A 111,992-nucleotide genomic window follows, 5' to 3' on the forward strand; every position below is an offset into this window, starting at 1 on the left:
CTGGCGATGATAGGCCCGTCCGGCTCCGGCAAGACGACCGCTCTGCGTGCCGTTGCCGGCTTCGTGCGACCGGCAAGCGGCCGCATCCGCATCGGCGCCACCGACGTCACCGATCTGCCGCCCTATGAGCGTGGGCTCGGCATGGTGGTGCAGAACTACGCGCTGTTCCCGCATATGCGGGTCGAGGACAACGTCGCCTTTGGCCTCAGGGCACAAGGCGCCGACAAGGCGCTGATCGGCGAACGGGTGAAGGATGCGCTCGCCACCGTCGGCATGGCGACGTTTGCCCGGCGTTATCCGCGCGAGCTTTCGGGCGGCCAGCAGCAGCGCGTCGCGATTGCGCGGGCGCTTGCCGTGCGGCCGCGCGTGCTCCTGCTTGACGAACCGCTTTCGGCGCTCGACGCGCAGATCCGCCGCAACATGGTCGAGGAGATCGCCCGTCTGCACCGCAGCCTGCCGGGCCTGACCATCCTCTACGTCACCCACGACCAGACCGAGGCGCTGACGCTTGCCGACAAGATCGCCATCATGCGCGACGGCAGGGTCTGTTCGCATGGGCCGACGACGGAACTCTACCGCCGTCCGCCAAACCGCTTCACCGCCGAGTTTCTCGGCCGCGCCAACCTTCTGCCGGTGACGGTTGCCGAGGCTGCCGGGCCGAAGGGCTTTGCCACGGCCAGGCATGGCGATGCCGTGCTCACCGGTGCGGGTCGCGGCGAGAATGTTGGCGACAAGAGCCTGCTTTGCATCAGGCCGCAGCATCTGAGCCTGACGGCCGACAGCGAGCACACCAACCGCGTTGTCGGCACGCTCAGGGAAGTGCACTGGCAGGGTGAACTCACGCATCTGGTGCTCGATGTCGACGGCACGCCGGTGCGCGTCTCGGCAACGAAGCTGCCAATGGCCTTGCCGGAACCTGGCACAGAGGTGCCGCTGTTCTTTGCGCCGGCCGATACGTCGCTTCTTCCGGAAGACGCCGGTGTCTGAAGCGCTCGCCATTGGTATGCCGACGGCCAGAAAGCGAGAGCCGGGCCGGCTGTGGATCGTGCCGCCGGCAGCCCTGCTGGCACTGCTGTTCTTCTACCCGCTGGCGTTGATTGTACGCCAGGCCTTCCTCGACGACAGCGGCGTCGCCAATGTCGCCGAGATCGTCCGCGTCCTGCATTCGCGCTTCTTCCTCAACGCGCTGTTCAACACGGTGACGATCTCGGTCACGGCGACGGCCGGATGCCTGGTCGTCGGCCTGGTGCTGGCGCTGATCCTTGCCTTCGTGCCGTTTCCAGGCAGCGGCTTCATCGCCAGGCTGATCGACACTTTCATCGCCCTGCCGACCTTCCTGGTGACGCTGGCCTTCACCTTCCTTTACGGCTCCGCCGGCATGCTCAACTCCGGGCTGATGGAAGCCTTCTCGCTGCCGCTGCCGCCGGTCGATTTCCTCTATTCGACATGGGGTGTCGTGCTGGCCGAGGTCACGGTCTACACGCCCTTCATCCTGCGGCCGCTGCTTGCCGCCTTTTCGCTGGTCGATCGCGGCCAGATTGAGGCGGCAAGCGTGCTTGGCGCGCGACCGTTCCGCATTGTCCGCCAGGTCATTCTGCCGGCGGCGGTCCCCGCGCTCATCGCCGGCGGCAGCCTCTGCCTGCTCCTCACCGTCAACGAATTCGGCATCGTCCTGTTCATCGGCGCCAAGGGCGTCATCACGCTGCCGCTGCTGATCTATGGCAAGGCGATCCAGGAATCGGCCTACCAGGTCGCCTGCATCATCGCCGTGGTCAACATAGCCCTGTCGCTCGGCCTGTTCGGCCTCTACCGCTTCGCCGCCGGCCGGTTGGGAGTCTAGCGATGCTGGTCTGGTCGCGTTCCGGTCGCTTCGTCATCTGGGTGATCTTCGCGCTGATCTTCGGCGTGCTGTTCCTGGCGCCGCTGGCGGTGATCCTGCTGTCCAGCCTCGCCGACCAGTGGAACGGCGTGCTGCCCAATGGCTTGACCACGGAGCACTACACCGATGTCGCGCGCGGCGCGGCCTGGAACGCGGTCAAGGCCAGCCTTGTCACCGGCTTCGCGGCAAGCGCGCTGGCGCTGGTCAGCGGCACCTGGGCAGCACTTGCGCTGCGCATCCAGGGCGCCACGCTGGCGAAGGCACTCGGCCTCCTGTTCTTCATCCCGAGCGCGGTGCCTTCTGTGTCCGTCGGTCTTGGCCTGCTGGTTGCCTTCAGCCATCCGCCACTGCTGCTCAACGGCACGATCGCAATCGTCATGATCGCGCATTTCGTGCTGATCTCGGCTTTCACCTTCGGCAATGTCTCGGCCGGGCTTGCGCGGCTGTCGCCCGACTTCGAGCAGGTCGCGTCGAGCCTCGGCGCACGCCCTGCCTATCGGCTCCGGCATGTCACGCTGCCCTTGCTCGCACCCTATCTGGTCGCGGCCTTCGGGCTGAGCTTCGCGCTGTCCATGGGCGAGCTTGGCGCGACCGTGATGGTCTATCCGCCGGGTTGGGTGACGCTGCCGGTGTCGATTTTCTCACTGACCGATCGCGGCGACATCTTTGCCGGGGCGGCGCTCACCATGATCCTGGTGGCGGCAACGCTGGTCCTGCTGCTCGGTCTGGAGCGCATCACCAAGCGCGCTACCGGCGCATAGCGGACATTGCCTCAGGCCGGCTGGCGTTCGACGATGTAGATGTGGTCGGCCGCCAGCACCACCTCGCCGCGCTGGTTGATCACTTCGCAGCGCTCGATCACGCGTCCGGAACCCGGTCGCTTGGGGTCGTCCTCCTTGGCCGCGATGGTGGTGCGTGTGCGGATCGTGTCGCCGATGAACACGGGCTTGATGAAGCGCAGCCGGTCGTAGCCATAGGAAAAGGCGACGGGATTGATGACCGTTGCCGTCAGCCCGATGCCGACCGAGAACACCAGCGTGCCATGCGCGATGCGCTGGCCGAACGGCGTTGTCTTCATGAACTCGGCGTCCATGTGGTGCGGGAAGAAATCGCCGGTGTGACCGGCATGGACGATGAAGTCGGTCTCGGTAATCGTGCGGCCGCTGGTCAGCCGTGTCGAGCCGATCTCGTAATCCTCGAAATACTGGATCTGTTCCATCAGGGCCTTTCCGCGACCGGCGTCGCCGGCGCCGCGCTCGAACGATAGGCGGCTTCCACCAGCGCCATTGTGTTCCATGCATCCTCGACCGAACTGATCAGTGCTGCGTCTTCGCCGGATGCAAAGCGCTGAACATTTGCCATGCGCCCGACAAAGGCGTCGGGAAACCACTCGCCGGCCAAGGGCACCGCGATCCAGTCCGATCCGCCCTTCGGATAGATTTCCAGAATGTCCGGCTCGCCCCGGGGATAATCGAGATTGAGACCGAGCTTGAGATAGGCGGCACCCTCGGTGCCGCAGACGCGAAATTCGCAGGCCTGATGCCGGCGCCCGAACTTGTGGTCGTGGTTGATCGATAGCGCGCAGCGCACGGTGTCGCCATAGTCGAGAATGGCGCTGGTGCGCGTCTGCGCCACGGAATGATTGGGATGGCCCAGCGTCTTGGCATGCACGCCCTTGGGGTCACCGAGCAACTGCCGGATCAGGTCGAGATAGTGGATCGAGTGCATGGCGATCTCGACGCGCGGCGCCTTGAGCAGGAATTCCCACAACTGCCACGGCGTCGCCAGCGCCAGCCAGGCGTCGAAATCGACGACCTCGCCGAGCCAGCCCTTGGCGATGGCGTCCTTCAGCGCCAGCATCATCGGCGCGAAACGGAGCTGGAAATTCACCGCCGCCTTGAGCTTCTTGGCGCGGCAGATTTCGAGGATTTCGCTTGCCTCGCCGAGATAATTGCCCATTGGCTTCTGGATCAGGGCGACCGCACCGCCGGGCAGAGCCTTCAGGATATCGGCGTGCCGCCCCGGTGGCGTTGCCAGATCGAAGATCGCGTCCTTAACTCCGGCGGCTTCTTGCACCGAGCGGAACGCCGTCACGTCCCATTTATCGGCCAGGGCTTGCGCCTTGGCCTGGTCCGGATCGTAAAGACCGGCGATCGGAAATCCCGCTTTTCGGTAGGCCGGGAAATGCGCGTCGCCGACAATCGACCCTGCACCGAAAGTGACGATCGGTCGGGGTCGTGAGGGTTTGGCCCAGGCCTGGACGAGTGAGGCAGGGTCGAAACCGGCCTCAGTCATGGTGGAAGACCTCGTCCATCGAAGCCCACCATTCACCCTCCTTGCGGGTCGCAAGCGGCTCCTGGCAAGGTATGCAGACGGCCCACCATTCCTGCGTCCTCGGATCGGCCGCCATCTTGGCCATGTCGGCCTCGTAGTCGGTGCCGTGGTATTCGAAGGTGCTGAACAGCAGGTTCTCCGGCCGCTTCAGGTAAATGGAATAGTTCTTGATGTTGCATGCCGAAATCATGGTCAGCACGTCAGGCCAGACGGCGGCATGGAGGCGAACATAGTCCTCGACCTTCTCCGGCTTCAGCCCAAGCACAAATCCCATCCGCTGCATATCAGCTCCTTATGTCGTGATCGCCGTGGTGAATTCGGCGATGCTCATGGCCTTGACCGCGTCCCAGTCCCAATCGATGCCGATACCGGGCTCGTCGGGCGCCAGCGCATGCCCATCCTCGATGCGCATGTGCTTGCCGGTCAACTGGTCGAGTTGCGGAATGTACTCGACATACCTGCCGTTCTGAACAGCGCAGGTCAGGCTGACATGCAATTCCATCAGGAAATGCGGGCAGACTGGAATGTCGAAGGCCTCCGCCGCATGGGCGATCTTGAGCCAGGGCGTGATGCCGCCGATGCGGCCGACATCGACCTGCACGATCGAGCAGGCGCCTTTCTGCATGTATTCGCGGAAGTGCCTGACGGAATAGAGCGACTCGCCGATGGCGATCGGCGTCGGCGTCGAATTCGACAGCCTGATATGCCCGTCTATGTCGTCGGCCGGCAGCGGCTCCTCGATCCAGGCGAGATCGAGTTCTCGAAGCCTCGCCGCACGCCGGATCGCCTCGTCGACGGAGAAACCCTGATTGGCGTCGGTCATGATCTCGTAGCCGTCGCCCACCGCCTTGCGCACCGCCGACAGCCGCGCGAGATCCTCGGAGCCATGCGGCCTGCCGATCTTCACTTTCGAGCCGCGAAACCCCTTGGCCTTGGCGGCCACGGCATCGTCGACCAGCGCCTGCGTCTCGATGTGCAGCCAGCCGCCTTCTGTCGTGTAAAGCGGGCAGCGGTCCTTGGCGCCGCCAGCGAGCTTCCATAGCGGCAGGCCCTGTTTCTTCGCCCTGAGGTCCCAGAGCGCTGTGTCGATCGCCGCGATGGCGATTGCCGTGATGGCGCCGATCGTGGTGGCGTGGGTGGCGAATTCGAGATCGTGCCAGATCGCTTCGATCATATCAGGATCGCGGCCGATCAGGCGCGGCGCCAGGTGGTCGGACAGAAGCCGCATCACCGACGAGCCGCCGGTGCCGATCGTGTAGCTGTAACCGGTTCCGACCGCGCCGTCGGAATCGGTGATGGTGACGATTGGCGTCTCTTGGCTGACGAAGCTCTGGATCGCGTCGGTGCGTTTGACCTTGGGCACAAGGTCGACCATGCGCAATTCTATCTTTTCGATCTTGGCCATGTCGGTCAGCTCCGCAATATCTTTCCGGTCTCAGCGGCAAACAGATGCGCCTGCGACAGGTCGAGGCTCATGGCGACGCGCTCGCCTGGCTTCAGCGGCCTGGGGTTCAGCATGCGAGACACCCAGTCACTGCCGTTGAACTCGACGAACACCAACGTCTCGTTGCCGAGCGGCTCGGTGACGGTGATCGGCAGTTCGATCTGATGCACGTCGGCCGCGCCGCCGGAGCTGATACCATGGCCGGTCGGATAGATGTCGTCTGGCCGCAACCCGAACACGACCTTGGCGCCGCCAGCGACGTTGGCCTTGAACTGACCGGGCAGGGGCAGCTTGGCGCCGCTGGCGAAAACCAGCTGGCCGTCGTCGACCGTCGCCTCGTGCAAACTCATCGGCGGTGAGCCGATGAAGCCGGCAACGAAGCGCGTGGCTGGCCGGCGGAACACTTCATCTGGGGTGCCAACCTGTTCGATATGTCCGTCGCGCATGATAACGATACGATCGGCAAGCGTCATCGCCTCGACCTGGTCGTGGGTGACGTAGATCACCGTCGATTGCACCTTGGCGTGCAGCTTCTTGATCTCGGTGCGCATCTGCGTTCTGAGCTTGGCATCGAGATTGGAAAGCGGCTCGTCGAACAGGAAGACGTCGGGGTCGCGCACGATGGCACGACCCATGGCGACGCGCTGGCGCTGGCCGCCGGACAGTTGCGACGGCCGACGGTCGAGCAAAGCATCGAGCCCCAGGATAGCCGAGGCCTCGGCGACGCGGCGATCCATGTCGTCCTTGGCGGCGCCGGCGATCTTCAAGGAGAAGCCGAGGTTTTCGCGCACCGTCATATGAGGGTAGAGCGCATAGGACTGGAACACCATCGAGATGTTGCGCGAACGCGGCGGCAAATCGTTGACGACGCGCCCGCCAATCTCGATCGAACCGGCGCTGATCTCTTCCAGCCCGGCTATCATGCGCAGCGTCGTCGACTTGCCGCAGCCGGAAGGACCGACCAGCGCGATGAATTCGCGGTCGGTGATGTCGAGGTCGATGCCATGCACGATCTCGATATTGCCGTAGCGCTTGGTCAGCTTTTTGAGGGAAACCGTTGCCATGAGATCAGCCTTTCACCGCGCCGGAGGTCAGGCCGCCGACAAGGTGCTTCTGGACGATGAAAGTGAGGGTGAGCGCCGGAATGATCATCACCACGGCGAGCGCGCACATGCCGCGCCAGTCGATGGTGAACTCGGCCGTGTAGTCGAGCAGGCCGACCGGCAGCGTCTTGGCGCTGACCGAGCGGGTCAGTTGGGAGGCCAGCGCGAACTCGTTCCAGCAGGTCAGGAAGGCGAAGATCGCGGCCGATGCGATGCCTGGTCCGGCGAGCGGGAACTCGACCTGCCAAAAGGCCTGCCAGCGCGTGCAGCCGTCGATTTGTGCTGCCTCGGCGAGATCCTTCGGCACCTGGCGAAAGAAGCCGTCGATCAGCCAGACGGTGAAAGGCACGTTGAGCGCGACATAGGCAAGGATCAGCCCGAAATGCGTGTCGATGATACCGAGCCGCACATAGAGGAAGAACAGCGGCAGCGACAGCGCGATACCGGGCACCGTGCGTGTCAGCATCAGGCCGAGGAAGACGCTCGATTTACCGCGAAAGCGATAGCGCGCGAAGGCATAGCCGCCCGCCATGCCGATGGCGACCGCGATCACCGTCGAAGTCACCGATATGATCAGCGAGTTGCGGAAATATTCGATGACAGGGATGCCGCCCTTGCCGATGCCTGAGAACATCGCGACATAGGCGTCGAACGAAATATCCTGCGGGATCCACACCGGCGGCTTGGCCATGATCTCGACCGTCGGCCGCAGCGACGACAGGACGATCCACAAGCCCGGCAGGCAGATGGTCAGCATCGCCAGGAACAGGCCGATGCGATAGACGATATCAAGCAGCCTGCGCTTAAGGCGGGCGGAAGAATTCTCGTCCATCTTCACCACTCCGCGCCGATTTGCGTGCGCGCCGCGGCGAGCTTGTTGAAGAAGTAGACTGTGAAGGCGATCGACAGCAGGATCGAGAAATACGCCATGGCGTTGGCCATGCCCATGCGCCCGTCGCTGTAGGCGGTGCGTGCGACCAGAGTCCACAAAAGCTCCGTGCGGCCGGCCGGACCGCCATCGGTCATGATCTTGACGATGTCATAGGCACGCGCCACGTCGAGCGAGCGGATGGTCATGGCGATGTAGGCGAAGGGCATGACGAACGGCCAGGTCACATAGCGGAAGGTCTGCCAAGGCGTGCAGCCATCGACGCGCGCCGCCTCGATCGGCTCCTTGGGCATGGCGAGCAGCCCGGCGAGGATCAGGATGGCGAAGATCGCCGTCGACGACCAGATCTCGGCAACCGATATGGCGATGAAGGCGAGGTGGCCCTCGATCAGCCACGGAATGGCGTCGCTGGTGATGCCAAGCGACTGCAGCGCATTGTTCACCAGGCCGATATTATCGTTGAACATGAACTTGAACTGGAAGCCGACGAGGATCGGCGAGAACATCATCGGAAACATCATTAGCGTGCGCAGGATGCGCTGCCCGCGCGTCGCCTTCTCAACCAGCATGGCGAGACCAAGGCCAAGCAGCATTTCAAGATTGAGCGCGATGGCCAGCAACAGGACGGTACGGCCGAATGCCCACCAGAAATCGGTGTTGGCCAGGATCGACAAGTAATTCCTGAGGCCGATGAAGACGAAGAACGTCTCGGGCTTGGTCAGGCGGAACGGCGTGAAGCTTGAATAGAGCGACAGAAGCAGCGGCACCACGACGACCGCCGCCAGAACGACGATGGCCGGAAGCAGCAGCAGGAACGGCGCGGATGGCTTGAGGCCCTTCATCGGGCTCCTCTGGTGTCTGGCATTCAAATTTGGGCAGAGGCCCGACATGATGAAACGGGCAACGCCGGCAAAAGGCGATCGCCTCCCCCATTCACGATGGGGAAGGCAATCTTGGGAGCAATGCTTACAGTTTGCCAGCGTCCTGCAGGATCTGCGTCGCCTTGGCGGCGGCTTCGTCCAGTGCCTGCTTGGAGGTCTTGTCGCCGAGAATCGCGGCCTGCAACTCGGGATAGACGGCGTTCGAGATCTCGATCCACTCAGGCGTCTGCGGCACGGCGAAGGCGTGCTTGGCTTCTTCCTGGAAAGCCGACAGAACCTCCTTCTTGTAAGGGTCGTTGGCGGCTTGCTGCAGGTCCCAATCCCAGACCGCGGTGCGCGTTGGCAGCGGGCCGGCGGTGGCCTCGAGCTTCTGGCTGTCCTCGTTGGTCAGCCACCATACGAGCGATGCCGCTGCCTCCTTGTTCGGGCAGTTCTCGGTCACCGAGAAGCCATGGAAGCCCGACCAGCCGGTGCGCACCCCGGCGGAGCCTTTCGGCGCGACCTTGACGCCGACATTGCCCGCGACTTTCGACGATTTCGGATCGTTGAAGAAGCCAGCCCAGCCCGGCCAGTCCAGATTGATGGCGACGGTGCCCGAGGCAAAGCCCTGGCCGAGATCGTCCCAGAGGTAGTTGGTGGTTCCGGCCGGCACGGCCTTGGCCTTGTAGAGGTTGACGAACCAGTCGAGCGCCCGGATGCCGGCTTCGGAATTGAAGACCGGCTTGCCGTCCTTGTCGAGATATTCGCCGCCCTCGGCGACGACCATTTCGTAGAAGCGGCCATTGATCGCCTCTTCCTTGCCGGCAAACTGCGTGCCGTAGAAATTGGGCGGGTTGGCGAAGAACTCAGCCTGGTCGGTGACTTCCTTCCAGGTGTCCGGCGGCACCAGGTCATAGCCGTATTTGGCCTTGAACTTGGTCTTGTTGTCGGCGTTCTCGTACAGGCTCTTCTGGTAGTAGAGCGCCGAGACGTCGAACTGCGCGCGCGGCAGCATTTCCAGCTTGCCGTCGATGGTTGCCGCCTTGATCGTCGACGGCACGAAGGCGTCGATCTCCGACTTCGGCAGGAGCTTGCTGAGGTCGGTGTAGAGGCCGGTGTATTGCGGCGCGAAGGAGGAATGATTCCAGCCGACGCACCAGTTGGTGCTGCCCGAGGCGATGTCGGACTTCAATTCCTTGTCGATGTCGAAGCCGTTCTTCTTGGTCAGGATGTTGACCTTGGCGCCTGTCGCCTTCTCCCATTCGGGAATGCGCTCGTAGAGCTTCTCATATTGCTGGCCGCCGATCAGCTTCACGTCGACGGTCACGCCGTCGAACTTGCCGGGCAGGTCGCCGGCAAGGGCGGTGCCTGCGCCTGACGCAAGCATCAATGCGCCGGCGCATACGCCGGAAAGCAGTCTGTTCATTGGTATCCTCCCTGGGTGCGCCTCGGTGGCGCCCGCAACTCGTCACGTGACAAGAAATGCTACATTCATATACGAACAAAACATTCATCCGTACGTCAAGGCGAAATTTGTTTCCGCCGGCCGCGTTCCTGCGTATATGAAGAGTTGAATTCACTGGAGGGATGAGCCATGGACGACAGCGAAGACGAGCGTTATCGCGCGCCGGCGCTCGACAAGGGGCTCGACATCCTTGAGCTTCTAGCGGGCGTGGACGGTGGCCTGACCCAGGCGGAAATCGCCAAGAAGCTCGACCGCAGCCCCAATGAATTCTACCGCATGCTGGACCGGCTGGTGCGGCGCGGCTACGTCACGCGGCTCGATGGCGACCGCTATTCGCTGACGCTCAAGCTGTTTGGCCTGGCACAATTGCACGCGCCGGTGCGGCGGCTGGTTTCCTATGCGACGCCGCTGATGCGCGAATTGGCCGAGACCTCGCAGCAGGCCAATCAACTCGTTGTTTTTGATCGCGGTTCCGCCGTGGTGATAGGCCAGCAGGAGGCGCCGAACTACTGGGGGATTTCGATCCGAGTCGGCTCCCACATCAGCCTGTTCGACACCGGTTCAGGCCATGTCCTGCTCGCCTTCCGTTCACCGGAAGAGCGGCAGATGATGATCTCGGAGCACGTCCGCAGCACCGACAAGACCGCGCAGCCGGCCGAGTTCTTCGCCCGTCTCGACCAGATCCGCGACCGCGGCTACGAGATGATGGCTTCCATGCAGACCGCGGGCGTCTTCAACCTTTCCGCTCCGGTGCGTGGTTCCGACGGCAAGGCCATAGCGGCGCTGTCGATCCCCTACATTACGGTCGTCAACGCGCCCTCGGCACCCGACATCACCCGCACCATCGAGTTGCTGCTCGCAACCTGCGAGAAGCTGTCGCACCTCGCTGGGTCGGCCGTCGGTTCATCGGCCTGAATTCTTATTTGAATGAAGAATTCCTCCGTGAGAGGATCGAAAAAGCTACAGGGAGGAGCCCGCCATGATCATCGACACCCATTTGCATCTCATCGATCGCTCGGCGCTTCGCTACCCCTGGCTTGCCGGCGTACCGGCACTGAACCGCGATTTCTCCTATGAGGAATACGCCACGGAGGCAAAGCGTGCCGGTGTCGAACGCGTGCTGCACATGGAGGTCGATGTCGACCCGGCCGACATCGAGGCGGAGACCGCCCGTGTCGAGGGCCTCTCGCGGCAAGCGGGCAGCATGCTTTCTGGGGCGATAGCATCCTGCCGTCCCGAAGACGCTGACTTTGCCGCTTATCTCGAACGCCAGCGGACAAACCCCTTCGTCAAGGGTTTCCGCCGCGTCCTTCACGTCGTGCCGGACGATCTTTCGGAAGGCGCGCTGTTCCGTGACAACATCAAGCGGCTTGACGGCACCGGCCTGACCTTCGACCTCGTCGTGCTGCCGCATCAGATTCCCAAGGCGATCGCGCTCGCCGAACTGGCGCCCGACGTACAGTTCGTCCTCGACCATTGCGGCGTTCCCGACATCAAGGGCGGAGCCGAGCATCCCTGGCGCGAACACATGAGCGAGATCGCACGGCGCCCGAACGTGATGGCCAAGATTTCCGGCGTGGTCGCCTATGCCGACGCCGCCAATTGGACCGTCGATACGCTGCGGCCTTACGTCGAACACACCATCAATTCATTCGGCTGGGACCGTGTCGTCTGGGGCAGCGACTGGCCGGTCTGCACGCTTGGCGGCGGTCTCTCGACCTGGGTGGCTGCGACCCATGCGCTGCTCTCGGGTTGCAGCGTTTCGGAGCGTGACAGGCTGTTGTCGGGCAATGCCCGCAGGCTTTGGCGGTTGAAATAGCGACCTCGCTCAGCTCTAGCCAGGCGAGGGGGAACTGGCCCGGAACAGGCTGATGAGATCGGCAATGACCTGGCTGGAACGATGACCTGAGGTCAGGCCGGAATTGATGCGGTCTGACGCCGCCTGCTGGAACGTCATGTAGCCGTCATGGCGCGGCCGCACCCAGGCGCCCTCCAGCGTGACGCGCGTGCTTCGATAGAAGTTGCCGGCCACTTCATTGACAGTCTGGTCTTCCCAAGCAGCTGCATGGCCCGGCTGGCCGCCGGCGGCTGCATAGATGCCACGCTGGACATCGCCGCTGGCGACCCAATAGGCAAAATCGATCGCTGCCTCTTTAGCCTTGGAGAAGGCTGATACGGCTATGCCTGTACCGCCGAGCGCCGAGCCGATCGGACCATTGGAACCGACCACCGGGATGTCGGCAAAAGCCAAACTGTCGGCGCGAAAACCCGACGCCGCATAAGAGACGTAGCCATAGATCAGCGGCGCGCAGACAATGCGGGAACCAGCCTCGGCCATGCGTTCCGAAACGGCGATCGGGTCCATGTCGAAGCACGTCGGGTCGACCAGCGCGGCGATCTCACGCATCGTCTCGAAGACTTCGCAGCCCGTCTCGACAGCGATGAGATCGCCCGACGGATCGGTCGCGCAGGGATGCCCGAGATTACCGACCAGCGTGTAGAAGGTCATCAGGCAATGCGGCGGTCGCAGCGGCAGCAGCACGCGGCCTTGCCGGGCGAGATCGAGCACTTCGCTCCACGTCGCTGCCGGCGCATCGAGCGCGTCCGGCCGCCAGGCCTGCACTTGGCTGGCCGCATCGATCGGAAACGCCCATTGCCGGTCTTGCCATGTGTAACTCGGATAGGACTGGCCAACGCTCCCCGACGCAAGCGCGGCGCGTTCCGCCTCGCGGCCGGCGACGTCGAGAGGCTCGAGGCAGCGCTCCGCGGTGATCTGGCCGACATGCGGATGGTCGATGACGATGAGGTCGTAGGCGCGCGCCAACTCCTCGACCGGGAAGGACTCGAAATCCTGCAGCGAACGCTTGTCCCATTCGATGGCAACTCCCGTCCGCTCGCGCCATAGCGCCGAGCAGGCAACCATGGGATCATAGCCACGCGGATGGCTCCAGGTCATACCCCTAAGCTTGAGGCTCACAGGTCGAACTCCTCGCGGATTTTTGCGCTGTGCTCGCCGATACGGGGTGCCGCGCGGTCGACCTTGGCCCTGATACCGTCGACCCTCAGCGGCGAACTGGTGGTGAGGATCGAGACGTCGTCCTCGCGCGTCACCGTCTGCAGCATGTCGAGGGCCTGAAAACCCTCGCTTGCCAGCATCTCCGGCCAGGTCAGCACCTTGGCGCACCAGATGTCGGCGGGTTCGAGAATGGCCAGCCAGTCGTCGATGGTCTTGGTCGCGATCCTCTGGGCGATGATTGCCTTGATATCGTCGCGCGCGGTGAACCAGGATGCCGGCTTGTCGCGATAGGGAGCCAATTCATCGAGCGACAAAAGGTCGGCCAACTTGGGGATCGGCATCATGGCGATGGCAAGATAGCCGTCCTTGGCCGGATAGACTCCGTAAGGCGCCGAGAGATAGGCATGCGCGCTGCGGAAGCTCGAGCGCCTAGGCAGGCGGCGCCCGTCATTGAGATGCGTGGTCAGCACCTCGAACTGGAAGTCGACCAGCGCTTCCAGAAGGCTGGTCTCGATATGGCTGCCCTGGCCTGTGATGCCGCGCCGCACCAGTGCGGCCAGGATGCCTTGCGCGCAGGCCGCACCCGCCAGCATGTCGCCGATGGCGAGGCCGAACGGCACCGGTCCCTGGTCTTCGTCGCCGTTCAGCCACATCACGCCGGAGCGCGACTGCGCCAGCAGATCCTGGCCCGGGCGCTTCACCCACGGGCCATCCTCGCCATAGCCGCTGATCGAGGCATAGACCAGGCGCGGATTGATCTGGCGGACGGTCTCGTAGTCGAGCCCAAGGCGCTCGATGACGCCCGGCCGGAAATTCTGGATCAGCACATCGGCCTTGGCCAGCAGCCCGCGCAATGTATTGAGGTCCGCCTCGTTCTTCAGATCGATGGCGAGGCTTTCCTTGGCCCGGTTGATGGCATGGAAGATGGTGGAATCGCCGCCGATCTCGGTGTCGCTGAGATAGAGCCGGCGCGACAGGTCGCCGCCGTCAGGACGCTCTATCTTGATGACGCGGGCGCCGAGATCGAGCAGCCTGAGCGAGCAGTAGGGTCCGGACAGGAACTGGCTCATGTCGACGACGACGAGACCGGCAAGCGGCAATTCGGCTGCTGCCGGCATTTCTACTTCTCCGTCTTGCCGACGAAATCGGCAGGGTTGCGGTACTTCACCGTCTGCAGATGCTCGCAATAAAGAACGAGCTCGCCTTCGCCCTTGAACACCTCGTAGCTGGCGCGGATCAGCCCCATCTCCTTGTAGCGGGGGTGTTTGTCGAGGTTGGAACGGATCGAATAGATCGTGTCGCCGATGAAGACAGGCTTTATGAATCGTAGCTTGTCATAGCCATAGGAAAAAGCGTTGACGCAGTTGGTGGCGACCAGCCCGAGGCCCGCCGAGAAGACGAACGCGCCGGCAATCAGCCGCTTGCCGAAAATGCCCTCGCTCTCGGCAAACATCTGGTCCTGCACGTAAGGATGGATGTCGAGCACCAGCGTGTTGAAAAGGTGACTGTCGCCCTCGGCCATGGTGCGACGCAGCGAGCGGATTTTCTGGCCGACCGGCCAGTCCTCATAGAACCAGTTCTCGGCGTTCCACACCGGCAGGGCGGCATGATCGGCGGGCATATTCCTGGGATGCGTCGAGACAACGCCAACGGTTGGCGCGAAATCCCTCATGGCGTAGTCCACCGGGCTCGCGAGAGCGCCCATCCAGCCATTCGAGCACGCTTCAAAGCGCCTGGGTGCACGACGTCTCCTCCCACCAATCTTCTTTTGTAAATACTATTTTCACATATGGGGTTGCGTTGCAAGCGAGGACAGGTGAAATTTTGGCGGTCCCACGGCACTGAGCACCGGCGGGCAGGAGGGAAAACATGCGCAAAGCCTGTCTGGTCTTCGTCGGCAGCCTGAACCGCGAAGCGCCTTATTTTCAGGGTGCGCGAGGCGTCGGCCTTGGTGTCTACGGCTTCGACGAGGAAACGCTGGAAACAAGAAAGCTGGCCGAGACGAATGATATCGACAACCCGACCTTCCTGTCGTTGACGCCGGATGGCTCGCGCATCTACGCCAATTCGGAAGTCTTCTCCTGGCGCGAGGGCACGGTCTCGGCCTACAGCTTCGATCGCGGCTCGGGCACGCTCGCCTATTTGAACAAACAGCCATCGCTGGGCAGCATCACGGCGCACAATACCATCACGCGCGACGGCACCAAACTCCTCGTCGCCAATTACGGCATGGGCGAGGGTGGTCCGGACCGAGCGGTGGCTGTGTATGGTTTCGACGGGGAGGGCGCACTGTCCGCGCCATTGGCCAGCGTTTCGCACAAGGGCACCGGCCCCAGCGCGGCGCGGCAGGAACGCTCGCATGCCCACAGCGTCACCGAAACCATTGCCGGTGGAACGGCAATCGTTGCCGATCTCGGCATCGACCGGCTGGTGTCCTATCGGATCGGACAGAACGGAAGTCTGGCGAAGCTCGCAGAGTCCGCGCTCCCCCCGGGTGCCGGCCCGCGTCACATTGCCTTGCACCCGAACGGCCGCTTTGTCTTTGTCATGAACGAGCTGGATTCGACCGTCGTGTCGTTGGCGCTCGACAATGCGACCGGCAGGCTATCGATCATCGACACCAAGCCGGCGGTGCCGGCCGAGGCCCGCGACAGCAATCACTGCGCCGATATCCAGATCTCGCCGGACGGCCGTTTCGTCTATGGCGGCAACCGTGGCCACGACAGCGTCGTCATCATGGCGGTCGACCAGCAGACCGGCAGCTTAAGTCTTGTCGGCTATGTCCCTTGCGGAGGCGCCACGCCACGCAACCTGGCGCTGACGCCTTCGGGCGGCCATCTGTTCTCCGCCAACCAGAATGCCGACCGCATTTCGATCTTCGTCCGCGACGCCGGCAACGGCATGCTGACCAATACCGGGCGCAGCATCGAGATCGGCACGCCGATGCGTGTCAAGATCGTCGCGTGACCGCCGGCCAGCAGACTAGCCGGGCTCAAGCCTCTTGGATGGCCGAGAGCTTCCAGGTCGAGCCATTCTGGCGCGTGAACGTCCACAACTCGGTCGTCTCCGTCGGATGCTCTTCGTCGCCTTCGACGACCTTGCCGCTCGCCCGTTCGCGCATCACGTCGCGAGACTCGTAGCGCAACGCCGCCGTGGCGTAGTCGCGGTCATCCTCGCGCCAGCTTTCCGCGATGTCGGCCTGCAGCAGGGTGACGTCGGACACTTCGTTCCTGAGACCTTTCCGGGCATTGTCGGCCAGCTCTTCCGAGAGATAGGATACCATCTCGGGCGTGACCGACCGGCGCAATGCCGCATGGTCTTCGCGCCCGAACGCTTCCTGGACATCGGTCAACAGCTGCTGGAACGCGTCAAGGTCGGCCTGGGCCAGCGTGATCTCTTCGGATCGGGTGGTCTCGTAGCCTCTGCCCGATCCGCCGCCAAACCCGGGAATTGTGAAGGAGCCAGCGCTGCTCGTGTTCTGCTGTGCCGTTGCGCGGTTCTCGAACCGTGAAGCTTGGGCATCGCCCATGCCGGCGAGCGCGGGCGCGGGGCCACGCGCGGATTGCGACCGGAAGAACCTGATGGCCAGCATGATCGCGCCACCGATGAGCAGGGCCTGGAGCAGGAATCCGAACATGCCGGCGAGGCCGCCGAAACCTTGGCCGAGGAGCAGTCCGATCAGGCCGCCGATCAGCAGGCCGCGCATCATCGTTCCACCGAAGCCGCTCATGAAGCCGGGCCTCTGCAGGCCGGTCTGTGGTTGCCGGGCAGCATTGTTGACGCCGGCGTTGGGTGTCATCGAACGCTCGACCGGAGCGGTCGGCGCCGGCGCGGTCCGGGTCGGCGGTGCCGATTGGAACGTGCGTGTGCCGCGGCTGCCGAAACTGCCGCCGCGCCGCGCCTCGGCGTGATCGATCGCGACCATGGAGAATGCAAGGAACAGGCCGGCAAAGAGGGTGACAAATCGGCTTGTGCGGGAAATCATCGGGGTGACCTTTATCGCTGTGGTTTCGGGCGTTTTCGGCAAAGGGCCGGCCTTGGAAAGACCGGCCTCATGGTCAATCGAACAGCTCTTCGAAAAATGATTTCTTCCGCTTCGGATAGCGGTGGCCATGCGAGCGGGAATAGTCGCCATCGCGGTCCCGGCTGTGTTGCGGCTGGGCAAATGGCGCCGGCTGTGGCTGCGGCGCGGGAGACGCGTCCCTGGTGGACCGTTCGATGATCTTGTCGAGTTCGCCACGATCGAGCCAGACGCCGCGGCACTGCGGACAGTAGTCGATCTCGATCCCCTGGCGTTCGCTCATCACGAGGGCGACGCGGCAGGAGGGGCAAACCATGCCGAGGTGGGAAGATGTCATGTGGGGCTCCTAACCAGAAAGTAATGAGCCCACTTAACCGAAAGGAATGGAAACGGGCCCGTTGAAGCGGTCCGACATCACGGTCGCCAAAGCGACAGTCAGAGGGGCCCGGCCCGCACACGGGAGTTAGGAATGCGGGACGAAGCCTTCAAGGGGCAATGTTGCCGGTGAGAGCGATTTGCTGCTCAAACCGTCACCACGATCTTGCCGAACTGCCCGTTCGATTCGAGATAGCGATGCGCCTCGACGATCCGGTCGAAGGGAAAGATCCTGTCGATGATCGGCCTGAGCGCGCCGTCCGCGAGGCCTTCGAGGATGAATGCCTTGGCCGCCTCCAACTTCTCCGGGTTGCCGGTGATCTCGTGCACGAGATAGCCGCGCAATGTCAGGGCCTTGCCCAGTACCGCAGGCAACGGGAACGGCGTCGGCTGGCTGCTGAGGCCGCCATATTCGATCAGAATGCCGCCGCGCGACATCGCCGCCGTCAGCGGCTCGAAGATCGGCCCGCCGATCGCATCCAGCACCACGCGCACGCCTTGCGGCCCGGCGATCTGGTTCAGTCTGTCGGCAAGTTCCTCTTCCTCAAGGACCACGACATGCGCCGCGCCGGCGTCGAGCAGAGCCTGCCTCTTCACCGATGTCCGCGTCACCGCGATCGTTATCGCGCCAACGCTGTTGGCGATCTGGATCGCCGCAAGCCCGACGCTGCTCGAAGCCGCCGTGATGACGACGACCTCTTCGCGGCGCAGCCTGGCGATGTCGATCAGGGCGCCGTAGGCGGTGAGGTACGGCATCCAGACCGCCGCCGCGGTTTGCCAGTCGAGGGACGCCGGATGCTTGACGATGAGCCCCGCGGGAAAGGTGACAAGCTCACCGTAAGCCGGCCAGCGAACCATCGATTGCGGCGGGATGACGCTCACGGCGTCACCATGTGCCAGCCCCATCACGCCTTCGCCAATTGCCTCGATGACGCCCGCCGCTTCCAGCCCAAGCCCGGAGGGCAGGACGGGTGTCTCAATGTAGCTGCCCGCGCGCAGCAGCGCCTCGGCGCGGTTGAGGCCGAGCGCCTTGACGCGGATCTGAACCTCGCCCGGACCCGGTGGCGGAAGGTCGACCTCCTCGATGCGCAGGACCTCGGGACCGCCATGCTGGTGGAAGCGAATGATACGGGCCATTTGGCTCACTCCAAAATATTTGACACTGAATGAGCTATGACGCGAAAGCTTTGTGCGATAAACGGCTGTTTGGATTGTTCAGTAGAAACCAGGAGTTTCGAATATGGATAGGCTCGAGAGCATGGCCGTGTTCGTCAGGGCGGTCGATCTTGGCTCGTTCGCGGCGGCGGCCACTGCGCTCGATCTATCCGGACCGATGGTCGGCAAGCATGTCCGGTTTCTCGAGGAGCGGCTTGGCATGCGTCTGATTAACCGGACCACGCGCCGCCAGAGCCTGACCGATTTCGGCCGCGCCTATTATGAGCGGTGTCGCCTGGTGCTGGCCGAGGCCGAAGCCGCCGATGCGCTCGCCGCCGACCAGCTCTCGGAACCGCGCGGAAAACTGCGTGTCACCATGCCGGCGCATTTCGGGCGCCACTGCGTCACCCCCGTGCTGCTGAGGCTGGCAGGGCAATATCCAATGCTGGAACTCGACCTGTCGCTCAGCGACCGCTTCGCCGATCTCGCCGAGGACGGTTTTGACCTCGCCATCCGGACCGGCGGTCTGGACGACAAGGCTGGCGTGATCGCGCGTCGCCTTGCACGCCAGGACATGGTCGTCTGTGCCGCGCCTTCCTATCTTGAAATTCATGGCGAGCCACGGCGGATCGAGGACCTCGCCGATCACCAGGCGATTGTCTACCGCCGGCTCGGCATGATCGTTCAGCCGTGGCTATTTCCGCGCGAGGGACAGACTGCGCTCGAGGTCACCCCAAACGGCCGGCTGCGGCTCGACGATCTGGATGCCATCGCCGATGCGGCCCTCGACGGCATGGGGCTGGCGTGGTTGCCTTACTGGCTGGCTCGCAAGCGCATCCAGGCCGGCACGCTGGTCGAGCTGTTGCCGGACCAGCCACGCTATCCCTACGATTGCCATGCGCTCTGGCTGCGGACGCCGCATCTGTCGCTCAAGGTCCGGTTGGCCGTCGACGCACTGGCGGCCGCCTTGCCGAAAATGATGGCGCCAACAGACGGCTTGCGCTCTTTGAGGCGTGACGTTCCGGTGCCATATGAAGGTGGCTGATGGAATGCGCGCATCGCAGGAGAGACGGTTCATGACCAAAGGTTCGGATCTGTTCGTGGCGGCCCTCGAAAATGAAGGGGTCGAACGAATTTTCGGCATTCCGGGCGAAGAAAATCTCGACATCGTCGAATCCATCCGCCGCTCGTCGATCCAGCTGATCCTGACGCGCCACGAGCAGGCGGCGGCCTTCATGGCCGCCACCTATGGCAGGCTCACCGGCAAGCCGGGTGTGTGCATCACAACACTTGGCCCCGGCGCGCTCAATCTGACCACCGGCTCTGCCTATGCGCTGCTCGGCGCGATGCCGATGATCATGATCACCGGCCAGAAGGGCATCCTGTCGTCCCGGCAGGCGCGCTTCCAGATCGTCGACATCGTCGCGGCGATGAAGCCGCTGACCAAGCTGTCGCGCCAGATCGTCTCGCCTAGGATGATCCCGTCGCTGGTGCGCGAAGCCTTCCGCGTCGCCCAGGAAGAGCGCCCCGGCCCCGTGCACCTCGAACTGCCGGAAGACATCGCGGCGGCGGAATGCGAGCCGATCGCGCTGGTGCCGACACATCCGGTCGAATTGCCCCTGGCCAGCGCTGGCGCGCTCGATCGCGCCGCCCGCATGATCATCGAGGCCAAGCGTCCGCTGCTGATGTTCGGCGCCGCGGCGTCGCGCCCGCGGGTGACTCCCGATGTCGCCCAGTTCGTGCTGCGAACGCAGATTCCCTATTTTACCACGCAGATGGGCAAGGGCACGGTGCCCGGCGGCACCGAACTCTACATGGGCACGGCGGCTCTTTCGGAACGCGACTACGTGCACGAGGCCATCGAGCAGGCCGACCTGATCATCACCATCGGCCACGACACGGTCGAGAAGCCGCCCTTCATCATGGGGGCGAAGGGGCCGAAGGTCATTCATGTCGGCTACCAGACGGCTGATGTCGAGCAGGTCTATTTCCCGCAGGCCGAGATCGTCGGCGACCTCGGCCCATCGCTGGCGCTGCTGGCGGACCGCGTCGAGGGCAGGATTCCCAACGCGCAGGCCCTGCTGCCGCTGCGCGAAGGCATTTTGAGCCGCATCGCGGCGCGCGCCACCGAAGACCGCTTCACGCCGCAGCGCATCGTACATGACGTGCGCGCCGTGATGCCGGCGGATGGGATCCTCGCGCTGGACAACGGCATGTACAAGATCTGGTTCGCGCGCAACTACCGCACGCGCATGGCCAACACGCTGCTGCTCGACAATGCGCTGGCCACCATGGGTGCCGGCCTGCCGTCGGCGATGATGGCGGCACTGCTCTATCCCCAGCGTCGTGTCATGGCTATCGCTGGCGATGGGGGTTTCATGATGAACAGCCAGGAACTGGAGACTGCTGTTCGGCTCAAGCTCAACCTCGTCATCCTGCTGCTGGAAGACCACGCTTATGGCATGATCCGCTGGAAGCAGGCTGTCGACGAATTCCCGGATTTCGGCATGACCTTCGGCAATCCCGACTTTGTCAAATACGCCGAAGCCTATGGAGCCAGGGGCACCAGGGTTGGCGCGATAGCCGACCTGCAACCGGCGTTGGAACAGGCCTTCGCCGACGGCGGCGTGCATCTCGTCGTCGTGCCCATAGACTATTCCGAAAACACCAGGGTGCTCGTCGACGAATTGCGAGAGCGGCTGCCGGCGCCAAAGGCACCCTGACGGCAGCGGCAAAGCCGCCGTCAGGATCGGTTGATGCCTACAGCTTGCAGTAAGGCGTTACCGGCGCGATCGTGCCGAAATCCTTGACGATCTCGTAGCCGATGCCGTCCGCCGCCGCCTTGCCGACATAGGAATGGCAGAGTGTGTGGTTGTTGCTGGCATCGACCCGGATCTTGCCTTGTGGCGCATCGAACTCGATCGTCGGCAGCGCCTTGAGCACATCGTCGTCCTTCAGCGAGCCGGCCTTCTCCGCCGCCAGCGCGTAGAGATGCAGGCCGTTATAGCCGGCCTCGCCGATGCCATTGACCATCTTCTCCTGGCCGAATTTTTCGCGGAAGTTCGCGATGAACTTCTTGTTGACCGGGTTGTCGAGCGCCATCCAGTAGGGCTGCGGCGCGTAGGTGCCGGCGGCGACGCCAGGCGGCAGCGCGTCCTTGTTGAAGACCTCGTCGAGCGGTGCGATCAGAGGCTGCTTGATGTCGAAGCTGCGATACTGCTTGAGCTGCGTGACGGCGTCGTTGCCGACCACCATCGACCACACGACGTCGGGCTTCAGCGACTTGATCTTCTGGAAGGCCGGGCCGAAATCCGTGGTGCCGAACGGATAATAGTCGGCGCCGACAATCTTGCCGCCGGCCTTTTCATAGGCGGCTGTGATCGCCTCGGTCATTTTCTGCGGCCAGGCATAGTCGGACGCCATGATGTAGATGGTCTTGCCGAGGTTTTCGGCCACCCACGGCATCATCGGGTCTACCTGCTGCATCGGGATAGGTCCGGTGGCGACGAAGTAGCGATTGCATTCGCCGCCCTCGAAATTGGTCGGGTAGAAGAACAGCTTCTTGGCCTTCGAGGTGACGGAAAGCGTGGCGCTGCGCTCGGGCGAAATGATCGTTCCCATGATCACGTCGACCTTGTCCTCGTTGAGGAGCTTGCGGGCCTTGTCGATGGAGCCCTTGGTCGTGGTCTGGTTGTCCTCGATGAAGAGCTCCACCTGGCGCCCGCCAATGCCGTTGGCGGCGTTGAGTTCGGCGGCGGCGAGCTTGTAGCAGTTGAGCAGCGTCTCGCCGAGGATCGCCTGCAGCCCGGTGATCGGGATCGACAGCCCGACCTTGACCGTGTCTGCGGCGCGCAGGATTCCCGGCGCGCCGACCATTGCGAAGGCGGCCGCGGCGCCGCCGGATTTCAGAACAGTTCTTCTGTTTATCATTGTTGTGTTCCCTTCCAGTCCAGGCGCGCCCCATGCACGCCTTACAAAGCCAAGAGGTCCTTCAGCAGGGTCTCGTCGGCGAATGCTTCCGGCGTGCCCTCATGCACGATCCTGCCCTTCTCCATCACCAGGCAGCGGTCCGCCGCCTTAAGGACGAGATCGAGATTCTGCTCGACCAGGACGATGGCGATGCCGCGCTCGCGCGCGATGCGCGGCACCAACTCGGCGATCGACTGCACGATGTTCGGCTGGATGCCTTCCGAAGGCTCGTCGAGCAGCAGCACCGACGGCAGGCCGCACAGTGCGCGGCCTATCGCCAGCATCTGCTGCTGGCCCCCCGAGAGCGTACCGGCGGTCTGCGCCTCGCGCTCGCGAAGGATGGGAAAATAGCCAAAGATGTCGGTTGGAATGTCGCCGTCGCCACGATCCTTGGCGGCGCGCGTGCCGACTTCCAGGTTCTGCCGCACCGTCAGCTGGTTGAAGATACCGCGGCCCTGCGGCACATGGGCGATGCCCGCCCGCGCGCGGCGGAAGGCCGGGGCGTTGGTGAGATCCTGGTCGCCGAGAACCACCGCACCGCCGCTCGCCTTCAGGCCCCCGGCGATGACGCGCAGCAGCGTTGTCTTCCCGGCGCCGTTGCGGCCGAGCAGGCCGACCACTTCGCCCGCCGCGACGCCGAGGTCGATGCCGTTCAGCACCGGGAGCAGGCCATAGCCGGCCGAAACGGCAAGTGTCCGCAGCATGGTCAGCGCCTCCCCAGATAGACGTCGCGGACCATCTCGTCAGCCTCGATGTCGTGGAAGGGACCGCTGCGCAGCCGGCGCCCCTGGTGCAGCACCAGCGTCTCGCAATTCAGCGCGCGCACGAAACGTATGTCGTGCTCGACCGCGACGATCGAGAATTCGCCCTTCAGCCGCAGCAGCATTTCGGCCGTCGCCAGCGTCTCCTGCGGCGTCATGCCGGCGGTTGGCTCGTCGAGCAAAAGCAGCCGTGGCTCGATGGCCAGCGCCATGCCGATCTCCAGCCATTGCTTCTGGCCGTGCGCCAGTTCGCCGGCCAATGTGGCAGCACGATTGGTCAGCGCGACCAGTTCCATCAATTCACCGATTGGCCGCGCCGGGGAGGGGGCACCCCATCGTGCGACCTTGAGGTTGTCCTCAACCGAGAGGCTCGGGAAGACCGACGGGATCTGGAACTTGCGGGCAATGCCGAGCCGGGCGATGCGATGCAGCGGCAGGCCGGCAATGTCGCGGCCGAGGAAATGGACGCTGCCGCTGGTCGGGCGCAACGTGCCGGTCAGCACGTTGAGGAAGGTACTCTTGCCGGCGCCGTTCGGGCCGATGATGCAGCAGAGCGCCTTGTCGCGGACCGTCAGGTCCAATCCTTCGAGGGCCTGCAACCCTCCGAAGCGGATGCCGACATTTTCGGCTTGGAGCAGGACGTCGCTCATCAGGCCTGGCTCCTGCCTTTGAACAGGCTCTTCAGCCGCGCATAGATCGACAGGATGCCGTCCGGCAGGACAAAGACGATGATGACGAAGACGCAGCCCAGCAGCAGCGGCCACAGGCTCGGATTGAAGCTGCTGATCGTCTGCTGCGCGCGCTGGATGAAGATTGCGCCCAGCACTGGGCCAAGCAGCGTGCCGCGCCCGCCGACCGCCACCCAGACAATGACCTCCGTCGACAGAAGCAGTCCGGACAGATCGGGGGCAACCAGCCCGGCCATGCAGACATAGAGCGCGCCAGCAAGCCCGCCGATGGCTGCCGAAAGGATGAAGGTGACGAGCAGCCGTAACGGCGCATTGTGGCCGAGTGCCGCCGCCCGGACCTCATTGTCCTGAATGGCGGTCAGCACCGTGCCCCAGCGGCCACGGCTGATCGACCACAGCGACAAAACGGCCACCGCCACGATGGCTGCGACGAACATATAGCTCGACAGGTCCTGGCTGAGATCGACATGCCGGCCGCCAAGATCGAATTCGATCGGCGGGATCCCGATCAGGCCGCTATCGCCGCCGGTGACCGAACTCCAGGAGATGGCCGCCTGCTGGCAGATGACGCCCATGGCCAGCGTGACGATGGTGAAGTAGCTGCCGCGGATGCCGCCGAAGAACAGGAAGTAACCGATGATGGCGGCGACGAAGGCAGCCCCCGCAATGGCGCCCACGAAGCCGAGCAGGCTGCCGAAAGGAATCGCGTCATTGAGCGTGACCAATGCCATGATGTAGCCGCCGATGCCAAAGAAGGCGGCGTGGCCGAAACACAGGATTCCGGTGCGGCCCCAGAAGAAGTCGAGGCTCGCCGCGAACAGGCCGAAGATCAGCGCGTCGCGGATCACCGTCAGTTGGTAGCCGTCGGCGAGGAAGGGATAGAGGATCGCGAGCGCCACGCAGACGGCGAAGATCAGCAGCCAGTTGCGGTCGCGGGCGATCATCGCGACGCCCCGTTGAACAGGCCGTTGGGCCGCACCCGCACGGCGACGATGGCCGCCAGCAGCACGACCGCCTGCGCCAGCGATGGCGAGATCTGGTAGTTGAGGATGCTGGTCAGCCCGCCGACGAAGACGCTGCCGGCGACGAGGCCGCCAATCGAGCCGACCCCGCCGACGATGACGACGAAGAAGGCGTTGGCGAGATAGTTCACCCCCATCTGCGGCAGCACGATCGCCAGGGGCGCGACCAGTCCCCCAGCCAGCCCCGCGATTGCCGCGCCGAAGGTGAAGGCAATGGCGTAAGTGCGGCGCGTGTTGATACCGACGCCCTCCGCCATTTCGCGGTTCTGGATGACGGTGCGGATGTCGAGCCCGAACGACGTCCGGCTGATCAGCAGGATGACGCCGAGCAGGGTCAGCATGGCGATGGCAATCAGGATCAGCCGGTAGGCCGGATAGACGGTGAAGAAGAGGTTGAGCGTGCCCTCGACCGGCGGCGTCACCGGCTTGGCGCCGAGGCCAAAGGTCAATTCCAGCCCTTGCTGCAGGATGAGGCTGACGCCCCAGGTGGCAAGCACCGTCGACACCGGCCGTGAATAGAGGTGGCGAATGACGGCGAATTCCAGGATGCAGCCGACCACGGCGCCGGCGATCGGCGCCGCAGCCAGGCCCAGCCAGAACGAGCCGCCCATAGTCTGGATGAAGTATACCGCGAAGGCGCCGACGGTCACAAACTCGCCATGCGCCAGATTGGTCACGTTCATCAGGCCGAAGCTGATCGCCAGCCCGAGCCCGACCAGCATCAGGATGCTGATCAGCGTCAGCGCATTGAGCAATGTCGTGATGGCGAAATCCATCGCTTCAGGCCGCGCTGGCGAGGCGTTGGCGCAAGCCCGCGAGCAGGCCTTCAGCGGCATCGATCACCGCCGCCTGATGCGGCTGCAGGTCCTGCCCCGCCCACTCGTCGATATGGTCCGACAGCGGGTCGACCACCTCGGTGCGGTGATTGGCCAGCGTCTCGATGACGGCGTGGCCGCAGAATGGCACATAGCCCTCGGAATAGCCGCCTTCATGGCTCATCATCAGCCGTCCGTTCGAGACTTCGGCCGCAAACGCCACCATGCGCGCGGCAAGGCGGCGAAAACATTCGCTGTTGAGCATCATGCGGCCGAGCGGATCGAAGCCGGACGCGTCGAAACCGGAAGCGACGATGACGAGGTCGGGCTTGAACGCGCGCAAGGCAGGACCGATGACGCGGTCGAACGTGGCTTCATAGGCGCCGGTGCCGCTGCCGGCCGGCAACGGGACGTTGATGTTATAGCCTTCGCCGGGTCCCTTGCCGTTGTCGACGAGCGCGCCGCGTCCGGTCGGGTACAGATTGTCCTGATGGAGCGAAATCGTCAGCACCGACGGATCGGAATAAAACACCGTCTCGGTGCCATTGCCGTGATGCACGTCCCAGTCCACCACGGCGGCACGGCCGAGCAGGCCCTCGTGCTGCAGCCGCCGCACGGCGACGCCGATGTTGGAGAACAGGCAATTGCCCATGGCCTGGTCGGGTTCGGCGTGGTGCCCGGGCGGCCGCGCCAGCGCGTAGGCGTTGTCGACGCGGCCGGTCAGCACGGCTCGCATGGCGGCATAGGTTGTGCCGGCGGATAACAGCGCGATGTCGAAACTGTTGAGGCCGATCGGTGCCTGAGGCCCGGCGAAACCGGATCCGCCTTCGCTCAGCATCCTGATATCATCGACGTGGCGCTGCGTGTGGACGCGCAGCAGGTCTTCCCCCGTTACCGGTTCGGCAATGATTGGAACCAGATGGCGTGCCAGGCCACTGACCTGGATGAGATTGTTGAGCCGTCGTTTGGATCCAGGCGATTCCAGGTGGCGTCCGGGTTCCACGAAACGGCCGGGAGGCATCATGTCGGCGCTGGAGCCGGTATCATGCCACATCAGCTGTTCGTGAAAAACGTAGCCTGTCGCCATCCGCGGCATCCTCTAAAAACCAGACGCTAGCAGGCTAACAATCGCCCGGCCCGACCCTAAAGAGGGGCCATGTCAGTCATCTATGCCCCTCCTTTCGGAGGGGTGCGGAGGTTTGCGGCGACCTGCGCGGCGCGCACCGCCTGGACGCGGTTCGATACCGAGAGCTTGCCGAAGATGTTTTTCAAATGCCACTTCACCGTCGTTTCGCTTACCGACAGTGCAACGGCGATATCGCGATTTGACATGCCTTCCGACAGAAAGTGCAGCAGCTCGGACTCGCGCTGGGTGAGCTGTTCTTTCTCGACCGTCGGGGCGGCTGTTTTGCGCGTCGTCACGGGCATCGTCTGCGCGGCATCGATGATGCGCGTCGCATAGGCCGACAGTGACGGGTCGGCCTTTGCCTGGGCCGCCCGCAGCCGCATCAAACCCTCGACGACAGACTTGCCTTCGTCGACGAAGGAGCGGATGAAGCCCGAGGGTTGCGCAAGGCGCAATGCTTCGTGCAGATGGCGGTCTGCTTCCCGCTGGTCGTGGCCGGCGCTCTTGGCGCGCAGGATCAGCGCCAGTATGTGCCGGCGCATGCGCCCGCTGCTTTTCGTTCGCTCCAGCAGCGCGTCGAAAATCGCCGCCGCCGCCGCGTAGGATTTTTCCGCCGTAAGCAGCCGGCCTTCGGCGAAGAACTCGAATTCGTTGGCGACGGTAGAGGCGGTTTCAGCGCTTTCGCGGCGATGCTCGTCGAGCAGCGCGCGGGCTTCCGGGGTGCGGTTCTGGTCAAGAAGCAGCCGGATGCGATCGTGCACCAGCACCGAAGCGAGGCGGCGGTAGACGGAGCCGCGCACGCGCTGGTAGACGCGCTCCAGCATGTCGAGGGCGGCTTGGCCGCGACCGGTCAGCTGCAGCACCCGGGCATAGGTCGGCACGCTGGCCAGGGGATAGACAATGACCGCTGCGCCCTCGATCAGCGGCCCGAGATTCTCGACCAGCGCCAGTGCTTCGCCGGATGCGTTGGTCTCGTAGGCGAGTTCGGCAAGCAGCGTTCCGGCGAGGGCCTCGGCATAGGAGTTGGCGCCGATCCGCGTCCTGGCCTCGATGATCGCGTTGCGCAGCAGCCGTTCGGCCGCGGGCAGGCGGCCGGCCGAGCGCTCGATGACGGCCATGTAGCAGTTGGCGATGGTGACGCCGAGCAGGCTGCCGCTTCGCTCATGGGCCTTGCGCGCCGCGTCCACAGCAGCGCGTGCCCCCTCAAGGTCGCCCAGCGCGTAGAGATTGTAGCCGATGACGTTTGCAGTCGCGCCTTCCATGAACCACGCGTCGGGGGCGATGATGCGCAGGGCCGCCAGTGCGGTGTCGCGCGCGTCCTCGAACTGTTCCAGCGTGCTGTGCACGGCCGCTGCAAGGACCTCGAGTTCCGCCTCGATGGTCGTGCCGGTCAGCGTGCCCGGGTCCTTGCTATCGGTCGGCCCGGTTTCGACGAGCTGGCGCGCATTGGCGAGGGTCTGCTGGGCAATCTCGGGCTGGCTGCTGTGCACCGCAAGCCACAGCACGACGAGTTGCAGCCGGATGCGCTGGTCGATCAGTTTCCTTGGCAGCAGCGCCAGCAGCTGGCGCACATAGAGAAGCTGGCATTGGGCGATGAGTTCGAGCGCGTTGTTCTCGATGAACACCGCGGCGCGGGCTTCGTCGCCGGCGGCGAGCGCATGGCCGATGGCCTCGGTCAGCATCTTGCGTTCACCGAACCATTCCGAAGCCGCCAGGTGCAGCGGTGCGATCATCTCCGGCTCGCGCCGTTCCATTTCACGGCTGAGGAAGTCGTGGAAAAGGTGATGATAGCGGAACCAGCGCCGTTCCTCGTCGAGCGGCACCAGGAACAGGTTGCGGGTCTCGATCTCGGTGATGGCAACCTCGGCGTCCGCCGCCCGCATCACCGCCCGGCAGGCCTCGGCGCTGAAGCGCTCGAAAATCGAGGAATAGAGCAGGAACTTCGCCAGCGCCGGCGGCAGTTCCAGGAACACTTCTCCCATCAGGAAGTCGGCGACGTTGCGGTTGGCGCCGGTGAAATTGCCGATGACTGTTTCGGGCGCATGGGCCGCACCGAGCGACAGCGAGGCGAGCTGCAGGCCGGCGGCCCAGCCTTCGGTGCGCGAGCACAGTGTTTCCACCGTGCCGCTGCTGACAGAGAGGCCAAGCTTGTCGTTGAAGAAGGCTTCGGCTTCCGACGAGGCGAAACGCAGATCGTCCGGGCCGATTTCAAAGATATCGCCGAGCACCCTGAGCTTGCCGAGCTGCAGCTCGGGCAGGTTGCGCGAACCGATGACGAAGACGACGTTGGTTGGTGCCTGCCGGGTCAGCCGTTCCATGAACCGCTTCACCGCCGGTGCATCGATGGCGTGATAGTCGTCGAAGAACAGGGTGATGTCGGCGTGGCGTGCCGCCAAACCCGACACGAGTGCCGCAAGCACCACGTCGAGCTGCGGGATGGGGCTCGACTGGAAGGCGAGGTCGAGCTCGGCCGGGTTCTGGACGAGATGGCGCAACGCCCCCACCAGATGCGACAGGAAGGCGCCTTCGTCATTGTCCGTCGCCTCGCAGGACAGCCAGGCCGTCAGCCGGCCGTGGCGCGCGACTTCGGCCGCCCATTGCGCCATCGTCGTCGATTTGCCGAAGCCGGCGGGCGCGGCGAACAGCACGATGCGCGTGTCGACATGCCGCTCCAGCCTCGACAAGATGCTCTCGCGCCGTACCCACCGGCGATGGTGAGGCGATGCCGGGCTGGCGGGTTGCGACGACGGTCTCATCTGGCGTCGGGCACCCATTCCGTTTCGATCAGCGGAATTTGCGGCGCGCAATCGCGCGGCAGGGTGCCCTTGATCCTGGGATCATCGGTGATTTCGAAACCGGTTGCATAGGGTTCAAATCCGCAAGCCCGGTAGAAACCGATAACGCTGTGATGATCGAAGCTGCTGGTGTGCAGCCAGATGCGGATGGGGCCTAGGCGCCATGCCTGGTCGAGCGCGCCCGCCATCAGCCGTTTGCCGAAGCCTTGGCCAGTCAAGGAGGGAAACAGGCCGAAATAGGTAATCTCGATCTCGTTGCTGCCGGCGATCGAGAATTCGACCATGCCGACATGCCGCCCACTCTCATCATGGCCGTAGTAGAGATGCTGACGTCGGTCGGCGAAATGCGCCGCGATGTCGGCGTCCGACATTTCGGCGGCGCGGTCCCAGAGCCAGGGAGCGCCGATCTCGAGGAAGACTGCGCGGTAGACGGCGGGATCGGGCTTGGTGACGCGGGTCATCGCCAGCGGATGCGCGAGACCGGGCACCGGGGCACGCGCCTCCATCCACGTCACCGCATTGATGATTTTGCCTGCCGGCACGCGCCGGTAGCCCGGGACGAGATCGGTGGTTTCATCCGGCAATGAGCCTTCAGTGACTTGCATCTATCCTCGGTCTTCCGCCGCGCAGCCTGGCCGGCATGTCAAGAAGCTGATGCCAACTCTGCGGCCGCCTGCCAAGTGGCTCCAGAGGTGGGCCATGATTTTGACCCGCCTGTCGCCTTGCCTTTTCGAAGAATGGCATATGAGATATGATACACCATCCATGGAGAAGCGGAATATCATGCCTGAACGAATTGCGGACGAGGCCATCTTGCGGGCGGTCGACGATGGCTTCGACCGCCAGCTCGCCTTCCTGGCGGACCTCGTACGCTTTCCCTCGCAGCGTGGTGAGGAACACGCCGCGCAATCCTTCATGGCGGCTGCTTATGAAGCCAACGGCTATGCGGTCGATATGTGGCGTGTCGATGTCGATGCGATCCGCGACCTGCCCGGATTCTCGCCCGTAGCGGTTTCGTACGATGACGCGTTCAACGTCGTCGCCACCCACACGCCGAAAAACGTCACCGGTCGCTCGCTGATCCTCAACGGCCATATCGATGTGGTACCGACCGGACCGCTCGACCGCTGGGTGCGAGATCCCTACGATCCGGCGATCGAGGATGGCTGGATGCATGGCCGTGGCGCCGGCGACATGAAGGCCGGCCTGTCGGCCTGTCTTTACGCGTTGGCCGCCTTGCGCGGCCTCGGCTATCAGCCGGCGGCGAAAGTGTTCCTGCAGTCGGTGGTCGAGGAGGAGTGCACCGGCAATGGTGCGCTCGCTTGCCTGCAGCGCGGTTATCGCGCCGACGCCGCCTTCATTCCCGAACCGCTGGAACCAAGATTGATGCGGGCGCAGGTTGGGCCGATCTGGTTCAGGGTCGAGGTCGACGGCGATCCGCAGCACGCGTCGGGCGCCTTTTCCGCCGGCGCCAATGCCATCGAGAAGGCCTTCCTCATTATCCAGGCGCTGAAGCAGCTCGAAATCGTCTGGAATGCCAGAAAGGTTGACGACAGGCATTTCTGTAATCACCCGCACCCGATCCGATTCAACCTCGGCAAGATCCAAGGCGGCGAATGGACATCGAGCGTTCCGGCGCGCTGCGTCTTCGAGATGCGGGTCGCGACCTATCCCGGCCAGAAGCTCGAGGACGCCAGGGCCGAACTCGAGGCCTGCATCGCCGATGCCGCCCGCGCCGATCCGTTCCTCGCCAATCGCCCGCCCAAGATGACCTACAACGGCTTCATGGCCGAGGGCTATGTGCTGGAAGGCGCCGACGAGATGGAAGCCGTGCTGCGCCGCAGCCATACCGCCGTGTGGGGTGAGCCGTTGACGGAACATGTCACCTCGGCCACCACCGATGCGCGCTTCTTCGGCCTTTATGCCGACACGCCGGCAATTGTCTACGGCCCGATCTGCCGCATGCCGCACGGCTATGACGAGGCTGTCGATCTCGATTCCGTGCGCAAGGTCACCCAGACCATTGCGCTCTTCATCGCCGACTGGTGCGGCCTCGAACCCATCGATGCCGAGGTCAGGCCATGAACGCGGCCGTATCGGATGCTTTCGGCGAGACGCTCGCGGACGATGCGCCCGATGTCTCGATCGCCGAGGCGCTTGCCCTGTTGCGTCGCCACTATGGGCTCACTGGCAGCGCGCGCACGCTGCCAGGCGAACGCGACCACAATTTTCACATCCAGACGGAAGGCGAGGGTGAATTTGTCCTGAAGGTCTCGCATCCGGCGGAAGAGGCTGATTTCACCGATTTCCAGAACAAGGCGCTCGACCATATACTGACGGTCGACCCGGCTTTGCCGGTTCCCTCGGTGCGCAAGAGCCTCGAAGGCGAAGCGCAGTTCATGGTCGGCATCGGCGGATCGGCGCCGCGCATCGTGCGGCTCGTCACCTATCTGCCGGGACAGCTGCTTTCGCGCTCGCCCACCTCACCGGCACAGGATCGCAATCTCGGCATCTTCCTCGCCCGGCTTGGCAGGGCGCTTCGCGGCTTCTTCCATCCGGCCGCCGGCAGCGACCTTTTGTGGGACATCCGCAAGGTCGCCAAGACTCGGCCCATGCTGGCGCATATCGTCGATGCCGGCCGTCGCGCCATGGTCGAGCGCGCCATCGACGCCTACGAGGAGCACGCGGCGCCGGTTATTCCCGGACTGCGCGCCCAGATCGTCCACAACGACATGAACTCCTACAATGTGGTGATGGATGCTTCGCGACCGGAAATGGTCAACGGCGTCCTCGATTTCGGCGACATGATCCATTCGCCGCTGATCTGCGATCTCGCCATCGGGGCCGTCTATCGCTGGCCGGCCGAAGGTCATCCGCTGGCGCCCGCCGCGCGCTTCGTCGCCGGCTATCAGTCCGTGCAGCCGCTCGAGATCGAAGAACTTGGCATCCTCTTTCACCTCATTCGTGCCCGCCTCGCACTCATCGCCAACATCGCCAGCTGGCAGGCCGAGCGTTTTCCGGCCAAGCGCGACTATGTCCTGCGCCTCATCACCGAAGTCTGGGCCTCGCTTGAGCGGTTGGACGGACTGCCGTCCGCGGACGCCCGCCGCTATTTTCTCGACCATTCCAAGCCGGAGTAGATGCCCGTGTCCCTGTCCTCGCCATATCCTGCAAATGTCGATTCGGCGGCATCCGAGCAAGCGCTGCTCGAACGCCGCGCCAGATTGCTCGGGCCGACCTATCGCGCCTTCTACCGCAGCCCGATCCATCTGGTGCGTGGCAGCGGTATCTGGCTCTACGATGCACAAGGCCGAAAATACCTCGACGCCTACAACAACGTCGCCTCCGTCGGACACTGCCATCCGCGCGTCGTGGAGGCGCTGTCTGGGCAGGCCGCCACGCTCAACACGCACACGCGCTATCTCAGCGAGATCATCCTCGACTACGCGGAAAGGCTGCTCGGTACGCTTCCCTCCCATCTCGGCCATGCCATGTTCACCTGCACCGGCAGCGAGGCCAACGATCTCGCCATCCGCATCGCCCAGCACTCGACCGGCAACACCGGCGTGATCATCACCGACTTCGCCTACCACGGCGCCACCATCGCGACAGCACAGCTGTCGCCGGCTGCGGTCGGGGCAGCGGGCGTGCCCGCCCGGCATCGGGCCGTGCCGGCGCCGGACACGTTCCGCGACGGCGGCCGCGCCGCGCATGATTTCGCCAGAAATGTCGCCGCTGCCATCGAGGATATGCGCGCGCAAAACATCCGCCCGGCGGCGCTGCTGCTCGATTCCGCCTTTTCCAGCGACGGCATTTTCTTCCCCGAGGCTTCCGTCATGCGCGAGGCGGCCGATCATGTCAGGAAAGCCGGCGGCATCGTCATTGCCGACGAGGTCCAGTCCGGCTTCGGCCGGCTTGGCCAGGGCATGTGGGGCTTCGCCAACTATGGCCTCGCGCCTGATATCGTCACCATGGGCAAGCCGATCGGCGACGGGCATCCCATGGGCGCGGTGATCGTGCGGCCGCAGCTGGTGAGCTCGTTCGGTTCGAACACCGGCTACTTCAACACTTTCGGCGGCAATCCGGTCGCCGCCGCGGTCGGCATCGCCGTGCTCGATGTGATCGAGGGCGAGGGGCTGATCGAGAACGCGCGGACGGTTGGCGCCTATACAGGAGAATTGCTGCGCGCCTTGCAGAGCCGGCACGGCATGGTCGCCGATGTCAGGCACAACGGCCTCTATTTCGGCGTCGAGCTGATGGCGGAGGATGAGGCCACTGCTGCTGCCAAGACTTCATCCGTCGTTGAAGCCATGCGCGAGGACGGCGTGCTGATCTCGTCGTGCGGTCCACGCGGCAATGTGCTGAAGATCAGGCCGCCGCTGCCCTTTGCCAGGGACAATGCCGAGCAGCTGGCCGAGGCGCTCGATCGCGCACTGTCGAAATGGTGAGCTGAGCGGGCACGCATGCTGAAGCTCGAGCATCAAACCCTCAACGACCGCGCCTACGGCGCGCTCAAGCAGGAATTGATCTCGGGCGGCTTCAGCCCGGGCCAGACACTGGTCATCCGCAAGCTCGCCGAGACCTTTGGCATTTCGACCACACCGATCCGCGAGGCGCTGCAAAGACTGGTCGCCGAGCGGCTTCTGGAAATGCAGAACAACCGCTCGATCATCGTGCCCTTGCTCTCCGCACCCGCTTTCGCGGAACTGACGCGCATCCGCATCGCCGTCGAGGGACTGGCGGGCGATATGGCCACGTCACGGATGACTGAAAGCGGGCTGGCCGACATCCAAGCCGCGCTCGCCGGCATGCAGCGGGCCATCGAGACGCAGGACGCCACGGCCTATCTGGCCCTGAACGAAGCCTTCCATTTTGCTATTTATGAGCACGCCGGCGCGCCGATCCTCTTGAACATGATCCGAGATCTCTGGGGGCGCGTCGGACCCTATCTCAAGCTCCTGATGCGGGCCGATCGCTACATTCCGCAATCCAATGACGCACACCGCAGGATCGTCGCTGCATTGGAACAGCGCAACGGCCCGGCCGTTCGGGCTTCCCTTGAAGAGGATATCTCCGTGGCGGCCGCGGTCCTCTGCGACAATCTTCACATGGCGCACTGACCGCAGGCTCGGTCGGCCTAAGCCGTCTCGTCCATCCGGTCGCGCAGGATGCTCCAGCCGAGCAGCATGTTGGGCGCGTGCCGCAGCAGGGCATGGAACGGAATTGGCGCCGGCGGTGCGAAGGGCAGCGGCAAATCACGCGCTTCGGTTCCAGCGGCCCAGTCGGCCAGCACCTTGCCCATCGCCGTGGTCATGGCAATGCCGCGTCCATTGCAGGCGCGACCGGCGATCAGCCCCGGTCCGAGGTCCAGGAGATGCGGCAGGAAATCCGGTTCGACCGCCGCCATCCCCGACCAGCTGTAGGCAATAGGGGGCAAATCAGGCAGGTCGAGGTGCCGGCCGAGCCGTCGCCAGATTGTTTGCGGCACGCGCGTATCGGCGCCGGCGCCAAGAATATGCATGCCGCCGCTGATCAGCCGGTTATCGGCGTCGAAGCGAAAGGTGAAGAGGTTGCGCCTGGTGTCGCCGACGCCTTGTCCGCCAGGCAGCAGACGCGTTCGGATTTCCTGCGGCAGAGGCGCGGTCGCGATCTGGAAGACCTTCAGCGGAATATAGGTTCGCCGCAGCAACGGATCGAGCGACCCGCCATAGGCGTTGGTAGCGATCAGCACCTTGGCCGTGCGTACCAGGCCCAACCGTGTTTGAAGAGCCCAACCATCGGCGACGCGATCGATCGAGGTGACCGGCGTGTGCTCGAAAATCTTCGCGCCGGCCTTCTCCGCCGCATCGGCGAGCCCCCGCGCATAGGCGACCGGATTGAGCACGCCGCTGGAACGATCCATCCAGCCATCGACATAGCCGCGTGCGCCGGTCAGCGCTTCGACCTCTTGCCGATCCAGGGTGACGACAGGCCGGCCGCGCCGCGCCCATTGGTCCGCGCGGGATTTGACCTTCTCCAGGGCCGCCGGCGAGTGCGCCGGCTGGATCCATCCGTTCTGCACCGCGTCGCAGTCGATGCCGTGCCGCCGGATCAAGCCGAAGACGAGGTCGGCACTGCCGGCGGCAAAATCGATGAGGCGTTCGCCGCGCTCGGGGCCAAGATGCGCGAGGATGCTGTCGGGGTCCATCCTAGCGAAGTTCGGCACGACGAAACCGGCATTCCTGCCGGTCGCGCCCCAGGCGATGATCTCGGCTTCGAGAACGGCGATGGAAAGTCCTTTTCCGGCGGCGTGCAATGCGGTTGAAAGGCCAGAAAATCCGCCGCCGACAATGGCAAGGTCGACATCGAGGTTGCCACTCAGCGCAGGCCGCTTGCGGCGATCGCGGCTGATGGCATGCCAAAGCGAAGTGCCGTTCGCACTCTGCCGGACCAAGGCATTCATGAACCGGAACCGCTTTTGTCCGTGGCGATCCGCGTGCGCTTGCCGAAGCGCGTCCGCAGCGGCCTGTCGCCGAACAATCCGTTCGGCCGCATCAGCAAGATCACGCAGAGCATCACGCCGATGGCGACGATCTGCAGCGAAGCGGCGCGCGCCTGCTGCTCGGGCGGGAAGAACACGCTGGTCAGCGTGCCCGATCCGGCCCAAATCCCCCAGACCAGGACACTGCCGATGACCGCGCCGAGATTGCTGCCCGAGCCCCCGACGATCAGCATCACCCAGACCTGAAAGGTGAGGATCGGCAGGTAATTGTCCGGCGCGATGAAGCCGGTGAAATGCGCCTGCAGCGCGCCGGCCAGCGCCATGATGGCGCCGCCGACGGCAAACGCCTGGACACGGTAGAAGCGCGCGCTCTTGCCGAGAGAAATCGCCGCCCGCTCGTCTTCGCGGAGCGCCTTCAGCACACGGCCCCACGGACTGCGCGACAGGTGCTCCAAGGCGAGATAGGCAATCAGCGTCACAGCACAGACGACCGCAAGGTTCGACAGGTTGAACAGCAGCGGCGTCTCCGCAAGGCCGCCGAAGGGGCGCGGGATGAAGCCGATGCCGAAGGGTCCGCCGGTCAGTTTCTGCGCGTTGAGCGCGACCAATTGCACGACGACGGCAACGCCGAAGGTGGTGATCGCCAGATAGTCGGATCTAAGACGCAACGTCGCCATGCCGGTAAGCGCGGCCGCAATGCCGCCAACGAACATGGCGCCCACCCAGCCGGCGAGGATGGGCAGGCCGAAGCCGCCGAGCCGCGCGGGATCGTCCGGTGTCGTCAGCAGCGCCGAGGTGTAGGCGCCGATGGCGACGAAGCCCGCGAGGCCGACATTGAACAGGCCGGTCAGGCCCCATTGCAGGTTGAGCCCCAGCGTGACCAGTGAGAAGATCAGCGCCGTGGTCAGGAAGAAGGCGCCGTATCCGACCAGATCGATCATCTTTCCCGAACTCCGAAAAGGCCGATCGGCCGCACGAACAGCACAGCCATCAGGATGACGAAGGAAACGGCGGCGCGCCATTCGGCGCCGATCAGCTGCACCGCGCCGGCTTCGGCGAGACCGATGATCAGGCCGCCGAGCACCGCGCCCGGGATGCTGCCGATACCGCCGAGGATAGCGGCGGCGAACATCGGCAGCAGCATGTCGAAGCCCATGAACGGGCGGATCTGCACCAGGATGCCAATCATCACGCCAGCCACGCAGGCGAGCGCGCCGCCGATGATCCACGTCACCCGCACCACGCTGGCAACGTCGATCCCGACAAGGCGGGCCAGTGCCGCGTTCTGGCTCAAGGCCTGCATGGCGCGGCCAGTCTGCGTGCGCGTCATCAACAGATGCACGCCGAGCACGAGTATGGCGGTCAACACGAGCAACGCGATCTGGTCGGGCGTGATGCGGATGCCGAAGCCGACCGGCATGGCGATCTGGATCGCCCGGCTGAAATAGGTCGGCCGTGAGGTGAAGGTGAACTCGAGCAGGCTGCGTAGCGCCATCGAGGCGCCGAAGCTCGCCATCACCACGATGATCGCCTGGCCCTGCGAGCGCAGCCGCGAAAACAGGATCTTGTCGAGCAGCAGCGCGAGCAAGGCGGTGAATGCCATACCGACGATCAGGGCAACAAGAAGCGGCCAGCCGAAGGATAGCGGCCCGATCGGCGCCACCTTGCCGAACATCGCACCGATGGCACTGACCACGGCCAGCGTCGCATAGGTGCCCCAGGCCATGAAGTCGCCATGGGCGAAGTTGGAGAAACGCAGGATCGAATAGGTGAGCGTCACGCCGATGGCGCCGAGGCCGATCATCGAGCCGGTCAGCAATCCGTCGACGATGAATTGCAGGCTCATGCCGCGCCTCCCTTACCTGCGTGAGAAGGGCGCTGACCAAGATAGAGTTCGGCGACGACAGGGTCGTTCCACAATTCGGAGGCTATGCCTTCGTGCCGGTCCTTGCCTTCGGCCAGCACATAGGCACGGTCGCCGATGGCAAGCGCTGCCTTGGCGTTCTGCTCGACCAAAAGGATGGTGACTCCAGACTTGCGGATGCCGGCCAGCATCTCGAATACCATCGCGACGAACTTCGGCGACAGGCCGGCGGACGGCTCGTCCAGCACCAGCACCTTGGGATGGACGACCAGCGCCCGCGCCACGGCAAGCATCTGCCGCTGGCCTCCCGACAGATTGCCGGCGGCGGTGCGGCGCTGGCGGACAAGGTCGGGGAAGGCGGCGTACATTTCCTCGATGCGGGCCGGGATATCGCGCCGCTCGAGGATGCCGCAGGACACCTTGAGGTTGTCCTCCACCGACATCAGCGGAAAGATGTTCTCGGTCTGCGGCACGAAGGCGAGACCAAGCCGGACCATGGTGTGGGCCGGCGCGGCGGTGATGTCCCTGCCGTCCAGCAGCACCGTGCCACCGGTGATCGGCACGAGGCCGGCGATCGCCTTGATGAAGCTCGACTTGCCGGCGCCGTTGGGGCCGAGCACGACGACGATCTCGCCTCTGTCGACGGTGATCGAGGCGCCGCGCACGATCGGCACGCCGGGCTCATAGCCGGCTTCGAGGTCGCGGACATCGAGAACGGTCTCGCTCATGCGGTGCCTCCGAGATAGGCCTCGATGACGCGCGGGTCGCGCGCGACCTCTTCTGCCGTGCCTTCGCTCAGCAGTTGGCCGCTCGCCATGACAAGGACGCGGTGGCAGAGCCGCGTCACCATGTCGATGTTGTGCTCGATCAGCAGGAAGGTGATGCCGCCCGCGTTGATGTCGCGGATGCGGTCGATGATGACTTCGAGCAACGTCGCATTGACGCCGGCGGCGGGTTCGTCAAGCAGGATGATCGCCGGGTCGGCCATCATGACCCGGGCAAGTTCGAGCAGCTTGCGCTGGCCGCCGGACAGCACGCGCGCCGGCTCATGGGCGAGATGGCTGAGGGTGACGAGTTCGAGCAGGTCGAGGGCTTTCGTCCGGGCGGCTTTTTCCTGTGCCGCCACCCGCCACGGCGTGAGGAAGTTAGCCAGCAGCTTTTCGCCGGCCTGGCCCTGTGCCGCGAGCATGATGTTTTCGATCAGCGTCAGATTGGGCAGCGGGCGCGGGATCTGGAAGGTACGGCCGAGCCCACGGCCGATGCGCAAATGAGCAGCTTCGCCCGAGACGCGCGTGCCGTTGAGAAGGATGTCGCCGCTGGTCGGCAGGATACTGCCTGCGAGCAGGTCGAACATGGTCGTCTTGCCGGCCCCGTTGGGTCCGATCAGGCCAAGGATTTCACCTGCTTTGACATGAAACGAGACATCGTTGACGGCGACAAGGCCGCCGAACCGCCTGACGACGTTGCTTGCCGTCAGAACCGGGACACGGGTCTCCTTCCCCTGCCTTTCCGCTGCCTCGCTCATCAAACCCTCTGGCCGAAGACGGTCGTCGCCGTCTTCTGATTATGATTTGTGATCACACTTGCTTTGATCACGCTATTCGGCTTTAATTTCATCCGCAAGCCGAAAACCCGCCGAGAACGGAATTCCATGCAAAAGGCTGCCATCGAGAAAAACAACGAGGCGATCGCGGCCCAGCTGGCTCCGGTCGGCCGCGAGACGGTGCAGGATCGCGTCTATTCCGAGCTGCGTCGGGCCTTGATCGGCGGCCTGTTCGAGCCAAGCCAGGTGCTGACTATCCGTGGGCTGGCCGATGCGCTGGTCACTTCGACAATGCCGGTGCGGGAGGCGCTTGGCCGGCTGATCACGGAAAAGGCGCTGGAGGCGCTGCCCAACCGTTCGGTGCGGGTGCCGCCAATCACGCTGGAGCGCCTCGACGATCTCTTGCGTGCCCGCGTCCTGATCGAGGGCGAGGCGATCGCGCTGGCCGCCGCCCGCATGGGGCCGCGCCAGATCTCCACCATCGAAACCATTCTCGGCGAGTGGGACGAGATGCGGGCGCTGAAACACAAGAAGGATGTCGACCGCGAAGTGACGCTCAACCAGAGCTTTCACTTCGAGATCTATCGCTCCTGCGGCTCGGCCGTGTTGATCCCGATGATCGAGAGCCTGTGGCTGCAATCAGGTCCATGCATCCGCGTCGCCATCTACGCTTTCTCGGAAGCCGGCGAGGTCGACACCGCCCAGTATCACCGCCGCATCGTCGAGGCGCTGGCCACGCAGGATGCTCGGGCGGCGCGCGAAGCACTGGTCGCCGACATCAGCCGGCCCTTCACCTTCCTGCGCAGCAAACTGCAATCCGCCGCCGCGAAAGGCCAGATATGACCTCCATCAGGATCAGCGAGCCCCGCTCCAAGCTTTCCGTCACTGCGCTGCTGCTGCCGGAAAAGGCGCCGGAGAATGCGGCCTTTCTCACAGCCTATCTCGCCACGCCACGTGTCGTCCCCGCCATTCACGCCATGTGGACGGGACCTGAGATCTCCTCTCCGGTTCCATCAGCCGATCTCGAGGGGCAGGCCTATGCCCAGCCGCTGCCGGCGGAGAACGCGACCCTGACGCCGCAGCCAGGTGACATCGTGTTGTCCTACGTGCCGCCGCGCATGTGGGGCGGCAACCCCAACGCAATCTTCGACATCGGCCTGTTCTACGGGCAGGGCGCGCGTCTGCTGTTCCCGATCGGCTGGCTGGCCGGCAGCGTCGTCGCGCAGGTGAGACTCGAGGAGCGCGATCAATTCGCGGCTGCCTGCGGCATCATCCGCCGCAACGGCGCCTGCGACATCACCTTCAGCCTGGTGGAGGCCTGAAATGGCTGACGACAGTTTCGAGCTTTTCGATCTTCGCGTCGAGGCGGTCATTCCGCGGGGCAAGCCGATCTATTGCGGCGCCAGGGCCGGCGACTATTTCGAGCTCAAGGGCGAGATGCTGTCGATGCCGGCGGGGCAGGGCTTTTCGATCTATTCGATCTCGGCGGTGCTGCCGCTGCTGGCGGCGAAGCAGCGCCCGACCCACCCGAATGACTGGATGACCTCGGACGCGGAGATCGCCTGTCCTGATCCGAACTGCGCCAGCAGGCTGCGGATCGTCAGGCTGGCCAAGCGGCGGTTCAGCCATGCCGAAACCACGGCCGTGCCGCTGCCGAAGGGGAATGACTTGACATGACCGCCAAGGCATTCGAGCTCAGCCCGGGCTACGCGATTTCGCGCGTCATACGCGGTGGCTGGCAACTGGCCGGCGGCCATGGCGCCATCGATCGCAGTCAGGCCGTAAGCGACCTGATCGCCACCTTCGATGCCGGCATCTGGACCTATGACTGCGCCGATATCTACACCGGCGTCGAGGAATTGATCGGCGCCGCGCGCTTGCGGCTGGCCAATGAGCGTGGTCTCGATGCAGCCGCCAAAATGAAGGTGCACACCAAGCTCGTGCCCGACCTTGAACGGCTCGCTACGATCAGCCGCGACTATATCAGGGGCATCGTCGACCAGTCGCTGCGCAGGCTCAAGACCGAGCGGCTCGACCTCGTGCAGTTTCACTGGTGGGATTATGCGCAGCCGCGCTATGTCGAGGCGATGGGTTGGCTCGACGAGCTTCGGCGCGAGGGCAAGCTGCGCAATCTCGGCACCACCAATTTCGATACGCCCCGGCTTGCCGAAATCCTGTCAGCCGGCATACCGCTGGTCAGCCAGCAGCTGCAATATTCGGTGCTCGACCAGCGTCCGGCGAACAGCCTCGCGGCGCTTGCGAAGGAAAACGGCGTCAGCTTCCTCTGCTACGGTTCTGTGGCCGGCGGCTTTCTCAGCGACAAATGGCTTGGTGTCGCCGAACCCGGCATGCCGCTCGAAAACCGCTCGCTGGTCAAGTACAAGCTGATCATCGACGATTTCGGCGGCTGGGACCTGTTCCAGCAACTGCTTCGCGCGCTGAAGGTGGTGGGCGACCGCCACGCCGTCGACATCGCCACCATCGCCAGCGCCTGGGTGCTGGAGCAGCCGCGAGTGGCCGCGGTCATCGTCGGTGCCCGCAACCAGGCGCATGCGCTGGCCAACGCCAAGATCATGGATGTCGTACTCGACGCCGATGACCGTGCGCGGATTGCAGCCGTGATAGCGAGGGGCAACGGCCTTGAGGGAGATGTCTACACGCTGGAGCGCGACCGCCACGGCCGCCACGGCTCGATCATGCACTACAATCTCAACGCGGGCCGGATATGAAGACCATGGACGACAGGTTGTTTTCGCAGGCCAGCGCCGAAGTCGTCGATCTGCATCGCTTTTTCGTCGACTGGTTCGTCGCCTCGCGCGCCGACAAGGTGTATTTCGGCCGCTTCGAAGCCGTCATGGGCGAAGGCCTGACCATGATCGCACCAGGCGGCCAGATCCTCGACCGCGATGCCGTGATCGACCATGTGCGCTCCAGCCGCGCCACTTGCGACGACGGCTTTGCCATCTCGATCGAGGACATCCGGCCCGGCTGGCAGGATGGCGATACGATCGTCGTCCTCTATGTCGAGGCGCAGCTGCGCGCGGGCAAGCACAGCCGCCGCCAGTCGAGCGCGGTCTTCACCACCCGTTCATCGGCGCCCAACGGCGTCCAATGGCGGCATCTGCATGAAACCTGGCTGCAGGTGCCGGAACACTGAGACTTTCCAGACGTCAAATCAGTTCGTGTAACTCAAGGGGAACAACAATGAGAAAGACGATACTCCAGTTCACCACGGCACTTGCTCTCGTGACGATGGCGGGTGCCGCACAGGCCGCCGACTGCAAGATCACCGTCGGCCTCGTCATGGAACTGACCGGTCCGGCCGGCGAATACGGCCAGGCCGGCGCCAAATCGGTCGAAATGGCCTTCCGCGACATCAACCAAGCCGGCGGCGTGCGCGGCTGCGATCTCGTCACCGACACGCGCGACAGCCAGAGCCAGGGCAACATCGCGGTCGATGCCGCCACCCAGCTGGTTCAGGTCAAGAAAGTGCCTGTGATCATCGGCGGCATCATTTCCTCGGTGTCGATCCCGATCCTGACCTCGGTGACCGCGCCGGCCAAGATCGTCCAGGTCTCGCCGGCGTCGTCCTCGCCGACGCTGACGACACTCGGCCGCGACGGCAAGACCAACGGTATCTTCTTCCGCACCATCACCTCGGATGCGCTGCAGGGCGTGGCCGCCGCCAAATATTCCGTCGACAAGGGTTTCAAGAAGCTGGCGATCATCCACGTCAACAACGACTTCGGCGTCAACATGGTGGCCGAATTCTCGCGTGCCTACAAAGCGCTCGGCGGCACCATCGTCTCCGACACGCCCTACAACGAGAAGCAGTCGAGCTACGCCTCGGAAGTCACCGCGGCGATGGGTGGCGAACCGGATGGACTGTACCTGGTCAGCACGCCCGTCGACGGCGCCACCATCGCCCGCACCTGGATTTCGCAGGGCGGCGTGCAGAAATTCCTGCTCAATGACGGCATGAACAGCCCCGATTTCATCGAGTCCGTCGGCGCCGATTATCTGAAGGACGCCTATGGCACGTCTTCCGGCACCAGCCCGACCGCCTCGACGGAGTATTTCACCAAGAACTACAAGGCGTTTTCCGGCATCGAACCGTCAAATCCCGCGGCAGACCGCTCCTATGATGCCGGCGCCATTGTCGGGCTCGCCATCGCGATTGCCGGCTCCGAGGACCCGGCCAAGATCAAGGACGCCATGTACAAGGCAGTCGATCCCGCCGGCACGCCGATTTATGCCGGCAAGGAAGAATTCGCCAAGGCGCTCGGCCTGATCAAGGACGGCAAGCCGATCCGCTATGAAGGCGTCATCGGTCCCGTCGCCTTCGACAAGTTTGGCGACATCACTGGCCCGTTCCGGCTGTGGAAGATCGCCGACGGCAAGGTGACGACTGATGGTGAAATGACCACCGACGACGTCAACGCGCTGCAGGCCAAGCTTCAGTAAGCCGACGCTGTACTTCCGGCATCGATCTCGCCCATCGCGATCGATGCCGGCATAGTCTGAGACAGCTCGATATCGCTTGCACGACAAGCGGGCGCGATTAGGATCGGCCGGCTGCAGTTCAAGGGATGGCGAGCGTGCTGGACAAGGATACTCATCGGGCGATCCGGTTGTTGGATGCTGACGCTGCGCCCTGTCACGCAGGCCCCTGAGCCGGATGTCGCCTGAAACACAACGGCTTCTCTCCGCGCTTGGCAACAGGCTGGGCGCGGGCGGCATGCTCGCCGGCTCCGACGTGGACCAGCGCTATCGTGACGATCCCGACGGCAAGCTCGGCGTGCTTCCCGAAGCCGTGCTGCGCCCGCGCGATGCCGAGGGTGTCGCGGCGGCACTCGCCGCGTGCAACGCTCTTGGCCAGCCGGTCATCGTCCAGGGCGGGCGCACCGGGCTGGCCGGTGGCGCGCGCGTCCAGCCGGGCGAGGTCGTGCTATCGCTGGAACGCATGACCGGCCTTGCCGCCCCGGATCGTCAAACCGCCACCATCGTCGCCGAAGCTGGCGCGACGCTGCAATCGGTGCAGGAAGCGGCCGACGGCGTCGGGCTGATGTTCGGCGTCGATATCGGCGCGCGCGGCTCCGCCACGGTCGGCGGCAACATCGCCACCAATGCCGGCGGCATCCGCGTGCTGCGTTATGGCATGTACCGGGCACAGGTGCTGGGGCTGGAGGCGGTACTCGCCGATGGCACCGTGCTGACGTCGCTCAAGGGCCTGCCCAAGGACAATTCCGGCTACGACCTCGGCCAACTCTTCATCGGCGCGGAAGGGACGCTTGGCGTCGTCACCCGCGCCGCGCTCCGGCTGCATCCCAAGCCCGCATCCGAGGTGAACGCCTTCTGCGCGCTGCCTTCGCTCGATGCGGCGATTGGCCTGCTTGGGCTGCTGCGGCAAAAGCTCGGCCCGCTTTTGTCCGCCTATGAGGTCAATATCGCGCCGCTCTATGACGTCATGGTCGCCAGCATGGCCATGCCGGCGCCGCTTCCGGCCGGATCACCCGTCTATGTGCTGGCCGAAATCCAGGGCAGTGAGCCAGAACGTGACGGCGAGCGCTTCGCCGAGGTCTTGATGCAGGCGGTCGAGGACGGCGTCGTCGACGATGTTGTCGTCTCCCAATCGCCGCGCGAATTCCGCGCGCTGTGGGATGTGCGGGAGGACGCCAACCGCGTCCTGTTTTCGATGAAAGGCCTGATCGGCGTCGACATCAGCATCCCGTTGGCGCGAATGGGGGCGTTCCTGCAAGAAGCGGATGCCGCCATCCGCGCGGTCGATCCCGGTGCCGACATCTACGTCTTCGGCCATCTCGGGGACGGCAACCTGCACTATCAGGTGCTGAGGGCGGACCCGGCGGCGGCCTACGGTATCATCTATCGCGGCGTGGCGGCGGCCGGAGGTGGCGTGTCGGCCGAGCATGGCATCGGCCTCGACAAGAAGCAGTGGCTGAATCTGGTGCGCAGTGACGCCGAGATCGCCACGATGCGGCGGCTGAAGACGGCGCTCGATCCGAAGAACATCCTCAATCCCGGACGAGTCTTCGACCTTGACCCAACCGTTTGAAACTCAGGTACGTTCCGTCGCCATTTGCCTGGGAATGAGAAAACGGGCGGCGAGCACGCAGAGCAGCACGGTGAACATCAGGATCAGCGCCACCAGCGCGTTGATGTCGGGCGAGAAGCCTAGCCGCATCATCGCCCACAGCCGCACCGGCAGCGTGCTTTGCGTGCCGGTGACCAGGATGGTGATCATCGTCTCGTCGAACGACAGCGCGAAGGCCAGGATGGCGCCGCCGACCATGGCGCTCGACAGGTTCGGCAGGATGATGCGCCAGAAGGTCTGCCAACCGCTGGCGCCGAGATCGTAGGATGCTTCGACCAGTGTGCGGCTCATCGACTGCAGCCGCATCAGCACAGTGCGGTAGACGATCGCCAGCACGAACACGGTGTGGCCGATGACAACCGTCAGCAGCGAGCGTTCGAGGCCGATCTCGCGGAAGAAGATCAGCAGCGCCAGGCCGCTGATGATAGGCGGCATCAGGAATGGCAGGAAGATGATGAACTGCAGAACCGAACGTCCCGAGCGGCGGCCGTGGTAGTAGAGCGCCAGCAGCGTCCCGCTGACCACCGACAGGATCACGGTACAGACGCCGACGATCAGCGTGGTGCGCAACGCGGTCAGGATGTCATGGTTTTCAGCCAGCGCCACATAGGTCGAAAAGGTCGGCGACGACCAGTCGACATTGCCATGCGAAATGGTGAAGAACGACGACACGATCGGCACGAACAGTGGGCTGTAGAGCAGTACCGCGACCAGCGTCGTAATCGCGGCCAGGAAGACAGTGGAAGGCCGGGGCAGCGCGCTCATACCGACGTTCCCCGGCTGCGCCCGAACCGTTCGCCAATGAGAATGGCGGCGATCACCACGATCGCAAGCGCCACCGACAGCGCGGCGCCGAACGGCCAGTTATAGGCCGTGCCGAACTGGCTGTAGAGGATGCGGCCGAAGGTGAAGCCGCTGATCCCGCCGACCATCTGAGGCGTCAGGAAATCGCCGATCGCCAGTACGAAGACGAAGCTCGCCGCCGAGGCGACGCCGGGCAGGCTCAGCGGCAAGGTGATGCGCAGGAATGTCTGCAGGCTGCTGGCGCCCAGGTCATCCGAGGCGCGCAGCAAGGTCTGCGGGATCCGCTCCAGCGACAGGAAGATCGGCAGGATGGCGAACGGGATCAAAAGCAGGCTGAGCGTCAAGAGGATCGCGTTCATGTTGAAGACGAAAAGCGTCGATGGCTGATCCAGGATGCCGAGCGCCACCAGCGCCTTGTTGAGGAAGCCGTTGAGGCCGAGGATGCTGCGGATCGCGTAGATCTTGATGACGTAGCTCATCAGCAGTGGCACCAGCAGCAACATCAGCAGGGCATAGCGCCACCGCCCTTTCAGCGTCGTCAGGAAGTAGGCGGCGGGATAGGCGAGAAGGATACAGATGACGGCCACCGATACGCACAGCACGATGGTGTTCCAGAACACCGGCAGAAAGATCGGGTCGGTGAAAAACCTGACATAGTTGCCGAGCGTCGGTGCATGGACGATCGTACCCTGGTCGACGCTGAAGAAACTGTAGACCAGGAAGATTGCCAGCGGCACGAGGACGAAGATAACCGGCAAGGCGAATGCCAGCACCGTCACCAGCCGTGACAGCCGCCGTTGCGCGGCGTGTGTCGAGCCGGTTCCGCTCATGCCAGCACCAGATGGCCTTCATGCGGCGCAAACGAAAGCCAGACCGTCTCGCCGGATTTCAAGATGCTGCCGTCGATCCGGCTCGGCATGCGCAGCCGCAGGCGCTGCGCGGCATCGTCCGCACCCGCCATGATCGTGGCGACCGTCGACGAGCCGGCAAAGGCGAGATCGGCAATGGCACCGGAAAAGCGATTGGCGCCATCACGGGCGTCCGCGAGATGCAAGGCTTCGGGGCGGAACGCCGCGAAAGCCGCGGCGCCATCCGGGGCAATCTTCAGATGCGGCTGGTCGCTGATCGAGCACACCAGCCGTCCAAGTGTCGTCTCGATCGGTCGCTGCTCGCCTTGCACCGGACCGAGTTTTCCGGCCACCAGATTGTTCTCGCCGAAGAAGCGCGCCACGAATTCGCAATTCGGCTTGTAGTAGAGCTCATGCGGCGTGCCGAGCTGGCGGATATGGCCGGCCTGCATGACGCAGATCCGATCGGCCATGCCGATCGCTTCTTCCTGGTCGTGGGTGACGAACAGGAAGGTGGTCTTGATCTCGCGCTGGATGGATTTCAGGAACTCCTGCATCTGCCGGCGCAATTCGAGATCGAGTGCCGCCAGCGGCTCGTCGAGCAGGATCAGGCGCGGCTGGCAGATCAGCGCCCGGGCGAGCGCGACACGCTGGCGCTGGCCGCCGGAAAGCTGTTCCGGAAAGCGCTCGGCGAAACGTCCGAGCTGCACCAGATCGAGGGCTTGCGCCACGCGGCTGGCGATCTCCTTGCGCTTGATATGGCGCACCGAAAGCCCATAGCCGACATTGCCGGAGACGGTCATATGGGGGAACAGCGCATAGTCCTGGAACACCGTGTTGAACGGCCGCTTGTTGATCGGCATGCGGCTGATGTCCTGGCCGTCCAGCCGGATCTCGCCTGACGTCAGCGGCTCCAGCCCGCCGATCAGCCGCAGGACCGTGGTCTTGCCCGAACCCGACGGCCCAAGAACGGTGAGGAACTCACCGTCCCGGAGCGACAGGTCGATGCCGTGCAGCACGGGAACCGTGCCGTAGGATTTCGAGACGGACCGCAGCGTCAAGAGGTCGGTGTTCTGGCTCATGGGATATTCTCGCATACGCTTCGGCGGTCCGGAACGTCCGGACCGCCGGGTCCTTCGAAGTCAGGCGCGGAAGGGATCAGGGCGTCGCCTTGACCTCGTTCCACAAGTCCGAACGCTTGAGCGGATCCTCGACATTGTTGAGCCAGACCAGCTTGTCGTTGCCGCCCGCACTGCTCGACTCGACCACCGTGTTGCCGAATCCGGTGCGCTCGGAAAGCGCGCCGCTGATCTTCTTCGTCAGCATGAAGTCGATCCATTTCTCGGCCGCGGCATTGTCGCGGACACCCTTGGAGATCACCCAGTTGTCGAGCCAGGCAAGCGCGCCTTCGCTCGGATTGACGTAGGCGACATGGGCGCCGATCTTCTGCAGTGCCTTCACCTGCTGCTGGCCATAATTGGCCCAGATCAGCGCAACATCATTGTTCTGGTAGATCTGCTGCGCCTCGTCGGCGGTGGTGTAGAAGCTCAGCACATTGCGCTTGAGCTCGACCAGCTTGGCCTTGACCGCCGCCATTTGTTTTTCGTCGAGGTTGAACGGATCCTTGTAGCCGAGCGTCAGCGCGGTGAACGAGAAATTGTGCTCGCCATTGTCGTAGGCCAGGATCTTGCCCTTGTAGGCCGGATCCCACAGGACGGACATCGAGGTCGGCGCCGGCTTGACCTTGTCGGTGTCGTAGATCAGCCCGATGGAATCGAAGCAGAACGGAATACCGTAGACCTTGCCGTCCTTGGTGTCGCCGCTGACCTGAGACAGATCACGGAAGCGCGGCAGCACGTCCTTCTGGTTCGGCAGCTTGGTGATGTCGATCGGCGACACCAGATCGGCCTTGATGTAGCGCTGCAACTGGGCGGTGTTGACGGCGAAGACGTCGAAGTCCTGCCCTTCGCTGCCCTTGATCTTGGCCCAGATTTCGTCATCGCTGCCGATGAAGACGACATCGACGCCGATGCCGGTGGCGGCGGTGAAGTCCTTCACCCAGTCCGGGTCGGCATAACCGTCCCAGGCCAGCACGCGAAGGTTCGCGGCCAGCGCCGCCGACGTCATCAGGCCGATGCCGAGCCCGATGGTCGCTAGTCTCAGAAACGCTTTCTTCAGTCCCATTTTTAATCTCCCATTGTCGTTCTGGTGGACCGTAATTTCCGGGGCTATCGCCGTCATAGCTGGGTGACGGCGACCAGTCCCTCGTCCGGCACCGACACCATCCGGTTGCGCAACGGCTTGCCGAATGTCTGTGCCTGGATTTCATACTCGTCGCCGGAAGCCGTCTTGACGCCGGAGGCGTAGCTCATCACCGCCGCTCCGAAGAAATAGGCGTGCAGGTCGCCCGCCCTGCGGTGCATCGGGTAGCGGAAATGGAAGTGTTCGAGATTGGCGATCGAATGCGACATGTGCGCTTCGCCCGACAGGAATTCCTGTTCCCAGATAACAGTGCCGTCGCGCAGAATGCGGGAATGGCCACGCACTTCTTCGGGCAGGTCGCCGATCAGAAGCTCCGGTCCGATCGAGCAGGAGCGGAGTTTCGAGTGGGCGAGATAGAGGTAGTTCTCGGCCTCCGTCACATGGTCGGAATATTCGTTGCCCAGCGCATAGCCGATGCGATAGGGGCGGCCATCCGGCCCATTGAGGTAAAGGCCAACGATCTCGGCTTCTTCGGCGCCGGCTTTCGCGAAGGCAGGCATCGGCAGATCGGCGCCAGGCGGCACGACACAGGTGCCGACGCCCTTGAAGAACCACTCGGGCTGGATGCCGATCTTGCCGGCGCCGGGCTTGCCGCCTTCGAGGCCCATGCGGAAGATCTTCAGCGAATCCGATTCCTCGGCGTCCTCGCCATGGGTCAGCACATGCATCTTGTCGCGCGCGGCGGCACTTCCGGTGTGGGTGAGGCCGGTGCCGGTGACCAGGAAGCGCGCCGGTTCCGGATGGTCGACGGGAGCGAGCACGCGGCCATCGCGCAGCAGTTCGCCATAGTCGATCGTGGCCGCACCCGTCCGCTTCTCGACCAGCGCCGCGATCGATGCACCCTGGGCGATCGCCGCTTCGGCGAGCTCCAGCACGGTGCTTGTCTTGTCGAGTGGATGCAGGCGATTGCCGTCATCGGAAACGCGGCCGACCCGCCTGCCGCCATCGATCGTTGTGTACTGAACAAGACGCATGAAATGCCCTTCTTCCCTAGAGGCCGTACGGGGTCACACCCAGCCCGCGTCGACGATGAACTGTTGGCTCGTGCACATCAGGCTGTCGTCGGCGGCGAGGAACAGCGCCATGCGCGCAATGTCGGATGGCTGCAGCCGGTCGGGCAGGCACTGCCGCTCCGCGATCTGGCGTTCGCCGGCGGGGTTCAGCCATAGCCGCATCTGGCGCTCTGTCATCACCCAGCCAGGCACCATGCAGTTGACGCGGATGCGCTCGGGGCCGAGTTCGCGGGCCAGCGCCCGCGTCATGCCGTAGACAGCGGCTTTCGCGGTGACATAGGCAGGGCAGTCGGGATCGCCGACCATCCAGGTAATGGAACCGAAATTGATGATCGAGCCGCCGCCCAGCGAGCCCATTTGCGGGCGCACCGCCTGGGCGGCGAAGAACTGGTGGCGCAGATTGACCGCCATGCGGTCGTCCCAATAGGCCACCGTGACGTCCTTGGTCTGGTGGCGGTCGTCATTGCCGGCATTGTTGCACAGCACCTGGATCGGGCCGTTGTGCCGCATCGCCTCGACGGTCGCCGCCTGCAGCTGCTCGACATTGCGCAGGTCGCAGGGAATGAATAGCGGCGCGGCATGCCCTTCGGCCGCGATCGCATCGACCAGGCGCCGTGAAGGCTCCTCGGCCAGATCCACGAAGGCGACGCGGCTGCCTTGCGCGCAGAAATGGCGCACCAGGCTTTCACCGATGCCGCTGCCGCCGCCGGTTATGAACACGCTGCGGCCCTTCAGGCTGGGGTAGGTCGCGTAGCTGCCGATCTGATCCGTCATCGCGCCCCTCTCTAATGGGAATGCCGGGGAATGCCGGCATCGCGCCGACCGACGAGAAAGTCGAAGTCGCAGCCCTTGTCGGCCTGCAGCACGCGCTCGACATAGAGGCCCTGGTAGCCACCCTGCGGCGGCTCCGGCGGCTTCCAGTCACGGCGGCGGATCGCCAGTTCCTCGTCCGAAACCAAAAGCTCGAGACGGCGGCCGGCGACGTCGAGCTCGATGAGATCGCCGTCCCGCACCAGGGCCAGCACACCACCGGCCGCGGCCTCCGGCGCCACATGCAGCACCACCGTGCCGTAGGCGGTACCGCTCATGCGCGCGTCCGAAATGCGCACCATGTCGGAAACGCCTTCTCTGAGCAGCTTGGCTGGAAGCGGCATGTTGCCGACCTCGGCCATCCCGGGATAACCGCGCGGTCCGCAATTCTTCAGCACCATCACCGAGGAGGCGTCGATATCCAGCTCGGGATCGTCGATGCGGGCATGATAATGCTCGATGTTCTCGAAAACGACCGCCTTGCCGCGATGCTGCATCAGTTCGGGCGTTGCCGCGGACGGCTTGATGACGGCTCCGTTGGGCGCCAGATTGCCACGCAGGATCGAGATGCCGCCCTCCTTGGTCAGCGGCTCGCGCAGCGGCCGTATGACCTCACGGTTATAGTTGGGCGCGCCGTCGATCAGTTCACCGATGGTCTTGGCGCTGACGGTCATGGCGTCGCGATGAAGAAGCCCCACTTCATCAAGCGACGCCATGACCGCAGCTAGCCCCCCGGCATAGTAGAAATCTTCCATCAGGAACCGGCCCGACGGCATCAGGTCGACAATGGTTGGCACGCCGCGGCCAAGGCGGTCCCAGTCATCGAGGCCGAGATCGACACCGACCCGGTTGGCGATGGCGATCAGATGCAGCACCGCATTGGTCGAGCCGCCGATCGCGCCATTGACGCGAATGGCATTCTCGAAGGCTTGCCTGGTAAGGATCTTTGCAATCGTCACGTCGCGGTGGACAAGATCGACGATCTGCCGTCCGGCCAACTGGGCAAGCACGCTTCGGCGCGAATCCACCGCCGGGATCGCGGCGTTGTCGGGCATGCCGATGCCGAGCGCCTCCACCATGCTGGCCATGGTCGAGGCGGTGCCCATCGTCATGCAGCTGCCGGCCGACCGGCTCTGGCCCTGCTCGGCGGCAAGGAAGTCGGCGACCGGCATGCGGCCGGCCTTGACCTCCTCGGCGAATTTCCAGACATGCGTGCCCGAGCCGATATCCTGTCCGCGGAACTTGCCGTTCAGCATCGGCCCACCGGAGACGGCGATGGTCGGCAGGTTGCACGAGGCAGCCCCCATCAAGAGCGCCGGCGTGGTCTTGTCGCAACCGACAAGCAGGATGACGCCGTCGATCGGATTGCCACGGATGGATTCCTCGACATCCATGCTGGCCAGGTTGCGAAACAGCATGGCGGTGGGGCGCATGTTGCTCTCGCCCAGCGACATCACGGGAAATTCGAACGGCAGGCCGCCGGCCTCATAGACGCCGCGCTTGACGTGATCGGCGAGCGCCCGCAGATGCGCATTGCAGGGGGTCAGTTCCGACCACGTGTTGCAGATGCCGATCACCGGGCGGCCGTCGAAAGCGTCAGCGGGAATGCCCTGGTTCTTCATCCAGCTGCGGTGCATGAAAGCGTTCTTGCCTTCACCGCCGAACCAGGCTTCCGACCGCAATTTGCGTTTGGTCTCGGTCACGATTGCAGGCCCCGCTCGTTGCGGCGTTTGTTGCGGTTCTCGACGCTGCGGCGCACGTCATCCTCGGCATTGTCGATAAGCACCAGCAATGCCTTTTGCGCGCCGGCGGCGTCGCCGTCGGCAATCTTCTCGGCGACTTCCCGGTGCAGCGGCAAGGAATGGCGCTGCCCTTCCGGATTGTCGTTGGAGAGGCGAAAGCTCATTACCAACGCGGTCTCGACCAGTGCGGCCAGCGAGCCGATCAGCTCGTTGCCGGTCATGCGCAATATGGTCTGGTGGAACACCAGATCGGGCTTGGCGAAGCGGTCTCCGTCATCGCTCAGTGCTTCCATTTCAGCCAGCGCTGCATGGATCTCGGCGATCTGAGCCGGCGTCGCACGCTGCGCGGCAAGGGCCGCCGACATCGGCTCGATGGCGCGGCGCAGTTCAAACAGCGCCCGCACATCCTCCGCACTGACACCGCCGGTATAGCGCCAGGACAGGACGTCGGGGTCGAGGAAATTCCAGTCGGCGCGAGGACGCACCCGCGTGCCGGTCTTCGGCCTGGATTCGACCAGCCCCTTGCCCGCCAGCACCTTGATCGCCTCGCGCAGCACGGTGCGGCTGACCCCCAGCATCTCGCTGGAATCGTCGGCATTAGGCAGCGCCTCGCCGGGCAGGAAGTCGCCTTGCACGATACGCAGCCCGATCTGCTCGACGACGGTGGCGTGCAGCGCGGTGGAGCCGCTGGAAACCGCGACCGCGACTCGTGACGTGCGGGCCGTGCTGAATGATTTTCTATTCTTCATACTATTCATATGATATGTCTTATAGCTGTGGGAATTGGAGTCAAGGGATTGGGGGAGTGGCGATGACAAAGAATTTCGCTGTGGCCGTCGCGCAGCACACGGAACTGGTCTCGATCAGTGATGGCATCGCGACGGTCGAAATTGCTCCCGCCGCTGGTGGAGCGCTGGCGTCGTATCGATGGTGGCGGGATGGTTCCGCCGTGGATTGGCTACGTCCGGCCGACCCAGCGGCGATAGGTTGTCGCGATGCCGGCGCCATGGCCTGCTTTCCGCTCGTGCCCTATTCCAACCGCATCAGGAATGGCCGCTTCGAATTCGCGGGACGCCGCATTCAATTGCCGACGGCCCCGGACGATCCACACCATGAGCACGGCCATCGCTGGCGTCACCCGTGGACGGTCGTGAGCCATGAAGCGAGCATGATCGTCCTGCGCTATCGCCACGCCGCCGATTCCTGGCCGTGGAGCTATGAAGCCGAGCAAGTGATCTCGCTGGCCGAAGGCAGGCTTTGCATGACCATTGCCGTGCGCAACCTGTCGGACGCGCCGATGCCGGTTGGCCTCGGTCTCCATCCTTACTTCCCATCGACACCGTGGACGCATGTCCAGGCACGGGTATCAGGCATGTGGGAAACCGATGCGGAGGTGCTGCCCATCCGGCATGTCCCGCCGCCCGTGGGGGCCGATCCATCCATCGGCTTTGACGTATCGGAAGTGGACTTCGACACGGTCTTCACCGGATGGGCGCGCCGCGCCCGGATTACCTGGCCCGAACACGGACGGCAGCTGGACATCGAGGCAGAGGCGCCGCTCGACTTCCTCGCCCTCTACACGCCGCCGGGCGAACCGTTCTTTTGCGCCGAGCCGGTCAGCAACATTACCGATGCTTTCAACCGGAGGGGCGACAAGGACATCGACACCGGCTGCATTGTGCTGGCCCCTGGCCAGAAACAATCCGCCAGCGTCCGCCTCATACCGTCGCTGGCTGTTTGATCTTCGCCGCGACTTGCCCGAAGCGAGGCCATTGCAGAACGGATAGTGCTGGCCCGGCTCCTCGATCGTCACCCAGCGCAAATCGGTGAATTCGGCGATCGAGGCCTTGCCGCCGAAGCAACCATAGCCGGAGCCCTTGACGCCGCCGCTGACGCGCATCGCGATCTGGCGTTGCGCCGCACCACGTGGGCCCTGGTGCCACAGCCATGAAAGTCGGGATCAGCCGGTTGCGCTGGCATAGATCTTGAGAACGTCCGTCACGCCTGCGATGAGGAGTTCCCTGGCCTTTGGCGCGACGGATCCGCTCGCTACCGCGCTGTCGAGGCGGCCGAGATACTGGCTGATCAGGGGTGAGGGGATGTCGCGCTCGCCCAGCGCCTGCATCAGCGCGTTCACGGACTGCCGCGCCGCCGGCGCAGGCCAGTAGTAGCGGATACGGTCGCTGTAGGAAAAATGCCGCTCGATCCGCTGCTCGGCCTCGGAGCCGTGATAGTAATTCTTCCAATTGCCGGGCGCCGCCAGCATGACGCGCTCCATGGCCGCCGGCAGGCTTTCCCGCGACGGATCGGGGACCAGAATGTCGGCGATATGGCTCAGACCATAGAGGGCTTCGCGCAGCGCGAAGGTCAGCCATGGCCCGACCTTGAGTATGGCAAAACCGTCGTCGACCAGCGCGCTCAACGCCGCAGTGGGCTGGTAGTCGGTCGAGTGGGCCTCGAAGACGAATTGCGGCAGGTCTCGCAGCGTGCCGGCAAGCGCCCGGGCGCGTTCCGGCCGGTAGGCGATGACCTCGGCATTGCCGAATTCGACGCCCGGCTGCACGACGACGCCGATCGCCCGCGAGAAAGCCTGGTCGAGGCCGCGCTGGTGGAACGCATCGCGGTGGATGCGAACCGTCTCGCCCGCGGCCTCCGGTGTCGTCACCGCCAGATGGTCCATGGCCTCCTGTGCGCCGCCCGGCACCGGCACTTCCGTGCCGATGACATAGACAGGCCTGGTGCCGCCTGTTCGTTCAACCGCGGCCTCCGCCACCTCGGCCAGTTCGGCGGCGCGCGCGGCGATGGTGGCGTCGGGCGGTGCCGCGCCTTCGCCGGCGCAGCCCATGCTGGCGTCCAGGTGGATCTTTGTGAAGCCTGCCTCGGCATAGGCATCCACCATGCGTGCGGCTTTTTCCATCGCCTCGGGCGCCGGCAGGTGCTTCCAAGGATTGGGGCCCAGATGGTCGCCGCCGAGCACCAGCCTGTCCAGGGGAAAGCCGGCCTTTCCGGCGATCGTCTCGACGAAGCGGCGGAAATCGCCCGGTGTCATGCCGGTATAGCCGCCCTCGTGGTTGACCTGGTTGCAGGTGGCCTCGATCAGCACATCGGCGCCGCGCGCCTTGCCGTGGCGCAGCGCCGCTTCGACGACCAGCGGATGGGCCGAGCAGATCGAGGCGATGCCACAGCGTTCGCCGGCCGCACGGCGCGTGGCGATGCCAGCCAGTCGATCGGTCGCCTGGCTCATGCCGGTGCTCCGGTCCGGGCGGTCTCGATGAACGCCTCGACGGTGGCGAGCGAGGCGATGCCTTCCATTGGTCCCTTCTTCGTCACCGCCAGCGCGCCGCAGCCATTGGCTATTCGCAGCGCCCTTTCCGGTGCCTCTCCACGCAGCCAGAAGGAGACGAAGGCCGCGGCAAAGCAGTCTCCGGCGCCGGTCGGATCGATTTCCTCGACGACGAAGCCGGGTGAAGCCGTGCGCCCCGACTGATCGTAGTGGACGGCGCCCTGCGCGCCCTTCTTGACGACGATAGTGGAGATGCCGCGGTCCAGCATTTCGCGTACCGCGCTTTCCTCGTCGTTTGCCTCGGCGAAGGTGAAGAGTTCCGGCCCGCTCGGCAGGAACACGTCGGTCTTTGACAACACGAAGAGCAAGGCGTCGCGCATGCCCGGTAGATCGAGCATCTCCTTGCGGATGTTGGGGTCGAAAGAGACCGTGCCGCCGCGCATCTTGACGGCTTCGATCCCGTTGCGGGCAATTTCGATCACCTCGGGCGAGAACAGCGATGTCCCCATGACGTGAAAATGGTCGGCGCCGGCCAGCAGCGCGCGCGCTTCCGCGCCCATCTCGATCAGGCCGGCGGCACTCTGCTTGATGTTGTAGACGAAGTGCCGGCTGCCATCGCTCTCATAGGTGACGAAGGCGGTTCCGGTCGCGGCACCGTGATGGACGGTGATGGCCGAGATGTCGGCGCCGTCGGCACGCAGGCGCTCGATGTTCAAATGGCCGAAATCGTCGTCGCCCACTGCCGCGATCAGCCCCGCCGGCTGGCCGAGCCGCGCCGCCTGATCGACGAAGATGGCGGGAGCGCCCGAGGGAAACGGACCGACCAGCGGGCCGGGAGCGCGAAAACTCTGGCCGATCCGCTCGGCCATGATCTCGACCAGGATCTCGCCGGCACAAACCAGTTTCTTCATGTCCTCACCATCTGCGGACGGACGGCCTCCGCTTGGCCAGAAATTCCTTTATCCGTGCATGTTCAAAACCTAAGTTGTCGTTTTCGGAGCGTCAATAAATAATTTGACGTGCGCAATGCTTCTGCGTTGTACTGGAAACCGTGGAAATTTGACTGAATAAGTTGGCTCAAGCAATGCTGCCTCACCGCGACGATCGCAAGACTGATTCTCGCCAGAGCGTTAAGGCTGGCATCGAGGATAAGGGGCCTGAAATATAGATGGCGGAAAAGACCCACCGGACGATGGATGATTTCGCCAGGGCGTCCGGCGTTTCGCGGCCGACCCTGTCGAAGTATTTCGACGATCCGGCCAGCGTGAAGCCGGCGACCCGGGCGCGCATCGAGGCGGCGCTTAGTTCGTCCGACTATCAGCCGAATGTTTTTGCCCGCAACCTCAACCGCAAGCGCACCCGCAATGTCGGCATCGTCGTACCGGCGATCACCGATCCGTTCTACGCCGAGATGGTCAGCCGCATCGAACGGCGCTGTCGCGACGAAGGGTTTTGGCCGATCGTCATCTCCTCGCACGGTTCGCCGAAACTGGAGGCGGAATCGGTCAGGACGCTGATGTCGCTGAAGGTCGCGGGTGCTATCGTCGCGCCCTTGGGCTTGGTCTCCGAACCCGGCGTCTTCGAACGGATGAGCGAGGACATCCCGATCGTCTATTTCGACACCTATATCGAAGGCGACACGCCATTCGTCGGGAATGACAACCACCAGAGCACCTCGACCATCGTCGATTATCTCTGCCGGTCCGGCGAACCGCCTGTCTATGTCGACATCCCGCACGTCAACCACAATTCGGGCGAACGCCTGCAGAGCTATATCGACGCGATGCAGGCCGCGGGCCTGGAGCCCACCGTTCTCAAGGCGGCGGGCGACTATAGCTGGGACTTCGAGCGCATCGGCCACGAATGGATGGACAGGACGCTGGAGAGAGGCGGCCTGCCGGCCCGCACGCTGCTCTGCGCCAATGATCGTCTCGCCTTCGGTGTGATGGCGGCCGCCTTTTCGCGCGGGCTGAAGATCGGCCGCCGCGCCGATTGCGATTTTCGCGTCGCCGCCCACGATGATCATCCGTTGAGCCGCTACACCTGTCCCGCGCTGACCACCATGGCACAGGACTTCGCCGCCATGGCCGGCCGCACCGTCGAGATCCTGCTGGCGTTGCTGGACGAGGCCGATCCGTCCGGCCATGATCTGGCGCGCAACGTCAAGCTTGGCGCCACCCTGGTGATGCGTCAGTCGGCCTGAGTGATCGGCTCCGGCGTCTGTAGGCGGAGCCAGGCCGCCGCCTCGCTTACCGTTTGCCGCGCGGCCAGGATGTGGCGGCCCATCGAGACGAAGCCGTGGATCTGACCCGGCCAGTGTCGCAACGCCAGCGGCACTCCGTCGGCGCGCAGGCGCTCGGCATAGGCCGTCCCTTCGTCGGCAAGGATGTCGTGGCCGGCGATCACGACGAAGGCCGACGGTGCGCCGGCGAGGCTGGAGGCCAGCAGCGGCGATACGCGCCAGTCCGCGATATCATCGGGCGTTCGCACATAGTGGTCGCGGAACCAGGCCATGGTGGCGGCGGTGAGTCCGAAGCCTTCGCCGAAACGCCGGTAGCTGTCCGCCGTCTGGCGGGCATCGGTGTTGGGATAGATCAGGATCTGGGCGGCGAGCGGCGGCGCCAGCCTGTCGCGGGCGAGCAATGCCAGCACGGCGGCAAGGTTGCCGCCGGCACTGTCGCCAGCGACGGCAATACGGGTAGGGTCGATGCCGAGTTCTCCAGCGGCCATGAAGCGCAGCGCTGCCGCGCAATCCTCGAGCCCGGCGGGAAACTTGTGCTCCGGCGCCAGCCGGTAATCGGGACAGACGACGACGGCGTTGCCGAGATTGGCCAGCCAGCGGCAGATATCGTCATGCGAGGAGAGATTGCCGATCACCCAGCCGCCACCATGCAGATAGAGCACGGCGCGCGCCCCCGTCCGCGGCGCGCCGATACCGCGATGGATGCGGATCGTCACCGGGCCGTTCGGCCCGTCGATCTGCTGCTGCTCGGTTGCCGCGACCGGCTCGTGCTCGCCCTGCAGCGTCGGGAACGAAGCGTTGTACGTGGCCCGCGCCGCCGCGACGCTGTCATTCTCGAAGGGTTCGCCGCCGGCGGCACGGCCGATTTCCAGGGCACGCAGCGCATCTGGGTCGAGCGTCATCGTCATCTCCGTCAAAGCAATTCCAGGAAAAGTGTGCAGCGGTTTTCCGTCCGGATTGCGTGAAAACAAGGAACGCTTAGGCGAGCAGGCCGCACGCTTCGTCTTCGCCAAGCAGGGCCGGCTGGACGACGTCACCTGTCATGGCGACCGAACTCCCCGTCTCGCCCGAATGCAGGATCGCTTCCATGATCTCCAGCACATGCAGCGCCAGATTGCCGGAAGCGCGGGGCGTCGCGCCTGTCTGCAGCGAATGCACCAGGTCGGCGACGCCGAGCATGCGGTAGTTGGCGCGGTCGGGCGCCGCGTAAGGCCAGTTGCGGGCGCCGTAGAGTTCGCCTTCGCTGGCGAAATCCTTCCAGTCGGCGCCGCGTTCCGACAGCGACACCGTGCCGCCGAACGTATCCGGGTCGGGCAGCCGCAGCGAGCCTTCCGTGCCGTGCAGTTCGATCGGATGATTGGAATGCCTGAAGACATCCCATGAAGCGCCAAAAGTGACGGTCGCGCCGGAGCGGAATTCGAGCAGCGACAGCACATTGGTCGGCGTGCCGACCTTGAATTTGGTGTTCTTGAATGGCCCTTCGGCCGATATCAGCCGTTCCTCCTGGCCGCGTGTCGCCATCGCCATGACGCGCGCGACCGGGCCGAGCAGGTTGACCAGCATCGTCAGGTAGTAGGGACCCATGTCGAACACCGGGCCGCCGCCCGGCTCGTAGTAGAATTGCGGATTGGGATGCCAGTGTTCCATGCCGCGCCCCATCATGAAGGCGGTGCCGGTGACAGGGCGGCCGATGGCGCCCTCATCCATCAGGCGGCGCGCTTTGCGTCCGGCTGCGCCAAGGAAGGTGTCTGGAGCCGAGCCGAGCAGCAGGCCGCGTTTGGCCGCCTCCGCCACCAGGCGGCGGCCGTCGCCGGCCGAGGTTGCGAGCGGTTTTTCGGTGAAGACATGCTTTCCCGCCGAAAGGGCGGAGAATGAAATATCGAAATGCGCCGCCGGAATGGTCAGGTTGAGGACGAGGTCGATCTCGGGATCGGCCAGCAGCGCATCGACGCCAAGGGGCCGGATACCGTATTCCTTGGCTCGCAGCGCCGCCATCTCGGCTGAAATATCGGCGCAGGCGCGCAATTCGATGCCGCCGAAAAGCGCGGCATTGCGCAGGTACGTCATCGAGATGTTGCCGCATCCGATGACACCGATGCCGAGTTTGGCTTGTGAGTTTGCCTGCATTTTCTGTCGTACCTCCCAATGCGATCACGTCTGCCCGATCGTCGCGACGGTGCCGGATCGGGCTCGAAATGGCTATACAACGTTTTAAATATTGACGCGCGTAAAATTTTTATAGAACATGCGGAAATGCCTGCGCGGTGTCGGGAGGCTGCTGGCTCTGGGAGGAGAAAATGACGGACATGAAAACCGGCCGATCGCGGGCGCCAAAGCCCGTGGGTCATTCGGCCTCGGATATTTCGAGGGCGGCCAGGGATCGCGACGGGTTCAGGCATAGATCACCATGGCCCCGATCCTATCAAGCTGGCTGCGTATTGGACCGGGCAGGCCATCGTCCGTGATCACAGCGAAAAGGCCTTGGAGGTCCCGCTGACGCCCTTGCTCGAATCCGCATGACCCAGGCTCGGTCAAGTAGGATGTCCCTCCCAAGGAGACTGACGGAGCAGGGTCCGTGTGTTGCAATGGATGATTGGACCCTGTCTGCTGGCGGGCGATATCGCCGCGCCTCCGCCGTCGTCACCGTTCCGCTGATTGCACTCGTGCCGTTCTTCCATCATCGAAGGGCTGACGCAGGGCAGCATCAAGGAATGGGCGGGATCAAGGAATGAAAGGATGAACGTGAAAGACCTCAAAGTCGGCTGCCAGACCTTCACCTGGGAAATGCTGGGAGACCGGTTCACCGGCGGCCCCGACGATCTGTTGAAGGCGATCGCCGATGGTGGCTATGCCGGCATCGAGATCACCGACACCATGATCGGCCACTATGCCGGCAAACCCACCGAGTTCGCCGCCGCGCTGAAGTCGTCCGGTCTGGCGCTCATTTCCTTCGCCTTCGGCTCCAGGAGCGGCTTCACGCTCAAGGACGGGATCGGCACCGATCTCGAAACCGCCAGGCGCTGGATCGATTTCGTGGCAAACTTTCCCGATGCGCTGGTGTCGATGGGCTCGGCCACCGTCGTCTCCGACGGGCCACGCCACGACAAATTCGCTGTCGCGGCCGAGGTTTACAACAAGGCCGGCGAACTCGGCCGCAAGGCGGGTGTCCAGGTGGCGGTGCATCCGAGTTCGCACCACAACACGCTGCTGTTCGACCGCGCCGATTACGACGCGATTTTTGCCTTGCTCGACCCCGATCTGGTCGGCTGGGTGCCGGATACCGGTCACATCCTGCGCGGCCACAGGGACATGGCCGACACGCTCACCACCTACCGCGACCGCATCCGCTACATCCACCTCAAGGACGTCGATGCCGACGGCACCTGGGCGATGCTGGGCCAAGGCGTATGCGACACGCCTCAGGTCATCGAGATCGCCGGTACCGCGCCGAACTTCAACGGCTGGCTGGTGCTGGAAGAAGAATCCGACACCGCCGCCGCCGATCCGGCCGGCGCGGTCAAGACCAACCGCCGGACGATGCGCGGCTACGGGGCCTGAGACGATGATCAAGAAACAGGACAGACGCCTCAGGGTCGGTGTGCTCGGCTGCGGCCCGATCGCCCAGTTCGCGCATCTGGAATCCTGCGTCAAGGCCGGCAATGCCGACCTCTACGCCATCTGCGATGCGGCACCCGATTTGCTCGCCCGCATGGGCGCCACCTATGAACCAAAGAAGATGTATGCCGACTATGACGCCATGCTCGCAGATCCCGAGCTCGAAGCAGTCATCGTCGCCACGTCGGATGCCTATCACGTGCCGATGTCGATCAAGGCGCTCGATGCCGGCAAGCATGTTCTCTGCGAAAAGCCGATCGGTACCTCGGTCGAGGAAGGCGAGGCCTTGGCAGAGGCGGTCAAGCGCTCCGGCAAGGTGCTGCAGGTCGGCCACATGAAGCGCTTCGATCCGGCGCTGGAGGCCGCCCGCGACTTCGTTCGCGACGAGATGGGCGAGGTGCTGGCACTGAAGGCCTGGTATTGCGACTCCACCCACCGCTACACCAACACCGACGCCGTGCAGCCGCTGCCAGTCACCAGCAAGCTCGCGAAAAAGCCGGGCGGAAATCCCAAGGCTGATCTCAGGCGATATTTCATGCTGGCGCACGGATCGCATCTGGTTGACACCGCCCGCTTCCTCTGTGGCAATATCGTTGCCGTGCGCGCCCGCCTCAACGAGCGCTTCGGCGCCTATTGCTGGTTCGTCGAAACCGAATTCGCCAGCGGCGCGCTTGGCCATCTCGACCTCACCGTCGCCGTACGCATGGACTGGCACGAAGGGTTTCAGCTCTATGGCGAGAACGGTTCCATCATCGCCAGGACCTTCAACCCTTGGTATTTCCGCGCCAGCGAGGTCGACATCTTCCATGAGAAGGACGCGACCTCGCGAAAACCGCTTGGCGCCGACGGCCACTTCTTCCGCCGCCAGCTCGAGGGCCTTGCCGACACCGTGCTCACCGGCGCGCCGATGCGCGGCGCCAATGTCGGGGACGGCATCGCGTCGATCCGCGCCATGGTGGCGATTGCGCGCTCTGTCGAGACTGGCGAGCGGATCGAGCTTGCCTCGGTTTCGGGTGCGGTCTGATGCGCCTCGGCATCTTCGCCAAGACATTTGCGGGCACCGACCCGGCCACCGTGCTGGCTGCCGTGAAGCAGGCCGGCTACGAGACGACGCAGTTCAATCTCGCCTGCGCCGGCCTGCCGTCGATGCCGGATGCCGTGCCGGCGAATGCCGTCGCCGCCATTGCTGCCGCCGCGCGATCGTCAGGCGTTTCGCTGGCCGCGCTGTCGGGCACCTACAACATGGCGCATCCCGACAAGGCTGCGCGCGACGACGGGCTGAGGCGCCTGGCGGTGGTCATCGACACTGCAGCCAAGCTCGACATCCCACTGGTGACGCTCTGCACCGGCTCGCGCAACGCAGCCGACCAATGGGCATACCATCCCGACAATGCCGATCCGTCGGCCTGGTCCGACATGGCCGTCGAAATGGCGAAGGCACTGGCGCTGGCCGAGGAGGCCGGCGTCGATCTCGGCATCGAGCCCGAGCAGGCCAATATCGTCACCTCGGCCATGGATGCGACCCGGCTGATCGCCGAGATGGGTTCGAAGCATCTGAAGATCGTGCTCGATCCCGCCAACCTGTTCGAGCATGCAAAGCCCGATGAAGCGAGAGCCATCGTCGCCGCCGCGATCGATGAGGCCGCTGGCCACATCGCCATGGCGCACGCCAAGGATCGTTTTGCCGACGGCCGCTTCGCCACATCAGGCCAGGGTGTCGTCGACTTCCCGGATTTCGTCGCGCGGCTAAAGGGGGTGGGTTTCGATGGCGCGCTGGTCACGCACGGCTTGTCCGCCGACGAAGCTCCTGGCGTCGCAACCATCCTGCGGGGGCTGCTCTGATGGGTGCCGCGCCGACGATCATGCTGCGCGACGACGCTGCGCTCCACGTCTTCGACACGGGGCAGGGGCTTCCCATCGTCTTCCAGCATGGCCTCGGCGGCGATACCGCGCAGGTGGCGCTGAACTTTCCCGACAGTCCGTCGCGCCGCCGGCTGACTGTGGAATGCCGCGCGCAGGGCGGCTCAGGTGCCGGCGGCAAGCGTCCGTTTTCGATCACCATGTTCGCCGACGATGTGCTGGCCGCTGCCGATGCAGCTGAAATGGGGCGCTTCGTTGCCGGTGGCATCTCGATGGGCGCCGCCATTGCACTGCACCTGGCGGCCCGCCACCCGGCTCGCGTCACCGGTCTTGTGCTGGTGCGCCCGGCCTGGACCTTCGACGCGGCCCCGCAAAACATGCGCCCTTATGTCGAAGTGGCGGAACTCATCCGCGACCACCCGCTGGAAGAGGCGCGCGACATCTTCGCGGCTTCGGCAACGGCGGCCCGCTTTCGCAGCGAGGCGCCGGACAATCTCGCCTCGCTGCTCGGTTTCTTCGCCCGCGAAAACGCGGTTGTCTTTGCCGAGGTGATGCAGGCGATCGCCAATGAGGGGCCTGGCGTGACGCGGGCGATGGCGACCGGCCTCGCAATCCCGACGCTCGTCGTCGGCAGCGGCATAGACCTCGTCCATCCCCTGGCGACCGCCCGCGAACTGGCTGAGACCATCCCCGGCGCCGCCTTCACCGAGGTGACGCCGAAAGCCGCCGACAAGGATCGCCATTTCACCGAAATCCGCGCCGCCATCGGCGGCTTTCTCGATAGAAATTTCAACAACCAGGACCAATCATGATCTCGAAACCTTTGTCAGGCCCGGCCGCCATCGCCGCACTGCCGCGCGACCGTCTGATCGCCGAATTCTCATCGTGGTCGGCCAATCTCGCCAATTTCGAGAGCGACTTGCAGCGCATCGAACCCTATGTCGATATGCACCACATCGACGTCGCGGACGGCCATTTCGCGCCGTCCTTCCTGTTCTTCCCCGATCTCGTCGCCCGTATCGCCAAACTGACGGCCAGGCCCGTCCACGTCCATCTGATGGTCGACCAAGCAATCGTCGAAGAACAGACGCGCCAGTTCATCGAGGCCGGCGCCGACATGATCAGCGTCCATGCCGAGAACGGCGAGGCGGGTCTGCGCGCGGTGCGGCTGGCGCATGAACTCGGCGCCGAGGCCGGCGTCGTGCTGAGGCTGGAGACCCCTGTAGAGGCGATGAAGCCTTTCGTCTCCGAAGTGGCGTTCGTCACGCTTCTTGGAACCGCGATCGGCGTCAAGGGCCAGGGCCTGTCGGAGAAGGCCTGTGACAGGCTGGGCGAAGCCCGCGCCATCCTGAGGAACGCTGGTCGTGAGTCGGCCGTGGTGCTCGCCGCCGATGGCGGCATCCGCCACGAAACCGTGCCGCTGCTGCGCGCCGCTGGCGCCGAGACCGTGGTGCTCGGTTCGCTCGCTTTCGGCGACGAGGATCTCGCCAGCCGCATCGGCTGGCTGCATGGTCTGAAGGTCGCGGCCTGATGAGCATTGAAGTCGCCCTCGCGATCGATCTTGGCGGCACCGAGCTTCGTGCCGCCCTGGTCGACCGTGACGGCAAGATCCTGGCCTTCGCGGCTGTGCCGACGCAGGCGCAGGCCGGCCCCGACGTGGTGATCGGCCAGATCGAGGCGCTGGCCGCGACCATTCATGCCGAAGCGCCGGGGCTGTCGATCCTCGGCGTCGGCGTCGGCGCGCCGGGCCCGCTCGATCCGCTGGCCGGCATCGCCGTCGGACCGCCGACGCTGGCCGGCTGGCAGGACGTGCCGCTGGCCGACATCCTCGAGCGGCGGCTCGGCCTGCCGGTGCGGCTGGAGAACGACGCCAATGCGGCAGCGCTCGGCGAATGGCGCTTCGGCGCCGGCCACGGTGCGCGCTCCCTGGTCTTCGTCACCGTCTCGACCGGGATCGGCGGTGGCGTCGTTGCCGACGGACGCATCTTGCATGGCCGTCGCGGCCTTGCCGCCGAGATCGGCCACATGACCATCACCAACGAAGGCGAGCGCTGCGTGTGCGGCGTCGTCGGCTGCTTCGAGGCCATCGCTTCGGGAACCGCGCTCGGCCGCCGCGCCAATGCCGCAACGTCTCCTTTGGACGGTTCGACGCTGCGCCGCCTCTCGGCCAACTCAGAGGTCACGGGTCGCCACGTGGTCGAGGCCGCGCGGCTGCAGGACGACCTCGCTCTGGCTCTGCTCGAGGAGGAGGCGCGCTGGCTGGGCGTCGGTTTCACCAACCTCTTGCACCTCTATTCGCCCGACGTGCTGGTCGTTGGCGGCGGCATCGCCAATGGCCTCGACCTGATGGCGCCCGTCATCGAGGCGACCATCCGCCAGCGCGCCATGCGCGCCTATCGCGACGTGCCGGTCGTCCAGGCCCGGCTCGGCCGCCATGCCGGGCTGGTCGGCGCGGCCAGCCTCGTCCTGTTCGATGATCTGGGCACGTTGGCGGCTCCCATTCCCGTCGGCCCAAGCACATATCCGGACACGCGGAGGGACTTCAAGGGCTGAGCTCAAGCTGGCGCGGTCCTGTCTCGCCGCAAGCCGGTCTGTCGCGCTGCGACTCTTTCGCGGCCGTTGGCAAGGCCCTGCCACCGCTGCGCAATGCCGTCTGATAGCGATGACATATGACAATGGCCGCAAGCGGCGTGCTTGCGGCCATTGTCCGTCGTATGAAACCGTGGATCACTCGGCGGGAACGATGTCCGCCGGCAGGCTGTCGTCGGCGGTCCCAGCCAGCGCTCTCGCCAGCTTCGCTTCGTCGAGTTCGCCTTCCCAGCGCGCCACCACCAGCGTCGCCACCGCATTGCCGACGAAGTTGGTCAGCGCCCGGCATTCCGACATGAAGCGGTCGACGCCGAGGATCAGCGCCATGCCGGCGACCGGCACCGAGGGAACCACCGAAAGCGTGGCGGCCAAGGTTATGAAGCCTGCCCCGGTGATGCCGGCGGCACCCTTGGACGACAACATCGCCACCAACAGCAGCAGGATCTGGTCTGATATCGACAGATGGATGTTCGTCGCCTGGGCGATGAACAGGGCGGCAAGCGTCATGTAGATGTTGGTGCCGTCGAGATTGAAGGAATAGCCGGTCGGGATGACCAGTCCGACCACCGAACGCTTGGCACCGGCCTTCTCCATCTTCTCCATCAGCGAGGGCAATGCCGCTTCCGACGACGAGGTGCCGAGCACCAGCAGCAGCTCTTCCTTGATGTAGCGGATCAGCGACAGGATCGAGAAGCCGTTGTAGCGGCACACGGCACCGAGCACGACGAACACGAACAGGAGCGAGGTCGCGTAGAAGGTTCCGACCAGCATGGCGAGGTTGATGACCGAGCCGATACCGTATTTGCCGATGGTGAAGGCCATCGCACCGAAGGCGCCGATCGGGGCTGCCTTCATCAGCACGCTGACCAGCTTGAACATCGGCGCCATCAGCGCCTGCAGGAAATTGAGCACCGGCGTGCCCTTCTCGCCGACCAGCGCCAGCGCGATGCCGAACAGCACCGAGAAGAACAGCACCTGCAGAATGTCGCCGTCGGCGAAGGCGCCGACGATCGTGCCGGGAATGATGTTCATCAGGAAGCCGGTGACCGACTGGTCATGTGCCTTGGCGGCGTAAGTGTTGACCGTCGAGGCGTCGAGCGTCGCCGGGTCGATGTTGAAGCCGGCGCCCGGCTGCACGACATTGGCCACGACAAGGCCGATGATCAGCGCCAGCGTCGAGAAGGTGAGGAAGTAGAGCATCGCCTTGCCGGCGACGCGGCCGACTTTCTGCAGGTCGCTCATGCCGGCGATGCCGGTTGCCACCGTCAGGAAGATGACCGGGGCGATGATCATCTTGACCAGCTTGATGAAGGCGTCGCCGAGCGGCTTCATGCTCTCGCCGATCGCCGGATAGTAATGGCCGAGCAGGATGCCGACGGTGATCGCCACCAGCACCTGGACGTAGAGCTGGGCATAGAGGGGCTTGCGCTGCGCGGCGGGCGCGGCGGATTGGTCTGGGATATGCATCGAACTCTCCCTGGCCGGATGGACGGAACCCGCCCTGCGTGACTTCTCCCATCGCGGCGTTCCGGTCGCCCGCCGCTGCACGGATGTTTGCAAACGCTGTGCCAGATGCCGGATAGGCCGGAATCCCTGGGTTCAGCCGTTCCTGCCTTGCCTTTGACGGGGAGTTGTGCGGATTTCCGCACAGGCCTTGTTTGCCCGGGCGGAATTTCGCATTAGACTGGGGGCAAAGCCGGGGAGCAAAGGGAGAGGGCCGACGCCACAACAGCGCATCGATAGCGGATCCCCCGGGTTTGCCGGCCGCGACCTGCTGCGCGAAGCGGTAGCGCGCCTGCGTGGCCGTTGGCTGTTTACGGCAATAGCGCTCTCTGTGCTTGCCGGCGCGGTTGCCACCGCCGGGCGCATCGCCGAGGGTCAGGCCGCCGATGACCTGCGCGACGGGGCATTGGCCGCCTTGCCGCTGGCGGCCGGAACCCTGACCGGCGAAATCGAAAAGCAACGTCTCGTGCCGCTGGTGCTGGCGCGCGACGATGCGGTGCGTGATGCGCTGCACCGTTCCGGGAAAGTCGAGGAAACAGCGCTCGACGCCAAGCTGAAGGCCATAGCCGGCGATGCGTCGGCGTCCGCCATCTATGTCATCGACACGGCGGGCATGGCGATATCGGCCAGCAATGCCGGCCAGCCGGACAGCTTTGTCGGCATCGATTATAATTTTCGCCACTATTTCACCGATGCGATGGCCAAGGGCGCGGCCAGCCAGTATGGCCTCGGCACGATCAGCGGCAAGCCGGGACTCTACCTTGCCGGCCGTGTCGACGACGGTGGCAAACCGCTTGGCGTCGCGGTTCTGAAGGTCGAACTCGGCGGTGTCGAAGCCAATTGGCGGGCGAGCGGCTTTCTCGTTTTCGTCACCGACGAGCGCGGCGTCGTTCTGGCCACCAGCCAGCCCGACTGGCGGTTCCATGCGCTGGCGCCGCTCTCCGCCGCGGATGCCGCCGCGGCGCATGACCAGCTTCAACTGGTCGACGCCGCCTTCGAGCCGCTGCCGATACGGCGTGGCGCCGGTGACGGCCTGGCGACGATCGAAGAAGCCGGAAAATCGCGCCGGTTCGTCGAGGTGGTGCAGGACTTGCCCGGTGCCGTCCCCGGCTGGCGCCTGTGGCTGCTGACGCCCGCCGATGTCGCCTTGACCGCCGCCGCCAACACGGCGCGCCTGACGACACTGCTCGGGCTGCTGCTGATGGGGCTGCTTGCCTATGTGTTCACCCGGCGCCGGCGCACACGCCGGCTGCGGCAGGAGGCGCTGGCGCGCATGAATGCCGAACTCGAAAGCCGGGTCAGTTCCCGGACCGCCGAACTGACGCGATCGAACACGGCCCTTGCCGGCGAAATCGCCGAGCGCGAAAACGCCGAGGCCAAGGTCCGCCGGCTGCGCGACGATCTTGCCCAGGCCAACCGGCTCTCCATCCTCGGCCAGATCGCCGCCGGCGTGGCGCATGAGATCAATCAGCCGGTCGCCGCCATCCGCACCTATGCCGAGAATGCCGGCCGCTTTCTCCAGGCCGGCAAGACCGAACCGGCAAGCGGCAACCTGACCTCGATCGTCTCGATGACCGAGCGCATCGGCGCGATCACCAGCACGCTGCGCACCTTTGCGCGACGGCCTGGCGTCGCTGCCTCGCCCTTGCCGGTACGCGAGGCGATCGAGGGCGCGCTGTCGCTGCTGTCCGGCCGCATCCGCGATTCCGGCGTCACCATCGTCAAGCCGGGCGGCACCGCATCGCCATTGGTGATGGCAAGCCGCATCCGGCTGGAGCAGATCCTCGTGAACCTGTTGCAGAACGCGCTGGACGCCATGAAGGACCGGCCTGATCCCCGCATTGAGATCGACCTCGCCGAACGCGGCGACCGCGTGCTGATTTCGGTGCGCGACAATGGTCCCGGCCTCGGCCCGGAAGCCGCCGGCAATCTGTTCATGCCGTTCCAGACCACCAAGGAGAAGGGGCTTGGCCTTGGCCTGGTGATCTCGCAGGAGATCGCCCAGGAATTGGGCGGCACGCTGCGGCTCGACCCCGACACCGCCAGCGGCGCATCCTTCACCATCGACTTGAGGCGGATCGAATGACGCAGGGATCGGGGCTGGTCGCGCTTGTCGACGACGATGCGGATCTGCTGCATGCCACCACGCAACTGCTCGAACTTGCCGGCTTCACGGTGATCGGGCTCGACGCCGCCGAGGCAGCGCTTGGTGTCGTCGACAGGGACTTCGAGGGTGTGGTCGTCAGCGACATCCGCATGCCCGGCATGAATGGGCTGCAACTCTTCGACCGCGTCAAGGCTGTTGATCCCGACTTGCCGGTGATCCTGGTCACCGGGCATGGCGATGTCGATCTTGCGGTCGCCGCGCTCAAGGACGGGGTCTATGATTTCATTCCGAAACCCTATGCGGGGGAGCGTCTGGTCGAGGCGCTGAAGCGTGCATCGGAGAAGCGGCGGCTGGTGATGGAAAACCGGCGGCTCCGCGAAGCCGCCGCACTTGCCGCGGACGGCATGCCGTTGATCGGCGAAGCGCCGGCCATAAGGCGGCTGCGCGAGACCTTGCGCCAGATCGCCGACATGGACGTCGACGTGCTGGTGGAGGGCGAGACCGGAACCGGCAAGGAAGTGGTGGCCGACCTCCTGCACCGGTGGGGCCGGCGGCGTGCAAAGCCGTTCGTGGCACTGAACTGCGGCGCTCTGCCCGAGACCGTCATCGAAAGCGAGCTGTTCGGGCACGAGGCCGGCGCGTTTACCGGGGCGCAGCGACGGCGGATCGGCAGCATAGAGCATTCCAGCGGCGGCACGCTGTTCCTCGACGAGATCGAATCCATGCCGCCGGCCCTGCAGGTCAAGCTGTTGCGGGTGCTGGAGACGCGCAGCCTCACCCCGCTCGGCTCGAACGAAACAAGGCGCCTCGATCTCCGGGTCGTCGCGGCGACCAAGGTCGATCTCGGCCGGCAGGACCAGCGCGGCGATTTTCGCGAGGATCTCTATTTCCGCCTCAACGTGGTGACGCTGCGCATTCCGCCGCTGCGCGAGCGGCGCGGCGATATCGAGATGCTGTTCGGCCACTTCCTTGGCAAGGCGGCGAAACGGTTTGGCCGGCCTGTCGCCAAGGTGAACGCCGCCGTGAGCCATCATCTCCAGTCGCACGACTGGCCGGGCAATGTGCGCGAACTCGCCCATTTCGCCGATCGCGTCGCGCTCGGTCTTGGTCCCGATGACGAAACCAGGTTCTCGCCCGCACGATTGCCAGCGCCCGCCGCCGCACTGCCGGAGCGGGTCGGGCATTACGAGGCGCAGCTCATCCGCGACGCGCTGCGCGACCATGGCGGCGACGTGCGCGGCGCCATCGACGCGCTCGGCGTGCCGCGCAAGACGTTCTACGACAAGCTCAAGCGCTATGGCATCGCCGCATCTGATTTCCGTCCCTCTTGATCTTTCCAAGTGAGTATCGCGAAAGCCATGAACACGACACTTGAAACGACCGCCGATCCCCTGCCGGAAGAACTCGCCTTTCTCAGTGAACGGCTGACGGCGTTCAACGACGGCGATGTCGGCGCGTCCGAAAAGAAGGCGCTGGCGGTGTTCGTGCGCGACGAGATCGGGGCGATCGTCGCCGGCATTTCAGGCTACACCGCCTGGGGCTGGCTCTACGTGCAGTGGCTGTGGGTCGACGAAAGGCTGCGCGGCCAGCACATGGCAGGCCGGATGCTCGACGCGGCCGAACGCGAAGCCGTGGCGCGCGGCTGCCAAAACGCCTGGATCGACACATTCAATCCCAACGCCGCCAAGGTCTATCAGAGGCAAGGCTACCAGCCTTTCGGGACGCTGGCCGATTTCCCTGTCCGCCGCAGCCGCATCTTCCTGCGGAAGAAACTGGTCGACTGATCAGCCAGCCAGCTTTCCGCCGCGCATCGGCCGCGGCGCGCCCGTCGTGCTCGGGAAACTGATCGGCAGGCCGCGCAGCACGCGAACCGCGAGGAAGGCAAAACACTCCGCCTCCACCGCGTCGCCGCTCCAGCCGAGGCTTTCGGCCAGCACGACCTCGACCCCGGCGCGGCTGGCGAGCATCGCCATCATTGTCGGGTTGTGGCGACCGCCACCGCTGACCACCAGCTTCTTCGGCCGGCTGGGCAGAAGGTCGAGCGCCTTGCCGACAGCGGACGCGGTGAAGGCGGTGAGCAGGGCCGCGCCATCCTCGGCGCTCAGGCTGTCGGCCATGGCCGCGCCGAAATCGAAACGGTCGAGTGATTTCGGATAGGCCTTGGTCAGATAGGGATGCTGCAACAGCTTGGCGAGCCGGGCTTCGTCCACCTTTCCCGCGCCGCCAAGCGCGCCGTCGCGGTCCATTTCGCCGAGCCCCTTCGATTTGATGAAGTCATTGAGCGGCGCGTTGGCGGGGCCGGTGTCGAAGGCGATGACATTGTCGGCGCCGTCCCACCAGGTGATGTTGGCGACGCCGCCGAGATTGAGCACCGCCACCTCGCCACTGGCGCCGGCGCCGCGCATCAGCGCGGTGTGATAGGCAGCGGCCAAAGGCGCGCCTTGTCCGCCGGCGCGCATGTCGGCCGAGCGGAAATCGTAGGCGACCTTGGTGCCGAGGATGGCATGCATGAGCTCGCCGTCGCCGAGCTGCCGGGTCTGGCCGAGCCGTCCGACCTGCGGCGCGCGATGCAGCACGGTCTGGCCGTGAAAGCCGACGACCCCGATCTCGGCCATCGTCATGCCGTAACCTTCCACGAGTTCCTTCACCGCCGCCGACTGCGCGCGCGTCAGCGCCTCTTCGGCCTTGCGAAAAATCGCAGGTTCCGGCCCGGTGAAATTCCAGGCCCGCGCCGCCGCCAGCGTCTCTTCCAGCAGCGACCGGATCGACGCGGGATAGGGCATCAGCCGGTAAGTGCCGAAATCGTCTATCCGCTCGCCATCGGTCTTGATCAGGGCGACATCGATGTTGCCGTCAAGCACCGTGCCGGTCATCAGGCCGACGGCCCAGATTGGTTCCATCATTGAGCTCCATTGATGAGGTCGCCGACCGCTTGCCGAAGCTGAACGATGCCGCTGTCGAAATGACGTGTCGGATGGATCCGGTTGGTAAGCAAGGTCCACGCCTTGCCCTTGTCGAAGTCGATCCACAATCCTGTGCCGGTGAAGCCGGTGTGGCCGATCGTTCCCGGACCGCACAGCGCACCGCCGGACCAGCCTTGGTAAGGGCGCTCCCAGCCATGGGTGCGGGTGGCCGACAGGGGCTCGCGCATCAGCGCGATCAACCGTTCGGATGCGCCGGTTCCGTCCAGCAATCCCCAGGCGAAATCGAGCACCGAAGCGGCCGTGCCGAACAGACCGGCATGGCCGGCGCCCTGCAGCGCCGAGCAATTGTCGTCGTGGATCTCGCCGGACAGCACGCGATGGCGCCAGGTGCAGTCCTCGGTCGCCGCGGCGGCATCGGGTTCCGCGAACCAGGCAAAGCCCGGGCCGGGTTCCACGGCGCGGATGCTCTTGCCCGACAGCCGCTCCATCGCAAAGCCGAGCAGGATGAAGTTGATGTCGGAATAGACAGGGTCGCGCGCCCGCCATTCGCGCTGCAGGACGAAGGCGCGCAGCAGTTCGGGGTCGCGCCCATAGGTGTAGATCGGCTCGACGGCCGGGAAGGGCGTCTGGTGGCCCAGGCACTGGCGAAAGGTCACCTTCCGCTCCCATGCGTTCGCGTCATACTGGCGAAGGTCGGGAAGCAGGGAAATCAGCGGCGCGTCGAGATCGATGATGCCGTCCTGCGCCAGCGCCAGGATACGCGGCGTGGTAAAGATCACCTTGGTCAGCGACGCCAGGTCGAACCAGGTTTCAACGGTCATCGGCCTGACTTTAGGCACAAGCTGCGCGGAGCCGATCGCTCTGGTGATGCGCTCGCCATTTCTGCCGACCAGGCCGAGCACGCCGCCGGGAATGCGCTTGGCCGCCACTGCCGCTGCGAGCGGTTGGAACGCGCGGTCGAAGAGCTGGGCAAGGGGGCTCAATGCCAGCCTCCGCACGTGGGCATGTCGTCAAACGGAAAAGTCGGCGATCCTTCGCACCCCCCTCTGTCCTGCCGGACATCTCCCCCGCAAGGGGGGAGATTGGCCGTAATAGCGGCTTTCGCCAATCGCCGACGTCGCAGGAAGGGGCGGGATGCCGAAGCTGCTAATCTCCCCCCTTGCGGGGGAGATGGCCGGCAGGCCAGAGGGGGGTGCTGTCCCGCCGACCTTGCATATCCCAGTGCACCGTCCATCACACCTCCACCCTCGCCATATGATCCCCGCCAAACTGCTCCCATCGCGCCGGCGCCGGCTCAAACCCTCTCGGGCGCACCAGCGAAGGCACCTGGCGCGTATCCAGTTCGAAACGCTCATGTCGCCGGTCGATAGTCGGAACGGCTGATATAAGCTTCTTCGTATAGGAATGCTTCGGATTGGACAGCACCGAGGCCGCGTCGCCGATCTCGACGATCTGGCCGGCATAGATGACCGCGATGCGGTGCGCGATCCGCTCGACCACCGCCATGTCATGCGAGATGAAGAGATAGGCCAGCCCAAACTCACGCTGCAGGTCGACCAGCAGCTCCAGCACCTTGGCCTGCACCGACACATCGAGCGCCGACACTGCTTCATCGAGGACCACGACGGACGGGTTGAGCATCAGCGCGCGGGCGATGCACAGCCTTTGCCGCTGGCCACCGGAGAACTCATGCGGATAGCGCTCGAGGCTGTTCTTGGGCAGGCCGACGCGTTCCAGCAAGCGCGCCATTCTGGCCCGCGTTTCGGCATCCACCCGGCCGCCGGTGGCGATCACGGGTTCCGCCAGAATGCTCTCGATCGCCAGCCTTGGATTGAGAGAGGCATAAGGGTTCTGGAACACCATCTGCATGGGCCTGGCGCTGCGCCTCGGCGAGGCCGCTCGGGCGCCGACCGAGAAGCTGCCGCGCGCCGGCCGCACAAGCCCCAGCACCGCCTTGGCGGCAGTGGATTTGCCCGAACCGCTCTCGCCGACGATGGCCAGCGTCTCGCCGTGCATCAGGTCGAAATCGACGCCGTCGACGGCATGCACCGCGCCGGTGGCGCGGCTGAAGAAACTGCTCTTGAGGGGAAACCGAACCACGAGGCCATCGACCTTCAAGGCCGGTTCGGCGCTCGCGCCGTTGTCACGTTGCCCATCCGAGCGCGTCGCGCGACCGCTGGCGAAATGCGGCACGGCGTGCAGCAGATGCTGGGTGTAGGGATGCTGGGGGCTGTCGAGGATCCGGTTGAGCTCACCCTGTTCGACGGCCTGCCCGTTCTGCATCACCATCACCTTGTCGGCGATGCCGGCAACCAGGCCGATATCGTGGGTGATGAAGATGACGGACATGCCGCTTTCGCGCTTCAGCTCGGCAAGCAGCGCCATGATCTGCGCCTGCACGGTAACATCGAGCGCCGTCGTTGGCTCGTCGGCGATCAGCAGGCGCGGGTTGCAGGCCAGTGCAATGGCGATCATTACCCGCTGCAGCATGCCGCCGGACAGCTGGTTGGGCGTGTATTTCAGCCGGCGCGCGGCATCGGGAATGCGCACGCGGTCGAGCGCGTCCCGGGCTGCCGCCCTTGCTTGCCGGCCGGTAAGGCCGCGATGCAGGCGGAACGATTCCTCGATCTGGGTGCCGATGGTCAGCACCGGGTTGAGCGAGGTCATCGGTTCCTGAAAAATCATGCCGATCTCGGCGCCGCGAATGCCGGTCAGTTGCGGTTCGGTCGCGGTCGTCAACTCGAAGACGGTCCCATTGGCCCGCTTGAGCTTCATCGAGCCACCGGTGATGCGGCCGCCACCGAAATCGACGAGCCGGTTGATCGACAGCGCCGTCACCGACTTGCCCGAGCCGCTTTCGCCGACAATGGCCAGCGTCTCGCCGTCGGCGATATCGAAACTGACGCCGCGCACCACCTCATTGGCCGAAGGATTGCGGCCGAAGCCGACGCGCAGGTCCGAGACTGACAAGAGCGGGGTCATGCGAACGCGCTCCGCATCCTCGGGTTGAGAATATCGCGCAAGGCGTCGCCCAAAAGGTTGAAGCCCAGAATGCTGATCATGATCGCCAGGCCTGGGAAGATCAGCAGCCAGGGTGCCGTTTCCATCAAATTGCGGCTGTCGCTCAGCATCAGGCCGAGCGACGCGGCGGGCGGCTGCGTGCCAAGGCCGAGAAAGCTCAAGCCGGCTTCGGTCAGCAGCGCCCAGGCGAGCGCCAGCGTCACCTGCACAGTCAACGGCGCCACGAGGTTGAGCAGCAGGTGGCGCGTGACGATATAGCTCGAACTGCTGCCGAAGGTTCGCGCGGCATCGACGAATTCGCGTGTCTTGAGCGACAGCGCGGGGCCGCGCACCACGCGGGTGAAGATCGGCGTGTAGACGATGCCGATGGCAACGACGCTAGTCCAGGTGCCGGGGCCGGCAACGGTGACGATGAGCAGCGCCAGGAGGATCGCCGGGAAGGCCAGCAGCACGTCCATGATCCGCATCACGACGCCGTCCCAGCGGCGCCCGAGCCAGGCGGCGGCCAACCCCAGGATCGTTCCGGCAAGCGCCGCGAAGGCCACCGAGAAGAAGGCGACGGTAAAAGACTGGCCGATGCCCGCCATCAGGCGGCTGGCGACGTCGCGGCCGAACAGGTCGGTGCCCATCCAGTAGGCGGCGCTGGGCGCATGCAGCCGGTCGATACGGTACTGCGTGATCGGATTGTGCGGCGTCAGCCCGAGCAGGCCGAGGATGGCAAGCAGCAGATAGACGCACACGATGACGCCGCCGATGCGGCCGCTGCCATGGCCGAAGATGGCACGCAGGATGCGCATCACTGTTCCCCCAGCCGGATGCGCGGATCGAGCGCGACATAGGCGAGGTCGACCAGGAGATTGACGATCATGAAGTTGAAGGCGATGAACAGCACGCTGCCCTGCACCAGCGCGTAATCGCGCTGCAGGATCGCGTCGAGCACCATGCGTCCGAGGCCGGGCAGGGCGTAGATCTGTTCGACGATGACGGCGCCGCCCAGGAGGTAGCCGAATTCTATGCCGCTCAGCGTCACGACAGGGATCAGCGCATTGGGAAGCGCATGCCGCCAGATGACGCTGCGCGCCGAAGCGCCCTTGCTGCGCGCGGTGCGCACATAATCGTCGCTCAACACGTCGAGCATTGCCGAGCGCGCAATGCGGGTGACCGATGCCGCGAAGGCAAAGCCGAGCGTGATGGCGGGCAGGATCAACTGGCTGAGATTGCGCAAGGGATCCTGCCAGAGCGGCACGAATTCACCCATCGCCGGCAGTACGCCGAAGCCCGCCGACAGCGTGTAGATGATCAGCAAGCCAAGCACGAAGCTCGGCGTCGACTGGCCGATCATGGCGACGACGCGCACACCGAGGTCGGACAGCTTCTCGCTGTGGGTGGCGGCGTAGATTCCCGCCGGCATGCCGACCAGGAGCGCGATGATCATAGAGAGGAGCGCCAGCTCCAAGGTCAGCGGGAAGCGATCGAGGATGACGTCGAGAACCGGCCTGCCATAGGTGACGGATATGCCGAAATTGCCGTGCAGGATGCCGCCGATCCAGCGCCAGTACTGGACGAACCAGGGCTGGTCGATGCCGAAATAGGCGGCGAGCGCATCGCGCTGCGCCGGCGTCAGCAGGCCGGCCTCGGTTCCCAGCATCGCCGTGATCGAATCGCCAGGCACCATCCGGATCGCGACGAAGACCAGGATGGACACGCCAAGCAGGACGAGAGGAAACGTCGCCAGCCGTCGCAGGAGATAGTTCACGCCAGGAAGACCTCTCGTCCCGTTGCCGAAGCTACTGGATCGTCACCTTGCTCAGGCTGAACAGCGTGCCGGTCGGCGTCGGCACGAACCCGGATATGTTCTTCTGTTGCGCCGTATAGCTATAGGAGGTGTAGAGCCAGATCCACGGCGACATTTCGGCGAGGTGCTTCTCGAATTCGGCGAAGATCGCTTTGCGTTTGGCCGGATCGGTCTCTGCGCGGCCCTGCTGCATCAGGCTGTCGAGCGTGTCGTCGATGTAGTTCGCCACCTTTTGCAGATTGCCTGATTTGGTCCAGTAGCGGTTGTACATGGTATAGGGGTCGGCCCGGCCGCCATTGAGCGCGATCGCCATGTCGAAATCGCCCTTCAGCCAGGCGTCGACATAGACGTTGAGCTCCATCATCTTGATATTGAGTTTGACGCCGATTTCGGCGAGCTGCGACTGGATGACCTGGGCTTCCGCGGCTGCCGTCGGCGGCTCGCCCGTGGCGCCGATCACGGTCGCCGAAAAGCCGTCGGCAAAGCCGGCCTCGGCCATCAGCTTCTTGGCCCTTTCGACATCGCGCTTGTAGCAGAACAACTGGCTGGGATCGGTGGCCAGCGCCGGGATGGTCAGCGGCCCGGTGACCTTGCCTTCGCCCAGCGCGGCGGTGTCCAGCACCTCCTGCCGGTCGATGGCGCAGGAGATCGCCTGGCGCACCTTGAGCTCGGTCATCGGCTTCCGCGACGGGTTGAGCTGCAGCACGTTGTAAGCCAGCACCGGCACGCGGTTCAATTGCAAGTTGGCTTCCTTCGGCACCAGCGTGGCGACGAGCGGATCGTTGAGCAAGGCGAAATCGATCTGCTTGGTGCGCATGGCGGCGAGGATCGCCGCCTCGTCGGGCAGCACACTGATCTCGATGCCGTCGACGCCGGTCGCGCCGCCGGCCCAGTTCTTGTTGGCGCTCAAGACTTCCTTGGCGTTGGGATCCCACTTGTCGAGCTTGAACGGGCCCGAACCGACCGTCCTGGTGCCGATCGAGCCGGCCTTGATCTCGGCCACCGGAACGATGGCCGCGTTGACGTCGCTCATCGCCGTCAGGATAGGTGCGTCGGCCTGCGACAGGTGGAACACGACGGTCGCCGCATCCGGCGTGTCGATGCTGGCGATCGACAGGAAGTTGGCGCGGGCAGCGGCACCGATCTTCTCGTCGAGAATGCGCTCGAACGACGCCTTGACGTCGGCGGATGTCACGGCGGTGCCGTCCTGGAATTTCGCCTTGGGATCGAGCTTGAAGGTCAGCCCCTTGCCGTCCTTCGAAAACTCCCAGGAGGAGGCGATGGCGGGAATGATCCGCAGGCTGGCGTCGACGCGCACCAGCGGCTCATAGATCAGCTCCAAAAGCCGCAGCGAGGAAAAGGCCGTCTGCTTGTGCGGATCAAGCCCGGTGGCGTCCTGGGACCAGGCCATGTGCAGCGTCGCCGCCTGCGCCGAAACCGTCGCGATGCCGAGCATCGCGGCAAGGGTGATGCCCGAAAGCAGCCTTCTTGTAAGATGAACCATTCTCGTCTCCCATTATTGAACTCGGTGCCTTGCAGTTTCCGAGGACCGCTTCCAAGGCACACATGCTATGGAGTGTCGGCCCAGTCTATGCGGCTTGACGCCGTCTTGTCTAAAGTGGCTTCAGGTTGCTTCGTCGCCGATCGCCTTTCGCAGGAACCCTCCGGCCCTGGACAAAGCGGCCCGCGCCGCGTCCACGTCGAGGCCGGTGATGGTCACCAGGATCGCCAACTTGACGTCCTTGCCGGTCCGGTCGAGCGCCTGCCGCGCCTGCGGCGCGGTACAGCCGGTCGTCTGCATGACCATCCTGATCGCCCGGGCCACCAGCTTCCTGTTCGATGGGTTCAGGTCGACCATCAGATTCTGGTAGCTCTTGCCGATCCGGATCATCGAGGCCGTGGTCAGCATGTTGAGCACCAGCTTCTGCGCGGTTCCCGATTTCAGCCGCGTCGAGCCGGTGAGCACTTCGGGGCCGACGACCGGCGAGATCGCGATGTCGGCGATACCGGCAATGGCCGATGCCGGATTGCAGGAGAGGGCGACCGTCGTTGCGCCGATCTGCCTGGCATGGGTCAGCCCGCCGATGACATAGGGCGTGCGTCCGCTGACCGCGATGCCGACCACCACGTCGTCGGGTGTGAGTCCGATCCCCTGCAAGGCCTTGGCGCCCATCTTCGGGTCGTCCTCGGCGCCTTCGAGCGAGCGCACCAGCGCGTCGGACCCGCCGGCAATCAGGCCGACCACCATGCCTTCGGGCACGCCGAATGTCGGCGGGCATTCCGAAGCGTCGAGCACGCCAAGCCGGCCGCTGGTGCCGGCGCCCATGTAGATGAGGCGCGCGCCCCTCTGGAAGGCAAGCACGATCCGGTCCACCGCGGCGGCAATCTCGGGCAGCACCTTTTCGACGGCCGCTGGGACGATCTTGTCCTCGTCATTGATCCTGCGCAGCACGTCGAGGGTCGGCAGCAGATCGATGTCGACGGTCCTTGGGTTCCGACCCTCGGAAACCAAGCGATCCAGCTCAGACATCAATCCTTGCTCGGTCATCCCAGCGCTTTCAAAAATTCTGCCGCACGACGCCCGGCATGACTCGACGGGCAGCCAGTGCGGACGGACCTTGGGGTCCGTCATCGCAGTTTTTCTTTGTTAACTTTCTAGAATTTGATATTCGTATCGTCAACGGAGATTTGGAATATTCTATTCCTGCCCAAATTGGCTATCCCTTGCAAACCGAACGCTTGGCAAGAATGATCGCGCCGGATACGGCGTCGCCGTCGGCGGGCTTCAGGCGGCGGCGCACATCGGGAGAAAGCCAGGGCTCCAGCGGGCTGGCGAGGCCGCCCAGCAACGTCACGCGCAGCGCGCCTTTTTCGAACAATACCCGCACCAGCGTGTCGATCTGTTCGGCGGCACCTTGCACGATGCGGCGCCCCACGGGATCGCCCTGGTCGGCATGGCGCATCACCATGGGTGCAAGCGCGGCATAGTCCGTGGCGCTGGCGCGGTCCATCCAGGCGACAGCCTCCATGGGGTCGCCCGCGAAGCGCTGCATGACCTCCGCCAGCAGCGCCGTGCGCTCGTGGCGGCCGTCATGGGCGCGCAATGCCAGTTGCACGGCTTTCAATCCAAGGTCGGCGCCGCTGCCCTCGTCGGAGATCGGAAACCCGTAGCCGCCGGCGCGCAGGTCGCGGCCCTCGACGAAGCCGAGGCCGATCGAGCCGGTCCCGGCGATGACGATGGCGCCGTCCTGGCCGGAATGCGCGCCAAGGCAGGCACCGATGCCGTCGCTGACGAAGTCGATGCTGGCAAAGGGATGCGCGATTGCCCGCAACGCCTCAAGCGCGCCTTTGCGGCCGATGCCGGCAAGGCCGATGCCGGCATGGATCTTGGCGGTTTCGGCTGGCGCGAAACCTGCTTCCTCGATCGCCGCGCCGAAAGCTTTGGCGATGGAGGCCCAGGCTGCCTCGATGCCGAGCCGCGTCGTCGCCGGCCCCGACAGGCCCTGTCCCAGCACCGTGCCTTGCGCGTCCTCGAGACGGGCGCGGCAACCGGTGCCGCCGCCATCGACGCCGAGAAAATAATCCGCTTCGGTATTCATGCGCCCAGCCGCTCGATGTCGGCGCCGCACAGGCGCAGCTTGCGGTCCAGTTGCTCGTAGCCGCGGTCGAGGTGATAGACGCGGTTGATTGTCGTCTCGCCTTCACAGACCAGCGCCGCCAGCACCAGCGACACCGAAGCCCGCAGATCGGTGGCCATCACCTGCGCGCCGTGCAATTTCTCGCCGCCGCGCACCAGCGCCATGGTGCCTTGCAGCTTGATGTTGGCGCCGAGCCGCATCAGTTCGGGCACATGCATGAAGCGGTTCTCGAAAATGGTTTCGCGCAGCAGCGACGCACCCTGGGCGCAGCACATCAGCGCCATGAATTGCGCCTGCAGGTCGGTCGGAAAGCCCGGATAGGGTTCCGTCGTCAGATCGGCGGCCTTGAGCGGCCGGTCGCGCGAGACGATCAGACCGCGATCGCCTGGCCAGACGCTGACGCCGGTCGCCTCCAGCAATTGCACCACCGAGGCCATATGCTCGAGCCGGGCGTGCGTCAGTTCGAGCTGGCCGCCGGTGATGGCGGCCGCGATGGCATAAGTGCCGGCCTCGATGCGGTCGGGGATGATGTCATGCCTGGCGGCGTGCCAGCTGGTGTCGCCCGCGATCAGGATACGGTGCGTGCCGGCGCCCTCGATGCGCGCGCCCATGGCAATGAGGCAGGCGGCGAGATCGGCCACTTCCGGCTCGCGGGCCGCGTTCAGGATCTCGGTTTCGCCCTTGGCCGCGGTTGCCGCCATCATGGCGGTTTCCGTCGCCCCGACAGATGGCGAGGGGAGCACGATGCGCGTGCCGGTCAGCCCGTTCGGGGCCGAGGCGACGATCAGGCCGTTCTCGACGGCGATCCTGGCGCCGAGCGCGGCGAGTGCGGCGACATGCATGTCGACCGGCCGCGCGCCGATCGCGCAGCCGCCCGGCAGCGAAACCCGGGCATGGCCGAACCGCGCCAGCAATGGCGCCAGGACGAGCACCGTCGCCCGCATTTTCCGTACCGTGTCGTAGGAGGTCTCCGTGGAAACGGCGGTACTTGTGTCGATTGTGGCGGCATGGGCGGACCGGGTGATTTCGGCGCCGTGAAGTCGCACCACGCCGAGCATGTTTTCGACGTCGGTCACATCGGGCAGGTTGGTCAGTTCCAGCGGGTAGGGGCTGAGAAGAGCGGCCGCGATCTGCGGCAAAGCGGCATTCTTGGCGCCCGATATGGTGACCGCGCCTTCCAGTCTCCGTCCGCCGACGATCCGCAATCTGTCCATGGCTGAAACCTTGACGGCCACATCCGGTGACCTGCCCGGGAATCCCGAGCGACCCCGGGTCGGTCGAGAATTAATTCTGCGTTCTTGGCTGTCAATCAAAATTGGAATAATTTATTCCTCGTCTTGCAGTGAAGAGCGAGGGGTTTCCGTGTCCGTCTTAAGCAGGATCAGTGCCGAGCTCGACGGCATGGCGCCCGGCGATCGCGAGATCGGCCGTTATATCATCGACAATCCCGACCAGATGCTGCGGCTGTCGACGGCCGCGCTTGCGGCCGAGATCGGCCGCAGCCAGTCTAGCGTCGTCAAGTTCAGCCAGAAGCTCGGCTATGACAGCTATCAGGAGCTCAAGCTCGCCGTCAGCGAGGCCAAGGCGCAGGATTGGCAGGTGCCGGCCGGCGTCATCCACGGCTCCATCGAGGTGGGTGACGGTTTTCCGGTCATCCTGAAGAAGCTGATCGGCAGCAAGCTGCTGTCGATGCAGCAGACCGTCGCCGCCAACAGCGAGCGCATCCTTTCCAGGACGCTGGACCTGCTGGATGGCGCGCGGCGCATCCATCTGGTCGGCGTCGGCGCCTCCTCGCTGGTGGCGCGCGATTTTTCATACAAGCTGATGAAGCTCGGCCGCAATGTGCTGCATGACAGCGACAGCCACATCCAGATGGCCAACGCCTCGACGCTCGGGCCTGACGATGTGCTGTTCGCGCTGTCCTATTCCGGCGCCAGCATCGAAACCTTGCGTATCGCGGAGCTTGCCAGCAAGCGTGGCACGACGGTGATCGCCGTCACCGGCCTGCACGACAATCCGCTGAGCCGCGTCGCCGACATCCGCCTCTACACCCTCGCCGACGAGGAACGCGCGCGCTCTTCCTCCATCACCGCGCGCGACGCGCAGCTGACGCTGACCGACCTTCTGTTCATCCTGCTGGTACAGAAGCAGCCCGACGCCAACGACTACGTTCACAACAGCGAGGCGGCGGTCACGGTGCTGAAGGCCGAGCGCTCGTCGTAAAGGCCTCAGACGCTTTCGAGATAGGTCTCGATCTCGAAATCGCTGACGTTGAGGGCAAACGTATTCAATTCCTGGCGTTTGCAGGCGACGAAGGAGTCGCGCAGGATCGCCGGGAAGATCTCCGCCACATGCGTCCCGCCTTCAAAGGTTGCGATCGCCGACGCCCAGTCCGGCGGCAATTTGGCCGGGGCAACGCCTTGCCCGTCATTCCCCGCCGGGTCGCCCGGCGACATCTGCTTCTCGATGCCGATCAGCGCGGCGCCCAGTATGGCGGCAAGCACGAGATAGGGGTTGGCGTCGGCTCCCGAGACGCGATGTTCGATGCGGCGCGCGCCGGTCGGGCCGCCGGGGATGCGGATCGCGACCATGCGGTTCTCGTAACCCCAGGCGACCGCGGTCGGCGCGTAGGATCTCGGGCGCAGCCTGCGGTAGGAATTGAAGTGCGGCGCGAACACCAGCGTGCTTTCGGCCATCGCCGCCAGCAGCCCGCCGACCGCGTGTCGCATGGTGTCGGAACCCTGGTCGGTGCCGTCGTCGAACACGTTGCGCCCATCGGCGTCGACCAGGCTGAAATGGACATGGAAGCCGTTGCCGGCGCGGTCGCCATAGGGCTTGGCCATGAAGCAGGCGGCAAAGCCGTGCTTGCGGGCAATGCCCTTCACCGTGCGCTTGAACAACACCGCATCGTCGGCGGCCCGCAAGGCGTCGGCGACATGGTTCAGGTTGATCTCGAACTGGCCGACGCCGTTTTCGGCGATTGCCGTATCGACGGGAATGCCTTGCGCGCGGCAGGCTTCATAGATGTCGTGGATGAAGGCTTCGAAATCGTCGATCTCGTCGATCGACAGCGCCGCGTCGGAATCGAGGCGCCGCCCGGTGACCGGCGAGACCGGCCCGACCGGCCGCTGCGATTGCGGATCGACCAGGTAGAATTCGAGTTCGGTCGCCGCGACAGGCGTCAGGCCGAGCGCCTTGTAGCGATCGAGGATGCGGGCCAGTGCCCGCCGGGGGTCGCCGAGATAGGGCGCTCCGCTCTCATCGGCGAGCCAGAGCGGGACGAGCGCCGTCGGATGCGCCGTCCATTCCACCGGCAGAATGCCGCGACCCGTCCATTGGCAAAGGCCATCGGCATCGCCGGTCGAGAAGACCAGGCTGTTGCCTTCGATGTCCTCGCCCCAGACGTCGAGCCCGATCAGCGAGTAGGGCATGCGCAGCTTGCCCTCCAGCGCCTTGCGGGCCTGCTCGACGGGGATGCGTTTTCCCCGCATGATGCCGTTGAGGTCGCACACCGCGGCCCTCAGGCTCTGGATGTCGCTTCGGCTTTCAAGCCAGTTCAAAACGTCCGCAATTGCATCGCCCAATTTCAAACCTCTGGTTCCCTGCGGTGTCGCGTCTGAGGCGAGCACCCTATTTCTACGACAAAGCAGCTGATGAGTTCATGAAGGCACCTCCGACATCGGTCGGAAAAGTTTCCTTCATTTTTTCAAGCAGTTAGCCGGTATGTCGGGAGGCATTTCAGGAACCAATTGCGCGATCTGCGATCGCAACATAGCGACAAGGCAAGGGAAAGCCAAGCGGCATCTGGGGTGCAGGAGACACCGGCCTAGCTCCTCGCTTCCGGGAATCTGACCTGCCGCAGGATGTGGGCAGCACCCTCGTCGATGTCGCGAACGATGGCCGCCCGCGCTCGCGCACCGTCCTGCGCCTCGATCGCGGCAACGACTTCCTCGTGATAGTCGATGTCCAGGATGGAGGAGAGGTCGTCCTCGAACCCCACGGCGAGGTTTCTGAGAAACGGGCCGACCTGCATCCACACCGTCTCGATCAGGAAGATCATCTGCTCGTTGCCGCAATGGCGATAGATCGAGAACTTAAAATCGTGGTTCTTCCTGAGATAGTCGCCGATATCGCCTTTGCGGGCCGTCAGGGTCAGTTCTGTGCAATGGCGTCGGATCGCCCGCAGATTGTTGCCGTTGATCAGTTTCGTCGCAAGCTCGGTCGCCGGGCCTTCGAGCAGTGTGCGCACGGCGGTCAATTGCGAGAATCGCTCGGCCGAGATCACCGGCACCTCGACGCTGCCATTCGGCATCGGGCTCAGTGCACGCAATGCCTGCAGCCGCATGAAGGCACTGCGCACCGGCATGTCGCTGGTGCCGAGTTCCCTGGCGAGCTTGCGCGAGGTCAGCTTCTGGCCGGGCAGGAATTGGCCCGACATCAGGGCTCGCACAAGCTCCAGATAGACCTTCTCGTGCAAGGGCACGGTGTCGACGGCGGTCAAACCGAAATGTGTTCTGCCGGCCATTGGCGGGGCGCACCTTCATCCGTTCTGAAAATGACCTGACGACACGCGCCGTGGACAAAGCTTAGGCCCGGCACGGCGGGAACACCCAAGCCGCCGATTGATCGGGCATGATAGACGCTTCGGTCGTTGCGCGGCAAGCCAACCGCCGGAGCCGGCGCGGTGCGGCGGGCTGCCTTCTTTTCCGGCTATCGATCCGGGGCCGGCCCGCTCTTTTCCAGCGCCAGATGCGTCAGCAAATTCCTGGTGATCCGGCCGACGTCGTTCATGGCATCGCCCGCGGGCAAGGCGCCGCACCAGGCGACCGAACTCGCGCAGAAGATCAGGCCGCCCGAGGGCAGATGGCGCAGCGTCATCTCCGCGCAGCGGCGCTCGTCGCGCTCTCTGTCACCTCCTTCGTACCAGCGCGTCGCGTCATGGACGAAGCTGTCCGGGAACCCGGTCGCACGGGCAATGACCATGGTGTCGGGGGATGTGCCCAGATGCGGGTCGGTGGCATCGACCTCGTAGCCGGCGGCGCCGCCAAGCACGATGCCCTCGTCGCCGAAGGTCTCGCTGGTGACGCCGTCGAACAACCACGCGGCCGAGGGCTGACGGCTTTCCGGCGTACGCGTGAAAGGCCGCGCGCCATCGAAACCCATCAGCGAGATGGCGACGCCGGTCAGCGAGAACTCGCCGCGCCCGCTGGCGCGCAGGTAGCCTCCCGGCTGGTTGGTAATCGACAGTGACTGTTCGGCGATGGGGCCGTCCCAGGTCCGGCCCGCCTCGAGCGGCGAGCGGCGCAATTCCATCAGATCGTCCTGGAACGCCACCTTGCCGGCAAAGCCATTGCCGCCGAGATAGGCGATGCTGCCGCCCGCCGCCGCGAATTGGCGCAGCGCATGCTCCATCTCGACCGACATGTATTCGGGATGGCTGCCGGTGATGACCGCCTGATACTCCTGCAGGCCGGCAAGACCCAGTTCGTGCAGGTCGCGGTCGGTGATGAGATCGAAGGCGATATCATTGTTGTGGCAGAAGCGTAGAAAATGCAGGTCGACCGGCAGATTGTGCGGGCAGCCGCAGAGCGGATACTTGTAGTCGTCACGCAGCGTCGCCTTGGGCTTCCTGGTGGAACAGATCGACACGCCGCTGAGGTCGCTGTGATAGTCGTAGAGCGACTTCAGATTGTTATCGATCGCGAAGCGATGGCCGCGATCTTCGCACATCCATTCGTAGAGATGCGCCGGCAGGAATTCGTCCGCGTAAGCGAGATAGGTGGCCGTCGGCACCAGGAACAACAACGGCGCCCGGCGCTCCGACGAAGTGATGAAGAAGACGATACGCTCCGATCCTTCATCGTGACCGACCTCGAAGGCATAGACCCCGGCGGGCGCCTCGGCGGGAACCTGCAATTGGTATGAGGCCGGCCACTGCAACGCCTCCATGTCGTCGTCGTGGCAATGCACGGCGTCGTAATGCGACGGCACCAGCCGGGGGTCGAAACTCGACCCGTCCCAGCGGCGCGAGGTCATGCAGAAGGCGGGCTGGTTGACCGTTTCCAGGAAGAGGACGCGATCGGTGCCTGTCGAGGCGAGCGGGCCTCTCGGCAGCAGGGTCGGAAACGTCCAGGCGATACGGCCAGCCGCGGTTTGCAGCGAGATCGTCGAGAATTTCGCGTTGAGCGACCTGACATCGTTTGCCGTGCTGGTGCCGAAGACCATGTCACCGGTCAGGAGCCGCCACGGCAGGTCGAATCGACGATCCAGGCGAAACGGCGACAGGAGATCGTCCGAATCGATCCGCAGCACGGTCGCGCCGTCGTTCGACGAAATCTCGACCTTGAGCCAGGTGTTTGCCGGCAAGACCACGTCGCTATCGGGCGAGTTGCCGTCGTCGCCTGATATCAGCCGCCCGTCCTGCAAGCCGAGGCGCAGGTTTCCGCTTTCGAACAGCACGCGGGCGCCATCGTTGCGGGTCAAGTATACTTCGAAGGCGACGCCTTCGATCTCGGTGGCCTTGGCAAGTTCCGCCGCCGCGACCCTGAGGAAGGATCCGTGATCGAAATCGCGACGGGACACGGCATTTCCCGTCGGCTCGACGCGCCAGCCCATCGGCTCGGCCGCTTGCGTGTCGAGCCGCACGACGTGCACGTCGCGTACCGGCCGCGACGACGAGACATGGAGGGCGACTGGTGTTCCTGCCGCTGTATGCCAAGGAACGGTATAGCCTGAGACGGCCATGGCGCCGTGGTCGACGGGGCGTTTCATCGCCGCAAAAATCCGCGTCGCGATCCCGGCTGTCGCACTCTCCCCGGCTGTCGCACTCTCATTGATGGCAAACTGGACAATTCTATCATACCTTTGGGTCAGGAGGGCGCATATATCCCCTCGGCCTTGCTTGCTGATTAAGTCCGTAGGAATCTCGCTCAGCCATCGATGGCCTCGGCAAATGCGAGTTCTAGGCATCCGTCGCAGGCATCCGCTTGGTGCCTGATCCACGACGACATTATCGCGATCGTCCGAAACCGGACAGTCGTTCTCGAAGGTCGGCCTCTTCATCACAAAACTTGACCTTCACGCACTTGCACGTCCGGCCGCTCTCTGGCTTTTTGGGGTACCCATCCGAACGGACTGATTCGCGTCATGCCGCTCGATTGCAATGTCTTGCAGGCAGTCTGCTTGTGGGTCGTGAAGCGCACGCAATTGGCGAAGGAGAAGCAGGCATGGCCGAGTTCAAGAAGCCGGAAATCTCCGAGATGAGACCCAAGATCACCGTGATCGGCGTCGGCGGCGGCGGCGGCAACGCGATCAACAACATGATCGTGGAACAGCTTCAGGGAACCGAGTTCATTGCCGCCAACACCGATGCCCAGGCGCTGACTATGTCGAAGGCGACGCGGCTGATCCAGCTTGGCGCGCACGTCACGGAAGGCCTTGGCGCCGGCTCGTTGCCCGAGATCGGCCGTGCCGCGGCCGAAGAATCGCTGGACGAGATCATGGATCATTTGGCCGGCACCCACATGTGTTTCGTCACTGCCGGCATGGGCGGCGGCACCGGAACCGGTGCGGCCCCGATCATCGCCCAGGCGGCGCGCAAGGCCGGCATCCTGACGGTCGGCGTCGTCACCAAGCCGTTCACCTTCGAGGGCAGGCGCCGCATGCAGATGGCCGAAGAGGGCATCGAGCGGCTGCGCGAGGCCGCCGACACCGTGATCGTGATCCCCAACCAGAACCTGTTCCGGATTGCCGATGCCAAGACCACTTTTGCCGATGCCTTCGTCATCGCCGACAGGGTGCTTTATTCAGGCGTCAGCTGCATTACCGACCTCATCGTCAAGGAAGGCCTGATCAATCTCGACTTCGCCGACGTCAAATCGGTGATGCGCGGCATGGGCCGCGCCATGATGGGAACCGGCGAGGCTTCGGGCGAAGGCCGGGCGATGAAGGCGGCGGAAGCCGCGATCGCCAATCCGCTGCTTGACGAAATGTCGATGAAGGGCGCCAAGGGCGTGCTGGTGTCGATTTCGGGCGGCCGGGACATGACCCTGTTCGAGGTCGACGAGGCGGCCACGCGCATCCGTGAAGAGGTCTATGAGGACGCCGATATCATCGTCGGCGCCATCTTCGACAAGAGCATGGAAGGCCGCTTCAGGGTCTCGGTGGTGGCGACGGGCCTCGATCGTTCGCTCGGCGAGGGTGATGCCGATGCCGGCATGGCACATGGCCATTCCGTGCCGTCCGCCGCACGGACCCTGCAGTAACCTTTCTCTTCGATTGACCTCCCGGGCAGGCGACCCGCGGTATCTGCCGCGTCCCCGGGGCGGAAAAATTGCTCTTCAGGACGCCTTCTCGCCGATGAGCTCGAATCGCTCGATCTCGCATTCGCGCGCGACCAGCGCCAGGATTTCCGTCGAGGGTTCGGCGGCGTCGGACTGTCTCCATTCGAGATTGAACGAGTACACGAAGCGGTCGCGGCTGGGATCATGCTCGATCTTGGCAAGGCGCGCGCCGTAGCCGAGCGGCCGCACCATCTCCGGAAGGTCAGGTGGGAATCCGTTTGCCCAGGAAACCGACAGGATCGCATGGTGGTCGCGCGGCAACTTGAGGTCGACCCATTTCAACACCTGAAGCGTCAGTAGCGTCAGCACGGTTGCAATTGCCGCAAGACCAAACTGGCCGCCGCCAACGGCAAGTCCGATCATCGTCATGATCCACATGGTGGCCGCGGTGGTGATCCCAGTCACGAGATCGCCGCGCCGAAGGATGGCGCCGCCGCCGATGAAGCCGACGCCGGTCAGCACGCCAAGCGGCAGACGCAGCACGTCCATGCTGGCGAAGAAGTCCATTCCCTTACCCGTGGTATCAAGCAGTATGTTGGCCTGGATCATGGCCACAGCGGCTGCCAGGGCGACCAGGATGGTCGTGCGAAGCCCGGCGGTGTGGCCGCGCGCTTCCCTGTTCAGGCCGATGAAGAAACCAGCCAGCAGCGCAAGCAGCAACCGGGCGACAAGATCGGGCCATGTCGGATGAAGTGGCATATCGCAGCAAAGCGGCTCGAACATCGCCCTGTCAGGGCGGCGCTGGTGCTCCGCCCTCCATTTTTCTCAGGATTTCGGCGCCCTCGCTGACGACGTTGCTTGCGGCTGGCCGGTACGTCGCGACCTCGGGCTGTCGATGTAAGAACCTTTTTGCCTTCGTGAGGTTCCCGGCGAACCGTCGCGCGGCAGCCGACCAAACGCCATGCAATTTGAAGGTGGCGCTTGACTTCGTCCGATCCGTGTGAAAAATTTTGCAGCAACTGATAAAAATATCACCGGGATGGAAACGTGGTTGGTTTTGGAAACGGCCTTTTGCGGGACGATGATGCCAGCATGGCGGCGCGGGCCGCGTGGCTTCATTACGCCGGCGGCCTGACCCAGTCCGAGGTCGCCAAGCGGCTGGGGCTGACCAGCCTCAAGGCGCACCGCCTCATCACCAAGGCCAACCAGGAAGGCCTGGTGAAGGTCTATATCGACGGCGAAGTGTCGGAATGCGTCGAGCTCGAGGACGAATTGTCCCGCCGCTACGGCCTCGACTATTGCGAGGTGGTTCCGGATTTCGATTCCGAGGATCTGCCGCTCAAGGCGCTCGGCATCGCCGGCGCGCAGTTCCTCAAGCGCGAGATCGAGCGCGGCGAGCAGGCGCTGATCGGCGTCGGCCATGGCCGCACGCTCGCGGCCTGCGTGGAATATCTGCCGCGCACCACCACCGACCGCATCCGTTTCGTCTCGCTGCTTGGTGGCCTGACGCGGAAATTCTCGGCCAACCCGCATGATGTCATCCACCGTCTCGCCGAACGCACCGGTGCCGAAGCCTATGTGATGCCGGTGCCGATGTTCGCCAACACGGCGGAGGACCGCATCGTGCTGCTGGGCCAGAAGGGCATTAGTGAGGTCTTCGATCTCGCCAGATCCGCCGACCTGTTGTTTGCGGGCATCGGCACCGCCGAACGCGAGGCTTCGCTTGTCGCCACCGGCATGATCGAGAAGGGCGAGATGGAGGAGATCCGTCGCAATGGCGGTGTCGGCGAATTGCTCGGCCATTTCTTTGACGAGGCCGGCAAGGCAGTGGCGACGACCGTTTCCAACCGGGCGCTGGCACTGGCGCGCGAGGATATCGCCAGCCGCCGGATTGTCGCCGTCGCCGGCGGCAGGATTAAGGTTCGCGCAATCAAGTCGGTGCTGGAGGGGCGCTATCTCAAGGGCCTGATAACGGACGAGCGCACGGCGCGATCGCTCGTGGAAGAGACGCCGGTCGGGTAGCCGGCAACAGTCCAGTTGAAACTACCCTGTGGAGGAGAAGACGAAATGCATGAGAAAGAGAAAGACCTGATAGATGCCTTCCTGCGCGGACAAGTCGACCGTCGTGGACTGATCAAGGGCCTGGGTGCCATGGGTCTCGCCGCCGGCACCGCCGGCACGCTGCTCAACCTCGGCCAGACCCGCGCGCTTGCCGCGGACTTCGACTGGCAGGCGCATAAGGGCAAGACCATCAAGCTCTTGCTCAACAAGCATCCCTATGCCGACGCCATGATCGCCAATCTTGAGAACTTCAAGAAGCTGACCGGCATGAACGTCGTCTACGACGTATTCCCCGAAGACGTCTATTTCGACAAGGTGACGGCCGCATTGTCGGCGAGCTCGCCCGAATATGATGCCTTCATGACCGGCGCGTACATGACCTGGACCTATGGCCCAGCCGGCTGGATCACCGACCTCAACGAATGGATCAAGGATCCGGCCAAGACCAACCCGAACTATGCTTGGGACGACTTCCTGCCAGGCGTCAAGAATTCCTGCGCCTGGAACGGCAAGCCGGGCGGAGCTTTGGGATCGGAAGACGCCAAGCAGTGGTGCATTCCGTGGGGGTTCGAGCAGAACAACATCACCTACAACAAGGCGATGTTCGACAAGGCGGGCGTCAAGGTTCCCGGCAATATGGACGAGATGGTGGCCGCTGCCGCCAAGCTCACCAAGGATGTCGGCGGCGGCGTCTACGGCATTGGTGTGCGCGGCTCGCGCTCCTGGGCGACCATACACCCGGGGTTCCTGTCGGCCTACGCCAATTTCGATCAGAAGGACCTGAACGTGTCGGCCGACGGTAAATTGTCGGCCGCCATGAACACCGCCCAGTCCAAGGCTTTCCACAAGCAGTGGGTGCAGATGATCCAGGAGAGCGGCCCGAAGGACTGGTCGACCTACACCTGGTACCAGGTCGGCACCGATCTGGGCGCCGGCGCCTCGGCGATGATCTTCGACGCCGATATCCTTGGCTACTTCATGAATGGTGGCGACAACAAGATGGCCGGCAAGCTTGCCTTCGCCGCCTTCAAGGCGAATCCGGAGGCCAAGGCACCAACGCCGAACATCTGGATCTGGTCGCTGTCGATGTCCAACTTCTCCAAGGACAAGGACGCCACATGGTACTTCATGCAATGGGCCTCCGGACCTGAGCATGCGCTGTTCGGCGCCACCAAGATGGATTTTGTCAACCCAGTCCGCCAGTCGGTCTGGAAAGATGAGGTCTTCCGCGAGAAGCTGAACAAGAGCTATCCGGGCTATGTCGAGATGTTCGACGCCTCGGCACCCGGCGCCTCGATCAAGTTCACGGCGCAGCCGTTGTTCTTCGATCTCACCACCGAATGGGCGGCGACGCTGCAGAAGATGGTGTCCAAGGAAGTGCCGATCGACGAGGGCCTCGACAAGCTCGCCGAGAGCATCAACGGCCAGCTCAAGGAAGCCGGCCTCGGTTAAGTCGCAACGAGGGCCGGCCTGCTTGGCGGTTCGGCCCTCGCCACATCTTTCATGTTTGCGATGCGGTGCCGAAAGGTGACCGCCATTTCGCCCCACCGGCCGCCTTGCTCCCTTGGGCGGCCGGCAGGGCGAAGCGACAGCAACAACGGAGCAGCTCGATGACTGCGGTGGTATCGCAAAGGCTCAAGCCATCCGGCTTCAGGATCAGCAAGCGGGTGCTGCCCTATGTGCTCAGCCTGCCGGCCTTGCTGGTCTGCATAGGCATCCTGATCCCGTTCCTGACGTCGGTCGTTTACTCGTTCCAACGCTATCGTCTGAGCCAGCCTTGGGCGCGCCAGTTCAACTGGGGCGACAACTACATCTCCTTCTTCACCGACCCGAAATTCTGGAATACGTTGAAAGTGTCGCTGCTCTATGCCGGCACCACGGTCGTGCTGGAACTGCTTCTCGGTCTCGCCATCGCGCTGCTGCTGCAGAAGCGCTCGACGCTCAACAACTTCATCTCGATCATGCTGTTGATGCCGCTGATGACGGCGCCCGCGCTGGCAGCACTGATGTGGAAGCTGATGACCAATCCGGGCTTCGGCGTGCTGAGCTATCTCGCCAGCCTCATCGGGCTGCAGGATTTTCGCTGGGCGTCGTCACCGTCGACGGCGCTGTTCACCGTCGTGCTGGTCGACATCTGGGTCTACACGCCCTTCATCATGATCCTGCTGCTTGCCGGCCTGCGCAGCCTGCCGACGCAGCCCTTCGAGGCCGCCGCGCTCGACGGCGTGCCGAGGAGCTTCGTCTTCTTCCGCATCACCTTGCCGATGCTGACGCCCTACATCCTGACGGCGACCTTGTTTCGCCTGCTCGATTCCATCCAGCAGTTCGACATCATCTACGCCATGACACAGGGCGGGCCGGGCGACACACTGACCGTGTTCCAGGTCGAGGCCTATCTCAACTTCTTCCAGTCGACCAATGTCGGCCGCTCGGCGGCGCTGATGATCATCCTGTGGGCGATCACCTATTTCCTCTCCAACATCTTCATCAAGAACTGGCTCAGGCTGCGCGAACGCGCCCGCGGCCAGGCATAGGAGGCGGCGATGGAACATACCTCGCTTTTCGAACGCATCCTGCGCGGCGCGGCACTGACGCTGGTCGTGATCTTCTTCATGTTCCCGATCCTGTGGATCTTCATGATGTCGTTCCAGACCAACGAGACCATTCTGCGCATCCCGCCGCAGCTCATCTTCGAACCGACGCTCGCCAACTACACGGCGTTGATCACCGGCAAGCTGATGACGGCCGCCGGCACGCTCGACATCGCCTTCATGCGCAACCTCTGGAACTCGGTATTCCTGTCGGTGACCTCGGTGGCGGTTTCACTGCTGCTCGGCGTGCCGGCGGCCTACGCCTTCGCGCGCCACAAATTTCGCGGTTCGGAAGACATCGCCTTCACGCTGCTGTCGTTCAAGTTCGCGCCGGCACTTCTGGTGCTGCTGCCGCTGACCCTCTATTTCCAGAAGCTCGGCCTGGCCAACACCTATATCGGGCTGATCTGGGTCTACCAGTTGATCTGCCTGCCGCTGATCCTGTGGATCGTGCGCGGCTATTTCGAGGATATTCCGGCCGACATCGAATATGCCTACCGCATCGGCGGCCATTCCTGGTTCGCCACCTTTCGCAAGATCGCGCTGCCGCTCGCCGGCCCTGGCATCGCGGCGGCCGGCCTGCTTGCCTTCATCTTCGCCTGGAACAATTTCGTCTTCGCGCTGGTGCTGGCGTCTGCCGACAAGCAGCCGGTGACGGTTGGCGCGTTGGCCTTCATCACTTCATCGGGCATCCAGTACGGCCAGATTTCGGCGGCCATCGTCCTGTCGATCACGCCGACGCTGGCGCTCGCCCTCTACGCACAGCGCTATCTGGTCGAAGGCCTGTCGCTCGGCGCGGTGAAAGGATAGAAATGGCCAGCCTCGAACTCAGGAACGTCGTCAAGCGCTACAAGAGCCAGACCGTCCTCGACAATCTGTCGCTGACCGTCGCCGATGGCGAAACGCTGGTGCTGTTTGGTCCCTCGGGCGCCGGCAAGACGGTGCTGTTGCGCCTGGTCGCCGGCGTCATCGATCCGGACGAAGGCAAGATCCTCATCGGCGGCGAGGACATGACCGATGTCGACGCGGAATTCCGCGGCGTCGGCATGGCGTTCCAGAATTTCGCGCTGTTTCCGCATATGAGCGCTTTCGACAATATCGCGACGCCGCTGGCGGCCAAGCGCTCGTCGCAGAGCGCGATCAAGGCCGGTGTCGAGAGCGTCGCCAAATTGTTGAAGATCGGCCATGTGCTTTCCCACAAGCCGCGCGCGCTCTCCAACGGCCAGAAGCAGCGCACGGCCCTTGCCCGCGCTTTGGTCGGTTCGCCGCCGCTGCTTCTGCTCGACGATCCCTTGCGCAATGTCGACGCCAAGCTGCGTTTCGAGATGCGGCTTGAACTGCCGCGGCTGCTCGCCGATCGCGGCGCCACCGTCGTTTACGTTACCCAGGACTACAAGGAAGCCATGGCGCTCGGCGACCGCATCGCGGTGATGTCGCAAGGCGTCATCAGGCAGCTTGGTACGCCCGAGCAGATCTATCGTGAGCCGGCCAACGTCGAGATCGCGCGGCTGTTCGGCGATCCGACCATCAACCTGCTCGACGTCAAGCCCGCGCGCGATGCCCGGGGGGGCTATGTCGGCCTGTCCAATGTGCAGGTCCATCTCGCCGATGCTCCCGAGGCCGCCATCGGCCGCGACTGCATCATCGGGCTGAGACCCGAGGCCCTGCATTTCGTCGGCGAAAACGAACCCGGCGCCGTTCCGGTGACCGTCGAGGCGGAGACGCCGCTCAACGAAAAGATCGTTACCCTGGTGCGCACCGTGCGCGGCCGTGAAATCCTGGTCTCGCGCCCGGCCGGAACCCCGGGGCGCAGCGAAGGCAAGGCGCATATCGCCGTCGACGGCGAGAGCGCCCTGCTGTTCGATCGGGCGAGCGGCGAGCGCATCGGCGCCAGGAATGTCGTCAAACTGCGCAACGGAGAAGCGGCATGAGCCCGAGCGCGCTCACCATATCAGGCGTCGACAAGTTCTATGGCCCGATCGACAGGGGCGTTCACGCCGTCAAGAACCTGACGATGGAGATCGGCGAGGGCGAGATCGTGGCGCTGCTCGGGTCGTCGGGCTGCGGCAAGACCTCGACCTTGCGAATGATCGCTGGCTTCGAGGAGGTGTCGCGTGGCGCGATCGCGGTCGCCGGCCGCACGGTACACACCTTGCCGCCGGTCAAACGCAATGTGGCGATGGCCTTCGAGGGCTATTCGCTCTATCCGCCGCTCACCGTGCGCGAGAACATGGCCTTTGCCCTCAAGGCCGCAAGGCTGCCCAGGAGCGAGGTCGACGCCAAGGTCGCCAGCATCGCAAAGCTGCTGGAGATCGAGGACATATTGGAGCGCTATCCCAGCTCCATTTCGGGTGGCCAGCAGCAGCGCGCCAGCCTCGGCCGGGCGCTGATCCGCGAGGCCGACCTGCATCTGCTGGACGAGCCGATGGGCCAGCTCGAGCCGCAGCTTCGCGCCGTGCTGCGCGGCCGCATCAAGCACTTCATCAAGGAACGCGGCCTGACCGCGATCCTGGTCACCCACGACCAGACCGAGGCGAATGCGCTGGCCGACCGCATCGCGGTGATGGAGGGCGGCGTGCTGCAGCAGTTCGATACGCCGGACCGGATCAAGGAGCGCCCGGCGAACCTGTTCACCGGCACCTTCGTCGGCGAGCCGCCGATGAACGTCTTCGAGGCCTTTGTCGGCACGACCGCCGGCCGCATCAGTCTCAAGCTGCCCGACGGGCTGTCGCTCGACTATGACAAGGACGCCTTCAGCACTCCGGTTCGCGACCAGCTGCTCAGCCGCGAGCGGGTGGTCATCGGCATCAGGCCCTATGCGGTCAGGCGCTCGAAGGAGGGTGTTCCGGCCAGGGTCTCGGCCAACCAATGGCTCGGCGACCAGACCCACATCGCCGCCGACTTCGCCGGCGGCTCGCTGGTCCTGGTGGAGCATGACCGCACCCGGCTCGACCTCGGCGCGCCCATCAATGTCAGCATCGATCCCAAAAACCTGCACGTCTTCGACCAGGCGAGCGGCATTGCGATCTCGCACGGCATGGAGCTCGCGTGATGCGCGATCTATTAATAGGCATCGATGCCGGCACTTCCGTCATCAAGTCCATCGCTTTTGACACGAAGGGCCGCCAGATCGCGGCCGCGGCAACGCCGAACCATTATGAGACGCTGCCGGGCGGCGGCGCCGAACAGGATCTGGCCCGCACATGGGCCGATGCCGCCACCACCTTGCGCCAGCTTGCCGACAAGGTGCCCGATCTCGCCAGCCGGACCGTCGCCATAGCGGTGACCGGGCAGGGCGACGGCACCTGGCTGATCGACGGCAAGGGCGAGCCGGTGGCCAAGGGTTGGCTCTGGCTCGACGCGCGCGCCGCCGGCGTCGTCGAGGAAATCCGTGCGCGGCCCGATGACCGGCTGCGCTTCGAGAAGACCGGCAGCGGGCTCGCCGCCTGCCAGCAAGGCTCGCAGTTCGCCTTCATGAAACGCACCATGCCCGAAATGCTCGGCAACGCGGCGACCGCGTTCCACTGCAAGGATTGGCTCTATTTCAAGCTGACCGGCGAACGCGCCACCGATCCGTCCGAAGGGACCTTCACTTTCGGCGACTTCCGCACCCGTGACTACAGTGGGGACGTGCTCGACGTCCTCGGCGTCGCCGATCTCAGGCACCTGCTGCCGCCGATCGTCGACGGCACGAGCCACAGCGCCGGACTGTCGCCGGCCGCCGCCGAAGTCACCGGCATGCTTGCCGGCACACCCGTCGTGCTCGGTTATGTCGACGTCGTCTGCACCGCGCTCGGCGCCGGCCTCCTCGACCGCGAGCGCAAGCCCGGCTGCTCGATCATCGGTTCCACCGGCATGCACATGCGGCTGGCCGAAACCCCGGATGATGTGCAGCTCAACGAAGCGGCGACCGGTTATACGATGGCGATGCCGGCGCCGGGCGTGTTCGCGCAGATGCAGTCCAACATGGCGGCGACGCTTAACATCGACTGGGTGCTTGGCCTCGCTTCGGGCATCCTCGCCTCGCAAGGCATAACCCGCAGCAATGGCGAGATGATCGCGCTGGTCGATGCCTGGATCGCGGCCTCGCGGCCGGCTTCGCTGCTCTACCAGCCCTACGTGTCGGAAGCCGGCGAGCGCGGACCGTTCGTCGATGCCAATGCCAGGGCAGGCTTCGTCGGCATTTCGTCGCGTCACGGCTACGCCGATCTGGTGCGCGCCGTCTTCGAAGGCTTGGCCTTCGCGGCGCGCGATTGCTACGCCGCCATGGGCCCGCTGCCGCGCGAAATTCGCCTGACCGGCGGCGCCGCCAGAAGCCCGGCGCTGCGCAAGATCCTGGGTGCGGCCATCGGTGCCGATACGCGCACCAGCGCGCGCGAGGAGGCCGGCGCGGCCGGTGCCGCAATGATCGCCGCGGTCTGCATCGGTCAATACGCCTCCATGGACGAATGCGTCGGCGAATGGGTGACGCCGCTGCTCGGCGAGGCCGAGCCGAGCGACCCGGATCTCGCCGCGATCTACGACAGGATGACCCCGTCCTACATGCTGGCGCACCAGGCCCTGCGGCCGGTCTGGCGTGCCATGGCGACATCGCAGGAAAATTGAGAAGTCGAGTATGCTGAGGAAAATAGCGATCATTGGCGACAACTTCATGCTGCCGGAGGTGTTTCGCGTCAAAATCGAGAAGGTGGCCAGTGGCGACCTCGATATCAGGACATTGCGGACGGCCTGGCCCGACGAGCCGATGGAGTTCGGCAACGCCGCGCTCGGCCTCGACAAGGTCAAGGAATATTTCGGCCATCCCGACGAGGTCGTCGACTTCATCGACGATGCCGAAATCCTCGTCACCCAGCTTGCGCCCCTGTCGGAGGGCATGATGCGGCGCCTGCCAGGGCTCAAGCTGGTCGCGGTGTCGCGCGGCGGCCCGATCAACATCGACATGGAAGCGGCCCGCGCGCATGGCATCACCGTGGTCAATGTGCCCGGCCGCAACGCCACCGCCGTGGCTGAGTTTACCATCGGCGCCATCCTGGCCGAGACGCGGCTGATCCGGGTCGGCCACGAGGCCTTGCGCAAGGGGGAATGGCGCGGCGATCTCTACCGCGCCGACCGCACCGGCCGCGAGCTCGGCGAAATGACCGTCGGCGTGATCGGCTACGGCAATATCGGCACGAAGGTGGTGCGCCTGCTGCGCGCCTTCGGCTGCCACGTCCTGGTCAGCGATCCCTATGTGCAACTGAGCGCCGAGGATCGCAACGCTGGCGTCGAACTGGTTGCGCTCGACGACCTCCTGTCGCGCTCCGATGTGGTCACGCTGCATTCGCGGGTGACGCAGGAGACACGCGGTCTGATCGGTAAGGACACCATCGCGCGGATGAAGCCGGGCGTGATCTTCGTCAATACGGCGCGTGGCCCGCTGGTCGACTACGACGCACTCTACGAGGCGCTGGTTTCAGGGCAGATCGCCAGCGCCATGCTGGAAACCTTCGCGGTCGAACCGGTGCCCTCGGACTGGCCCTTGCTGCAGCTGCCCAACGTGACGCTGACGCCGCATATCGCCGGCGCTTCGGTGCGCACCGTGACCTATGCCGCCGAGCAGGCCGCCGAGGAAGTCCGCCGCTACCTGGCCGGCCTGCCTCCGGTCAATCCGTGCTGAGAGCGATGGCCATGATGCGAGAACGAGGCAGCGGGGTGACGGCAAGATGAGCGTCGGCCCTGACATAGTCGACCTCTTCGTCATTGGCGGCGGCGTCAACGGTGCCGGCATCGCGCGCGACGCCGCCGGCCGCGGGCTTTCCGTCATCCTGTGCGAAAAGGACGATCTCGCCGAAGGCACCAGCTCGCGCTCGGGCAAGCTCGTCCATGGCGGTCTGCGCTACCTCGAATATTACGAGTTCCGCCTGGTGCGCGAGGCGCTGATCGAGCGCGAGGTGCTGCTGGAATCGGCGCCGCACATCATCTGGCCCATGCGCTTCGTGCTGCCGCACAGCCCGGACGACCGGCCGGCATGGCTGGTGCGGCTCGGCCTCTTCCTCTACGACCACCTCGGCGGCCGCAAGCGGCTGCCCGCCACGCGGACGCTCGACCTGCGCACCGCGCCCGAGGGCGCGCCGATCAAGGACAGTTTCAAGCGCGGCTTCGAATATTCCGACTGCTGGGTAGACGATGCCCGCCTCGTCGTCATCAATGCCCTCGATGCCACCGAGCGCGGAGCGAAGGTCCTCACCCGCACCGCCTGCACCGCGGCCAGCCGCGAGGGCGGCCTCTGGGTTGTCGAGATGCGCGACGTCAGGACCGGCATCAAGACCAGTGTACGGGCCCGCGCGCTGATCAATGCCGCCGGCCCTTGGGTAAACGACATCGTCAACCGCGTTGCCGGCCAGAACTCCAGGCGCAATGTCCGCCTCGTCAAGGGCAGCCATATCGTCGTACCCAAATTTTGGGAGGGAAGGCAGGCTTATCTCGTCCAGAACAACGACAAGCGCGTCATCTTCATCAATCCCTACCAGAACGACCTGGCCTTGATCGGAACCACCGACATCCCCTACGAGGGCCGGCCCGAGGATGTGAGGGCGGATGAGAGCGAGATCGATTACCTCATCAAAGTGGTCAATCGCTATTTCAAGCGCGGCCTTGCGCGGGGCGACGTGGTCCATTCGTTCTCCGGTGTCCGGCCGCTCTATGACGACAACGCCGACAACCCCAGCGCGGTGACGCGCGACTATATTTTCGAACTCGACGCGCCGGACGCGCAGGCGCCGCTGCTCTCCGTCTTCGGCGGCAAGATCACCACCTTCCGCAAACTGGCCGAGCATGCGCTGGACAGGATCGCACCGTTCTTTCCCCGCATGGGCAAAGCCTGGACCGCGAAGGCGCATCTGCCCGGCGGCGACATCGCCAATGCCGACTTCGAACAGTTTCTCGGCAACCTCGCAAACGAGTATCCATGGATGCCGGCATCGCTGCTCAAGCATTACGGCCGGCTCTACGGCACAAGGACGCGGTCCGTGGTCGGCGGCGCCCGATCGCTCGCCGCACTGGGGCGGTGCTTCGGCAAGGATTTCTTCGAGCGCGAGGCGAACTACCTCTTCGAACAGGAATGGGCGGAAGACGCGGCCGACATTCTCGAACGGCGCACCAAGCATGGCCTGCATTTGTCCGCCGAGGAGAAGTCGGCCTTCGAGCATTGGTGCTCGAGCCGGCAGGCGAGGGCAGGCTGATGGCGCTCATTGCCCCTGTTCGGCGCCGGCGTTGAAGGGATCGCGACCTTGGCTTTCACGCTCTCCCTCAACACCAATCCGCTGGTCAACCGCTTCGCCGAGCCGGACGATCTGATCGATACCGTCGCCTATGAGATCGGCATTCGCGACGTTCAGCTCACGCATGAATTCGTCAACCCAGGCTGGCCGGCGGCGACGATCGTCAAGTTCGTCCGCCTGTTCCGCAACGCCTTGGATCGTACCGGCGTGCGCGTCACCTCCGGCATGACCGGCCCCTATGGCCGGCTGAACCATTTCGGCCATCCGGATGCCGATGTGCGCCGCTACTATGTCGACTGGTTCAAGACCTTCGCCGACATCTCGGCCGAGCTTGGCGCTGGCGGCATGGGCACGCAGTTCGCCATTTTCACGCATCGGGACTATGACGACCCCGCCCGTCGCGCCAGGCTGTTCGACATCGCGCTGGACTGCTGGCGCGAGGTCGCCGACCACGCCCGGGCGGCGGGCCTGACCTATCTGTTCTGGGAGCCGATGTCGGTCGGTCGCGAATTCGGCCATACGATCGAGAATTGCCGGATGCTGCAGGACGCGATCGACGCGGCCGGCATGGCCATTCCGCTGGAGATGATGGTCGACATCGACCATGGCGACGTCACTTCCTCCAATCCGGCCGACGTCGATCCCTATGCCTGGGCCGAAGCTTTTCCCCTGAAGTCGCCGATCATCCACATCAAGCAATCGTCGATGAACAAGGGTGGCCATTGGCCATTCACCGCGGCCCACAACAAGGACGGCCGCATCACGCCTGAGAAGCTGCTGGAGACGGTGCGACGCGGCGGCGGCACCGACAACGAAATCTGTCTCGAACTATCCTTCCGCGAGCGCGAGCCGGTCGACCATCAGGTGGTCGCCATGATCCGCGAGTCGGTCGACTTCTGGGCGCCCTTCATCGAGACCGGCAGGCCTGGCCTGCTGCCGAAAGCCGGATAGAAATCGGACAGGAGCCCATGCGGCTCCTGTCCATGAAATGCAACCGGATCGAACTCAGGCGAATTTCGGATCGAGGCTGCCCGACTTGTAGCGCTTGGCCATTTCCGAAACCGGTAGCGGCTTGATCTTCGGCGCATTGCCGGCGGTGCCGAACTGCTCGAAGCGCTCCTTGCAGAGCTTCCTCATCGCCGCCATCGCCGGCGTCAGATATTTGCGCGGATCGAACTCGCTGGGATTTTCGGTCAGCACCTTGCGGATCGCGCCGGTCAGCGCCATGCGATTGTCGGTGTCGATGTTGATCTTGCGCACGCCATGCTTGATGCCGCGCTGGATCTCTTCCACCGGGACGCCCCAGGTCGGCTTCATCTGGCCGCCATATTTGTTGATGATCTCCTGCAGGTCCTCCGGCACCGAGGACGAGCCGTGCATGACCAGATGCATGTTCGGCAAGCGGCGGTGGATCTCCTCGATCACGTTCATCGCCAGCACCGCGCCGTCGGGCTTGCGCGAGAATTTATAGGCGCCGTGGCTGGTGCCCATGGCCACCGCCAGCGCATCGACATGGGTGTCGCGCACGAACTGCTCGGCCTGCACCGGATCGGTCAGGAGCTGGTCGTGGCTGATCGCGCCTTCGACGCCGTGGCCGTCTTCCTGCTCGCCGCCGCCGCTCTCGAGCGAGCCCAGCACGCCGATCTCGCCTTCCACCGACACGCCGCCCCAATGCGCCATATCGACGACGCGCCGTGTGATACTGGAATTATAGGCATAGTCGGCTGGCGACTTGCCGTCTTCCTTGAGCGAGCCGTCCATCATCACGGAGGTGAAGCCGTGCTGGATCGCGGTGACGCAGGTGGCTTCGTTGTTGCCATGGTCGAGATGCATGCAGACCGGGATGTCGGGATGGATTTCGACCAGCGCGTCGATCAGCTTGGCCAGCACCACGTCATTGGCATAGGCGCGGGCGCCGCGGCTCGCCTGCAGGATGACCGGCGACTTGGTCTCCTCGGCAGCCTCCATGATGGCGAGGCCCTGTTCCATGTTGTTCATGTTGAAGGCCGGCACGCCATAGCCGTATTCGGCGGCGTGATCGAGCAATTGTCTCAGTGTGATGCGAGCCAACGATTAGTCTCCCGTATCTGGTTTCGAACTGTGGTTGCGGGCCGCCCGCGCATCGTTCAGCCCACCGATGCTTCTGGCCGGAATCCCGCGCAACCGCAACCGTGACAGACCGTCCCGGCAGCAATTCTTGTTACAGCGGCTCGATAAAAGCCGGCGAAATATCCCACGAAAATATCCCATTATCACAAAAATCATGATACCTATGCGATCATATCTGTTATATCTTCGTTCGATCAAGGAGCCAGGCTTCTGCGTTGGCGGGTCGGCGAGAATGAAGAGCGACAACAGACGCCAAGGCATCATGGACTTCCTGGTGGATGCCGGCGCGGCGAGCGTCGACGATCTTGCCTCCCGCTTTGGCGTCTCCAGGATGACCGTGCATCGCGACCTCGACGAGCTCGAGGAGAGCGGTTTGCTGCGCAAGGTGCGCGGCGGCGCCTCGATCCAGCCGAGCAGTCTGTTTGAAAGCGATTTCCGCTACCGGCAGAAGCAGGCGATCGGGGAAAAACAGCGCCTTGCGGCGGCGGCCGTGACCATGATCGAACCCGGCCAGACGGTCATCATCGACGACGGCTCGACCGCAGGCGGTATCGCGCGGTATCTCGTCGATCTCAGGCCACTGACGGTGATCACCAACAATCTCGCCGTCATCCAGGACCTGGCCGGTGCCGCGGGCATCAACCTGATCGCGCTCGGCGGCCAGTACTCGAAGAAATTCCACGGCTTCTTCGGCCTGCTCGCCGAGGCTTCGCTGCGGTCGCTGCGTGCCGACGTCGCCTTCCTGTCGTCGTCGGCCATCCATGGCGCCTCCGCCTTCCATCAGGACCAGGAAGTGGTGCAGGCCAAGCGACTGATGATGGCCGCGGCGACACGCAAATATCTGCTGGTGGATCACGGCAAGTTTGGCCGCAGCGCGCTGCATTTCCTGGCCGATCTCAAGGCATTCGACGCCGTCTTCACCGGGCGCGGGCCGGAGCCCGGAATGCGCGACACGCTGGATGCGGCTGGCGTCTCGCTGAGGGTGGTCGCCGACAAGGATTGACGATCAAACAGGGACTGAGGATCAAGGGGTGTACGCGTGGTTTACTGGGTCGGTACAAGCTGGAAGATGAACAAGACGCTCGCCGAGGCGCTTGATTTTGCAGGCGCACTGGCCGGCTTCGTGGCGGGTTTCGACGATCGCATCCAGCCTTTCGTCGTCCCGCCTTTCACGGCGGTGCGAGAGGTCGGGCAGGCGCTGTCGACGACGCGCGTCAAGGTCGGCGCGCAGAACATGCATTGGGCCGACGCCGGCGCCTGGACCGGGGAGATCTCGCCGGTGATGCTGAACGATTGCGGCCTAGACCTGGTCGAACTCGGCCACAGCGAAAGGCGCGAGCACTTCGGCGAGACCGACCGCACGGTCGGGCTGAAGACGGCGGCGGCGGTCAAGCACGGACTGATGCCGCTGATCTGCGTCGGCGAGACGCTGGCCGAGCGCGAAAGCGGCAAGGCCGATGCGGTAGTGACCGGCCAGGTCGAGGGTGCACTGCAATTCCTCGAGGGCGAGGCGAGGGAAGCAAAAATCCTGTTCGCCTACGAGCCGGTCTGGGCGATCGGCGACAAGGGCATTCCGGCCAGTTCCGACTATGCCGACAGGCAGCAGGCGCTGATCAAGAAGGTCGCCGGCGGTCTGCTGCCGTCCGTGCCGCCGGTGCTCTATGGCGGCAGCGTCAATCCTGGCAATGCCGCGGAACTGATCGCCCAGCCCAACATCGACGGCTTGTTCATCGGCCGCTCGGCCTGGCAGGCCGAAGGCTACATCGACATCCTGCGCCGCGCGTCGGCCGCCATCTGAATTATCGAACCGGAAAGGACAAAAAATGAAAATAGCCATTGGAGCCGACAGCGCCGGCAAGCCGCTGCTCGACGTCATATCAGCGCATCTGGCGACCAAGCCAGGGCTCACCGTCAGCGACCTCAGCCAGGCCGGCTTCTATGCCGACCTGTCGCGGAAACTTGCCCAGACGATCGTCGACGGCGAGAACGATCGCGGCATCCTGTTCTGCGGCACCGGCATCGGCGTCTCGATCTCGGCCAACAAGGTGCCTGGCATCCGCGCCGCACTCACCCACGACACCTATTCGGCCGAACGCGCGGCGAAATCCAATAACGCCCAGATCATCACCATGGGCGCCCGCGTCATCGGCCCGGAACTGGCCAAGGCCATTGTCGATACCTGGCTGGCCTCGGAGTTCGACGAGAAGGGACCGTCGGCCGGCAACGTCCAGGCGATCGACAGGCTCGATGCGGCGAAGAGCTAAGCGAGACTGTCGCGCATCGCGCCGATGACGGTGACGGCCGAAGCCGCACCGGGATCGATATGGCCGAGCGAGCGCTCGCCGAGCCGCGACGAGCGGCCCTTGGCGGCGATCATGTCCTTGGTCGATTCCGCGCCGCGCTCGGCGGCGGCAAAAGCGGCCTGGAGGCTTTCGGCAAGGTTTTTTCCTGCTGCATTGCTGGCGCCGGCCGCTTCCGCCGCCGGTTGCCAGGCGTCGACCATTGTCTTTTCGCCGGTTTCAGCCTTGCCGCGATCCTTGATGCCTTGCGCCATGGCCTGCAGCAGCGCGACGACATCGGCATCCGCCAGCGTCGCCTTGCCCTTGACGGCGGCGGCGGCGCGCATGAAGGCGGTGGCATAGAGCGGGCCGCAGGACGCGCCGACGGCATTGAGAAACGATTTCGCCGCGGCGTTGAGGAGCGCGGTCGGCTCGGCCGCCGTAAGGTCGAGCGATGCCAGAGCATCGCGCGCGGCGTTGAACCCGAGCGCCATGGCGATGCCGTGGTCGGCGTCGCCGATGACGCCGTCGAGCTGACAAAGCCGGTCCCTGTCGGCTTCCATCGCCACGGCGATCGCATCGAACATTCTTTTCAGGTCGAACGCGGCGATGGTCATGGAGCGCTCCTCAGCCGGCACGGAACATGGCGCAGTCGCAGGGGTGGTCGAGCATCGCCTGCAATTCTTCGTCGAGATGGAAAAGCGTCACCGAAGCGCCGGCCATTTCCAGCGACGTGCAGTAGTTGCCGACCCAGGTCGCGTGGACCGAAACGCCGATGGCGTCGAGCCTCTGCTTGACCCGGCGGTTCATGATGTAGAGTTCCATCAGCGGCGTCGAACCCAGCGAATTGACCAGCACCGCGACCTTGTCGCCGCGCTTCGGCGCCATCTCGGCGAAAATCTTGTCCAGCATCGCGTCGGTGATTTCGTCGGCGGTCCCGAGCTTGCCGCGGGCGATGCCGGGTTCGCCATGGATGCCCATCCCGATTTCCATCTCGTCCGTGCCGATCTCGAAATTCGGCCGCCGGGTCTGCGGCAGCGAGCAGGGCGACAGTGCCACGCCCATCGTGAAGGTGCGGTCGTTGGCCTTGCGCGCGACGCGCTCGCATTCGTCGAGGGAGAGCATCAGGTCGCAGGCGGCACCGGCCGCCTTGAAGATGAAGAAATTACCCGCGACACCACGGCGCTTCCGCCGCTGGTCACGCGGCGCCGAGGCGACGTCGTCGGTGGTCAGCACCGTGCGCACCTCGATGTCGTCCATGGCGGCCATCTCGGCCGCCATGTCGAAATTCATCACGTCGCCGGCATAGTTGCCGTACATGAACAGCACGCCGGCGCCGCCGCTGATCGCCTTGGTGCATTCGAGGATCGGATCGGGCGGCGGCGAGGCAAAGACGTTGCCGACAGCCGCCGCGTCCGCCAGCCCCTTGCCGACAAAGCCGAGAAAGGTCGGCTCGTGGCCGGAGCCGCCGCCGATCACCAGCCCGACCTTGCCGGGCCTCGGTCCATCGCGGGCGATGATCGAGCGCGGACTGCCGTCCACGCTCCCGAGATGGCGAGGATGCGCGGCCAGGATCCCTTCGAGCATTTCGTCGACGGCACGGTTGCCGTCATTGATGATCTTCTTGGTCTGCACCGGCATCCTCCGAACTCAGTATTTTCCGGGATACTACAGCCCGTTACCGGGATTTCCACCCCGGCAGCGCCGCTTCAGGCCGCGATCTTTTCCCGCGCGGCGAGTATCTGCACACAGGCGTTTGCCGCTTCCTTCCCCTTGACCGTGAAATGCTCGAAGAAGAAGCGATGATGCTCGGCGCTGTCGTGGAAATTGTGGGGCGTGAGCACCGCCGAAAGCACGGGCACGCCGGTCGACAACTGCACGTTCATCATGCCGTCGATAACAGCGTTGGCGACGAAGTCGTGCCGGTAGATGCCGCCATTGACGACGAATGCCGTGCCGAGGATCGCGGCGTAGCGGCCGGTCCCGGCAAGCGTCTTGGCATGGAGCGGAATTTCGTAGGCGCCGGGCACGTCGAAGATGTCGACGGCAAAGCGTCCGCCGCCAATCTCGGCCAGTTCCGCCCCAAAGGCTTGCACGCACTGGTCGACGATGTCGGCATGCCAGCGCGCCCTGATGACGGCGATGCGGATTGTTTCATAGTCTTTGTGGGAATGCTGATTCATGGGTCCATCCTTCCGTTTCGAACCAGAATCAGGACGCACGATACGAAATGCGGCCCGCCGGGGCGGTCCGTCTTCCGTTTCGTTCTCTTTCATCCGGACTCTAACCGTCGGCTCCGGAATCACACCGGATCTGCTGACCTCTCCGATAGCGGAAAGCGCTCGCGGGCTTCGGCCGAAGCCGTTACCGCCGGTGGGGACTTTCACCCCGCCCTGAGAACATTAACGCGTTTTGTATGGAAGGATGGTGGGGCCGCTGTCAACTACGCGACAGGCCGCTGGCCAATCACGTTGTGCCGACTGGAGCAATGCGACGGGAGGAAAGTTCTAGCGTGTGCGCCATGCCGCCGCGCCAGCGGCAATCAGCATCAGCAAGGCCGCAACTGCCGCGCATGTGGCGAAGCCGAAGCCGGAATAGAGCGGCCCGAAGCCGGTGGTGCCGACGAACACCGCGAGGTAGGTCACCGCGCTGTTCAGCCCCATGATCGTGCCCCGCCGCGACGGATCGAGCGCCGACAGGCGCATCACCAGCACGTTCAGCCCGAAATGATTGGCAAGTCCCCAGGCAGCCACCATGGCGAGCGTCAAGCCATAGCTGCCGCTGATCGCGGCGATCGCCACGTAGACGATGGCGACGAGAAGGTAGGCAAAGGGCATGACGCGTCGGGCGCCCAGCCGATCGATGATGCCGTCGAAGAGCGCCGCCGTGCCAAATCCCGCGCCATAGGCGAGGGCCGCCAGCCCATTGGCGCTGACCGGCTGCCCCAGCCCGCTGTGGAGGTGGTCGCCAAGGTAGCCATAGACACCGTAGAAGGCGGTCATGAAGGCGCCGCATGCGATGAGAAGCGGCACAATGCCGGGAATGTTCAACGCCACCAGCGGGGCGGGTGCCGGTCCGGCCTTCCGGACATCCGGGAGCGACGATGCGCTGAGGCCGCCAAGCGCCAGTGCCGCCAGCACGGCCACGGCGACAAAGACGGCGCGCCAGTGCACGAGATCGGCAAGCACCGCCGACAGCGAAACGCCGGCCACCATGCTGAGCGTCCACCCGGTCAGCACCACGCCGATCGTGCCGCTTTCCCGCCCGGGCGGGGCGATGGCCGCGGCACTGGCATAGATTGCCGGCATGGCGACGCCGGCCGCGATCCCAGCGACAAGCTGCGCGGCAACCAGCGCGCTCACCGTCGGCGCGGCCGCGCTGGCGACCAAGGCCAATGCCAGCAGCAGCAAGGCCGCCTGCAACATCCGGCGCGCGCCGAGCCGGTCGATATGGCGTGCCAGGAACAGGGCGCTCGCGGATGTGCCGAGGCCGAACGCGGCCGCCGCCATCATCACCATGGGGACGCTGGTCGAGAACGACACGGCCACTGCCGGAGCGATCGGACCTAGCACAAGCGAATTCGAGCCGATCACGGCGATGCACCCGGTCAAGAGATAGGCGAGGGCCGGGATGGGCGGCCTGGTGTCCGCGCCCAAGGCTGTAGCTTGATCGTTGTTCGACATATCATCATAATGGCCGTATTAAATTCCGTGACAATCGGGAATACCGCTATGGATGAAGAAACAGATGGCATTCCGCGGAACAGGCCGGCGGCCCGGGATGTCGACGCGACCGACCGAAAAATATTAGGCGTTCTCGTCGAAGACGCGACCGTCAGCTATGCCGAGCTCGGCGATCGCGTCGGCCTGTCGCCGCCGGCAGCGCACGAGCGCGTCAAGCGGCTTCGGCGCAGCGGCGCCATTCGCAACACGGCCGCCATCATCGATCCCAACGCGGTGCGAAAGCCGCTGCTCACCTTCGTTCACATAGACACCAGCGGCTGGGGCAAGACCCCGGAACTGATGGCGATCTCGGAACATCCCGAGGTCGAGGAGATCCACACCGTCGCCGGCGATACATGCGTATTGCTCAAGGTGCGCACCGAGGACACCAAGGCGCTCGAAGGCCTCCTGTTGCGTCTCTACGAGACACCCGGCGTCACCTCGACGCGCAGCTACGTGGTTCTGGCCACCTATCTCGAACGGCCGGTGCAACCCGGCATCACGGCGCAGTGGCCGACGCCGAAGCACATGGGCAAGCCGTTGTATTGAACGACCTGGCTCGTCGCTTAGCTTCCCAGCCGGATCGTCTCGAAATAGGCGTCGGTGCCGACCTGGCCGCCTTTCAGCGCTATTTCGAGGCCATCGATCTCACCGCCGCCATGGGCGACGCAGAGCGGAGATCCCGGCGATTGCGGCAAAGGCATGCGCACGGTCAGCGCGTCGATGGCCAATTGTCCGAGCGCGTGGCTGGACGTATCGCCACCGGCGATCACCGCGCGCTTGAGTTTCTGTTCCACGATCAGCCGGCGCAGGATGGTCCCCAGCGCTCGCCCGAGCGTGTTTCGCGCGCCTTCGATCCTGTCGATCTCGGCGCCCCGGTCGGCCTGCGGGCCAAGCGCGGTGTAGAGGATGACGCTGCGGCCCTTGGCCAGACTTGCCAGCCCGGTGGCGACCGCCTGCTCGATCGCGTCGCCGGCGCCCTCCGAGACCAGTCGCATCGCATCCATTTCGACGCCGTCAAAACCGTGGGCGAGCGCAAAGCGGATTTGTTTCTCGGTGGTAGGCGAAACGCTGCCCGAGACGACCGCGAGGCGGTCCACCGGGCCGGGCGGCGCGAACGACGCGTGCCCGGAGACGATGCCTTTGCCGGCCCATTCGGCAAGCAAGGCATATTCGACGCCCGAGGATCCGACAACGAAGCCATGGCCTTGATCGTGGATGCGCCAGATCTGCTCGCCGACGCGTCTCTGTGTCTGGCGGCTTTCAACATCGAACAGGACGATCGCCCTGTTTTTCATCGCCTGGTCGACCGTTTGCGCAACATCGTCGGCCTGCAATGCCGCCAGGTCGACAAGGCCGGCGCTGAGACTGGTCTGATGCGAGAGATGCGCGAGCAGGTCTGCTTCGTTCATCGGCGTCACCGGATGCCTGCTCATCACAGGATGCCTGTCGATGCGGAAATACTCGCCACGGAACGCCGCGAAAAGATTGCCGAAGGCGGTGTAGCGCTTGAGCTGCGGCGCCCCGACCACCATCGGCACGCTCGCCCCGCCGAAAATACGCCTGCCGATTTCGGTGGCGCGGCCAATGCTGCCGACCGCCGGGCCGGAATCGAAGGTAGAGCAGATCTTGTAGTGGCAGATCGCCGCCCCGAGGCCTTTCAGCCATTCGAAGGCCGGCGTCAGGTTTTCCTCCATCCATTGCGGCGTTTCGCTTCGGCTGGTGCCCGCCAATCCAACCGCGCGGCAATGCGAAAATCGCGCCAGCAAGGAAGGATCGGGCTGGTGCATGAACAGCACCGTTGGCACGCCGCCGAGCTCAAGCGCCTCCATGACGTCCGTCGAGCCGGTGAGGTCGTCGCCATAATAACTGAGGAGCAGGTTTTGCGCGGCCATGCTCATGCTGCCTTGCCGTC

General features: G+C 64.6%; 106 protein-coding genes and 1 riboswitch (2 of these 107 running past the window's edge). Of the genes, 46 read left to right on the forward strand and 60 right to left on the reverse strand.

The genetic code is table 11. The features are described from left to right. The 3 genes in view from FJ943_RS20815 to FJ943_RS20825 are tightly spaced (at most 2 nt apart) and all read left to right on the forward strand, a layout consistent with a single transcriptional unit that may run on beyond the window. Positions 1–987, forward strand: the 3' portion of a protein-coding gene (locus FJ943_RS20815; protein ID WP_140724403.1) for an ATP-binding cassette domain-containing protein. 159 nt of this gene lie to the left of the window's left edge; only the last 987 of its 1,146 coding nucleotides appear in the window; its start codon lies off the left edge, out of view; it ends in the stop codon at positions 985–987. Beyond that, complete coding sequence (locus tag FJ943_RS20820; RefSeq protein ID WP_140724406.1) at positions 980–1,840, forward strand: 2-aminoethylphosphonate ABC transporter permease subunit; 861 nt, start codon at positions 980–982, stop codon at positions 1,838–1,840. The genes FJ943_RS20815 and FJ943_RS20820 overlap by 8 nt, the downstream gene beginning before the upstream one ends. 2 nt (positions 1,841–1,842) lie before the next feature. Then, positions 1,843–2,640, forward strand: coding sequence for an ABC transporter permease subunit (locus FJ943_RS20825; RefSeq protein ID WP_140724409.1), 798 nt, complete (start codon positions 1,843–1,845; stop codon positions 2,638–2,640). Positions 2,641–2,651: 11 nt separating this feature from the next. On the opposite strand, the gene FJ943_RS20830 is transcribed toward FJ943_RS20825, so the two are convergent. The 8 genes from FJ943_RS20830 to FJ943_RS20865 form a co-directional block, all read right to left on the reverse strand. Continuing rightward, entirely contained in the window at positions 2,652–3,101 is a 450-nt protein-coding gene (locus tag FJ943_RS20830) for a MaoC/PaaZ C-terminal domain-containing protein (RefSeq protein WP_181174606.1), read from the reverse strand. Beyond that, complete coding sequence (locus FJ943_RS20835; protein ID WP_140724415.1) at positions 3,098–4,174, reverse strand: Gfo/Idh/MocA family oxidoreductase; 1,077 nt, start codon at positions 4,172–4,174, stop codon at positions 3,098–3,100. The genes FJ943_RS20830 and FJ943_RS20835 overlap by 4 nt, the downstream gene beginning before the upstream one ends. Continuing rightward, the gene (locus FJ943_RS20840; RefSeq protein WP_015319057.1) at positions 4,167–4,496 is read right to left on the reverse strand and encodes an L-rhamnose mutarotase; all 330 of its coding nucleotides are present in this window, start codon (positions 4,494–4,496) and stop codon (positions 4,167–4,169) included. Before FJ943_RS20840 ends, FJ943_RS20835 begins: the two co-directional genes overlap by 8 nt. 9 nt (positions 4,497–4,505) lie before the next feature. Next, the gene (locus FJ943_RS20845; protein WP_140724418.1) at positions 4,506–5,618 is read right to left on the reverse strand and encodes a mandelate racemase/muconate lactonizing enzyme family protein; all 1,113 of its coding nucleotides are present in this window, start codon (positions 5,616–5,618) and stop codon (positions 4,506–4,508) included. A 5-nt stretch (positions 5,619–5,623) separates the two neighbouring features. Then, positions 5,624–6,721 (reverse strand): sn-glycerol-3-phosphate ABC transporter ATP-binding protein UgpC, encoded by a 1,098-nt coding sequence (gene ugpC, locus FJ943_RS20850; RefSeq protein ID WP_140724421.1) that lies wholly within the window; start codon positions 6,719–6,721, stop codon positions 5,624–5,626. 4 nt (positions 6,722–6,725) lie between these two features. Next, positions 6,726–7,592, reverse strand: coding sequence for a carbohydrate ABC transporter permease (locus FJ943_RS20855; RefSeq protein ID WP_140724424.1), 867 nt, complete (start codon positions 7,590–7,592; stop codon positions 6,726–6,728). Between the two features lie 2 nt (positions 7,593–7,594). Then, positions 7,595–8,491 (reverse strand): sugar ABC transporter permease, encoded by an 897-nt coding sequence (locus FJ943_RS20860; protein WP_140724427.1) that lies wholly within the window; start codon positions 8,489–8,491, stop codon positions 7,595–7,597. A gap of 124 nt (positions 8,492–8,615) precedes the next feature. Then, on the reverse strand, positions 8,616–9,935 hold the full coding sequence (locus FJ943_RS20865) for a sugar ABC transporter substrate-binding protein (RefSeq protein WP_140724430.1): 1,320 nt from the start codon (positions 9,933–9,935) through the stop codon (positions 8,616–8,618). A gap of 168 nt (positions 9,936–10,103) precedes the next feature. Between FJ943_RS20865 and FJ943_RS20870 the strand changes: the two genes are divergently transcribed. After that, a complete protein-coding gene (locus tag FJ943_RS20870) occupies positions 10,104–10,889 on the forward strand; it encodes an IclR family transcriptional regulator (protein WP_023771193.1) in 786 nt (261 codons plus the stop codon). A 64-nt stretch (positions 10,890–10,953) separates the two neighbouring features. Then, entirely contained in the window at positions 10,954–11,793 is an 840-nt protein-coding gene (locus FJ943_RS20875; RefSeq protein ID WP_140724433.1) for an amidohydrolase, read from the forward strand. Between the two features lie 15 nt (positions 11,794–11,808). On the opposite strand, the gene FJ943_RS20880 is transcribed toward FJ943_RS20875, so the two are convergent. The 3 genes from FJ943_RS20880 to FJ943_RS20890 are packed head-to-tail and all read right to left on the reverse strand — an operon-like array spanning position 11,809 to position 14,662. Beyond that, on the reverse strand, positions 11,809–12,951 hold the full coding sequence (locus FJ943_RS20880; RefSeq protein WP_181174594.1) for an extracellular solute-binding protein: 1,143 nt from the start codon (positions 12,949–12,951) through the stop codon (positions 11,809–11,811). Continuing rightward, positions 12,948–14,108, reverse strand: a complete 1,161-nt coding sequence (locus tag FJ943_RS20885) for a CaiB/BaiF CoA-transferase family protein (protein ID WP_140724436.1) — start codon at positions 14,106–14,108, stop codon at positions 12,948–12,950. Before FJ943_RS20885 ends, FJ943_RS20880 begins: the two co-directional genes overlap by 4 nt. Positions 14,109–14,110: 2 nt before the next feature. Further along, positions 14,111–14,662 (reverse strand): MaoC family dehydratase, encoded by a 552-nt coding sequence (locus FJ943_RS20890; protein ID WP_140617610.1) that lies wholly within the window; start codon positions 14,660–14,662, stop codon positions 14,111–14,113. A 197-nt stretch (positions 14,663–14,859) separates the two neighbouring features. Between FJ943_RS20890 and FJ943_RS20895 the strand changes: the two genes are divergently transcribed. Next, positions 14,860–15,957, forward strand: coding sequence for a lactonase family protein (locus FJ943_RS20895; RefSeq protein WP_140724439.1), 1,098 nt, complete (start codon positions 14,860–14,862; stop codon positions 15,955–15,957). A gap of 25 nt (positions 15,958–15,982) precedes the next feature. On the opposite strand, the gene FJ943_RS20900 is transcribed toward FJ943_RS20895, so the two are convergent. The 3 genes from FJ943_RS20900 to FJ943_RS20910 all read right to left on the reverse strand — a co-directional run bounded on the left by FJ943_RS20900 (position 15,983) and on the right by FJ943_RS20910 (position 18,523). Next, the gene (locus FJ943_RS20900; protein WP_140724442.1) at positions 15,983–16,975 is read right to left on the reverse strand and encodes a Tim44 domain-containing protein; all 993 of its coding nucleotides are present in this window, start codon (positions 16,973–16,975) and stop codon (positions 15,983–15,985) included. A 73-nt stretch (positions 16,976–17,048) separates the two neighbouring features. Continuing rightward, positions 17,049–17,348 carry a zf-TFIIB domain-containing protein gene (locus FJ943_RS20905; protein ID WP_140724445.1) on the reverse strand — a complete coding sequence of 100 codons (300 nt, stop codon included), beginning with the start codon at positions 17,346–17,348 and terminating at the stop codon, positions 17,049–17,051. A gap of 185 nt (positions 17,349–17,533) precedes the next feature. After that, positions 17,534–18,523, reverse strand: a complete 990-nt coding sequence (locus tag FJ943_RS20910) for a zinc-dependent alcohol dehydrogenase family protein (protein ID WP_015319043.1) — start codon at positions 18,521–18,523, stop codon at positions 17,534–17,536. A 103-nt stretch (positions 18,524–18,626) separates the two neighbouring features. Between FJ943_RS20910 and FJ943_RS20915 the strand changes: the two genes are divergently transcribed. After that, positions 18,627–19,586 (forward strand): LysR family transcriptional regulator, encoded by a 960-nt coding sequence (locus FJ943_RS20915; RefSeq protein ID WP_140724448.1) that lies wholly within the window; start codon positions 18,627–18,629, stop codon positions 19,584–19,586. 31 nt (positions 19,587–19,617) lie between these two features. Further along, a complete protein-coding gene (locus tag FJ943_RS20920) occupies positions 19,618–21,264 on the forward strand; it encodes an acetolactate synthase large subunit (RefSeq protein ID WP_140724451.1) in 1,647 nt (548 codons plus the stop codon). A gap of 37 nt (positions 21,265–21,301) precedes the next feature. Here FJ943_RS20920 and FJ943_RS20925 read toward each other — a convergent pair whose 3' ends face one another. The 8 genes from FJ943_RS20925 to FJ943_RS20960 form a co-directional block, all read right to left on the reverse strand. After that, positions 21,302–22,471 carry a substrate-binding protein gene (locus tag FJ943_RS20925; protein ID WP_140661558.1) on the reverse strand — a complete coding sequence of 390 codons (1,170 nt, stop codon included), beginning with the start codon at positions 22,469–22,471 and terminating at the stop codon, positions 21,302–21,304. A 41-nt stretch (positions 22,472–22,512) separates the two neighbouring features. Then, positions 22,513–23,214, reverse strand: a complete 702-nt coding sequence (locus FJ943_RS20930) for an ABC transporter ATP-binding protein (RefSeq protein ID WP_140724454.1) — start codon at positions 23,212–23,214, stop codon at positions 22,513–22,515. A gap of 2 nt (positions 23,215–23,216) precedes the next feature. Next, positions 23,217–23,921, reverse strand: a complete 705-nt coding sequence (locus FJ943_RS20935; RefSeq protein ID WP_015319038.1) for an ATP-binding cassette domain-containing protein — start codon at positions 23,919–23,921, stop codon at positions 23,217–23,219. After that, positions 23,921–24,904 carry a branched-chain amino acid ABC transporter permease gene (locus tag FJ943_RS20940; RefSeq protein WP_140724457.1) on the reverse strand — a complete coding sequence of 328 codons (984 nt, stop codon included), beginning with the start codon at positions 24,902–24,904 and terminating at the stop codon, positions 23,921–23,923. Before FJ943_RS20940 ends, FJ943_RS20935 begins: the two co-directional genes overlap by 1 nt. Beyond that, positions 24,901–25,818 carry an urea ABC transporter permease subunit UrtB gene (gene urtB / locus FJ943_RS20945; protein ID WP_246671913.1) on the reverse strand — a complete coding sequence of 306 codons (918 nt, stop codon included), beginning with the start codon at positions 25,816–25,818 and terminating at the stop codon, positions 24,901–24,903. Before urtB ends, FJ943_RS20940 begins: the two co-directional genes overlap by 4 nt. Then, positions 25,763–26,884, reverse strand: a complete 1,122-nt coding sequence (locus FJ943_RS20950; protein ID WP_140724460.1) for a class II histone deacetylase — start codon at positions 26,882–26,884, stop codon at positions 25,763–25,765. The genes urtB and FJ943_RS20950 overlap by 56 nt, the downstream gene beginning before the upstream one ends. An 80-nt stretch (positions 26,885–26,964) precedes the next feature. Continuing rightward, entirely contained in the window at positions 26,965–29,607 is a 2,643-nt protein-coding gene (locus tag FJ943_RS20955) for a LuxR C-terminal-related transcriptional regulator (protein WP_224523776.1), read from the reverse strand. Positions 29,608–29,675: 68 nt separating this feature from the next. Beyond that, complete coding sequence (locus tag FJ943_RS20960; protein ID WP_140724463.1) at positions 29,676–30,323, reverse strand: GNAT family N-acetyltransferase; 648 nt, start codon at positions 30,321–30,323, stop codon at positions 29,676–29,678. Positions 30,324–30,501: 178 nt separating this feature from the next. Here FJ943_RS20960 and FJ943_RS20965 point away from each other — a divergent pair, with 178 nt between their 5' ends. From FJ943_RS20965 to FJ943_RS20980, 4 genes are read left to right on the forward strand one after another with little or no spacing between them, the layout of a single operon-like run. After that, positions 30,502–31,803 carry an ArgE/DapE family deacylase gene (locus tag FJ943_RS20965; RefSeq protein ID WP_181174595.1) on the forward strand — a complete coding sequence of 434 codons (1,302 nt, stop codon included), beginning with the start codon at positions 30,502–30,504 and terminating at the stop codon, positions 31,801–31,803. Then, complete coding sequence (locus FJ943_RS20970; protein WP_140724466.1) at positions 31,800–32,858, forward strand: phosphotransferase; 1,059 nt, start codon at positions 31,800–31,802, stop codon at positions 32,856–32,858. Before FJ943_RS20965 ends, FJ943_RS20970 begins: the two co-directional genes overlap by 4 nt. Further along, the gene (locus tag FJ943_RS20975) at positions 32,859–34,166 is read left to right on the forward strand and encodes an aspartate aminotransferase family protein (protein ID WP_181174596.1); all 1,308 of its coding nucleotides are present in this window, start codon (positions 32,859–32,861) and stop codon (positions 34,164–34,166) included. It abuts the gene before it with no gap. A gap of 15 nt (positions 34,167–34,181) precedes the next feature. After that, complete coding sequence (locus tag FJ943_RS20980) at positions 34,182–34,838, forward strand: GntR family transcriptional regulator (RefSeq protein WP_140724469.1); 657 nt, start codon at positions 34,182–34,184, stop codon at positions 34,836–34,838. Between the two features lie 17 nt (positions 34,839–34,855). Here FJ943_RS20980 and FJ943_RS20985 read toward each other — a convergent pair whose 3' ends face one another. The 5 genes from FJ943_RS20985 to FJ943_RS21005 are packed head-to-tail and all read right to left on the reverse strand — an operon-like array spanning position 34,856 to position 39,588. After that, positions 34,856–36,160: an FAD-dependent oxidoreductase gene (locus tag FJ943_RS20985; RefSeq protein WP_140724472.1), complete on the reverse strand. Its 1,305-nt coding sequence runs from the start codon at positions 36,158–36,160 to the stop codon at positions 34,856–34,858. Then, positions 36,157–37,140, reverse strand: a complete 984-nt coding sequence (locus FJ943_RS20990) for a branched-chain amino acid ABC transporter permease (RefSeq protein WP_181174597.1) — start codon at positions 37,138–37,140, stop codon at positions 36,157–36,159. Before FJ943_RS20990 ends, FJ943_RS20985 begins: the two co-directional genes overlap by 4 nt. Beyond that, on the reverse strand, positions 37,137–38,045 hold the full coding sequence (locus FJ943_RS20995; protein WP_140724475.1) for a branched-chain amino acid ABC transporter permease: 909 nt from the start codon (positions 38,043–38,045) through the stop codon (positions 37,137–37,139). Before FJ943_RS20995 ends, FJ943_RS20990 begins: the two co-directional genes overlap by 4 nt. After that, positions 38,042–38,791: an ABC transporter ATP-binding protein gene (locus FJ943_RS21000; RefSeq protein WP_140724478.1), complete on the reverse strand. Its 750-nt coding sequence runs from the start codon at positions 38,789–38,791 to the stop codon at positions 38,042–38,044. The genes FJ943_RS20995 and FJ943_RS21000 overlap by 4 nt, the downstream gene beginning before the upstream one ends. Further along, positions 38,788–39,588, reverse strand: a complete 801-nt coding sequence (locus FJ943_RS21005) for an ABC transporter ATP-binding protein (RefSeq protein ID WP_140661551.1) — start codon at positions 39,586–39,588, stop codon at positions 38,788–38,790. Before FJ943_RS21005 ends, FJ943_RS21000 begins: the two co-directional genes overlap by 4 nt. A gap of 126 nt (positions 39,589–39,714) precedes the next feature. On the opposite strand from FJ943_RS21005, the gene FJ943_RS21010 reads away from it, so the two are divergent. From FJ943_RS21010 to FJ943_RS21040, 7 genes are all read left to right on the forward strand, one after another. Beyond that, complete coding sequence (locus FJ943_RS21010) at positions 39,715–40,449, forward strand: GntR family transcriptional regulator (protein WP_140617453.1); 735 nt, start codon at positions 39,715–39,717, stop codon at positions 40,447–40,449. Next, on the forward strand, positions 40,446–40,928 hold the full coding sequence (locus FJ943_RS21015; RefSeq protein ID WP_140724481.1) for a DUF3830 family protein: 483 nt from the start codon (positions 40,446–40,448) through the stop codon (positions 40,926–40,928). Before FJ943_RS21010 ends, FJ943_RS21015 begins: the two co-directional genes overlap by 4 nt. A 1-nt stretch (position 40,929) precedes the next feature. Further along, on the forward strand, positions 40,930–41,283 hold the full coding sequence (locus tag FJ943_RS21020; protein WP_140617451.1) for a TIGR04076 family protein: 354 nt from the start codon (positions 40,930–40,932) through the stop codon (positions 41,281–41,283). Then, complete coding sequence (locus FJ943_RS21025; RefSeq protein ID WP_140724483.1) at positions 41,280–42,335, forward strand: aldo/keto reductase; 1,056 nt, start codon at positions 41,280–41,282, stop codon at positions 42,333–42,335. The genes FJ943_RS21020 and FJ943_RS21025 overlap by 4 nt, the downstream gene beginning before the upstream one ends. Before the next feature lie 5 nt (positions 42,336–42,340). After that, a complete protein-coding gene (locus FJ943_RS21030) occupies positions 42,341–42,763 on the forward strand; it encodes a hypothetical protein (RefSeq protein WP_140724486.1) in 423 nt (140 codons plus the stop codon). A 47-nt stretch (positions 42,764–42,810) separates the two neighbouring features. Continuing rightward, positions 42,811–44,070, forward strand: a complete 1,260-nt coding sequence (locus tag FJ943_RS21035; protein WP_140724489.1) for an ABC transporter substrate-binding protein — start codon at positions 42,811–42,813, stop codon at positions 44,068–44,070. A gap of 214 nt (positions 44,071–44,284) precedes the next feature. After that, the gene (locus FJ943_RS21040; protein ID WP_140724492.1) at positions 44,285–45,679 is read left to right on the forward strand and encodes an FAD-binding oxidoreductase; all 1,395 of its coding nucleotides are present in this window, start codon (positions 44,285–44,287) and stop codon (positions 45,677–45,679) included. Between the two features lie 3 nt (positions 45,680–45,682). Here the strand turns inward: FJ943_RS21040 and FJ943_RS21045 are convergent, their stop codons facing one another. The 8 genes from FJ943_RS21045 to FJ943_RS21080 all read right to left on the reverse strand — a co-directional run bounded on the left by FJ943_RS21045 (position 45,683) and on the right by FJ943_RS21080 (position 53,955). After that, the gene (locus tag FJ943_RS21045; protein WP_140724495.1) at positions 45,683–46,483 is read right to left on the reverse strand and encodes an ABC transporter permease; all 801 of its coding nucleotides are present in this window, start codon (positions 46,481–46,483) and stop codon (positions 45,683–45,685) included. Further along, positions 46,480–47,352: an ABC transporter permease gene (locus FJ943_RS21050; protein ID WP_140715236.1), complete on the reverse strand. Its 873-nt coding sequence runs from the start codon at positions 47,350–47,352 to the stop codon at positions 46,480–46,482. Before FJ943_RS21050 ends, FJ943_RS21045 begins: the two co-directional genes overlap by 4 nt. Beyond that, positions 47,349–48,452 carry an ABC transporter ATP-binding protein gene (locus FJ943_RS21055; RefSeq protein ID WP_140724498.1) on the reverse strand — a complete coding sequence of 368 codons (1,104 nt, stop codon included), beginning with the start codon at positions 48,450–48,452 and terminating at the stop codon, positions 47,349–47,351. Before FJ943_RS21055 ends, FJ943_RS21050 begins: the two co-directional genes overlap by 4 nt. Before the next feature lie 76 nt (positions 48,453–48,528). Continuing rightward, the gene (locus tag FJ943_RS21060; protein WP_140661542.1) at positions 48,529–49,554 is read right to left on the reverse strand and encodes an ABC transporter substrate-binding protein; all 1,026 of its coding nucleotides are present in this window, start codon (positions 49,552–49,554) and stop codon (positions 48,529–48,531) included. Positions 49,555–49,607: 53 nt separating this feature from the next. Then, on the reverse strand, positions 49,608–50,606 hold the full coding sequence (gene araD1 / locus FJ943_RS21065; RefSeq protein ID WP_140724501.1) for an AraD1 family protein: 999 nt from the start codon (positions 50,604–50,606) through the stop codon (positions 49,608–49,610). Between the two features lie 33 nt (positions 50,607–50,639). Then, on the reverse strand, positions 50,640–51,419 hold the full coding sequence (locus tag FJ943_RS21070) for an SDR family oxidoreductase (protein WP_140724504.1): 780 nt from the start codon (positions 51,417–51,419) through the stop codon (positions 50,640–50,642). 11 nt (positions 51,420–51,430) lie between these two features. Then, on the reverse strand, positions 51,431–53,158 hold the full coding sequence (locus FJ943_RS21075) for an IlvD/Edd family dehydratase (protein WP_140724507.1): 1,728 nt from the start codon (positions 53,156–53,158) through the stop codon (positions 51,431–51,433). Further along, on the reverse strand, positions 53,155–53,955 hold the full coding sequence (locus FJ943_RS21080) for a FadR/GntR family transcriptional regulator (protein WP_224595545.1): 801 nt from the start codon (positions 53,953–53,955) through the stop codon (positions 53,155–53,157). The genes FJ943_RS21075 and FJ943_RS21080 overlap by 4 nt, the downstream gene beginning before the upstream one ends. A 53-nt stretch (positions 53,956–54,008) precedes the next feature. Here FJ943_RS21080 and FJ943_RS21085 point away from each other — a divergent pair, with 53 nt between their 5' ends. Beyond that, positions 54,009–54,938 (forward strand): aldose 1-epimerase, encoded by a 930-nt coding sequence (locus FJ943_RS21085; protein WP_140724510.1) that lies wholly within the window; start codon positions 54,009–54,011, stop codon positions 54,936–54,938. 219 nt (positions 54,939–55,157) lie between these two features. On the opposite strand, the gene FJ943_RS21090 is transcribed toward FJ943_RS21085, so the two are convergent. Continuing rightward, positions 55,158–56,441, reverse strand: a complete 1,284-nt coding sequence (locus tag FJ943_RS21090) for a D-tagatose-bisphosphate aldolase, class II, non-catalytic subunit (RefSeq protein WP_140724512.1) — start codon at positions 56,439–56,441, stop codon at positions 55,158–55,160. Beyond that, positions 56,438–57,391 (reverse strand): sugar kinase, encoded by a 954-nt coding sequence (locus FJ943_RS21095; protein WP_140724515.1) that lies wholly within the window; start codon positions 57,389–57,391, stop codon positions 56,438–56,440. The genes FJ943_RS21090 and FJ943_RS21095 overlap by 4 nt, the downstream gene beginning before the upstream one ends. Before the next feature lie 257 nt (positions 57,392–57,648). Here FJ943_RS21095 and FJ943_RS21100 point away from each other — a divergent pair, with 257 nt between their 5' ends. Then, positions 57,649–58,683, forward strand: coding sequence for a LacI family DNA-binding transcriptional regulator (locus tag FJ943_RS21100; RefSeq protein ID WP_140724518.1), 1,035 nt, complete (start codon positions 57,649–57,651; stop codon positions 58,681–58,683). Here the strand turns inward: FJ943_RS21100 and FJ943_RS21105 are convergent. Continuing rightward, complete coding sequence (locus tag FJ943_RS21105) at positions 58,671–59,624, reverse strand: alpha/beta hydrolase (protein ID WP_015319004.1); 954 nt, start codon at positions 59,622–59,624, stop codon at positions 58,671–58,673. The genes FJ943_RS21100 and FJ943_RS21105 overlap by 13 nt on opposite strands. Positions 59,625–59,700: 76 nt before the next feature. Further along, positions 59,701–60,849, reverse strand: a complete 1,149-nt coding sequence (locus FJ943_RS21110) for a Gfo/Idh/MocA family oxidoreductase (protein WP_140724521.1) — start codon at positions 60,847–60,849, stop codon at positions 59,701–59,703. A gap of 609 nt (positions 60,850–61,458) precedes the next feature. Between FJ943_RS21110 and FJ943_RS21120 the strand changes: the two genes are divergently transcribed. Genes FJ943_RS21120 through FJ943_RS21145 form a run of 6 tightly spaced genes read left to right on the forward strand, consistent with a single transcriptional unit; the run spans position 61,459 to position 66,750 of the window. Then, positions 61,459–62,280 carry a sugar phosphate isomerase/epimerase gene (locus tag FJ943_RS21120; RefSeq protein WP_140715216.1) on the forward strand — a complete coding sequence of 274 codons (822 nt, stop codon included), beginning with the start codon at positions 61,459–61,461 and terminating at the stop codon, positions 62,278–62,280. A 4-nt stretch (positions 62,281–62,284) separates the two neighbouring features. Then, positions 62,285–63,361: a Gfo/Idh/MocA family oxidoreductase gene (locus FJ943_RS21125; RefSeq protein WP_140724524.1), complete on the forward strand. Its 1,077-nt coding sequence runs from the start codon at positions 62,285–62,287 to the stop codon at positions 63,359–63,361. After that, positions 63,361–64,179, forward strand: coding sequence for a sugar phosphate isomerase/epimerase (locus FJ943_RS21130; protein WP_140724527.1), 819 nt, complete (start codon positions 63,361–63,363; stop codon positions 64,177–64,179). The genes FJ943_RS21125 and FJ943_RS21130 overlap by 1 nt, the downstream gene beginning before the upstream one ends. After that, positions 64,179–65,009, forward strand: a complete 831-nt coding sequence (locus FJ943_RS21135) for an alpha/beta hydrolase (RefSeq protein ID WP_140724530.1) — start codon at positions 64,179–64,181, stop codon at positions 65,007–65,009. Before FJ943_RS21130 ends, FJ943_RS21135 begins: the two co-directional genes overlap by 1 nt. After that, positions 65,006–65,728 (forward strand): ribulose-phosphate 3-epimerase, encoded by a 723-nt coding sequence (locus FJ943_RS21140; RefSeq protein WP_140724533.1) that lies wholly within the window; start codon positions 65,006–65,008, stop codon positions 65,726–65,728. The genes FJ943_RS21135 and FJ943_RS21140 overlap by 4 nt, the downstream gene beginning before the upstream one ends. Then, on the forward strand, positions 65,728–66,750 hold the full coding sequence (locus FJ943_RS21145; RefSeq protein WP_140724536.1) for an ROK family protein: 1,023 nt from the start codon (positions 65,728–65,730) through the stop codon (positions 66,748–66,750). Before FJ943_RS21140 ends, FJ943_RS21145 begins: the two co-directional genes overlap by 1 nt. Positions 66,751–66,924: 174 nt before the next feature. Here the strand turns inward: FJ943_RS21145 and FJ943_RS21150 are convergent, their stop codons facing one another. Next, entirely contained in the window at positions 66,925–68,253 is a 1,329-nt protein-coding gene (locus tag FJ943_RS21150) for a dicarboxylate/amino acid:cation symporter (protein WP_140724539.1), read from the reverse strand. 166 nt (positions 68,254–68,419) lie between these two features. Between FJ943_RS21150 and FJ943_RS21155 the strand changes: the two genes are divergently transcribed. The 3 genes from FJ943_RS21155 to FJ943_RS21165 are packed head-to-tail and all read left to right on the forward strand — an operon-like array spanning position 68,420 to position 72,180. Continuing rightward, a complete protein-coding gene (locus tag FJ943_RS21155) occupies positions 68,420–70,375 on the forward strand; it encodes a sensor histidine kinase (protein WP_140724542.1) in 1,956 nt (651 codons plus the stop codon). After that, entirely contained in the window at positions 70,372–71,727 is a 1,356-nt protein-coding gene (locus FJ943_RS21160) for a sigma-54 dependent transcriptional regulator (protein WP_140724545.1), read from the forward strand. The genes FJ943_RS21155 and FJ943_RS21160 overlap by 4 nt, the downstream gene beginning before the upstream one ends. A 27-nt stretch (positions 71,728–71,754) precedes the next feature. Further along, a complete protein-coding gene (locus tag FJ943_RS21165; RefSeq protein ID WP_140724548.1) occupies positions 71,755–72,180 on the forward strand; it encodes a GNAT family N-acetyltransferase in 426 nt (141 codons plus the stop codon). On the opposite strand, the gene FJ943_RS21170 is transcribed toward FJ943_RS21165, so the two are convergent. The 9 genes from FJ943_RS21170 to murA form a co-directional block, all read right to left on the reverse strand. After that, a complete protein-coding gene (locus FJ943_RS21170) occupies positions 72,181–73,296 on the reverse strand; it encodes an anhydro-N-acetylmuramic acid kinase (protein WP_140724551.1) in 1,116 nt (371 codons plus the stop codon). It abuts the gene before it with no gap. After that, positions 73,296–74,303, reverse strand: a complete 1,008-nt coding sequence (locus FJ943_RS21175; protein ID WP_140724554.1) for a serine hydrolase — start codon at positions 74,301–74,303, stop codon at positions 73,296–73,298. Before FJ943_RS21175 ends, FJ943_RS21170 begins: the two co-directional genes overlap by 1 nt. A gap of 250 nt (positions 74,304–74,553) precedes the next feature. Next, positions 74,554–76,302: an ABC transporter ATP-binding protein gene (locus FJ943_RS21185; RefSeq protein ID WP_140724557.1), complete on the reverse strand. Its 1,749-nt coding sequence runs from the start codon at positions 76,300–76,302 to the stop codon at positions 74,554–74,556. Beyond that, the gene (locus FJ943_RS21190; protein ID WP_140724560.1) at positions 76,299–77,138 is read right to left on the reverse strand and encodes an ABC transporter permease; all 840 of its coding nucleotides are present in this window, start codon (positions 77,136–77,138) and stop codon (positions 76,299–76,301) included. Before FJ943_RS21190 ends, FJ943_RS21185 begins: the two co-directional genes overlap by 4 nt. After that, positions 77,138–78,097: an ABC transporter permease gene (locus FJ943_RS21195; RefSeq protein WP_140724562.1), complete on the reverse strand. Its 960-nt coding sequence runs from the start codon at positions 78,095–78,097 to the stop codon at positions 77,138–77,140. Before FJ943_RS21195 ends, FJ943_RS21190 begins: the two co-directional genes overlap by 1 nt. Positions 78,098–78,128: 31 nt before the next feature. Continuing rightward, entirely contained in the window at positions 78,129–79,640 is a 1,512-nt protein-coding gene (locus FJ943_RS21200) for an ABC transporter substrate-binding protein (protein WP_140724564.1), read from the reverse strand. A 120-nt stretch (positions 79,641–79,760) separates the two neighbouring features. Then, positions 79,761–80,684 (reverse strand): N-acetylmuramic acid 6-phosphate etherase, encoded by a 924-nt coding sequence (gene murQ, locus FJ943_RS21205; RefSeq protein WP_140724567.1) that lies wholly within the window; start codon positions 80,682–80,684, stop codon positions 79,761–79,763. Positions 80,685–80,853: 169 nt separating this feature from the next. Continuing rightward, entirely contained in the window at positions 80,854–81,735 is an 882-nt protein-coding gene (locus FJ943_RS21210; protein WP_140724570.1) for an N-acetylglucosamine kinase, read from the reverse strand. Beyond that, positions 81,732–82,988, reverse strand: coding sequence for a UDP-N-acetylglucosamine 1-carboxyvinyltransferase (gene murA / locus FJ943_RS21215; protein WP_140724573.1), 1,257 nt, complete (start codon positions 82,986–82,988; stop codon positions 81,732–81,734). Before murA ends, FJ943_RS21210 begins: the two co-directional genes overlap by 4 nt. A 148-nt stretch (positions 82,989–83,136) precedes the next feature. Between murA and FJ943_RS21220 the strand changes: the two genes are divergently transcribed. Beyond that, positions 83,137–83,997, forward strand: a complete 861-nt coding sequence (locus tag FJ943_RS21220) for a MurR/RpiR family transcriptional regulator (RefSeq protein WP_015318976.1) — start codon at positions 83,137–83,139, stop codon at positions 83,995–83,997. 5 nt (positions 83,998–84,002) lie between these two features. On the opposite strand, the gene FJ943_RS21225 is transcribed toward FJ943_RS21220, so the two are convergent. The 3 genes from FJ943_RS21225 to FJ943_RS21235 all read right to left on the reverse strand — a co-directional run bounded on the left by FJ943_RS21225 (position 84,003) and on the right by FJ943_RS21235 (position 88,545). Then, complete coding sequence (locus tag FJ943_RS21225; protein ID WP_015318975.1) at positions 84,003–85,358, reverse strand: glutamine synthetase family protein; 1,356 nt, start codon at positions 85,356–85,358, stop codon at positions 84,003–84,005. A 242-nt stretch (positions 85,359–85,600) separates the two neighbouring features. Next, positions 85,601–86,299 (reverse strand): GntR family transcriptional regulator, encoded by a 699-nt coding sequence (locus tag FJ943_RS21230; RefSeq protein ID WP_015318974.1) that lies wholly within the window; start codon positions 86,297–86,299, stop codon positions 85,601–85,603. A gap of 185 nt (positions 86,300–86,484) precedes the next feature. After that, positions 86,485–88,545, reverse strand: a complete 2,061-nt coding sequence (locus FJ943_RS21235; protein ID WP_140724576.1) for a N,N-dimethylformamidase beta subunit family domain-containing protein — start codon at positions 88,543–88,545, stop codon at positions 86,485–86,487. A gap of 455 nt (positions 88,546–89,000) precedes the next feature. Between FJ943_RS21235 and ftsZ the strand changes: the two genes are divergently transcribed. After that, positions 89,001–90,038 carry a cell division protein FtsZ gene (gene ftsZ, locus FJ943_RS21240; RefSeq protein WP_140715186.1) on the forward strand — a complete coding sequence of 346 codons (1,038 nt, stop codon included), beginning with the start codon at positions 89,001–89,003 and terminating at the stop codon, positions 90,036–90,038. Positions 90,039–90,113: 75 nt separating this feature from the next. Here ftsZ and FJ943_RS21245 read toward each other — a convergent pair whose 3' ends face one another. Next, entirely contained in the window at positions 90,114–90,839 is a 726-nt protein-coding gene (locus FJ943_RS21245; RefSeq protein WP_140715185.1) for an MgtC/SapB family protein, read from the reverse strand. A gap of 264 nt (positions 90,840–91,103) precedes the next feature. On the opposite strand from FJ943_RS21245, the gene FJ943_RS21250 reads away from it, so the two are divergent. From FJ943_RS21250 to FJ943_RS21295, 10 genes are all read left to right on the forward strand, one after another. Beyond that, a complete protein-coding gene (locus tag FJ943_RS21250; protein WP_015318970.1) occupies positions 91,104–92,078 on the forward strand; it encodes a sugar-binding transcriptional regulator in 975 nt (324 codons plus the stop codon). Between the two features lie 45 nt (positions 92,079–92,123). After that, positions 92,124–93,569, forward strand: a complete 1,446-nt coding sequence (locus tag FJ943_RS21255) for an extracellular solute-binding protein (protein ID WP_140715183.1) — start codon at positions 92,124–92,126, stop codon at positions 93,567–93,569. Positions 93,570–93,727: 158 nt separating this feature from the next. Beyond that, a complete protein-coding gene (locus tag FJ943_RS21260; protein WP_015318968.1) occupies positions 93,728–94,651 on the forward strand; it encodes a sugar ABC transporter permease in 924 nt (307 codons plus the stop codon). Between the two features lie 9 nt (positions 94,652–94,660). After that, the gene (locus tag FJ943_RS21265) at positions 94,661–95,518 is read left to right on the forward strand and encodes a carbohydrate ABC transporter permease (protein WP_140715182.1); all 858 of its coding nucleotides are present in this window, start codon (positions 94,661–94,663) and stop codon (positions 95,516–95,518) included. Positions 95,519–95,520: 2 nt separating this feature from the next. Then, positions 95,521–96,639: an ABC transporter ATP-binding protein gene (locus tag FJ943_RS21270; protein ID WP_015318966.1), complete on the forward strand. Its 1,119-nt coding sequence runs from the start codon at positions 95,521–95,523 to the stop codon at positions 96,637–96,639. After that, positions 96,636–97,760 (forward strand): ABC transporter ATP-binding protein, encoded by a 1,125-nt coding sequence (locus tag FJ943_RS21275; protein WP_140724579.1) that lies wholly within the window; start codon positions 96,636–96,638, stop codon positions 97,758–97,760. Before FJ943_RS21270 ends, FJ943_RS21275 begins: the two co-directional genes overlap by 4 nt. Further along, positions 97,760–99,313 (forward strand): FGGY-family carbohydrate kinase, encoded by a 1,554-nt coding sequence (locus FJ943_RS21280; protein WP_140724581.1) that lies wholly within the window; start codon positions 97,760–97,762, stop codon positions 99,311–99,313. The genes FJ943_RS21275 and FJ943_RS21280 overlap by 1 nt, the downstream gene beginning before the upstream one ends. 10 nt (positions 99,314–99,323) lie before the next feature. Next, on the forward strand, positions 99,324–100,364 hold the full coding sequence (locus tag FJ943_RS21285; protein ID WP_181174598.1) for a 2-hydroxyacid dehydrogenase: 1,041 nt from the start codon (positions 99,324–99,326) through the stop codon (positions 100,362–100,364). A gap of 46 nt (positions 100,365–100,410) precedes the next feature. Further along, positions 100,411–101,928 (forward strand): glycerol-3-phosphate dehydrogenase, encoded by a 1,518-nt coding sequence (locus FJ943_RS21290; RefSeq protein ID WP_140724584.1) that lies wholly within the window; start codon positions 100,411–100,413, stop codon positions 101,926–101,928. A 48-nt stretch (positions 101,929–101,976) separates the two neighbouring features. After that, positions 101,977–102,918 carry a TIM barrel protein gene (locus tag FJ943_RS21295; RefSeq protein ID WP_140724587.1) on the forward strand — a complete coding sequence of 314 codons (942 nt, stop codon included), beginning with the start codon at positions 101,977–101,979 and terminating at the stop codon, positions 102,916–102,918. A 54-nt stretch (positions 102,919–102,972) separates the two neighbouring features. On the opposite strand, the gene fba is transcribed toward FJ943_RS21295, so the two are convergent. Continuing rightward, positions 102,973–104,037 carry a class II fructose-bisphosphate aldolase gene (gene fba, locus FJ943_RS21300; RefSeq protein WP_140724590.1) on the reverse strand — a complete coding sequence of 355 codons (1,065 nt, stop codon included), beginning with the start codon at positions 104,035–104,037 and terminating at the stop codon, positions 102,973–102,975. Positions 104,038–104,308: 271 nt separating this feature from the next. Between fba and FJ943_RS21305 the strand changes: the two genes are divergently transcribed. From FJ943_RS21305 to FJ943_RS21315, 3 genes are read left to right on the forward strand one after another with little or no spacing between them, the layout of a single operon-like run. Continuing rightward, positions 104,309–105,079 carry a DeoR/GlpR family DNA-binding transcription regulator gene (locus tag FJ943_RS21305; RefSeq protein ID WP_140724592.1) on the forward strand — a complete coding sequence of 257 codons (771 nt, stop codon included), beginning with the start codon at positions 104,309–104,311 and terminating at the stop codon, positions 105,077–105,079. A gap of 36 nt (positions 105,080–105,115) precedes the next feature. Then, on the forward strand, positions 105,116–105,874 hold the full coding sequence (locus FJ943_RS21310; RefSeq protein ID WP_140661505.1) for a triose-phosphate isomerase: 759 nt from the start codon (positions 105,116–105,118) through the stop codon (positions 105,872–105,874). A 25-nt stretch (positions 105,875–105,899) separates the two neighbouring features. Continuing rightward, entirely contained in the window at positions 105,900–106,340 is a 441-nt protein-coding gene (locus FJ943_RS21315; protein ID WP_140617404.1) for an RpiB/LacA/LacB family sugar-phosphate isomerase, read from the forward strand. Here FJ943_RS21315 and dhaL read toward each other — a convergent pair. The 4 genes from dhaL to FJ943_RS21335 all read right to left on the reverse strand — a co-directional run bounded on the left by dhaL (position 106,337) and on the right by FJ943_RS21335 (position 110,038). Continuing rightward, entirely contained in the window at positions 106,337–106,972 is a 636-nt protein-coding gene (gene dhaL, locus FJ943_RS21320; RefSeq protein WP_140617403.1) for a dihydroxyacetone kinase subunit DhaL, read from the reverse strand. The two genes, FJ943_RS21315 and dhaL, sit on opposite strands and share 4 nt — an antisense overlap. Before the next feature lie 10 nt (positions 106,973–106,982). Then, complete coding sequence (locus FJ943_RS21325) at positions 106,983–107,990, reverse strand: dihydroxyacetone kinase subunit DhaK (protein ID WP_015318955.1); 1,008 nt, start codon at positions 107,988–107,990, stop codon at positions 106,983–106,985. 74 nt (positions 107,991–108,064) lie between these two features. Beyond that, positions 108,065–108,538 (reverse strand): 6,7-dimethyl-8-ribityllumazine synthase, encoded by a 474-nt coding sequence (locus FJ943_RS21330; protein ID WP_015318954.1) that lies wholly within the window; start codon positions 108,536–108,538, stop codon positions 108,065–108,067. A gap of 77 nt (positions 108,539–108,615) precedes the next feature. After that, a riboswitch (FMN riboswitch) is annotated at positions 108,616–108,760 on the reverse strand. 102 nt (positions 108,761–108,862) lie between these two features. Continuing rightward, positions 108,863–110,038: an MFS transporter gene (locus FJ943_RS21335; protein ID WP_140724595.1), complete on the reverse strand. Its 1,176-nt coding sequence runs from the start codon at positions 110,036–110,038 to the stop codon at positions 108,863–108,865. Between the two features lie 48 nt (positions 110,039–110,086). On the opposite strand from FJ943_RS21335, the gene FJ943_RS21340 reads away from it, so the two are divergent. Continuing rightward, positions 110,087–110,626, forward strand: coding sequence for an Lrp/AsnC family transcriptional regulator (locus tag FJ943_RS21340; RefSeq protein ID WP_140724598.1), 540 nt, complete (start codon positions 110,087–110,089; stop codon positions 110,624–110,626). Positions 110,627–110,643: 17 nt separating this feature from the next. On the opposite strand, the gene FJ943_RS21345 is transcribed toward FJ943_RS21340, so the two are convergent. Together FJ943_RS21345 and oiaX are read right to left on the reverse strand one after the other, a co-directional pair. Beyond that, positions 110,644–111,972 carry a four-carbon acid sugar kinase family protein gene (locus tag FJ943_RS21345; RefSeq protein ID WP_140724601.1) on the reverse strand — a complete coding sequence of 443 codons (1,329 nt, stop codon included), beginning with the start codon at positions 111,970–111,972 and terminating at the stop codon, positions 110,644–110,646. Positions 111,973–111,974: 2 nt separating this feature from the next. Next, a protein-coding gene (gene oiaX, locus FJ943_RS21350; protein WP_140724604.1) for a 3-oxo-isoapionate-4-phosphate decarboxylase OiaX crosses the window boundary here: on the reverse strand, positions 111,975–111,992 show its final stretch. The gene runs 1,233 nt beyond the window's last position; the window shows 18 of its 1,251 coding nt (coding positions 1,234–1,251); its start codon lies off the right edge, out of view; the stop codon is at positions 111,975–111,977.

Source organism: Mesorhizobium sp. B2-3-10 (genome assembly GCF_006442275.1).
In the GTDB taxonomy this organism is placed as follows: Bacteria; Pseudomonadota; Alphaproteobacteria; order Rhizobiales; family Rhizobiaceae; genus Mesorhizobium; species Mesorhizobium australicum.

What these genes read in the sequence shown, in the direction of transcription:
- FJ943_RS20825 (WP_140724409.1), top strand. Translation starts at nt 1,843, where the DNA reads ATGCTGGTCTGGTCGCGTTCCGGTCGCTTCGTCATCTGGGTGATCTTC.
- FJ943_RS20835 (WP_140724415.1), bottom strand. Translation starts at nt 4,174, where the DNA reads ATGACTGAGGCCGGTTTCGACCCTGCCTCACTCGTCCAGGCCTGGGCC.
- FJ943_RS20840 (WP_015319057.1), bottom strand. Translation starts at nt 4,496, where the DNA reads ATGCAGCGGATGGGATTTGTGCTTGGGCTGAAGCCGGAGAAGGTCGAG.
- FJ943_RS20845 (WP_140724418.1), bottom strand. Translation starts at nt 5,618, where the DNA reads ATGGCCAAGATCGAAAAGATAGAATTGCGCATGGTCGACCTTGTGCCC.
- ugpC (WP_140724421.1), bottom strand. Translation starts at nt 6,721, where the DNA reads ATGGCAACGGTTTCCCTCAAAAAGCTGACCAAGCGCTACGGCAATATC.
- FJ943_RS20855 (WP_140724424.1), bottom strand. Translation starts at nt 7,592, where the DNA reads ATGGACGAGAATTCTTCCGCCCGCCTTAAGCGCAGGCTGCTTGATATC.
- FJ943_RS20860 (WP_140724427.1), bottom strand. Translation starts at nt 8,491, where the DNA reads ATGAAGGGCCTCAAGCCATCCGCGCCGTTCCTGCTGCTGCTTCCGGCC.
- FJ943_RS20865 (WP_140724430.1), bottom strand. Translation starts at nt 9,935, where the DNA reads ATGAACAGACTGCTTTCCGGCGTATGCGCCGGCGCATTGATGCTTGCG.
- FJ943_RS20870 (WP_023771193.1), top strand. Translation starts at nt 10,104, where the DNA reads ATGGACGACAGCGAAGACGAGCGTTATCGCGCGCCGGCGCTCGACAAG.
- FJ943_RS20875 (WP_140724433.1), top strand. Translation starts at nt 10,954, where the DNA reads ATGATCATCGACACCCATTTGCATCTCATCGATCGCTCGGCGCTTCGC.
- FJ943_RS20885 (WP_140724436.1), bottom strand. Translation starts at nt 14,108, where the DNA reads ATGCCGGCAGCAGCCGAATTGCCGCTTGCCGGTCTCGTCGTCGTCGAC.
- FJ943_RS20890 (WP_140617610.1), bottom strand. Translation starts at nt 14,662, where the DNA reads ATGAGGGATTTCGCGCCAACCGTTGGCGTTGTCTCGACGCATCCCAGG.
- FJ943_RS20895 (WP_140724439.1), top strand. Translation starts at nt 14,860, where the DNA reads ATGCGCAAAGCCTGTCTGGTCTTCGTCGGCAGCCTGAACCGCGAAGCG.
- FJ943_RS20900 (WP_140724442.1), bottom strand. Translation starts at nt 16,975, where the DNA reads ATGATTTCCCGCACAAGCCGATTTGTCACCCTCTTTGCCGGCCTGTTC.
- FJ943_RS20905 (WP_140724445.1), bottom strand. Translation starts at nt 17,348, where the DNA reads ATGACATCTTCCCACCTCGGCATGGTTTGCCCCTCCTGCCGCGTCGCC.
- FJ943_RS20910 (WP_015319043.1), bottom strand. Translation starts at nt 18,523, where the DNA reads ATGGCCCGTATCATTCGCTTCCACCAGCATGGCGGTCCCGAGGTCCTG.
- FJ943_RS20915 (WP_140724448.1), top strand. Translation starts at nt 18,627, where the DNA reads ATGGATAGGCTCGAGAGCATGGCCGTGTTCGTCAGGGCGGTCGATCTT.
- FJ943_RS20920 (WP_140724451.1), top strand. Translation starts at nt 19,618, where the DNA reads ATGACCAAAGGTTCGGATCTGTTCGTGGCGGCCCTCGAAAATGAAGGG.
- FJ943_RS20925 (WP_140661558.1), bottom strand. Translation starts at nt 22,471, where the DNA reads ATGATAAACAGAAGAACTGTTCTGAAATCCGGCGGCGCCGCGGCCGCC.
- FJ943_RS20930 (WP_140724454.1), bottom strand. Translation starts at nt 23,214, where the DNA reads ATGCTGCGGACACTTGCCGTTTCGGCCGGCTATGGCCTGCTCCCGGTG.
- FJ943_RS20935 (WP_015319038.1), bottom strand. Translation starts at nt 23,921, where the DNA reads ATGAGCGACGTCCTGCTCCAAGCCGAAAATGTCGGCATCCGCTTCGGA.
- FJ943_RS20940 (WP_140724457.1), bottom strand. Translation starts at nt 24,904, where the DNA reads ATGATCGCCCGCGACCGCAACTGGCTGCTGATCTTCGCCGTCTGCGTG.
- urtB (WP_246671913.1), bottom strand. Translation starts at nt 25,818, where the DNA reads ATGCCGCTGAAGGCCTGCTCGCGGGCTTGCGCCAACGCCTCGCCAGCG.
- FJ943_RS20950 (WP_140724460.1), bottom strand. Translation starts at nt 26,884, where the DNA reads ATGGCGACAGGCTACGTTTTTCACGAACAGCTGATGTGGCATGATACC.
- FJ943_RS20960 (WP_140724463.1), bottom strand. Translation starts at nt 30,323, where the DNA reads ATGCAAGTCACTGAAGGCTCATTGCCGGATGAAACCACCGATCTCGTC.
- FJ943_RS20965 (WP_181174595.1), top strand. Translation starts at nt 30,502, where the DNA reads ATGCCTGAACGAATTGCGGACGAGGCCATCTTGCGGGCGGTCGACGAT.
- FJ943_RS20970 (WP_140724466.1), top strand. Translation starts at nt 31,800, where the DNA reads ATGAACGCGGCCGTATCGGATGCTTTCGGCGAGACGCTCGCGGACGAT.
- FJ943_RS20975 (WP_181174596.1), top strand. Translation starts at nt 32,859, where the DNA reads ATGCCCGTGTCCCTGTCCTCGCCATATCCTGCAAATGTCGATTCGGCG.
- FJ943_RS20980 (WP_140724469.1), top strand. Translation starts at nt 34,182, where the DNA reads ATGCTGAAGCTCGAGCATCAAACCCTCAACGACCGCGCCTACGGCGCG.
- FJ943_RS20985 (WP_140724472.1), bottom strand. Translation starts at nt 36,160, where the DNA reads ATGAATGCCTTGGTCCGGCAGAGTGCGAACGGCACTTCGCTTTGGCAT.
- FJ943_RS20990 (WP_181174597.1), bottom strand. Translation starts at nt 37,140, where the DNA reads ATGATCGATCTGGTCGGATACGGCGCCTTCTTCCTGACCACGGCGCTG.
- FJ943_RS20995 (WP_140724475.1), bottom strand. Translation starts at nt 38,045, where the DNA reads ATGAGCCTGCAATTCATCGTCGACGGATTGCTGACCGGCTCGATGATC.
- FJ943_RS21000 (WP_140724478.1), bottom strand. Translation starts at nt 38,791, where the DNA reads ATGAGCGAGACCGTTCTCGATGTCCGCGACCTCGAAGCCGGCTATGAG.
- FJ943_RS21005 (WP_140661551.1), bottom strand. Translation starts at nt 39,588, where the DNA reads ATGAGCGAGGCAGCGGAAAGGCAGGGGAAGGAGACCCGTGTCCCGGTT.
- FJ943_RS21010 (WP_140617453.1), top strand. Translation starts at nt 39,715, where the DNA reads ATGCAAAAGGCTGCCATCGAGAAAAACAACGAGGCGATCGCGGCCCAG.
- FJ943_RS21015 (WP_140724481.1), top strand. Translation starts at nt 40,446, where the DNA reads ATGACCTCCATCAGGATCAGCGAGCCCCGCTCCAAGCTTTCCGTCACT.
- FJ943_RS21020 (WP_140617451.1), top strand. Translation starts at nt 40,930, where the DNA reads ATGGCTGACGACAGTTTCGAGCTTTTCGATCTTCGCGTCGAGGCGGTC.
- FJ943_RS21025 (WP_140724483.1), top strand. Translation starts at nt 41,280, where the DNA reads ATGACCGCCAAGGCATTCGAGCTCAGCCCGGGCTACGCGATTTCGCGC.
- FJ943_RS21030 (WP_140724486.1), top strand. Translation starts at nt 42,341, where the DNA reads ATGGACGACAGGTTGTTTTCGCAGGCCAGCGCCGAAGTCGTCGATCTG.
- FJ943_RS21035 (WP_140724489.1), top strand. Translation starts at nt 42,811, where the DNA reads ATGAGAAAGACGATACTCCAGTTCACCACGGCACTTGCTCTCGTGACG.
- FJ943_RS21040 (WP_140724492.1), top strand. Translation starts at nt 44,285, where the DNA reads ATGTCGCCTGAAACACAACGGCTTCTCTCCGCGCTTGGCAACAGGCTG.
- FJ943_RS21045 (WP_140724495.1), bottom strand. Translation starts at nt 46,483, where the DNA reads ATGAGCGCGCTGCCCCGGCCTTCCACTGTCTTCCTGGCCGCGATTACG.
- FJ943_RS21050 (WP_140715236.1), bottom strand. Translation starts at nt 47,352, where the DNA reads ATGAGCGGAACCGGCTCGACACACGCCGCGCAACGGCGGCTGTCACGG.
- FJ943_RS21055 (WP_140724498.1), bottom strand. Translation starts at nt 48,452, where the DNA reads ATGAGCCAGAACACCGACCTCTTGACGCTGCGGTCCGTCTCGAAATCC.
- FJ943_RS21060 (WP_140661542.1), bottom strand. Translation starts at nt 49,554, where the DNA reads ATGGGACTGAAGAAAGCGTTTCTGAGACTAGCGACCATCGGGCTCGGC.
- araD1 (WP_140724501.1), bottom strand. Translation starts at nt 50,606, where the DNA reads ATGCGTCTTGTTCAGTACACAACGATCGATGGCGGCAGGCGGGTCGGC.
- FJ943_RS21070 (WP_140724504.1), bottom strand. Translation starts at nt 51,419, where the DNA reads ATGACGGATCAGATCGGCAGCTACGCGACCTACCCCAGCCTGAAGGGC.
- FJ943_RS21080 (WP_224595545.1), bottom strand. Translation starts at nt 53,955, where the DNA reads ATGAATAGTATGAAGAATAGAAAATCATTCAGCACGGCCCGCACGTCA.
- FJ943_RS21085 (WP_140724510.1), top strand. Translation starts at nt 54,009, where the DNA reads ATGACAAAGAATTTCGCTGTGGCCGTCGCGCAGCACACGGAACTGGTC.
- FJ943_RS21090 (WP_140724512.1), bottom strand. Translation starts at nt 56,441, where the DNA reads ATGAGCCAGGCGACCGATCGACTGGCTGGCATCGCCACGCGCCGTGCG.
- FJ943_RS21095 (WP_140724515.1), bottom strand. Translation starts at nt 57,391, where the DNA reads ATGAAGAAACTGGTTTGTGCCGGCGAGATCCTGGTCGAGATCATGGCC.
- FJ943_RS21100 (WP_140724518.1), top strand. Translation starts at nt 57,649, where the DNA reads ATGGCGGAAAAGACCCACCGGACGATGGATGATTTCGCCAGGGCGTCC.
- FJ943_RS21105 (WP_015319004.1), bottom strand. Translation starts at nt 59,624, where the DNA reads ATGACGCTCGACCCAGATGCGCTGCGTGCCCTGGAAATCGGCCGTGCC.
- FJ943_RS21110 (WP_140724521.1), bottom strand. Translation starts at nt 60,849, where the DNA reads ATGCAGGCAAACTCACAAGCCAAACTCGGCATCGGTGTCATCGGATGC.
- FJ943_RS21120 (WP_140715216.1), top strand. Translation starts at nt 61,459, where the DNA reads ATGAACGTGAAAGACCTCAAAGTCGGCTGCCAGACCTTCACCTGGGAA.
- FJ943_RS21125 (WP_140724524.1), top strand. Translation starts at nt 62,285, where the DNA reads ATGATCAAGAAACAGGACAGACGCCTCAGGGTCGGTGTGCTCGGCTGC.
- FJ943_RS21130 (WP_140724527.1), top strand. Translation starts at nt 63,361, where the DNA reads ATGCGCCTCGGCATCTTCGCCAAGACATTTGCGGGCACCGACCCGGCC.
- FJ943_RS21135 (WP_140724530.1), top strand. Translation starts at nt 64,179, where the DNA reads ATGGGTGCCGCGCCGACGATCATGCTGCGCGACGACGCTGCGCTCCAC.
- FJ943_RS21140 (WP_140724533.1), top strand. Translation starts at nt 65,006, where the DNA reads ATGATCTCGAAACCTTTGTCAGGCCCGGCCGCCATCGCCGCACTGCCG.
- FJ943_RS21145 (WP_140724536.1), top strand. Translation starts at nt 65,728, where the DNA reads ATGAGCATTGAAGTCGCCCTCGCGATCGATCTTGGCGGCACCGAGCTT.
- FJ943_RS21150 (WP_140724539.1), bottom strand. Translation starts at nt 68,253, where the DNA reads ATGCATATCCCAGACCAATCCGCCGCGCCCGCCGCGCAGCGCAAGCCC.
- FJ943_RS21160 (WP_140724545.1), top strand. Translation starts at nt 70,372, where the DNA reads ATGACGCAGGGATCGGGGCTGGTCGCGCTTGTCGACGACGATGCGGAT.
- FJ943_RS21165 (WP_140724548.1), top strand. Translation starts at nt 71,755, where the DNA reads ATGAACACGACACTTGAAACGACCGCCGATCCCCTGCCGGAAGAACTC.
- FJ943_RS21170 (WP_140724551.1), bottom strand. Translation starts at nt 73,296, where the DNA reads ATGGAACCAATCTGGGCCGTCGGCCTGATGACCGGCACGGTGCTTGAC.
- FJ943_RS21185 (WP_140724557.1), bottom strand. Translation starts at nt 76,302, where the DNA reads ATGACCCCGCTCTTGTCAGTCTCGGACCTGCGCGTCGGCTTCGGCCGC.
- FJ943_RS21190 (WP_140724560.1), bottom strand. Translation starts at nt 77,138, where the DNA reads ATGCGCATCCTGCGTGCCATCTTCGGCCATGGCAGCGGCCGCATCGGC.
- FJ943_RS21200 (WP_140724564.1), bottom strand. Translation starts at nt 79,640, where the DNA reads ATGGTTCATCTTACAAGAAGGCTGCTTTCGGGCATCACCCTTGCCGCG.
- murQ (WP_140724567.1), bottom strand. Translation starts at nt 80,684, where the DNA reads ATGACCGAGCAAGGATTGATGTCTGAGCTGGATCGCTTGGTTTCCGAG.
- FJ943_RS21210 (WP_140724570.1), bottom strand. Translation starts at nt 81,735, where the DNA reads ATGAATACCGAAGCGGATTATTTTCTCGGCGTCGATGGCGGCGGCACC.
- murA (WP_140724573.1), bottom strand. Translation starts at nt 82,988, where the DNA reads ATGGACAGATTGCGGATCGTCGGCGGACGGAGACTGGAAGGCGCGGTC.
- FJ943_RS21230 (WP_015318974.1), bottom strand. Translation starts at nt 86,299, where the DNA reads ATGGCCGGCAGAACACATTTCGGTTTGACCGCCGTCGACACCGTGCCC.
- FJ943_RS21235 (WP_140724576.1), bottom strand. Translation starts at nt 88,545, where the DNA reads ATGAAACGCCCCGTCGACCACGGCGCCATGGCCGTCTCAGGCTATACC.
- ftsZ (WP_140715186.1), top strand. Translation starts at nt 89,001, where the DNA reads ATGGCCGAGTTCAAGAAGCCGGAAATCTCCGAGATGAGACCCAAGATC.
- FJ943_RS21245 (WP_140715185.1), bottom strand. Translation starts at nt 90,839, where the DNA reads ATGTTCGAGCCGCTTTGCTGCGATATGCCACTTCATCCGACATGGCCC.
- FJ943_RS21255 (WP_140715183.1), top strand. Translation starts at nt 92,124, where the DNA reads ATGCATGAGAAAGAGAAAGACCTGATAGATGCCTTCCTGCGCGGACAA.
- FJ943_RS21260 (WP_015318968.1), top strand. Translation starts at nt 93,728, where the DNA reads ATGACTGCGGTGGTATCGCAAAGGCTCAAGCCATCCGGCTTCAGGATC.
- FJ943_RS21265 (WP_140715182.1), top strand. Translation starts at nt 94,661, where the DNA reads ATGGAACATACCTCGCTTTTCGAACGCATCCTGCGCGGCGCGGCACTG.
- FJ943_RS21270 (WP_015318966.1), top strand. Translation starts at nt 95,521, where the DNA reads ATGGCCAGCCTCGAACTCAGGAACGTCGTCAAGCGCTACAAGAGCCAG.
- FJ943_RS21275 (WP_140724579.1), top strand. Translation starts at nt 96,636, where the DNA reads ATGAGCCCGAGCGCGCTCACCATATCAGGCGTCGACAAGTTCTATGGC.
- FJ943_RS21280 (WP_140724581.1), top strand. Translation starts at nt 97,760, where the DNA reads ATGCGCGATCTATTAATAGGCATCGATGCCGGCACTTCCGTCATCAAG.
- FJ943_RS21285 (WP_181174598.1), top strand. Translation starts at nt 99,324, where the DNA reads ATGCTGAGGAAAATAGCGATCATTGGCGACAACTTCATGCTGCCGGAG.
- FJ943_RS21290 (WP_140724584.1), top strand. Translation starts at nt 100,411, where the DNA reads ATGAGCGTCGGCCCTGACATAGTCGACCTCTTCGTCATTGGCGGCGGC.
- FJ943_RS21305 (WP_140724592.1), top strand. Translation starts at nt 104,309, where the DNA reads ATGAAGAGCGACAACAGACGCCAAGGCATCATGGACTTCCTGGTGGAT.
- FJ943_RS21315 (WP_140617404.1), top strand. Translation starts at nt 105,900, where the DNA reads ATGAAAATAGCCATTGGAGCCGACAGCGCCGGCAAGCCGCTGCTCGAC.
- dhaL (WP_140617403.1), bottom strand. Translation starts at nt 106,972, where the DNA reads ATGACCATCGCCGCGTTCGACCTGAAAAGAATGTTCGATGCGATCGCC.
- FJ943_RS21330 (WP_015318954.1), bottom strand. Translation starts at nt 108,538, where the DNA reads ATGAATCAGCATTCCCACAAAGACTATGAAACAATCCGCATCGCCGTC.
- FJ943_RS21335 (WP_140724595.1), bottom strand. Translation starts at nt 110,038, where the DNA reads ATGTCGAACAACGATCAAGCTACAGCCTTGGGCGCGGACACCAGGCCG.
- FJ943_RS21340 (WP_140724598.1), top strand. Translation starts at nt 110,087, where the DNA reads ATGGATGAAGAAACAGATGGCATTCCGCGGAACAGGCCGGCGGCCCGG.
- FJ943_RS21345 (WP_140724601.1), bottom strand. Translation starts at nt 111,972, where the DNA reads ATGGCCGCGCAAAACCTGCTCCTCAGTTATTATGGCGACGACCTCACC.